Annotated in this window: 100 protein-coding genes, 3 tRNA genes, 1 other RNA gene and 1 pseudogene (1 of these 105 running past the window's edge); 78 read left to right on the top strand and 27 right to left on the bottom strand. The window is 36.3% G+C overall.

The genetic code is table 11. The annotated features are described in order from the left end of the window. The first annotated feature begins 771 nt into the window (after positions 1 to 771). From fabG to eutL, 20 genes are all read left to right on the top strand, one after another. Positions 772 to 1,530: a 3-oxoacyl-ACP reductase FabG gene (gene fabG, locus GKP30_RS07265; protein ID WP_216828745.1), complete on the top strand. Its 759-nt coding sequence runs from the start codon at positions 772 to 774 to the stop codon at positions 1,528 to 1,530. Positions 1,531 to 1,596: 66 nt separating this feature from the next. Beyond that, positions 1,597 to 2,370 (top strand): DeoR/GlpR family DNA-binding transcription regulator, encoded by a 774-nt coding sequence (locus GKP30_RS07260; protein ID WP_216828744.1) that lies wholly within the window; start codon positions 1,597 to 1,599, stop codon positions 2,368 to 2,370. 75 nt (positions 2,371 to 2,445) lie between these two features. Beyond that, on the top strand, positions 2,446 to 3,699 hold the full coding sequence (locus GKP30_RS07255) for a class-III pyridoxal-phosphate-dependent aminotransferase (protein ID WP_216828743.1): 1,254 nt from the start codon (positions 2,446 to 2,448) through the stop codon (positions 3,697 to 3,699). A 31-nt stretch (positions 3,700 to 3,730) separates the two neighbouring features. Next, positions 3,731 to 4,738 (top strand): phosphotransferase enzyme family protein, encoded by a 1,008-nt coding sequence (locus tag GKP30_RS07250; protein ID WP_216828742.1) that lies wholly within the window; start codon positions 3,731 to 3,733, stop codon positions 4,736 to 4,738. A gap of 163 nt (positions 4,739 to 4,901) precedes the next feature. Further along, positions 4,902 to 6,260: an ethanolamine permease gene (gene eat / locus GKP30_RS07245; RefSeq protein ID WP_216828741.1), complete on the top strand. Its 1,359-nt coding sequence runs from the start codon at positions 4,902 to 4,904 to the stop codon at positions 6,258 to 6,260. Positions 6,261 to 6,351: 91 nt separating this feature from the next. Then, positions 6,352 to 6,648 (top strand): hypothetical protein, encoded by a 297-nt coding sequence (locus tag GKP30_RS07240; RefSeq protein WP_216828740.1) that lies wholly within the window; start codon positions 6,352 to 6,354, stop codon positions 6,646 to 6,648. 57 nt (positions 6,649 to 6,705) lie between these two features. Then, positions 6,706 to 8,244 carry an acetaldehyde dehydrogenase (acetylating) gene (locus GKP30_RS07235; RefSeq protein WP_216828739.1) on the top strand — a complete coding sequence of 513 codons (1,539 nt, stop codon included), beginning with the start codon at positions 6,706 to 6,708 and terminating at the stop codon, positions 8,242 to 8,244. Positions 8,245 to 8,263: 19 nt separating this feature from the next. Continuing rightward, positions 8,264 to 8,554 carry a BMC domain-containing protein gene (locus GKP30_RS07230; RefSeq protein ID WP_216828738.1) on the top strand — a complete coding sequence of 97 codons (291 nt, stop codon included), beginning with the start codon at positions 8,264 to 8,266 and terminating at the stop codon, positions 8,552 to 8,554. 68 nt (positions 8,555 to 8,622) lie between these two features. Beyond that, the gene (locus GKP30_RS07225; RefSeq protein WP_216828737.1) at positions 8,623 to 9,285 is read left to right on the top strand and encodes a phosphate propanoyltransferase; all 663 of its coding nucleotides are present in this window, start codon (positions 8,623 to 8,625) and stop codon (positions 9,283 to 9,285) included. Next, positions 9,278 to 9,952: a hypothetical protein gene (locus GKP30_RS07220; protein WP_216828736.1), complete on the top strand. Its 675-nt coding sequence runs from the start codon at positions 9,278 to 9,280 to the stop codon at positions 9,950 to 9,952. The genes GKP30_RS07225 and GKP30_RS07220 overlap by 8 nt, the downstream gene beginning before the upstream one ends. Further along, a complete protein-coding gene (locus tag GKP30_RS07215; RefSeq protein WP_216828735.1) occupies positions 9,946 to 10,224 on the top strand; it encodes a EutN/CcmL family microcompartment protein in 279 nt (92 codons plus the stop codon). Before GKP30_RS07220 ends, GKP30_RS07215 begins: the two co-directional genes overlap by 7 nt. Further along, entirely contained in the window at positions 10,217 to 10,483 is a 267-nt protein-coding gene (locus GKP30_RS07210; protein WP_328703126.1) for a BMC domain-containing protein, read from the top strand. Before GKP30_RS07215 ends, GKP30_RS07210 begins: the two co-directional genes overlap by 8 nt. Positions 10,484 to 10,524: 41 nt before the next feature. After that, positions 10,525 to 11,466, top strand: a complete 942-nt coding sequence (mdh, locus tag GKP30_RS07205) for a malate dehydrogenase (RefSeq protein ID WP_216828734.1) — start codon at positions 10,525 to 10,527, stop codon at positions 11,464 to 11,466. A gap of 281 nt (positions 11,467 to 11,747) precedes the next feature. Then, entirely contained in the window at positions 11,748 to 13,082 is a 1,335-nt protein-coding gene (locus GKP30_RS07200; RefSeq protein WP_216828733.1) for a short-chain fatty acid transporter, read from the top strand. Positions 13,083 to 13,224: 142 nt separating this feature from the next. After that, on the top strand, positions 13,225 to 13,566 hold the full coding sequence (gene eutS, locus GKP30_RS07195) for an ethanolamine utilization microcompartment protein EutS (RefSeq protein ID WP_216828732.1): 342 nt from the start codon (positions 13,225 to 13,227) through the stop codon (positions 13,564 to 13,566). A gap of 29 nt (positions 13,567 to 13,595) precedes the next feature. Then, positions 13,596 to 14,078, top strand: coding sequence for a EutP/PduV family microcompartment system protein (locus tag GKP30_RS07190; protein WP_216828763.1), 483 nt, complete (start codon positions 13,596 to 13,598; stop codon positions 14,076 to 14,078). A gap of 44 nt (positions 14,079 to 14,122) precedes the next feature. Continuing rightward, positions 14,123 to 15,562, top strand: a complete 1,440-nt coding sequence (locus tag GKP30_RS07185) for an ethanolamine ammonia-lyase reactivating factor EutA (RefSeq protein WP_216828731.1) — start codon at positions 14,123 to 14,125, stop codon at positions 15,560 to 15,562. A gap of 14 nt (positions 15,563 to 15,576) precedes the next feature. After that, positions 15,577 to 16,938: an ethanolamine ammonia-lyase subunit EutB gene (locus GKP30_RS07180; protein ID WP_216828730.1), complete on the top strand. Its 1,362-nt coding sequence runs from the start codon at positions 15,577 to 15,579 to the stop codon at positions 16,936 to 16,938. 16 nt (positions 16,939 to 16,954) lie between these two features. Continuing rightward, positions 16,955 to 17,887, top strand: a complete 933-nt coding sequence (gene eutC / locus GKP30_RS07175; RefSeq protein WP_216828729.1) for an ethanolamine ammonia-lyase subunit EutC — start codon at positions 16,955 to 16,957, stop codon at positions 17,885 to 17,887. 15 nt (positions 17,888 to 17,902) lie between these two features. Further along, a complete protein-coding gene (eutL, locus tag GKP30_RS07170) occupies positions 17,903 to 18,556 on the top strand; it encodes an ethanolamine utilization microcompartment protein EutL (protein ID WP_216828728.1) in 654 nt (217 codons plus the stop codon). Positions 18,557 to 19,386: 830 nt separating this feature from the next. Here the strand turns inward: eutL and ffs are convergent. After that, positions 19,387 to 19,652: signal recognition particle sRNA large type (ffs, locus tag GKP30_RS07165), an RNA gene on the bottom strand. Positions 19,653 to 20,103: 451 nt separating this feature from the next. Between ffs and menE the strand changes: the two genes are divergently transcribed. The 7 genes from menE (at position 20,104) to GKP30_RS07130 (ending at position 28,049) form a co-directional block, all read left to right on the top strand. Next, entirely contained in the window at positions 20,104 to 21,612 is a 1,509-nt protein-coding gene (menE, locus tag GKP30_RS07160) for an o-succinylbenzoate--CoA ligase (RefSeq protein ID WP_216828727.1), read from the top strand. 178 nt (positions 21,613 to 21,790) lie between these two features. Beyond that, positions 21,791 to 21,973 (top strand): hypothetical protein, encoded by a 183-nt coding sequence (locus GKP30_RS07155; RefSeq protein WP_216828726.1) that lies wholly within the window; start codon positions 21,791 to 21,793, stop codon positions 21,971 to 21,973. 71 nt (positions 21,974 to 22,044) lie between these two features. Further along, entirely contained in the window at positions 22,045 to 22,668 is a 624-nt protein-coding gene (locus tag GKP30_RS07150; protein ID WP_216828725.1) for a TetR/AcrR family transcriptional regulator, read from the top strand. A gap of 94 nt (positions 22,669 to 22,762) precedes the next feature. Beyond that, positions 22,763 to 23,905, top strand: coding sequence for an acyl-CoA dehydrogenase (locus GKP30_RS07145; RefSeq protein WP_216828724.1), 1,143 nt, complete (start codon positions 22,763 to 22,765; stop codon positions 23,903 to 23,905). 190 nt (positions 23,906 to 24,095) lie between these two features. Continuing rightward, positions 24,096 to 24,290, top strand: a complete 195-nt coding sequence (locus GKP30_RS07140) for a hypothetical protein (protein ID WP_216828723.1) — start codon at positions 24,096 to 24,098, stop codon at positions 24,288 to 24,290. A 397-nt stretch (positions 24,291 to 24,687) separates the two neighbouring features. Beyond that, positions 24,688 to 26,196 carry a glycoside hydrolase family 32 protein gene (locus GKP30_RS07135; protein ID WP_216828722.1) on the top strand — a complete coding sequence of 503 codons (1,509 nt, stop codon included), beginning with the start codon at positions 24,688 to 24,690 and terminating at the stop codon, positions 26,194 to 26,196. A gap of 314 nt (positions 26,197 to 26,510) precedes the next feature. Beyond that, positions 26,511 to 28,049, top strand: coding sequence for a flotillin family protein (locus GKP30_RS07130; RefSeq protein ID WP_236034940.1), 1,539 nt, complete (start codon positions 26,511 to 26,513; stop codon positions 28,047 to 28,049). A 104-nt stretch (positions 28,050 to 28,153) separates the two neighbouring features. Here GKP30_RS07130 and GKP30_RS07125 read toward each other — a convergent pair whose 3' ends face one another. Beyond that, entirely contained in the window at positions 28,154 to 28,354 is a 201-nt protein-coding gene (locus GKP30_RS07125) for a cold-shock protein (RefSeq protein WP_216828721.1), read from the bottom strand. A 301-nt stretch (positions 28,355 to 28,655) separates the two neighbouring features. Here GKP30_RS07125 and GKP30_RS07120 point away from each other — a divergent pair, with 301 nt between their 5' ends. Both GKP30_RS07120 and GKP30_RS07115 read left to right on the top strand, forming a co-directional pair. Further along, positions 28,656 to 28,883: a hypothetical protein gene (locus GKP30_RS07120; RefSeq protein ID WP_216828720.1), complete on the top strand. Its 228-nt coding sequence runs from the start codon at positions 28,656 to 28,658 to the stop codon at positions 28,881 to 28,883. 217 nt (positions 28,884 to 29,100) lie between these two features. Beyond that, entirely contained in the window at positions 29,101 to 29,439 is a 339-nt protein-coding gene (locus GKP30_RS07115) for a toprim domain-containing protein (protein ID WP_216828719.1), read from the top strand. Between the two features lie 129 nt (positions 29,440 to 29,568). Here GKP30_RS07115 and GKP30_RS07110 read toward each other — a convergent pair whose 3' ends face one another. Then, entirely contained in the window at positions 29,569 to 30,747 is a 1,179-nt protein-coding gene (locus GKP30_RS07110) for a 7TM-DISM domain-containing protein (RefSeq protein ID WP_216828718.1), read from the bottom strand. A gap of 186 nt (positions 30,748 to 30,933) precedes the next feature. Here GKP30_RS07110 and GKP30_RS07105 point away from each other — a divergent pair, with 186 nt between their 5' ends. Beyond that, positions 30,934 to 31,815, top strand: coding sequence for a metal-dependent hydrolase (locus GKP30_RS07105; protein WP_216828717.1), 882 nt, complete (start codon positions 30,934 to 30,936; stop codon positions 31,813 to 31,815). A 115-nt stretch (positions 31,816 to 31,930) separates the two neighbouring features. Here GKP30_RS07105 and GKP30_RS07100 read toward each other — a convergent pair whose 3' ends face one another. Then, the gene (locus GKP30_RS07100) at positions 31,931 to 32,128 is read right to left on the bottom strand and encodes a hypothetical protein (protein ID WP_216828716.1); all 198 of its coding nucleotides are present in this window, start codon (positions 32,126 to 32,128) and stop codon (positions 31,931 to 31,933) included. Between the two features lie 154 nt (positions 32,129 to 32,282). Between GKP30_RS07100 and GKP30_RS07095 the strand changes: the two genes are divergently transcribed. Further along, on the top strand, positions 32,283 to 33,158 hold the full coding sequence (locus tag GKP30_RS07095) for a Cof-type HAD-IIB family hydrolase (protein WP_216828715.1): 876 nt from the start codon (positions 32,283 to 32,285) through the stop codon (positions 33,156 to 33,158). Positions 33,159 to 33,222: 64 nt separating this feature from the next. Here GKP30_RS07095 and GKP30_RS07090 read toward each other — a convergent pair whose 3' ends face one another. Beyond that, a complete protein-coding gene (locus GKP30_RS07090; protein ID WP_216828714.1) occupies positions 33,223 to 34,245 on the bottom strand; it encodes an NADH:flavin oxidoreductase/NADH oxidase in 1,023 nt (340 codons plus the stop codon). A gap of 225 nt (positions 34,246 to 34,470) precedes the next feature. Here GKP30_RS07090 and GKP30_RS07085 point away from each other — a divergent pair, with 225 nt between their 5' ends. Further along, complete coding sequence (locus GKP30_RS07085; RefSeq protein WP_216828713.1) at positions 34,471 to 34,764, top strand: Dabb family protein; 294 nt, start codon at positions 34,471 to 34,473, stop codon at positions 34,762 to 34,764. Between the two features lie 494 nt (positions 34,765 to 35,258). Here the strand turns inward: GKP30_RS07085 and htpX are convergent, their stop codons facing one another. Next, positions 35,259 to 36,173, bottom strand: coding sequence for a protease HtpX (gene htpX, locus GKP30_RS07080; RefSeq protein ID WP_216828712.1), 915 nt, complete (start codon positions 36,171 to 36,173; stop codon positions 35,259 to 35,261). Between the two features lie 230 nt (positions 36,174 to 36,403). Here htpX and GKP30_RS07075 point away from each other — a divergent pair, with 230 nt between their 5' ends. Together GKP30_RS07075 and GKP30_RS07070 are read left to right on the top strand one after the other, a co-directional pair. After that, a complete protein-coding gene (locus GKP30_RS07075; protein ID WP_216828711.1) occupies positions 36,404 to 37,312 on the top strand; it encodes an ABC transporter ATP-binding protein in 909 nt (302 codons plus the stop codon). A 13-nt stretch (positions 37,313 to 37,325) separates the two neighbouring features. Beyond that, positions 37,326 to 38,468: an ABC transporter permease gene (locus GKP30_RS07070; protein ID WP_216828710.1), complete on the top strand. Its 1,143-nt coding sequence runs from the start codon at positions 37,326 to 37,328 to the stop codon at positions 38,466 to 38,468. Between the two features lie 92 nt (positions 38,469 to 38,560). Here GKP30_RS07070 and GKP30_RS07065 read toward each other — a convergent pair whose 3' ends face one another. Beyond that, positions 38,561 to 40,261: a DUF2207 domain-containing protein gene (locus GKP30_RS07065; protein WP_216828709.1), complete on the bottom strand. Its 1,701-nt coding sequence runs from the start codon at positions 40,259 to 40,261 to the stop codon at positions 38,561 to 38,563. A 392-nt stretch (positions 40,262 to 40,653) separates the two neighbouring features. On the opposite strand from GKP30_RS07065, the gene GKP30_RS07060 reads away from it, so the two are divergent. Next, a complete protein-coding gene (locus tag GKP30_RS07060; RefSeq protein ID WP_216828708.1) occupies positions 40,654 to 41,631 on the top strand; it encodes a ring-cleaving dioxygenase in 978 nt (325 codons plus the stop codon). Positions 41,632 to 41,766: 135 nt separating this feature from the next. Here GKP30_RS07060 and GKP30_RS07055 read toward each other — a convergent pair whose 3' ends face one another. Both GKP30_RS07055 and GKP30_RS07050 read right to left on the bottom strand, forming a co-directional pair. Next, positions 41,767 to 42,285 carry a hypothetical protein gene (locus GKP30_RS07055; RefSeq protein ID WP_216828707.1) on the bottom strand — a complete coding sequence of 173 codons (519 nt, stop codon included), beginning with the start codon at positions 42,283 to 42,285 and terminating at the stop codon, positions 41,767 to 41,769. 117 nt (positions 42,286 to 42,402) lie between these two features. After that, positions 42,403 to 43,602, bottom strand: coding sequence for an iron-containing alcohol dehydrogenase (locus GKP30_RS07050; RefSeq protein WP_216828706.1), 1,200 nt, complete (start codon positions 43,600 to 43,602; stop codon positions 42,403 to 42,405). Between the two features lie 261 nt (positions 43,603 to 43,863). On the opposite strand from GKP30_RS07050, the gene GKP30_RS07045 reads away from it, so the two are divergent. After that, positions 43,864 to 44,538, top strand: coding sequence for a helix-turn-helix domain-containing protein (locus GKP30_RS07045; RefSeq protein WP_216828705.1), 675 nt, complete (start codon positions 43,864 to 43,866; stop codon positions 44,536 to 44,538). A gap of 141 nt (positions 44,539 to 44,679) precedes the next feature. Here GKP30_RS07045 and GKP30_RS07040 read toward each other — a convergent pair whose 3' ends face one another. Then, positions 44,680 to 45,120: a GNAT family N-acetyltransferase gene (locus GKP30_RS07040; protein ID WP_216828762.1), complete on the bottom strand. Its 441-nt coding sequence runs from the start codon at positions 45,118 to 45,120 to the stop codon at positions 44,680 to 44,682. A gap of 164 nt (positions 45,121 to 45,284) precedes the next feature. Between GKP30_RS07040 and GKP30_RS07035 the strand changes: the two genes are divergently transcribed. Beyond that, entirely contained in the window at positions 45,285 to 45,818 is a 534-nt protein-coding gene (locus tag GKP30_RS07035) for a DUF4269 domain-containing protein (protein WP_216828704.1), read from the top strand. A gap of 235 nt (positions 45,819 to 46,053) precedes the next feature. On the opposite strand, the gene GKP30_RS07030 is transcribed toward GKP30_RS07035, so the two are convergent. The 5 genes from GKP30_RS07030 to GKP30_RS23730 all read right to left on the bottom strand — a co-directional run bounded on the left by GKP30_RS07030 (position 46,054) and on the right by GKP30_RS23730 (position 47,906). Then, positions 46,054 to 46,115, bottom strand: a tRNA-OTHER gene (locus tag GKP30_RS07030). A gap of 3 nt (positions 46,116 to 46,118) precedes the next feature. Then, positions 46,119 to 46,193 (bottom strand) — tRNA-Asn (locus GKP30_RS07025). 231 nt (positions 46,194 to 46,424) lie between these two features. Then, positions 46,425 to 47,174: a potassium channel family protein gene (locus GKP30_RS07020; RefSeq protein ID WP_236034939.1), complete on the bottom strand. Its 750-nt coding sequence runs from the start codon at positions 47,172 to 47,174 to the stop codon at positions 46,425 to 46,427. A gap of 396 nt (positions 47,175 to 47,570) precedes the next feature. Further along, a tRNA-Asn gene (locus GKP30_RS07015) sits at positions 47,571 to 47,645 on the bottom strand. A gap of 132 nt (positions 47,646 to 47,777) precedes the next feature. Next, positions 47,778 to 47,906, bottom strand: coding sequence for a hypothetical protein (locus GKP30_RS23730; RefSeq protein ID WP_268884669.1), 129 nt, complete (start codon positions 47,904 to 47,906; stop codon positions 47,778 to 47,780). Between the two features lie 208 nt (positions 47,907 to 48,114). Here GKP30_RS23730 and GKP30_RS07010 point away from each other — a divergent pair, with 208 nt between their 5' ends. From GKP30_RS07010 to GKP30_RS06990, 5 genes are all read left to right on the top strand, one after another. Then, positions 48,115 to 48,273, top strand: a complete 159-nt coding sequence (locus GKP30_RS07010; protein WP_216828703.1) for a hypothetical protein — start codon at positions 48,115 to 48,117, stop codon at positions 48,271 to 48,273. A gap of 80 nt (positions 48,274 to 48,353) precedes the next feature. After that, a complete protein-coding gene (locus tag GKP30_RS07005; protein WP_216828702.1) occupies positions 48,354 to 48,518 on the top strand; it encodes a hypothetical protein in 165 nt (54 codons plus the stop codon). Between the two features lie 431 nt (positions 48,519 to 48,949). Beyond that, the gene (locus GKP30_RS23425) at positions 48,950 to 50,395 is read left to right on the top strand and encodes a glycosyl hydrolase family 18 protein (RefSeq protein WP_216828701.1); all 1,446 of its coding nucleotides are present in this window, start codon (positions 48,950 to 48,952) and stop codon (positions 50,393 to 50,395) included. Between the two features lie 235 nt (positions 50,396 to 50,630). Then, positions 50,631 to 51,311, top strand: coding sequence for a TVP38/TMEM64 family protein (locus GKP30_RS06995; protein ID WP_216828700.1), 681 nt, complete (start codon positions 50,631 to 50,633; stop codon positions 51,309 to 51,311). 127 nt (positions 51,312 to 51,438) lie between these two features. Beyond that, the gene (locus tag GKP30_RS06990; protein WP_216828699.1) at positions 51,439 to 51,966 is read left to right on the top strand and encodes a hypothetical protein; all 528 of its coding nucleotides are present in this window, start codon (positions 51,439 to 51,441) and stop codon (positions 51,964 to 51,966) included. 137 nt (positions 51,967 to 52,103) lie between these two features. On the opposite strand, the gene GKP30_RS06985 is transcribed toward GKP30_RS06990, so the two are convergent. Beyond that, positions 52,104 to 52,595: a CBO0543 family protein gene (locus GKP30_RS06985; protein ID WP_216828698.1), complete on the bottom strand. Its 492-nt coding sequence runs from the start codon at positions 52,593 to 52,595 to the stop codon at positions 52,104 to 52,106. Between the two features lie 287 nt (positions 52,596 to 52,882). Between GKP30_RS06985 and GKP30_RS06980 the strand changes: the two genes are divergently transcribed. The 6 genes from GKP30_RS06980 (at position 52,883) to GKP30_RS06955 (ending at position 59,279) form a co-directional block, all read left to right on the top strand. Further along, positions 52,883 to 53,530: a nitroreductase family protein gene (locus GKP30_RS06980; protein ID WP_216828697.1), complete on the top strand. Its 648-nt coding sequence runs from the start codon at positions 52,883 to 52,885 to the stop codon at positions 53,528 to 53,530. Positions 53,531 to 54,100: 570 nt separating this feature from the next. Continuing rightward, the gene (locus tag GKP30_RS06975; protein WP_216828696.1) at positions 54,101 to 54,673 is read left to right on the top strand and encodes a hypothetical protein; all 573 of its coding nucleotides are present in this window, start codon (positions 54,101 to 54,103) and stop codon (positions 54,671 to 54,673) included. Positions 54,674 to 54,974: 301 nt separating this feature from the next. Further along, positions 54,975 to 56,432, top strand: coding sequence for a CoA-acylating methylmalonate-semialdehyde dehydrogenase (locus tag GKP30_RS06970; RefSeq protein ID WP_216828695.1), 1,458 nt, complete (start codon positions 54,975 to 54,977; stop codon positions 56,430 to 56,432). 107 nt (positions 56,433 to 56,539) lie between these two features. Next, positions 56,540 to 57,634, top strand: a complete 1,095-nt coding sequence (locus GKP30_RS06965) for an enoyl-CoA hydratase/isomerase family protein (RefSeq protein WP_216828760.1) — start codon at positions 56,540 to 56,542, stop codon at positions 57,632 to 57,634. A 110-nt stretch (positions 57,635 to 57,744) separates the two neighbouring features. Further along, on the top strand, positions 57,745 to 58,938 hold the full coding sequence (locus tag GKP30_RS06960; RefSeq protein ID WP_216828759.1) for an iron-containing alcohol dehydrogenase: 1,194 nt from the start codon (positions 57,745 to 57,747) through the stop codon (positions 58,936 to 58,938). A 248-nt stretch (positions 58,939 to 59,186) separates the two neighbouring features. Next, positions 59,187 to 59,279, top strand: coding sequence for a YjcZ family sporulation protein (locus GKP30_RS06955; protein ID WP_216828758.1), 93 nt, complete (start codon positions 59,187 to 59,189; stop codon positions 59,277 to 59,279). A gap of 106 nt (positions 59,280 to 59,385) precedes the next feature. Here GKP30_RS06955 and cbiQ read toward each other — a convergent pair whose 3' ends face one another. The 3 genes from cbiQ to GKP30_RS06940 form a co-directional block, all read right to left on the bottom strand. Beyond that, positions 59,386 to 60,138: a cobalt ECF transporter T component CbiQ gene (cbiQ, locus tag GKP30_RS06950; protein WP_216828694.1), complete on the bottom strand. Its 753-nt coding sequence runs from the start codon at positions 60,136 to 60,138 to the stop codon at positions 59,386 to 59,388. Positions 60,139 to 60,206: 68 nt separating this feature from the next. Continuing rightward, complete coding sequence (locus tag GKP30_RS06945; protein ID WP_216828693.1) at positions 60,207 to 60,815, bottom strand: CbiM family transporter; 609 nt, start codon at positions 60,813 to 60,815, stop codon at positions 60,207 to 60,209. 233 nt (positions 60,816 to 61,048) lie between these two features. Then, the gene (locus GKP30_RS06940; protein ID WP_216828692.1) at positions 61,049 to 61,513 is read right to left on the bottom strand and encodes a YppG family protein; all 465 of its coding nucleotides are present in this window, start codon (positions 61,511 to 61,513) and stop codon (positions 61,049 to 61,051) included. Positions 61,514 to 61,751: 238 nt separating this feature from the next. Between GKP30_RS06940 and GKP30_RS06935 the strand changes: the two genes are divergently transcribed. The 3 genes from GKP30_RS06935 to GKP30_RS06925 all read left to right on the top strand — a co-directional run bounded on the left by GKP30_RS06935 (position 61,752) and on the right by GKP30_RS06925 (position 64,451). After that, entirely contained in the window at positions 61,752 to 62,165 is a 414-nt protein-coding gene (locus GKP30_RS06935; protein ID WP_216828691.1) for an Hsp20/alpha crystallin family protein, read from the top strand. Positions 62,166 to 62,335: 170 nt separating this feature from the next. After that, positions 62,336 to 63,493, top strand: coding sequence for an agmatinase family protein (locus GKP30_RS06930; protein ID WP_216828690.1), 1,158 nt, complete (start codon positions 62,336 to 62,338; stop codon positions 63,491 to 63,493). A 121-nt stretch (positions 63,494 to 63,614) separates the two neighbouring features. Beyond that, positions 63,615 to 64,451, top strand: a complete 837-nt coding sequence (locus GKP30_RS06925; RefSeq protein WP_216828689.1) for an ATP-binding cassette domain-containing protein — start codon at positions 63,615 to 63,617, stop codon at positions 64,449 to 64,451. Positions 64,452 to 64,486: 35 nt separating this feature from the next. Here the strand turns inward: GKP30_RS06925 and GKP30_RS06920 are convergent, their stop codons facing one another. Next, positions 64,487 to 64,714, bottom strand: a complete 228-nt coding sequence (locus GKP30_RS06920) for a spore germination protein (protein WP_216828688.1) — start codon at positions 64,712 to 64,714, stop codon at positions 64,487 to 64,489. A gap of 159 nt (positions 64,715 to 64,873) precedes the next feature. On the opposite strand from GKP30_RS06920, the gene GKP30_RS06915 reads away from it, so the two are divergent. The 6 genes from GKP30_RS06915 (at position 64,874) to GKP30_RS06890 (ending at position 68,045) form a co-directional block, all read left to right on the top strand. Continuing rightward, positions 64,874 to 65,389 carry a LysM peptidoglycan-binding domain-containing protein gene (locus GKP30_RS06915; RefSeq protein ID WP_216828687.1) on the top strand — a complete coding sequence of 172 codons (516 nt, stop codon included), beginning with the start codon at positions 64,874 to 64,876 and terminating at the stop codon, positions 65,387 to 65,389. 203 nt (positions 65,390 to 65,592) lie between these two features. After that, the gene (locus tag GKP30_RS06910; protein ID WP_216828686.1) at positions 65,593 to 66,036 is read left to right on the top strand and encodes an Hsp20/alpha crystallin family protein; all 444 of its coding nucleotides are present in this window, start codon (positions 65,593 to 65,595) and stop codon (positions 66,034 to 66,036) included. A 115-nt stretch (positions 66,037 to 66,151) separates the two neighbouring features. Continuing rightward, the gene (locus tag GKP30_RS06905; protein WP_216828685.1) at positions 66,152 to 66,799 is read left to right on the top strand and encodes a hypothetical protein; all 648 of its coding nucleotides are present in this window, start codon (positions 66,152 to 66,154) and stop codon (positions 66,797 to 66,799) included. A 110-nt stretch (positions 66,800 to 66,909) separates the two neighbouring features. Then, positions 66,910 to 67,344 (top strand): hypothetical protein, encoded by a 435-nt coding sequence (locus tag GKP30_RS06900; protein ID WP_216828684.1) that lies wholly within the window; start codon positions 66,910 to 66,912, stop codon positions 67,342 to 67,344. A gap of 63 nt (positions 67,345 to 67,407) precedes the next feature. Beyond that, a complete protein-coding gene (locus tag GKP30_RS06895) occupies positions 67,408 to 67,695 on the top strand; it encodes a hypothetical protein (protein WP_216828683.1) in 288 nt (95 codons plus the stop codon). A gap of 260 nt (positions 67,696 to 67,955) precedes the next feature. Further along, positions 67,956 to 68,045 carry a YjcZ family sporulation protein gene (locus GKP30_RS06890; protein WP_216828682.1) on the top strand — a complete coding sequence of 30 codons (90 nt, stop codon included), beginning with the start codon at positions 67,956 to 67,958 and terminating at the stop codon, positions 68,043 to 68,045. A 193-nt stretch (positions 68,046 to 68,238) separates the two neighbouring features. Here the strand turns inward: GKP30_RS06890 and gerPC are convergent, their stop codons facing one another. From gerPC to GKP30_RS06870, 4 genes are all read right to left on the bottom strand, one after another. Then, on the bottom strand, positions 68,239 to 68,871 hold the full coding sequence (gerPC, locus tag GKP30_RS23875) for a spore germination protein GerPC (protein WP_216828681.1): 633 nt from the start codon (positions 68,869 to 68,871) through the stop codon (positions 68,239 to 68,241). 106 nt (positions 68,872 to 68,977) lie between these two features. Continuing rightward, complete coding sequence (locus GKP30_RS06880) at positions 68,978 to 69,193, bottom strand: hypothetical protein (RefSeq protein WP_216828680.1); 216 nt, start codon at positions 69,191 to 69,193, stop codon at positions 68,978 to 68,980. 25 nt (positions 69,194 to 69,218) lie between these two features. After that, a complete protein-coding gene (locus GKP30_RS06875) occupies positions 69,219 to 69,440 on the bottom strand; it encodes a spore germination protein (RefSeq protein ID WP_216828679.1) in 222 nt (73 codons plus the stop codon). Positions 69,441 to 69,549: 109 nt separating this feature from the next. Beyond that, complete coding sequence (locus GKP30_RS06870; RefSeq protein ID WP_216828678.1) at positions 69,550 to 69,873, bottom strand: hypothetical protein; 324 nt, start codon at positions 69,871 to 69,873, stop codon at positions 69,550 to 69,552. A 232-nt stretch (positions 69,874 to 70,105) separates the two neighbouring features. Between GKP30_RS06870 and GKP30_RS06865 the strand changes: the two genes are divergently transcribed. The 8 genes from GKP30_RS06865 (at position 70,106) to GKP30_RS06830 (ending at position 79,973) form a co-directional block, all read left to right on the top strand. After that, entirely contained in the window at positions 70,106 to 70,528 is a 423-nt protein-coding gene (locus GKP30_RS06865) for a spore germination protein (protein ID WP_216828677.1), read from the top strand. A 402-nt stretch (positions 70,529 to 70,930) separates the two neighbouring features. Further along, positions 70,931 to 73,378: a carboxypeptidase-like regulatory domain-containing protein gene (locus GKP30_RS06860; protein WP_216828676.1), complete on the top strand. Its 2,448-nt coding sequence runs from the start codon at positions 70,931 to 70,933 to the stop codon at positions 73,376 to 73,378. A gap of 370 nt (positions 73,379 to 73,748) precedes the next feature. Next, positions 73,749 to 73,922 (top strand): hypothetical protein, encoded by a 174-nt coding sequence (locus GKP30_RS06855; protein WP_216828675.1) that lies wholly within the window; start codon positions 73,749 to 73,751, stop codon positions 73,920 to 73,922. Positions 73,923 to 74,110: 188 nt separating this feature from the next. Next, the gene (locus GKP30_RS06850; RefSeq protein ID WP_216828674.1) at positions 74,111 to 75,556 is read left to right on the top strand and encodes a DEAD/DEAH box helicase; all 1,446 of its coding nucleotides are present in this window, start codon (positions 74,111 to 74,113) and stop codon (positions 75,554 to 75,556) included. A 99-nt stretch (positions 75,557 to 75,655) separates the two neighbouring features. Then, positions 75,656 to 76,051 carry a DUF2203 domain-containing protein gene (locus tag GKP30_RS06845; protein WP_216828673.1) on the top strand — a complete coding sequence of 132 codons (396 nt, stop codon included), beginning with the start codon at positions 75,656 to 75,658 and terminating at the stop codon, positions 76,049 to 76,051. Between the two features lie 26 nt (positions 76,052 to 76,077). Further along, entirely contained in the window at positions 76,078 to 76,260 is a 183-nt protein-coding gene (locus tag GKP30_RS06840) for a hypothetical protein (RefSeq protein WP_216828672.1), read from the top strand. 264 nt (positions 76,261 to 76,524) lie between these two features. Further along, on the top strand, positions 76,525 to 78,522 hold the full coding sequence (locus tag GKP30_RS06835; protein WP_216828671.1) for an acetoacetate--CoA ligase: 1,998 nt from the start codon (positions 76,525 to 76,527) through the stop codon (positions 78,520 to 78,522). An 80-nt stretch (positions 78,523 to 78,602) separates the two neighbouring features. Continuing rightward, a complete protein-coding gene (locus tag GKP30_RS06830; RefSeq protein ID WP_216828670.1) occupies positions 78,603 to 79,973 on the top strand; it encodes a hypothetical protein in 1,371 nt (456 codons plus the stop codon). A gap of 97 nt (positions 79,974 to 80,070) precedes the next feature. On the opposite strand, the gene GKP30_RS06825 is transcribed toward GKP30_RS06830, so the two are convergent. After that, a complete protein-coding gene (locus GKP30_RS06825; RefSeq protein WP_328703128.1) occupies positions 80,071 to 80,793 on the bottom strand; it encodes an SDR family NAD(P)-dependent oxidoreductase in 723 nt (240 codons plus the stop codon). Between the two features lie 139 nt (positions 80,794 to 80,932). Then, positions 80,933 to 82,120, bottom strand: a complete 1,188-nt coding sequence (locus GKP30_RS06820; RefSeq protein WP_216828668.1) for a thiolase family protein — start codon at positions 82,118 to 82,120, stop codon at positions 80,933 to 80,935. 214 nt (positions 82,121 to 82,334) lie between these two features. Between GKP30_RS06820 and GKP30_RS06815 the strand changes: the two genes are divergently transcribed. Further along, the gene (locus GKP30_RS06815; protein WP_216828667.1) at positions 82,335 to 83,684 is read left to right on the top strand and encodes a phenylacetate--CoA ligase family protein; all 1,350 of its coding nucleotides are present in this window, start codon (positions 82,335 to 82,337) and stop codon (positions 83,682 to 83,684) included. A gap of 67 nt (positions 83,685 to 83,751) precedes the next feature. Here GKP30_RS06815 and GKP30_RS06810 read toward each other — a convergent pair whose 3' ends face one another. Beyond that, entirely contained in the window at positions 83,752 to 84,336 is a 585-nt protein-coding gene (locus tag GKP30_RS06810) for a TetR/AcrR family transcriptional regulator (protein ID WP_216828666.1), read from the bottom strand. A 211-nt stretch (positions 84,337 to 84,547) separates the two neighbouring features. Here GKP30_RS06810 and GKP30_RS06805 point away from each other — a divergent pair, with 211 nt between their 5' ends. The 12 genes and pseudogenes from GKP30_RS06805 to GKP30_RS06760 form a co-directional block, all read left to right on the top strand. Then, complete coding sequence (locus GKP30_RS06805; protein ID WP_216828665.1) at positions 84,548 to 85,756, top strand: cytochrome P450; 1,209 nt, start codon at positions 84,548 to 84,550, stop codon at positions 85,754 to 85,756. A gap of 95 nt (positions 85,757 to 85,851) precedes the next feature. Beyond that, positions 85,852 to 86,073 carry a ferredoxin gene (locus GKP30_RS06800; RefSeq protein WP_328703125.1) on the top strand — a complete coding sequence of 74 codons (222 nt, stop codon included), beginning with the start codon at positions 85,852 to 85,854 and terminating at the stop codon, positions 86,071 to 86,073. A 491-nt stretch (positions 86,074 to 86,564) separates the two neighbouring features. After that, positions 86,565 to 87,635, top strand: coding sequence for a TRAP transporter substrate-binding protein (locus GKP30_RS06795; RefSeq protein WP_216828663.1), 1,071 nt, complete (start codon positions 86,565 to 86,567; stop codon positions 87,633 to 87,635). A gap of 136 nt (positions 87,636 to 87,771) precedes the next feature. Beyond that, positions 87,772 to 88,266, top strand: a complete 495-nt coding sequence (locus tag GKP30_RS06790; RefSeq protein ID WP_216828662.1) for a TRAP transporter small permease — start codon at positions 87,772 to 87,774, stop codon at positions 88,264 to 88,266. 5 nt (positions 88,267 to 88,271) lie between these two features. Further along, a complete protein-coding gene (locus GKP30_RS06785; protein ID WP_236034937.1) occupies positions 88,272 to 89,555 on the top strand; it encodes a TRAP transporter large permease in 1,284 nt (427 codons plus the stop codon). A 46-nt stretch (positions 89,556 to 89,601) separates the two neighbouring features. After that, positions 89,602 to 90,621, top strand: a complete 1,020-nt coding sequence (locus GKP30_RS06780) for a zinc-binding dehydrogenase (protein ID WP_216828661.1) — start codon at positions 89,602 to 89,604, stop codon at positions 90,619 to 90,621. Between the two features lie 94 nt (positions 90,622 to 90,715). Beyond that, positions 90,716 to 91,215, top strand: a pseudogene (locus tag GKP30_RS06775) (SDR family oxidoreductase). Between the two features lie 786 nt (positions 91,216 to 92,001). Beyond that, entirely contained in the window at positions 92,002 to 92,310 is a 309-nt protein-coding gene (locus GKP30_RS06770; RefSeq protein ID WP_216828660.1) for a hypothetical protein, read from the top strand. Next, positions 92,310 to 92,474, top strand: coding sequence for a thiolase C-terminal domain-containing protein (locus tag GKP30_RS24010; protein ID WP_407928593.1), 165 nt, complete (start codon positions 92,310 to 92,312; stop codon positions 92,472 to 92,474). The genes GKP30_RS06770 and GKP30_RS24010 overlap by 1 nt, the downstream gene beginning before the upstream one ends. Positions 92,475 to 92,482: 8 nt before the next feature. Continuing rightward, entirely contained in the window at positions 92,483 to 92,602 is a 120-nt protein-coding gene (locus tag GKP30_RS24005) for a hypothetical protein (RefSeq protein ID WP_407928591.1), read from the top strand. Between the two features lie 11 nt (positions 92,603 to 92,613). Further along, positions 92,614 to 93,768, top strand: a complete 1,155-nt coding sequence (locus GKP30_RS06765; RefSeq protein WP_216828659.1) for a thiolase family protein — start codon at positions 92,614 to 92,616, stop codon at positions 93,766 to 93,768. Positions 93,769 to 93,787: 19 nt separating this feature from the next. After that, positions 93,788 to 94,507, top strand: partial view of an ATP-dependent acyl-CoA ligase gene (locus tag GKP30_RS06760; RefSeq protein ID WP_216828658.1) — the beginning only. It continues 843 nt past the right edge of the window; 720 of the gene's 1,563 nt are visible here — the first part of the coding sequence; its start codon is at positions 93,788 to 93,790; the stop codon falls past the right edge of the window.

Here is a 94,507-nt window from a genome sequence, read left to right as displayed (position 1 = left end):
GCTCAAAACGAAGGACACGGGCACCATAGAGCTCGTTTAGTTCCCTTGCCTTGCTCAAAACGAAGGACACGGGCACCATAGAGCTCGTTTAGTTCCCGTGCTTTGCTCAAAACGAAGGACACGGGCACCATAGTGCTCGTTTAGTTCCCTTGCTTTGCTCAAAACGAAGGACACGGGCACCATAGTGCTCGTTTAGTTCCCGTGCTTTGCTCAAAACGAAGGACACGGGCACCATAGAGCTCGTTTAGTTCCCTTGCCTTGCTCAAAACGAAGGACACGGGCACCATAGTGCTCGTTTAGTTCCCGAGCAAGGCTAAAACAAAGCGCACGAGCACTATAGAGCTCGTTTAGTTACCATCCCACTGAAAAAATTAGCTGAACAGTCATTTAGTAGTAAAATAATATATTTCCTATAACCTTAAAAAGGCTCCACTAATTAAAGAGTGCAGCCTTTTACTAGGTCAAATGCCAAAACCAAAACAATATTAATTATAAAAGGAACCCTCAAACACCAAAACATCCCCTTCCAATTAATGGATCACCCCCCTAGGTAGCAACACTTAACAAAAAGCCATTTAAAACTATAGACAAAGTCACTTTTAAACGTTTGTTTTAAATTTTTAGAATAATCGGAATACAAAACTTTCCTTGGACATATTCATTTTAAAAAACCACATCAATAAACAACATTTCACATCATTCCTCAATTTTTAGTGTGTGATCATGTTGTATTGTGGACTTGAGATTAGAAATGAAAAGGAGATGTTGCTGTTGTTCACTTCTATGAAAGGCAAGAAAGTGGTTGTTACTGGTGGTAGTAAAGGAATTGGAAAAGGAATCGCTCAGGTATTTGCTAGTCAAGGAGCAACAGTTGCTGTAGTTGCGAGAAACCTAGCTGCAGCTAAAGACTGTGTTGCTGAAATTAAAGAAGCTGGTGGTGAAGCCTATGCTTTTTCAGGTGATGTATCAAACCGTCAATCCATCGAAAATACGGTTTCGTCAATCGTAAATAATCTTGGTGGAATAGATGTGTTATGCGCGAATGCTGGTATTTTCCCTTCAAAGTCGATCGAGGATATGACCGATGATGATTGGGATACGGTACTAGATACTAATGCTAAAGGAACCTTTTTGACACTACAAGCATGTCTTCCTCATTTAAAACAAGCCGAATATGGAAGAGTGGTCATTACTTCTTCGATTACAGGTCCTGTTACTGGTTACGCTGGGTGGTCACATTATGCCGCAAGTAAGGCTGCACAATTAGGATTTATGAGAACAGCGGCATTAGAATTGGCTGATCATCAAATTACTGTAAATGCAGTTATGCCAGGTAATGTCTTAACAGAAGGATTAGCAGGATTAGGTGAAGATTATTTAAAAGATATGGCAGCATCAATCCCGCTAAAAAAACTAGGGACAGTTGAAGATATTGCTTATGCTGCAGTTTTCCTAGCATCTAAGGAAGCAGGTTTTATAACAGGACAGACACTCATTGTAGATGGTGGACAAATTTTACCTGAAGATTAATTTCATAAGATCACAATAAGGAAGTTAGTTATGGACAAAGTCTAAGTTATAGTAGGTGATGTAAAAATGTCTTTATCGTTTGAGGAACGTAAAAAGTTAATTGTCAACTCACTGGACAGAGAAGAAAAAGTCCAAGTACGTGTGTTAGCAAAAAAGCTAGACGTATCAGGGGAAACGATCAGACGGGACCTCGACCGTCTTGAAAAAGAAGGGTTACTAAAAAAGGTATATGGTGGTGCAGTGAAAACAAAGTTTAACTCATGGGAATTACCTTTTGATCAAAAAACAACGATTAATGATAAAGAAAAACGTGCGATATGTAAGGCCGCAGCTGACCTAGTTGAACATCGTGACAGTATTATGATCGGGAATGGAACAACTCCATTAGAAATTGTTCGCTTCTTAGCAGACCGCACGGATATTACTTTGATCACACATTCCACCCCTGTATTTTTACTAGCAACAGAAATTTTCAAAGGGCGGATTATTTTTATTGGTGGGGAATATGAAAAAAATCAAAAATCAACTACAGGCCCTCTAACTGAATGGATGCTCCAACACTTAAAGGCAAATAAAGCCTTTATTGCAGCGGGTGGTTTATCATCGGACGGAATTACAGATTATGATCTCAATGGGGCGAATATCTCTCGAAAAATGATGGAACGAGTTGAAGATGTCATCGTTTTAGCTGACCATACAAAGTTCGGGAAAACCACGTTTGCACACGTTTGTTCGTTAATGGATGCATCCATGGTTATTACTGATAAAAATTGTTCAAATGAATGGAAACGAACATTAGCTGAAAAGGAAATTGAACTTGTAATAGCAGATGACATTTAATGACAGAGCAATGTTCTAATGAACACGATAAAAACAACGGAAACAAAATGTTGAAAAGAAGTGGGGAGAAAACAAATGTTGAAGCTAAATAGTAAGAGCACGGTTTTAGAGCAATCGATCAATTGGTGGAATCCAGGAAAAACAAAACAATGGCAAACTGATGGAATCGATTTAGTTATCGGAAAGAGAGAAGGATACTTTTTTTACGATATGGACGGGAAAAAATTAATGGACGTTCATCTAAATGGCGGCACATATAACCTCGGTCACCGTAACCCAGAAATCATCTCTACTTTGAAATCTGCCCTTGATGAGTTTGATATTGGCAATCATCATTTTCCATCGATTGCCCGTGCGAAACTAGCTGAAGAGCTTTCCAAGGCAACGCCTAGCAATTTAAAATATTCGATTTTTTCGAGTGGAGGTAGCGAAGCAATCGATGTTGCCTTAAAATGTTCGAGGTATGCGACAAAACGAAAAAAAATAGTATCAATTGAAAAAGGCTATCATGGACATACTGGGTTGGCTGTTTCGCTTGGTAATGAACGGTATTCGAAGCCTTTTCTATGTGAAGGGGATCCGTCTGATTTTGTCCATGTTCCTTTTAATAATTTAGATGCAATAGAAGCTGTACTATCAAAAGGAGATGTAGCATGTGTAATCATTGAAACGATTCCAGCGACCTATGGTTTTCCACTACCAGCACCAGGATATCTACAATCTGTAAAACAAATGTGTGAAACGTACGGAACATTGTATGTCGCAGATGAAGTACAAACAGGCTTAATGCGAACAGGAAAACTGTGGGGAATTGAACACTACGAGATAGAACCGGATATTCTAGTAACTTCTAAAGGGTTTAGTGGGGGTATTTATCCAATCGGAGCTACGGTCGTTAGTGAACAAGCTGGACAATGGATGAATGAGGATGGTTTTGCTCATATTTCAACATTTGGAGGATCAGAGTTAGGCTGTCTGGTTGCTATGAAAGTTTTAGAGATCTCGCAGCGTCAAGAAGTCGTACAAAATGTAGATTTCGTTGCTCGTTATTTACGAACAGGACTTGAGTCGATTAAGAAAATGTATCCAGACTTTTTCGTTGGCATTCGTCAATTAGGTGTCGTCATGGGACTCGAATTCAACCATCCACAAGGGGCTAAGTATGTCATGCGTTCCCTCTATAAAAATGGGGTTTGGGCAATTTATTCAATGCTTGACAATCGAGTACTTCAATTCAAGCCAGGGTTGCTTTGTAGCCGAGAATATTGTGATGAACTGTTAACCCGATGTGAAACAAGTATAAAAGAGGCAGTGCAAATGGTGACATAAACAGTCTTTTAAGATAGAAAGGAGCTAAGGGATGAGCAATACAAATCAAGATAGCTGGAAAAAAAATATAGAGAAGTTTGATAAAGTGGCAAACAATGCAATTAATTTTTATCCTGAAAACGAATATACGTCGGTTAAGCTATTAAACTATTCTGAAAATGCAACATACTTAGTAAAAAATAATCAAACTGCCGATAAACAAATTCTAAGGGTAAGCCGTCCAGGTTATCATACGAAATCAGAAATAGAAAGTGAATTAGTATGGTTACAATTTATAGATCGTAATTCTCCCCTCAATGTGTCCTTGCCGATTGCAGGGGAGAATGGGAAGTATGTTCAATCGATTCAATTTGGAAAAGAACAATTTTACTGTACCATGTTCACATTTCTTGAAGGGGATGCACCAGATGAAAATAAAGAAAGTGACTTAATTAGAAATTTTGAAAGTCTTGGTGAGATTACCGCTCACTTGCATGATAATAGTATAAAGTTTTGTCAGTCAGCTAAAACACTTACTCGACTCACTTGGGACTATGAAACGATATTAGGAGAAAACCCAAAATGGGGACGATGGCAAGATGGTTTAGGGATGACCCCTAAGAGGGAAGAGCTTTTTGAAAAAGTCTCGACAAAAATTAAGGCTAGGCTTAAAAATTTCGGTAAAGATTTTAATAGATATGGGTTAATTCATTCCGATTTACGTCTTGCTAATTTACTAGTCGACCAGGACGAAGTAAAAGTTATCGATTTTGATGATTGTGGGTATGGGTGGTATTTATATGATCTTGCTACTTCGTTAAGTTTTATAGAAGATAAACCTTATGTTCCAAAATTAATTGAGTCTTGGTTAAAAGGATATCGAAAGGTGAGATTTCTATCTCAAGAAGAAGAACAAGAGATTCCAACCTTTATAATGATGAGAAGACTACAGCTAGTCGCTTGGGTGGGTAGTCGTAATAATGAGACTACGGAACTATTAGGTAGTACTTTTACTGTAAATACGGATCATTTAGCTAAAAAATATTTGCAAAATTCTTAATATTAAATCCACAATTCTCCCAATTACCATTTCAAGTCAACTCAAGGTTTCTTTATTAATGTTTGTGTCTCATTGATCTAGCGTACTTGTATATCTAAGAGTTGAATGGCGTTGTAAATTGTCCGTTGGTATTAATGAAAACAATATATAAGGAGTTGACTTTATGAGTAACCAAAATCTTGAGTTAAAGAAAACATTGACACCATTACATCTATGGGCTATTGGGGTTGGGATTGTTATTTCAGGGAACTTTTTTGGCTGGAACTTTGCATTAGACCAGTCTGGCTATGTAGGAATGTTAATTGCTACAGCGCTAATGGCTATTATGTATACCTTTATGTGTTATGGAATATCCGAATTATCAACAGCGATGCCACATGCAGGTGGGCCATATTCATTTGCAAGAAGAGCAATGGGACCTTTTGTCGGTTTTATCACAGGAACAGGGGTAATCTTACAATATTTTATTGCAGCACCAGTAATTGCTATAGGAATAGGCGCCTATATTAATTTCTTATTTCCGACTATTAGTCCTGTAGCCGCTGCTGCATTCATGTATGTATTTTTTATGGCTGTCCATATCATTGGGGTTAAAGAGTATGCAAGATTAGAAATCATCCTTGTCCTTATTGCCCTAGGTCTCCTCGTTCTAATGTATTTCGTCGGGTTACCTAACATTGAAACAGCGAAATTATTCGGGGCAGAAGGAACACCATTAATCCCTGGAGGTTTCCAAGGTATTTGGGCTGCGTTACCGTATGCAATGTGGCTTTTTCTAGCGATTGAAATGCTTCCGATGCTATCTGAAGAATGCCGCGATGCAAAAAAAGATATGCCTAAAGGAATTATTTCAGGGATGATTACCTTATTAATATTGTCAGTTTTAACAACAACAGTAGCGATTGGATTAGGTGGTATCGATTTACTAGCTACTGCAGAAGATCCACTACCAGTTGCAGTTGGTGCTGCTTTTGGTAATACGTACTGGCTAGCTCAAGTTCTAGCTTCTGTTGGCTTAGTTGGGTTAATTGCAAGTTTTTCAGGAGTTATTTTAGCGTATTCCCGTCAAATATTCTCATTATCTCGAGCAGGATATTTACCAGGCTTCCTATCTAAGTTACACACCACACGTCGTACTCCATATTACTCCATTATTCTCCCAGGTATTGTAGGGTTAATTTTAGTTTTACTCGTTAACCCAGATGAATTGATCTTAATTTCAACATTTGGCGCATTAGTATCGTACATCTTGATGAACTTATCAGTTATTATTTTGCGCAGAAAAGAACCGAACCTTGAGAGACCATATAAAACACCTTTATATCCATTCATCCCCGTTGTTTCACTAGCTTTAGCAGTCATAGCACTATTTGCAAGTATTTTTTACAACTTAACGTTCTTCTGGATCGGTGTTGCAACGTTTGTTGCTGCTAGTATCTATTATTTCACTTATGCCAAAGACCGAATAAATGTTAATGCTCCTGAAGAGCAGTTTATACAAGAAGATCACACAAATAAATAATTATAGAATTCTAAATCAATTAGAGATGGGTGAGAACAGGTGTCAGTAAGACATCTCTTCTCCCTCAAAATTAACATCTGGGGGTGAATTTATGGACAGAACGTTAGTAGAAAAAATTACGAGAATGGTAATCGAAAAATTAGAGGAGCATTCATCTTATCGACCTCTTTCTAAAGAAGAAATTAACAAATGGGATGAAATTTCGTCAGTCTTCGAAACCAGAAAAACAGTTGAGTCAACGGTTGAGGTTAACAGCCCTCTTTCAGAAAGAGAATTAAGGCGATGGAGTGAAATTACAGCATCATTAGAAAAGAAAAAAGAAGAAGCCATAACATCTGCACAAAACACAAATGAAAATAATTTAATTAGGTTTAATCGCTATAATTAAAAATCTTTTTAACCTGTGTTTTCTAATACCCATCTAATGAGTGAAAGGAGTGAGGAGATGATTGAGATTGATTTTGATTTACAGTCAATGCAACAAATGAGAAATATGGTTAAGAAGGCTAAAGAAGCTCAGGCAAAGTATATGAATTTTTCACAAGATCAAGTAGATACCATTGTAAAGAATATTGCCGAAAAAGCATACAGGCAAGCAGAAGAACTAGCTAAGTTAGCTGTTGAAGAGACAGGGATGGGAGTTTGGGAACATAAAAAAATTAAGAACGAGCTCGGTTCACTAGGAGTTTACGAGTCGATCAAGTTTCAAAAAACAGTTGGAACGATCAACAAAGACCCAAACAATAAAATCATAGAAATTGCTTATCCATATGGGGTTATTGCTGCCATTACGCCTACTACTAATCCGACCTCAACAGCAATTTATAAAACTCTCATATCATTAAAGTCACTAAACGGGATCGTATTTAGTCCACATCCTTCAGCTGTAAAGTGTACGGCTGAAGCTCTAAAGATCTGTAATGATGCGGCCATAGAAGCTGGAGCTCCAGAAGGGTTAATTGGGTGGATGACTAAACCCACAATGGATGCAACTACAGAACTTATGAAGCATAAGGATATCGACCTAATCCTAGCGACTGGGGGAGGTGGCTTAGTTCGTGCTGCTTACAGCTCGGGTAAACCAGCTTATGGAGTAGGTCCTGGAAATGTACCTGTTTTTATTGAGCGGACGGCAAATGTTAAAAAAGCTATTCAAATGATTGTTGATAGTAAAACATTTGATAACGGAACAATTTGCGCTACAGAACAAGCAATTGTCGTTCATAAAGACATAAAAGCTATGACTGTAAGAGAGTTAAAAAATAATGATGTTTACTTTTTAGATGAAGAAGAAAAATCAAAGATAGAACAAGTGATTTCTCCTATAAAAGGCAAGTTAAATCCCAAAATTGTCGGTCGTTCGGCACCAGTGATTGCGGAAATGGCTGGTATTAGCGTTCCAAAGCAAACTCGAATTCTAATCGCTGAAGAAACTAGAATTGGCAAGGACATTCCTTTTTCAATTGAAAAACTTTCACCTATTTTTGCTTTATATACGGCGAGTAATGAGGAAGAAGCAAAAGAAATATGTATTAAACTATTAAATTTAGGCGGCAGGGGGCATAGTTTTTCGATTCATTCTAATGAAGAACGAGTGATCGAACAATTCGGTCTTGATATGCCTGTTTCTCGTATAATGGTCAATACACTAGCATCAATTGGAGCAGCAGGAGCAACAACTGGATTGACACCATCATTGACGCTTGGTTGTGGTTCGTATGGAGGAAACATTACTTCTGATAACATTTCAGCACAACATTTATTTAACATAAAACGAATTGCTTATGGAATAAAAGAGGTTTCAATTCCGAAACCGAGTTTATCCACTTCCGAGGACAATGCCTTGCAAATGAACTCGGTCAAATATGATATTGATGAGATGATTGAACAGGTGCTAAAAGAAGTGGATATGAAACATAACACTATTGACCGAATTACAGTCGCTAATATGGTTAAAAACGTCATTGAACAATACCAAAAATAATAATTAGGGGGAATTTATAATGGGTAGAGAATTAAACGGTGCATTAGGAATGATTGAAACGAAAGGGTTAGTAGCATCTTTAGAGGCAGCTGATGCGATGGTTAAGGCAGCGAATGTGAACTTAGTAGGAAAGGTTCATGTTGGAGGAGGAATAGTTACAGTTTTAGTTACAGGAGATGTAGGTGCAGTAAAGGCAGCAACTGATGCAGGAAGTGCTGCAGCACAACGGGTTGGTGAACTTATTTCTGTACACGTTATCCCGCGTCCTCATAACGAGCTAGGGATTATCTTACCGAAATATGAAGGTTAATTTTTTTCTTAACACAACTTATCCTTCCCTTAGTACGTTAACTAGTTATAGAGAGTGAGGTTAGGGAAATGGTTAAACATAACTCACACTTAGTAATTATAGAGGAAATTTTGAGCCAATTAGGGAAGGGTGGTCATAAGGAAGAAGGAATTCCCATTGGCGTTTCTGCTCGTCATTGTCATCTGAGTCCAGAAACTTTAGAACTATTATTCGGTAAAGGTTATCAGCTAACGAAAAAGTCCGATTTGCTTCAACCTGGTCAATTCTCTGCAAATGAAACGGTTACAATCGTTGGCCCAAAAGGAAGTATTCAGAATGTTAGAATTTTAGGCCCTACAAGAAAGCTAACACAAGTCGAAGTTAGTAAAACTGATTCGATAAGGCTAGGGTTAACCCCGCCGATTCGCGAATCAGGAAACATTAAGGGGTCAGCTCCTATTACAATTGTCGGTCCAAAAGGAAGTATTTATTTATCAGAAGGTTTAATTATCGCTCAAGCACATATCCATATGTCACCCATAGATGCGGAGCACTTTGGTGTTCGAGACGGTGAATTTGTTCAGGTTGAAATTAATAATGATGTAAGACCACTGCGCTTTAAGAAAGTAAAAATTCGTTTATCTCAAAACGCAGTACTAGAAATGCATGTTGATACAGACGAAGCTAATGCTAGTTTAGTTAAAACTGGTGAGAAAGGTAGACTAGTCAAAGAGGATAAGAGAAATGACTAACAATCTAATGGTCAAAGAAATTGTAACAGAAGTACTTAAACGAGTAGAAACGTACTTTCAAAAGGAAAAGCCAATTTTACTGGTAATACATGAAAATACAGAGAAAAACATATTACAAATAAAACAGTTGAAAAAGGATTGGGATGTTGTAGAACACCTTTCTGCAAATATGGACGTTCCTTCCATACACCAAGCAGTTTTCTTAGACGTGAATCAAGATTTATTCGTTAAAGGTGCTGTTGGAATTGCAGATACAAATGAAAGTATTTTGTTAGCGAAGCTACTTTTAGCAGGTGTTAAAGTTTTTCTTGTTCCAGATGAGTCTTTGTCAAATATATTAAACTTGGATAAAGATAAACATCCTAACAAATCTTATGTTTCAATGTTACAAGAATACGAGAACCAATTACAAAGGTTTGGCGTTGTACTACAATTATTATCAACCATTGTTCCGGAAAATAGTAAACCTATTAATGAACCTGTATGTCATGAACAAGGTACATTTTCTGATAAATTATTGACAAAGCAAGTCGTTGAAACATGGAGAAGCAAACAGATCAACATTAAACCTAACACCATTATTACTCCCTTAGCTCGCGATATCGCAAGGGAAAGGGGCATAAAAATATCGACGAACGATGCTAAAGGGGGAGAGGATACATGCTAATTTGTTCGGTCATAGGAAATGTATGGGCAACAAGGAAGGAAGATGGTTTAACAGGTTTAAAATTCTTAGTTGTTCAACCCGTTCAATTAGAACCTGATAATCCGATTCAACCAGCATTTATCGCAGTTGATCGTATCGGTGCAGGCTTAGGTGATAGAGTCATAGTGACTAAAGGTGCTCCAGCTTCTTATATAGAAGAAAAAGGGGTTCCAGTTGATGCACTCATAATTGGGATTATTGACGTAATAGGAAGAGGTGAAAACGGTGACTGATGCTGTAGGGATGATTGAAACAAGAGGGTTAGCTTCTTCCATTGAGGTAGCTGATACGATGTTAAAGGTTGCACATGTCACTCTTGTCAGACAAGAAAAAGCAGACGGGGCACTTGTAACCATTATCATAAAGGGTGATGTAAGTGCTGTTCAAGCCGCAATTGAAGCAGGTACAGACGTCGCCAAAAGAACAAAAGCTCTTGTTTCTTGCACCATTTTACCTCACCCAGATCAAGACACGACAACTTTATTCTCATAACGATTAGATTTTTCATTCGTGTAAAGGGAAGGAGGTAGAATATGTCTTTTAAAAGAAAGAAGTTTGCCATTATTGGAGCGGGCTATACTGGAACGACTGCTGCATTAATGATTGCCCAAAAGGAGCTGGGCGATGTTGTTCTTCTAGATATTCCAGAAATGCAAAATCCTACGAAAGGTAAAGCGCTCGATATCCTTGAATCAAGTCCTGTACAGCGATTTGATAGTCATATCACTGGGACATCAAATTATCAAGATATTTCTGGAGCTGATGTTGTGATTGTCACTGCGGGAATTGCAAGGAAACCAGGTATGAGCAGAGATGACCTTGTAACAACAAACGCAGAAATCATGAAAGAGGTTTCCTTAAATATCGCATTATATGCACCAAGCAGTTATATTGTCGTACTTAGTAATCCAGTGGATGTAATGACTTATGTCTGTTATAAAGTGACTGGATTTCCAAAAAATCGAGTCATCGGCCAATCAGGAGTTCTAGATACAGCACGGTTCAATACTTTCGTTGCCGAAGAGCTCAATGTTTCAGTAGAAGATGTCTCTGGGTTTGTTTTAGGAGGACATGGAGATACGATGGTGCCACTAATTCGTTTTTCATATGTTGGCGGGATTCCTTTAGAAAGAATTCTTCCCCAAGATAAAATTAACGAGATTGTTGAACGAACTAGAAAGGGTGGAGCAGAAATCGTTAACTTACTTGGAAATGGTAGTGCCTATTATGCTCCAGCTGCTTCTATTGTTCAAATGGTAGAAGCAATTGTCAAAGATAAGAAACGAGTACTTCCATCAATTGCTTATTTAGAGGGAGAATATGGTTATGAAGATATCTATTTAGGAGTCCCTACCATCTTAGGCGGAAATGGAATAGAAAGTATTATAGAAATTCCATTAACCCCAGAGGAAAATGAGGCATTAAACATATCGGCTCAATCTGTTCAAAGTGTTTTACAATTGCTTTCGTCATAAACTTATTTTTGAAGTTAACTAATATATTTAATTGTAGTTTTGAATTACAGATAGGAGGCTGTTATATAGTGGCAGCTCCTATCTACCAATTATCTTACCTATTATTGAAGAGAGTGATGATAACTACAAGCTCTATAAGGAGGTGTTGATGATTAATATAATGCTCATTTTATTGTCCACCTAAAAATAACTGAATATTACAAAAAATGTATAAAACAATTGCTTATTCCTTGCAGTTCTATCCTAGTAGACTTTGAGTAAAGTAATAAAAGGAGGAAATCATGAATAGACTGTTAGCTTCCGTCGGGGAATATTTCAGTAGAGTAATCCAAAGGTTCTTACCAGATGCATTCGTTTTAGTTATTTTTATTACAGCCATTACATTTATTATGGGTGTTGCGTTTGTAGGGCAAACCCCTATGCAAATGTTAACGTATTGGGGAGATGGCATTTGGAGCTTACTTGCATATACGATGCAAATCGCATTAGTTTTATTAACAGGATTTATATTTGCTCATACAAGGCCTGTCCAAAAAGTACTGAAAGCAATTGCTGCACCTATTAAAAAACCTAGCACAGCTATAATGATGGCTGCTTTCATAGGTGCGATAGGGTCTTTAATTTCATGGGCTTTCGGTTTAATTGTGGGGGCACTAATCGCAAGAGAACTAGCTAGAAACGTTAAAGGGGTGCACTACCCTTTACTAGTTGCAGCTGCTTATGCTGGTTTTGTCGTTTGGCATGGGGGATTATCAGGTTCCGCTTTACTAACTGTCGCTACTCCTGGTCACTTTTTAGAAGATACAATTGGGGTCATTCCGATTGCAAATACAATCTATTCAACACCGAATCTAATACTAATCCTCATTTTAGTTATTACCATCCCAATTATTATGAAATTGATGATGCCTTCAAAAGATAAAGTGATTGAGTATCAAGAAGATGAGAAAAGTGCATCATTACTAGTTGAACCTAGAAAAGAACCACAACACACCATGGGATTTGCACAGAAACTTGAAAACCATCGTTTCGGCTCGTTACTTCTTGGCGGGGGTTTAACGATTTATACTATTTACTACTTTGCAACAGGTGGAGGTTTAGACCTTGATTCTTTAAACCTGACTTTTTTCTCTTTAGGAATTTTGTTTAGTAATTCTCCTATGCACTATATCCAAATGGCGAAAGAGGCTGGAAAGAATATAGCTAATGTTGTCGTTCAATACCCTCTCTATGCTGCAATTATGGGTATGATGACGGCATCTGGTTTAGCAGCTGCAATGACCGATTTAATGGTAAGTAGTACAAATGCGAATATGTTACCGATCTTTACATTTATATCCGCTGGGCTTGTTAATATGTTTGTTCCTTCAGGAGGAGGTCAATGGATTATTCAAGGTCCAATTGTTGTCCCAGTAGCCCAACAGTTAGGTGTTGAGGTAGAAAGAGTAGTGCTTGCTGTTGCTTGGGGTGACGCATGGACAAATATGCTACAGCCATTCTGGGCACTACCATTATTAGCAATAGCAGGACTTGGCATCAGAGATATTATGGGATATTGTGCTGTTATTCTCATATGGGTTCTGTTTGTATTTACAGGGGTTTTCCTACTATTCTAGTAAAAAGTTAAGAATTTTTATAAAAATACTCCCTTTGTGAAAGCATCACTCTTTTCTCCAAAGGGGGTATTTTCATAAGGGTTTTTGTAAGGTAAAGAATTAACATAAATGAAAAGCCTTTTTAAAAAGGAAGGTGAAGTCAATGTCGGAGGAAAAAAAGCGGTTTATCCAAGAGTTTGTTCCAGGAAAACAAATTACATTGAGCCATCTGATCGCTAACCCTGACGCTGAAATGTTCGATAAGTTAGGAATCGAAAAGGGAGGCGCCATTGGTATACTAACTCTTACTCCTAGTGAGACTGTAATTATAGCGGGTGACTTAGCAACTAAGGCTGCTAATGTTTCCATTGGTTTTCTTGACCGTTTCACTGGAAGCCTAGTGATCATTGGAAATGTTTCAGAAGTAGAAATGGCAATGCAACATATCAACGAATTTTTATTAGTAAATTTAGGGTTTACCTCATCTAAAATTACAAAATCATAAGGAGGAATGAAGTGAGAAAAAATCGAGCGATGGTCATTGGTAGCGTCGGTGCTGGAAAGTCAACCTTAGTAAATGTTCTGCTAGGACGCGAAAAGACTCCTATGAAAACTCAAGCTTTACTTTATCATGATTGGCTCGTTGACAGTCCTGGAGAATATACTGAAAACCCGATGTTCTACAAATCAATTATGGTGACTAGTTTAGAAGTAACACACGTCTTATTACTCCAAGATTCAACAAATACTAAAACAATCTTCCCTCCTGGTTTTACATTAGGTCTTCCTAAATTACCAATTGGAGTAGTTACTAAAAGCGATCATAAGAATGCAGATATTGAGAGAGCACTTAACCAATTAAAAAAAGTTGTCATCAAAGGACCAATTATCATTACTTCTGCTATTAAAGAATCGGGTTTAATACAAATAAAGGAACTTGTTCAATGTAATACATTAGAACAAATGAAAAAGTATTGTGATACTTTAGATGAAACTTTATACCACTGGAACAGTTAAATATTTATAGTTATTAGTTTTACTTTATTGAAAGGAGGGATTGTATGATAGAGCGTTTAGAAAAAGAATATTTAATAAGTGCAGGCATTGATATTGGTACAGCTACTACCAAACTAGTTATTAGTCGTTTTGCAATTTGTAACACAGCTGGCGCTTCACGTGTTCCACGTATTGAAATAGTAGACGTTGAAGTTTTGTATAAAAGCCCAATCTACGATACCCCTCTTTTAAACACAAATCTAATTGATATAGATAAGGTCAAATCGATCGTGACTGAAGAATATTTAAAAGCTGGTATTCAACCTAGCCAAATTCAAACAGGAGCTGTCATTATTACAGGTGAAACAGCAACAAAACAAAATGCAACTGAGATGGTTCATTCTTTATCATCCTCGGCGGGAGATTTTTTAGTTGCTACTGCAGGACCAGACCTAGAAGGGATAATTGCTGCAAAGGGCTCGGGGGCCTACCAATTTTCAAAAGATACAGGAAAGACCATTGCAAACATTGATATCGGTGGGGGAACAGCAAATATTGCCGTTTACCAAGCTGGTATTTTTCAAGGGACCTGCACACTGCACATTGGCGGTCGACTAATTGAATGGCGTGAAAATAAAATTAAAAAACTCTCAAAACCAATAGCTGATATAGCTGTAAAAGAGAATATTTCACTTGGAATAGGCGATGAGCTTCACCCTGTAACATTAACAAGACTAACACAAAAAATGGTTGAAGCCGTTTATGGTGCTTTAACTAGTAATATTTCGGCTAACCACCCTCTATTGCTCGGACATGTTCCAAATTGGGAGATTGATATAGATGCTATTATGTTTTCTGGTGGAGTAAGTGCATATTTATATCATTCTCCTGAATTAATGCAAAAACGAAATAGGTGTGAGGATATTGGTGAGGTACTTGCACAACAATTAAAAGCAAGTCCATTACTTCAAACTTTTGAATGGATTAAGCCGAAAGAGACGGTTCGAGCAACAGTATTAGGGGCTGGTACACAAACAACTGATATTAGTGGTGCCACGATTCAAGTTAATGATTATATATTACCATTAAGAAACCTACCAGTCTTTCATTTAACGTTTGGATATACACTTGCACACTCAAATAGGGTTATTTATCAATCTATAAAATCAGGGATAGAACTTTATGATTCTTTAACCGAGGGCATTCCGTTTGCATTATATATAAAAGAACTTCCTCTAATTAAATTTTCGCAGCTTCAAAATTTAGCAGAAGAATTCATTGAAGTATACGAAAGTCTAGTAAAAAGCTCGATACCAATAGTTCTAATCCTTGAAAGTGATTATGCTAAAGCTTTGGGGCAAACACTACAATCTAAGCAGAATAAACGTCAAATAATATGTATTGATCAAATTTTTGTTAAAGAGGGGGATTACATAGATATTGGAAAAATGCTCAAGTCTGAGGTGGTCCCAGTCATTGTTAAAACACTAGCGTTTCATTCATAGAAAGGAAGATGAATATGCGATTACGTGTTCGAATAGGAGATATCTCTTATCATTTTAAAAGTTTAAAAGAAGTCTTTGCCAAGGCGAATGAAGAGAAATCTGGTGATCAGTTAGCTGGTATTGCCGCAGAAACTGTCCAAGAAAGGATTGCTGCAAAACGTGTATTAGGGGAAATCACACTTGAAGAAGTTCGAGAAAACCCACTCATTTCACCCGAAGAAGATGAAGTGTCAAAAGTAATAGATGATCAATTGAATGAGCCCATTTATACCTCGATAAAGAGCTGGACTATTACTGATTTAAGAGAGTTTATCTTAAATGATCAAACGAAAGGAGAAGATATAAAAAGAATTAGTCGCGGACTAAATAGTGAAATGGTTGCAGCGGTAACAAAGCTAATGTCTAATCTTGATTTAGTATACGGTGCAAACAAACTAGAAGTTATCAAGCACTGCAATATTTCTATCGGTGAAAAGGGTACACTCTCTTCAAGACTACAACCGAATCATCCAACTGATAGTGTTGACGGGATGTTAGCTTCGCTAAAGGAAGGGTTAAGCTACGGGGTAGGTGACGCAGTTATTGGAATTAATCCTGTTGACGATTCTGTTGAGAGCGTTAAAAGATTATTACATGCAACCTACGATTTTATCGAACAATGGAAAATACCAACTCAAAACTGTGTCCTCGCTCATGTAACAACACAAATGAAAGCTATCGAACAAGGCGCTCCTGCCGATTTGATTTTTCAAAGTATAGCAGGCACTGAAAAAGCGAACCGATCATTTGGTATCGATGTTTCTCTACTAGATGAGGCAAATGAAATGATACGTAAGTACGGAACATCTTCTGGCCCTAACCGGCTATACTTTGAAACAGGCCAAGGTTCTGAACTTTCAGCGGAGGCGCATTACGGAATAGATCAATTAACCCTAGAGTCTAGAAACTATGGGCTTGCAAGACGTTATGATCCTTTTATTGTAAACACGGTTGTTGGATTCATTGGTCCAGAATACTTATATGATAATAAACAAGTCATTCGTGCAGGCCTTGAAGATCATTTTATGGGGAAGATGCATGACCTTTCAATGGGCGTCGATATTTGTTACACCAACCATATTCGCGCAGACCAAAACGATATGGAAAATTTAGGAGTGCTTCTTACGGCGGCAGGAGTCAATTTCATTATCGCAACCCCAATGGGCGATGATTGTATGCTTAACTACCAATCAATGAGCTACCACGATGTAGTCACATTACAACAAACAATGGGAAGAAAACCATCTAAAAAGTTTTTTGACTGGTTAAACAAAATGGAGATTTTACTAGATGGAAAATTAAGTTCACGAGCAGGTGATCTAACGATATTTTCATAGCCAATGAGGTGATTTCGTGGAAAAAGAATTAATTAAACAGATAACAAGATTAGTAATAAAAAAGCTAGAAGAACATAAAGAACTAAGTATAGCAAATGAAAGTGAGACATCAAGTAATAATTCGGTAGATAGCTTTTCAAATAACATCCCTACTAATGATCCACCTACAGACAGTGGTGTTATGCATAGTGTATTGGAGATTGAAGAGCCTAGTCGTAATGTTGTGTTGGGGCATGCGTGCAAAGAAGAAATTTTACATGAATCAATGAAAAAGACCCCAGCTCGAATAGGAATTGGCCGAGCTGGGGTTAGGCCAAAAACAGAAGCTTGGCTTCGATTTCGTTTGGATCATGCTGCAGCAGTTGATGCAGTTTACGGGGATGTCAATGAAACAGTACTTAATAAATTAGGGTTATTTAAAGTTTCTACTAAGGTTTCTACTAAAGAGGAATTTATAAGGCGTCCTGATTTAGGAAGAAAACTAACAGAAGAATCTAAAAACTTAATTTCTTCTAAATGTGTCAAGGGACCACAAGTGCAAATCATCGTATCTGATGGATTAAGCTCTGATGCAATTGAAAAGAACATTGAAGATGTGTATCTTTCTTTTGAACAATCATTAAAAAGTTATGAATTAACACAAGGCACTCCATTTTATATCGAAAAAGGCCGTGTTGCTGTTATGGACGAAATCGGCGAACTTCTTCAACCTGAAGTTATTGTTCTTTTTATTGGAGAACGGCCAGGCCTCGTCTCTTCTGAGTCTCTCAGTGCATATCTTTGTTACAAGCCTAATCAAAATACAATTGAGGCGGATAGAATGGTTGTTTCTAACATTCACTCTTTTGGTATACCACCCGTAGAAGCAGGTGCTTACCTTGGTAAAGTAGTAAAAAAAATATTAACTTATGAAGCGAGTGGAGTAAATCTCGTAAAAAAACAGAAATAAAAAGGAGGGAAGCAGATGGTCTCTAGGCCAATACGTGCAAAAATCCTTGCTGTTCGTATGATCCCTAACGTCGATCCTGCATTAGCTAAGCAATTTTCTTTGAGAGAAGATCAAAGAAGTCTCGGGATTATCACGACAACAATTGACGATATAGGTTATACAGCTCTAGACTCTGCAACAAAGAAGTCAGAGGTAGAAGTCGTTTATGCCAAATCATTTTACGCAGGAGCAAACCACGCGTCTGGACCATTATCTGGTGAATTTATTGGAATTATTGCGGGAAGTAATCCAGATGAAGTTAGGAGCGGGATTGAAGCGGTTGAAATAACGATCGAACATGAAGCCTATTTTGAAGCTTTAGACACAGCTGGGAACCATGTATGTTATGCACATGTTATTTCAAGTACAGGTCGTTATTTATCTAAGATTGCGAATGTAAAGGAAGGAGCACCTATTGCCTATTTGATTGCCCCACCATTAGAAGCAATGTATGGACTAGATGCTGCATTAAAAGCGGCTGATGTACAATTAGCTACCTTTTTCGGACCGCCGTCTGAAACAAACTTTGGCGGGGGCCTGCTAACAGGGTCCCAATCTGCATGCCAAGCAGCAGCTGATGCATTCCGCCAAAGGGTGCAAGAGATTGCTGATAACCCGTTGTCATATTGAAGATGTTTTGGGTTCCCAAATAAAGCAATTAATAACCATAATTGTTGTTAGAGATATTCTGGCACAATCTGCGCATAGAATTTGTTTAATTCCCAAGCCACTTAAAATATGAAGCGCATCGGCACTATTGAGACCGATTAGTTCCCGGGCCTTGCTCAAAACGAAGGGCACGGGCACTTTAGAGCTCGTTTAGTTACTGTCCCTTGCTCAAAACGAAGGGCATCGGCACTATAGAGCTCGTTTAGTTCCCATGCCACTTGAAAAACGAAGGACACGGGCACCATAGAGCTCGTTTAGTTACCATGCCACTTGAAAAACGAAGGACATCGGCACTATAGAGCACGTTTAGTTACCGGGCCACTTGAAAAACGAAGGACACGGGCACCATAGAGCTCGTTTAGTTACCGTCCCTTGCTCAAAACGAAGGACACGGGCACCATAGAGCTCGTTTAGTTACCGGGCCACTTGAAAAACGAAGAGGATCGGCATCATAGAGCTCGTTTAGTTACCATGCCACTTGAAAAACGAAGGACATCGGCACTATAGAGACAGATTAGTTCCCGTCCCATGATAAAAACGAAGGACACGGGCACCATAGAGCTCGTTTAGTTACTGGTCCACTTAAAAAACGAAGGGCATCGGCACTATAGAGCTCGTTTAGTTACCATGCCACTAAAAAAAACGAGGGACTCCGTCACCACAGAGCTCAATTAGTTACTAAACCTCTAGATGCACCGCTGGGAGGAGACTCTCATTAAACTAATAATGCCTACCCAACGCAAAAGCGGCTGCACTCAGTAAAGTGCAGCCGCTTTCTCATTTTATGTAAATCGCAAACCTATCTACGAGCTAATTATCCATGCGTTACTTGATCATCGACTCAGAAAAAGTGACCTTTTACACAAGAAAAGATATCCTCCTTATGGCTGCTTCCTTCCGGATCTGACCCGTTCGGGGGCTATTCTTTGCAAAAGACTTTTTCCTCAACACCGATTCACAAGCACTGATCACACATAATTAGACCTTCGATAGGAATTCGACCCTGCTACAGCGGATTGCAGGTTACAAGGCACCGCTACCTCCCCGTCTATTGCGATGTGTTTCATGTGAATAACTATATCTTACTATGATTTATATCGATTGTATATGTTAATTATCTGGGAGTAGTGGAGGATAATTCCACTGTGTAACTAAGACCTGAGTTAATCTAAATCTACAAATTATTCTAATAAAATAATATAAAGCAAGAAATAAAATTAATGAACTTTTAACTGTTTTCATAGACCCAAAAATAAATAACCATTAATAAATAAGCATTTATCATAACAATTATAATACTTCAAAAGATATCTAAATAAAATAAAATTCAGATTATTCATTGACACAGCTGAAAAATCCCAATAGAATTAAACTAGACTGATTGATTATTCAGTCTGCTTTAAATTTGCACTATACCTATCCCCTTACTCTATTAAGTAACATCATTTTTTATAAGAAATACATACATATACAAAGAAAACAAAGAATTAAAAAGGGAGAGAGACCATATGAATTTATACTCGAATTTATCGAATGCTTCAAAACTTTATCCTGAAAAAGATGCTTATATCTTCTTAAATGAAAGTACAACTTTCCGTGAGTTACACCAGAAGGTTAATCAATTTGCTCATAGCTTGTCACAGCAAGGAATTGAAAAAGGAGACACAATTGCGTTACTTTTAGGTAATTCACCTGAATTTGTAATCGCTTACTACGGAACTCTTAGTGCAGGAGCTACCGTTGTTCCTGTTAATCCTACGTTTACAGCTCGTGAAATCGAATATATCTTATCAAACAGTAAGGCAAAAGGAGTTATTGCAGACGCGAGTTTACATACTACATTATCTGAAGTTCAGCAAAATGTTACTTCTCTAGCATTTACGGTATACTCTAAACCAGTAGAAGGCGAATTAGCTTTTGATTCTTTTATTAATCATACGATTGAGAAATTTGACGGCCCTGTCGTTGAAGAAGATGATGTTGCTGTTATTTTATATACATCAGGAACAACAGGCTCTCCTAAAGGGGTTATGTTAACACATAAGAACTTACAATCGAATGCTGAAGCAGTTCGTGAACTATTTGAGATGACAGCTGAAGACCGTGTTGTAACTGTGTTACCTATTTTCCATGTATTTTGTATGACAGTTTGTTTTAATGCATCCATCTTAACGGGGGCAACTATGCTTCTATTACCAAAGTTCAGTCCACAAGAAGTTGTAGAAACGATTGCGAAAGAAAAAGCTACGATCTTTGCTGGGGTTCCTACGATGTATAACTTCTTACTTCAAATCCCAACGACAAAAGAACAATTTAGTTCGCTTCGCATTTGTATGTCAGGTGGTGCCTCATTACCAGTAGCCATCATAAATAAATTTAAAGAGCATACAGGTATTCAAATCCAAGAAGGGTATGGATTAAGTGAAGCTGCACCAGTAACAGCCTTCAATCCAATACATGGTGTTTGTAAGCCAGGCTCAATTGGAGTTAATATTCCTTTTGTAGAAAATAAAGTTGTTGATCCAGACGGCGTTGAAGTCCCACGCGGTGAAGTCGGCGAACTCATTGTAAAAGGCCCGAATGTAATGAAGGGTTATCTTGGTATGCCTGAACAGACAGCTCGAACGATAAAAGACGGCTGGTTATACACTGGTGATATGGCAACCATGGATGAAGAAGGGTATATTTATATTGTTGATCGTAAAAAAGATATGATTATCGTTGGTGGTTATAATGTTTACCCTCGTGAAATAGAAGAGGTACTATATGACCATGTAGATATTGTCGAAGTAGCTGTTGTTGGTGTTCCAGACGAGAGCTACGGTGAAGCTGTAAAAGCGTTTGTCGTTTCTAAAAATCCTGTGCTCACTGAAAATGATCTTAAAGAGTATTTGACAGATAAACTAGTAAAATATAAACGACCACAATCTATTGAGTTTCTTTCCGAATTACCGAAAAACACAACTGGAAAGATCTTACGTAAGAACCTTAGAAACTTAGAAGAATCTACTAAGTAATAAAAATTAGAAACAACGGAAGGACCTCTTAAGGATCTTTCCGTTGTTTTTGCTATAAATTATAAGAAAGAGTAAATAGTTGACAAAAATATAAGAAATATTCATAATATTGATTATAAACCGACCGATTGATCGGTCGGGTGTTACAAAGTCCGAAATTTATGAGGTGAACAATATTATGGATAGAGTAATTCAATTTTTAGATGGCTCCATTAATGAGTTAAGTAAATTAGAAGCAGAATTAAGTAACTTAAATGAAGAAGAGCTCGGGCAAATTGCGGCTACATATCCATTCAATGAATATTTTCATGAGCTCTTATTAAAGTTAAACAATTGGAAAAAAGAGCTTGAAAACAACTGAATTTTGCCGTAATTAGTAACCTTGATGCCTTCAACTAATAAAATGGTTACTGATAGGGAGGAAGTAAAAGAGTGTCGGAAAGTACAAAAAAGAGAATCATAGATTCAGCATTAACATTATTTAAAAACAAAGGCTTTCATGAAGTTTCAGTTCGTATGATTGCAAAAGAAGCTGGTGTTTCCAATGGCGGATTTTATCATCACTTTCAATCTAAAGATGAACTTTTATATCAAATAAACGATTTCATTCTTACATATGTTATGGAAACTGGAAAGGAAGTTGCATTAAAAAAAGAAAGCCCAGTTGAGAAGTTAGAAGGCATGATCCGAGCTTTTATCTTAGCCTTTGATGTATATAATTTAGAGATTTCTGTTATGTACCGTGAAAACCATTATCTTGCTCCAGAATACTTTGAAAAAATCAAAGAGAAAAGAGACGAGTATCAAGACTATATTTACTCCATTATCAAAGCAGGTATAAAAGCAGGAGACATTCGATCTAATACGCCACTTATACTAAATGGAATGGCGATCTTTGGGATGATCAACTGGACATATCAATGGTATGAAAAAAATCGTGGTATTACGATAGATAAAATTGCCGATGTTTACATTGATTTTATTATGAATGCTTTACTTACTAAAAAGGCGAAACAAAATTTGAGATATGAACATTTATTTTTAAATGATGAATAGGGCTTCCATGATTTTACATAGATGCAAGTTTGTTTAAGAAGTTTGTTTAAGAAGTTTGTTTAGAAAAATTAGGGTATGGGGAGAGAACAAAAGTATGAATTTCCAATTAACTGATGAACAACAAATGATTAAAAAAATGGTTCGTGACTTCGCAGAAAATGAAGTTGGACCGACTGCTCATGAGCGTGATGAAGAAGAACGCTTTGACCGTGAGTTATTTGACAAAATGGCAGAGCTAGGTCTTACAGGTATTCCTTGGCCAGAAGAATACGGCGGAATTGGTGCCGATTATTTAAGTTATTGTATTGCTGTAGAAGAATTATCACGAGTTGACGCTTCGATGGGTACAACTTTATCAGCTCACACGTCTTTAGCGGGCTGGCCTGTATATAAGTTTGGTACCGAAGAGCAGAAGCAAAAGTACCTCCGTCAAATGGCAGAAGGTAAAAAAATTGGTGCATATGGACTTACAGAACCAGGTTCGGGTTCAGATGCCGCTGCGATGAAAACCACTGCAAGACGTGATGGTGATGACTACATCTTAAATGGATCAAAAATATTTATTACGAACGCTGGCTATGCAGACATTTATGTTGTTTTTGCTTTAACTGATCCTGAAAAGAAACATAAAGGAACAAGTGCTTTTATTGTAGAAAGTGACATGCCAGGTTTTTCAGTTGGTAAAAAAGAAAAAAAATTAGGTATTCGTTCGTCACCAACTTGTGAAATTATTTTTGAAGATGTGCGTGTACCAAAAGAAAACCTCCTAGGTGAAGAAGGAGAAGGCTTTAAAATTGCGATGATGACATTAGATGGTGGCCGTAACGGTATTGCAGCACAAGCCGTGGGGATTGCACAAGGTGCACTTGATGCTTCCGTTAATTACGCTAAAGAACGTAAGCAGTTTGGTAAAGCTATCGGTGCTCAGCAAGGACTTGCTTTTAAATTAGCGGATATGGCTACAAAAGTAGAAGCTTCCCGTTTACTTACGTATCAAGCTGCGTGGAAAGAAAGCGAAGGACTTCCTTACGGAAAAGAGTCGGCAATTTCTAAATTAATGGCTGGTGATACCGCTATGAATGTCACAATTGAAGCTGTTCAAGTCTTTGGCGGCTATGGTTTTACAAAGGAATATCCAGTCGAACGTTACATGCGTGATGCGAAAATTACACAAATCTACGAAGGAACTCAGGAAATCCAACGACTTGTTATATCTAAGATGCTTTTAGCTGACTAATTCAATACCTATGCACGGACCCATTTTCAAGAAAATTTCAAATGATTAATGAATGTTTAAAGGCTAGTCGAGTATGTTATATTATTACGACTCATCAGATAATTTTTCGTCATGCGAAATAACAGTCGTATAAATAATGAATGGTTGGAAAATATACGGATATAATTTTATTCAAAAGGAGAGATAGGTAATGAACAAACGTCAAAATTTAAAAGAAATCCAAGAACAGCAGCAAGTTGTCCAAAACCAAAACAAAGCTGAACAATTTGATAATACCGATACTGAATTCTCCTCGGATGAAAATGTCCAAGATGCCATCGCAAAAAGCCACCAATACGAAGCACAAAAGCAGCAACCGACGTATCAGCCGAACAAACCTTTTTAAGTGGAGTGTAAAGTGGTAAACCGATATTTAATAAAAACGAGCGTTCACTCAATTCTTTTAGAAACTGGCACAATGATTTGTGTCAGTTTTTTCTTTGAAAGCAAAGCTCTACTAAACTAAAGATAGAGCCCATGGTGGTCAACAAGTATTTTCATCTATTCCTTCTTTAACCGTTACTTCTTAAAGGGCATTTTGTTTAGATGCAATATGTAAAGGACAATACTATTAAAATGCTCAACCACAAAGTGAGGTCACTAACAGCCTCACTTTTTTTACACATACATAAAAGGAAACTACATTTATAAAGAACCTTTTATTAACAGGATAACGTTCGTCGTTAAATGAAGATTATTCGCGGAACTCTATAATTTGATTTGTGAAAAAAGGTGGAATGATGATGGAAAACAATACAAGCAACCATAAAGAACAGATCGCCAAAGCGATGAAATCGGTATTAACAGAGCATGAAAAGGTGAAACAGGACCCATGGAGGTTGAACTACCACGTCGTTACACCAGCATTTTGGATGAACGACCCGAATGGATTCATTTTTTATAAAGGCGAGTATCACCTGTTTTATCAGCATCACCCATATTCACCCGAGTGGGGCCCGATGTTTTGGGGGCATGTAAAAAGTAAAGACTTGATGCAGTGGACGCATTTACCGATCGCACTTGCCCCAAGTGAAGACTATGATGCAGACGGTTGCTTTTCAGGCAGCGCGATCGAAAAAGACGGAAAGTTATACTTAATGTACACTGGGAATGTATGGACAGGTGACAATCACGATACGGATTTAAAACAAGTTCAATGTTTAGCAGTAAGTGAAGACGGGATTCATTTTGATAAGGTACAAGAAAATCCAGTAATTTCAGATGCGCCTGAAGGAAATATTCATCCCTATCATTTCCGAGATCCTAAAGTATGGAAGCATAATGACTCCTTTTATTGTGTGTTAGGTTCAAAAACACATGAAGAATCAGGACAAATCCTTCTATATCGGTCTGATGACTTACTCTCTTGGGAATTCATGGCGATTGCGGCAAAAGGAAAAGGAAACTTAGGCTATATGTGGGAATGCCCTGATATTTTCACACTAGATGGAAGAGAAGTACTTGTGATGTCTCCTCAAGGGTTAACCCCAGAAGGAGAAAAATATCATAACCTTCACCAAGCGGGTTATGTTCTAGGGGAACTAAATTACGATACAGGGATATTACAACACGGTGGGTTTGAAATGCTTGATTATGGTTTTGATTTCTATGCACCACAAACTACGATCGATGATCAAGGAAGACGAATTATGATCGCTTGGATGGCAATGTGGGAAAGTGATATGCCTGAACAAAAGCAAAACTGGGCAGGTGCTATGACATTACCACGACAGCTCGTATTGGAGGATGGGAAAATTAAATCCAAGCCTGTACCCGAAATTGATAACATCCGTGGGAACTTAATAAGTTATGAAAACCTAATCGTTGATGGAGAGATTAACTTCAATGAAGTTGAAGGCGACTCTATAGAATTAGATATTTACATAAATGCAAAAGAAGCATCACAATTCGGATTAAAGTTTAGAATGAGTGAAACAAAAAAAGAGTATACAGAGTTAAAATACGATGTCAAAAATGAACTGTTCATTTTTGACCGAAACCATGCTGGAGCAGGACCTGGCGGTGTCAGAAAAGCTCCAGTGCACCTAGTTAATAATAACCTCCATTTACGTGTTTTCATCGATAAATCATCAGTTGAAGTATTTATTAATGACGGTGAAAAAGTGATGACAGGGAGAATTTATCCAAACGAACAATCAATAGCGATTCAATTCTTTTCAGATGCACTATGTCAAATCAACCATATAAAAAAATGGGAGCTACAGCACAGCATGAGTTATATGGAGAAGTAAGTATAACAAAACATGAAATTACAGGAGCAGCACAAGAGATCATCTTGTGTTGTTTTTTTTTTGAAGAGAGCTTTAGAGAATAAGCTCATCAAAAAAAGAAGATATGTTAATTTCATCTATATTTTCCAATATTATAAAACTTATTAAATTTCAAAACGTATTACCAGATAAGAACATCAATAAGGAAAAAGTTGTGCATAGAGAAAACTAGCTAGCATACGTATTAGTGCAGGCGGTCTTAGAACATGTGAGGAAATATCTATCACTTGTCCTTATTTGATTGTTTTCAATTCATCTTACGGAGGCGATGGAACATGACACTTGTAGTATTTCTTTCATTCTTGATTCCAATTTTAATTCTAGCTGCAATTGCCGGGGTCATTTGGTGGTTTTGGATGAAGTTTCGTTATAAAACGGCTAGGTCTAATGAAGCTTTAATTATTGCTGGACCAAGATTAGGTGATCCGAATAAAGAAACGAATATTTTTACCGATAATGAAGGACGCTCGATGAAGATCATCCGTGGTGGCGGACATCTATTAAAGATGCACCAAACGGCAACCCCAGTTGATTTAACTTCATTTCAATTAAAGCTTACTACGCCAAGAGTCTATACATGCGGCGGTGTCCCAATTGTGGCTGATGCTGTGGCGATGGTAAAAGTGGCTGATACGTTAAGAGGAATTGCTATTTATGCTGAACAGTTTCTCGGTAAAAAACAAAATGAAATTGGCGATGAAATCTCGGAGGTCTTGAATGCTAATTTACGTGCGATTTTATCCAAAATGACTGTAGAAGAAATTAACGAAGACCGCGAAAAATTTAATGATGAAGTCACAAAAGTAGCTCAAAAACAGTTAGACGATATGGGTTTCAAAATTACTTCATTAGGATTACAAGACTTACGAGATGCAGACCCTGAAAATGGATACTTAGAAAACTTAGGTCGTCCTAGGATCGCTGAAGTTCGTAAACGTGCTGAAATTGCAGAGTCAGATAGCGATAAGGAAGCACGTATTCATAAAGCGAACAATGATAAAGAAGCGAAAGAGCAAGAATTTCAACGGCAAATTGAAATTTCCGCCGCACAGAAAGCTAAAGATTTAAAGGATGCTGCTATCAAAGAAGAAACTGAAAGAGCAAGAGCAAAGTCCGAACAGTCCTACCAGCTAGAAAAAGCAAAACTAGATAAAGAAGTACAAGAAGAAGAGTTACAACTACACGCCCGCAAGAGAGAAGAGGAGCTTCGGATCCAACATCTTGAGCGTGAACGTGCTGTTAAACTAGAGGAAGAGGAAGCTAAGGTCCGTAAAGCAAAAGCAGATGCCGATTTCTATGAAACTACGAAAAAAGCAGAAGCAGATGCAGAAAGAGCGCGTATTGAAGGGGAAACAAAGGCTCGAATAAAACGAGAAGAAGGTCTTGCAGAAGCGGAAGTTATCCGTAAACGCGGGGAAGCAGAAGCAGAGGCAAAACGTCTACTAGCAGAAGCGATTGCGAAACACGGTGAAGTTATTATCGTTGAAAAATTAATCGAGATGTTACCTCAATTTGCTGAATCGATCTCTAAACCATTGTCCAATATTGAGTCTGTTAAAATTATTGATACAGGAAACGGGAATGGTGTTTCTTCCTACAGCAAGAGCATCACCAATACGATGGCTCAAGTTCAAGAGCCACTGAAAGAATTAACAGGTCTCGATATTTCAAAATTATTAACTGACCTCGTAAACAGAGGAAATACGCATACTGTTGTTCGCACCGAATCTTCTCAAGCAACTGCTAATACAAATAAAGAATCGGAAACGGCTGTAACTGAACTGTCATCAGATGAAACGAGCAAGGAAGAGTAGTCTGATCAATCCATGGGCATTCGACCAACTTATCCAAGTTGGTCGAATGCCCAATTAAAAAAAGTTCCTCCCACGAGGGGAGGAACTTTGTCTTTTTTAGCTAATTACGCTTTGTTAACGTTAGTAGCTTGAGGTCCACGTTGACCTTGCTCTACTTCGAAAGTAACTGTTTGACCTTCTTCTAAAGTTTTGAAACCTTCACCTTGGATCGCTGAGAAGTGTACGAATACGTCGTCTCCACCTTCAACTTCGATAAATCCAAAACCTTTTTCTGCGTTAAACCATTTTACTGTACCTGTGTTCATGTGTGTTTCCTCCTAGTGCTATCTTGCACAAAAATATTACTATCCTTGCCGTCATACTCATTCAAGCCAAAATTACTCATGTGGTATTTGTACTTTCATTCATCATATTCCGAACAACAATAATTGAGTTTAGTATAACACATTTATGAGTAAAAACAAAATACTTTTAAAAAATTTATTTTAGCTTTCAGGAAAATAGAGGAAATAGGATCAAGTAATATTTGCTCTTCCTCCTCATATTGTATAAACATTAATAAAAAGTAAACTCTATAGATAACCGACGAAACAGGAGGAACGACAAGTGGAACCATATGAAATGAAGCACATGATCATCGATGACGATTTTGAAGGTGACCCTGCAGTAACAGCAGAATTTTCTTATAACGAAAATGATTACAGTGTTACGTTCAACAAATCTGACTTAGAATTAATTAATTCCTGGTTATTTGCAAGTGATACAACACTGCCAGCTAATTTATCTGATGCAATGATTGAAACCATTCGTGAAGATATAAAGAAAAGGATCTAATCAACATGATTAGGTCTTTTTTTAGCGCTAATAACGTTTATTTTTTGGCTCGTTTCTTTAATAACGGTCCAATAGCAACAAAGTTTACAATTAACAGCCCTTAGAAATCATCATATACTAGTGCCGAAAATGATGTATGTACGTGTTCACATATATTATACTAAAGACAAGGTTACTGGAATATAATGAATAATCATTGTTTTAGAGGATGATCTAAATGAACGAAAAAGTCTTGATTGTTGAAGGGAAAAATGACCGTAAACGGGTACAGAAGGTTCTCGATGAGCCTGTCGAAATCATCTGTACACACGGAACATTGAGTGAAGAAAAACTTGAGACATTGATATTACCTGTTGAAGATCTTGACGTTTATATCCTTGTAGATGCTGATGACTCTGGAGACAAATTACGGAGACAGTTAAAGCGAGAACTACCGAATGCCACTCATTTATACACAGATAAAGATTACGGACAAGTTGAAACGACTCCTTTTCCATTTTTGGTCGAGGTGTTAGGAGAATATTTTCATGTGAAAGACGCATTCTATGGTAACTAGCTTGATAAGTTTTAGGTTTTTACATTAATAATAACCTTTTTGCTGAAGCAGCCAAATTTCCTCAATTAAAACAATATAAGTCAAAGACCTGTTATGTGGTTAACGCACAAACAGGTCTTTTCTCATTTATCAATATTTTAACCGATTCTGATCTTCTCGGCGCTGTCTAACTAAAATAATTCCAATCGCTAGGACGAGGATAAATTGTCCGATATGACCTAGTAAATAAAACTCTTTTAAATAAATGACCCCTGTGAAGACGAGGAGATCTCGGATCATAAAACCAGCCATGAACAAGAAGCCTACTGCATAGATTTTTGCATCTATACTTCTTATAAACACTCGGATGACAATCCCTAGAATAAGGAGGACCTCAAAGCCAGACAACTTCTCAAATATTCCTTTGGTTAACGTAAAGTAATCAGGATTGACAATTGATAATGTAAAAGCGACCACAGCTAAAGCGAGGTGAATTTGCCATAGGCGACGAACCCAATTTTTATAGCCTGGTCCGAACAGTTTATCAATGATTAGTAAGTCAAAGGCTGACCTGAAAAAGACAGCAATCTGGAATACATATATCCATAAGAACGGGGCATCGACGATAAATTGTTTAGAGCCTGTAATGCTAAATGAATATAGCGCCGAGCAAAAGGTTGCAGCAGCAAAAGCCAAGTAAAGCCATTGAAAACGGTTAACAACAAAATAGATAATCGCCACTAACCCAATAAAAAGCTGGATCGAACCAATGACGATTTTATCGAAATCGTCCTGAAGCATTTTTGTCAAATACGAAGAGTGTGAACCTGCAGATACCGCACCAGCTACCCCAATCAGATTGCCGTTTGAAAATGAACGAATCGTGATTTGGTCTGATGAGTCCATTGGATCCAACTCGATAAAGTGTCGGCGGTTATAGCCTTTATACGTAACGGTTTCCAATTCGGGGATGTCCCCATATTCATAAATCAGCTTGTCTCCTTGGTACACCTCAAATGTTCCATACATAAAAGATATAAAAATAGTGGGATCATTCCAGTTTCCAGGAGGGATTGAATTTCGTAAGTAAAGGATCTCGCTATCGTTACGTGGTTCGTCGAGTTCTTTAACATTTTCAGTAGGTAACCAACCATTCTGAGGGATTCCGACATCCTTTTCAACAGACTCAACCCATTGATACTCCCAACCTTGTTCCATCCTAATTAATGATTTATTATCTGTCTCTTCTTGGCTGTAGACCGTATAAGTAAAGAAGACAGAATGGGTAATGGTAAAAAATAATAAAATGATGGCCGATTTTAAATTCATAATGTTCCTCCGATAATTACAATTATATGAAGACGATTTTTACTATGGTTTCATTCAAAAGAGTGATTGCTTATTTTTTTATTTTAAATCAGGTAGAGAAGAATTACTATTCATTGTCTTCATATGGTGCTTATACTAAAATAGGGAAAGATATGAAAAAAGATGCAATAACAAGGGAGATTATCAATGGATTCAGTTACTCATGCGTTATTTGGGTTGACGATATACGGTGCAACCAATAAAGATTACATGCCTAAAGAGGTAAAAAAATCTGTATTTGTAGCAGCGGTTGCTGGCAGTATGATTCCTGATATTGATGTTATATCACAACTCTGGGATACAGAAGGAATGTACCAAATGTGGCACAGAGGAATTACACACTCGATTTTTTTAGTTCCTGTTTGGGCATTACTCATTTGGCTTGTATGCTTTCTCATTTGGAAGACGAAGGATAGGCGAATTTTTTACATTGCTGCGCTTGCCGTGTTTATCCATAATACGAGTGATATTTTAAATGCGTGGGGCACAGGTTATTTCGAACCGTTCTCCGATGCAAGACTCGGTCTTGGTACGATACCAATTGTCGATATTGTCATTTGGCTTATCATGTTAACAGGTTTTCTAGTTGTAAAGATTAAGAAAGCAACCCCACATAAGGTTTATAAGATCGTCTGGTTGTTCATTATCGCTCATGTGGTTGTCCAATCGGTACAAGGTTATATCCTTTATCAATCAACAGTTGATCAGTACGAAGAACAAGCGTTAAGCGCTCGTTTTATTCCAGGTCATTTTAAAATTGCAGGAAAGAATGGCCTTGAAGTGGAAGTGTTACAAGGAACCGTTTGGGGTGGACTAGAATTAGTCGATCACATAACATCTCAAGATGAGACAAACTTAGATTTACTGTTTAGTGAAAATCCAAGAGCTAAGACACTTTATCAGTGGTCACCTTTTGTTGTTGTCGTTGATGACGACGAAAAGCTTGGAATTTATGATCCGAGGTTCTTCCGAATGGGTGTTCCGTTCCTATATGAATATATTTATAAAGAAGATGTAATTAAAGAGTAATATCATAGAAAAAACGAAACCTCCTCTCAAGGTTTATACTTTGAAGAGGAGGTTTGTATTTAGAAGAATAGACCTTTACTTTTGTCTAAATTACGCTGTGCTAGTTGTTATAGCGCTATTCAGTAGTGCTTTGATCAGTATCCTTCTTATTTTTAAATAGTAATACCGTCACAAGGTAAGCAAATGCGATGATGTTAAATGTAAACATTACATAATCATAATTTGATGCAGTTTGTTCAAAGATGTATGTAAAATAACGAATACAGTTGATCATCAATATAATAAGAAAGGCAAGAGCTAAGTAATTTTTCATTCAAGTCCTCCTAATAAGCCTACAATTCCTTATTTAGTATTACCAATATATAGTATTTTTATAAAAGTATTAAATAAGAAATACTGTTGAAGAAGACTTTCCTAAAGACGATTTTTTATTTTAATATAGATGAAACAGTGTGGAGGAAAAAGTAATGATTATAGCACTAGATATGGACGGTACGTTATTAAATTCAGACGGGCAAATTAGCAAACGAAATCAAACGGTCATTAAACATCTCCAAGCGCAAGAACATCTTGTAACTATTGCAACAGGTCGAGCGTACAAGGATGTGCGTCGTCAATTAGATGCAGCTAATCTTGAATGTCCGATAATAAGTTTAAATGGTGCAGCTATTACACTGCACGATAAAACACTCCTCGGAAGCCAACCGTTAGAAAAACACAAATTAACACCCGCGCTTGATTGGGTACTTGAACAATTTGATTTATATTGTGAAGTTTATACAGATGATGCAGTATATGCAGGCCTCCATAATCTGGAACACCTCGAGTCGATTGTAACAAAACTTTTTGAAAAAGCGGATTCTCGCCAAGGAAAAGAAGAGTCCAGTGATTTAGTAAAAATCATTCAAAAACAATTTCAACAAGCAGCTGTTACTTACATTGATGACATTTCAAGCATTTGGTTACAAGAGGAGCAAAACATTTATAAGGTGCTTATTTTTTCATTAAACAAAAAAATGTTACAAGCTGCTAATGATAAATTTTCAGAAATAAACGGAGTGACGATCACCTCATCACATCCTAATAATATAGAAATTAACAACGAACAGGCTACTAAAGGACTTGCTTTAATGAAGCTTGCTGCGCATCAAAATATTGATATGAAAGATACGATTGTAATGGGAGACAGCTACAACGATTTATCCATGTTTGCCGTTGCGGGTTATGCTGTCGCTATGGAAAATGCAGCACCAATTTTAAAAGAAAATAGTGATTTTGTAACAAAAACAAACGATGAAGACGGTGTTGCTGTATATTTAGAAACACTTATTGAGGGTAAATAGCGCATAATATTAAAAAACCAGCTACGAGACACATACTAGTAGCTGGTTTTTAGCATCGTTAAAATTAATAAGCCCTCTCATATTGAACTGGTGTAAGAGCCTTTTTCTCCAATTGAAGGGCCGCATCATTTGCCCAATAAGGGTTCTTTAACATACCTCGACCAACTGCAATGAGGTCAGCCTGGTCATTCCCAAGAACTGCTTCACCTAGCATCGGGTCGTCAAGTCTTCCAACTGCAATAACAGGAGCACCAGTCTCTTGTTTAATTCTAGTAGCTAAAGGTACTTGATAACCAGGGTGCACACCAGGTCTTCCAGTAGATCCTATAGGACCTTCACCACCAGATGTAATATGGAAAATATCTACACCAGCTGCTTTAAAGCGCTTTGCCATTTCAGAGCTGTAATCTAAATCATATCCCCCATCAACATATTCAACAGCTGATATTCTCATGACGAGTGGCATGTTTTCTGGCATGACACTTTTTGCAGCAAGGATCACTTCTTCCCCAAATAAAAACTTATCTTGACCATATTTATCAGTTCTTTTGTTCGTAAATTCTGAAGCGAACTGGTGAATAAGATATCCGTGAGCGCCATGAAGTTCAACAGTATCGACACCAGCTTTGATTGCGCGTTCAACACCATCGCGAAATGCAATAACCATTTGTTCGGCTTCTTCAGTTGTTAATTCATGAGGTGTTTTAAATTGATCATTAAATGCAATCGGTGAACAAGAAACTAAATCAGGAGCATCCTGTGCTTTACGGCCAGCATGACCAATTTGAATTCCAACCTTAGCACCGTATTTGTGACATTCATCAATAATTCGCTTAAAAGCAGGAATGTGATCATCACTCCAAATCCCTAAACAGTAATCAGAAATGCGACCACGTGCTTCTACATTCGTCATTTCAATAATGATAAATCCAGTTCCGCCAATTGCCCGGCTTGTATAGTGAACAAAGTGCCAGTCAGTTGGGACTCCATCTTTATTCGCCGCTGAATATTGACACATCGGAGGCATAACGACACGATTTTTTAACTCTAAATCCTTGTATGTAAAAGACTCAAAAAGTTTTGACACAAATATCACTCCAGTTTTTTTATTTTTAAATCATAATTTAATAGTATCGAAATTTTTTGTGTTGGTCGAGTAGGAGCGCTTCAATTTTCTGAAAAAGGATACAAAACTACCAAACGGTGAGTTTCGTTAGTTTAGAAAACAACGGACATTAGAATTGCATTCTTGCAGTTTGTTAGATAAGATTATTTTTGTACATAAATTGCTTGAAAGAAAAGAGGAATAATGATGATCCAACGTACAGTTTTAGTTAAATTTGCAGACACGACAACACCTGAACAATTACAAGAAGTAGTGGACCGTTTTAAAGCACTTAAAAATCATTTAACAGGAATTGTCGACCTCCAAGCAGGTCTAAACATTCTTGAAAGAAATAAAGAGTACCAAGTTGTATTAATGGTACGCTTTGAAGACCAAGCAGCATTAGATGCCTATGTTACAGACCCTGAACACCAAGCAGTAGCTGCTTTCATAAAAGAAGTAGGAAGAGTCGATAGCATTGGCGTAGACTTCGAACTATAAGTTCAACATTGAAAAGAAACCCAATCTGGGTTTCTTTTCTTTTTACTAAGAATGTGTAAAAGCAGAATGTTGAGGGGAAGAATTTTAAAAGTGAAGTGTAAAGTTATTTAGAAATTTGGATATAAGACCCTTTTTAAGCGATTCTGAATAGGTTTTGCGTACAAAATCATTCGATAGTCCACTAATTTACCAGTATAAGGTAAATGCCTGTTCTAAATAGAAATAAAGGAAACTATTTTACCAGGAACAGGAAGATCCCTGCTCTAAATTAAAAGTTGGTGCACACTGTTTTCAGCATTAGGGAAATCCCTGCTCTAATTCAATAGTTGGTGCACACTTTTCCTAGGATATGGTAAATTGCCAGCCTAAATCAGAGGATAGAACAGTTTTTTCCCAGGATAAGGGAAAAAACTGTCTTTAAAACATAAAATAGAAACAGCACCAACCAAAAAACAACTGCCCCACAAAGGGACAGTTGCTCCTATAAGCATTTATTAACGTTGTTCCAGTCGTTTAATTCTTTCGTCTAAGTCAGGGTGAGAGGAGAAGAGGCTCATAACGCCACCTTTCCCACTAATTTTCATCGTTTGAATTGCCGAGTCGTCCGTGCGGTCATTAATGTTAGCACGGTTGACATATGCTTTTAAGGAACGAAGAGCATGTGCCATTTTATCACGACCTGCTAAGTCAGCGCCGCCACGATCAGCGTGGTACTCACGATAACGCGAGAATGCCATTACGACAATGCTTCCAAGAATTGAGAATAAAATTTGAAAAATAATGATTGCAGCGAATCTAACAACAGCTTGCATTTCAGAGCGTACTAATCGCGATACAAGTATCGCTGCGATTCTTGCAAAAAAGACAACAAAAGTATTTACAACACCTTGCAGTAACGTCATCGTCACCATATCACCATTGGCTACGTGTGCTACTTCATGGGCAATAACACCCTCAACAGCATCATCATCCATTACATTTAATAAGCCAGAAGAAACTGCAACAAGTGAGCGCTTCTTTGAAGGTCCTGTTGCGAATGCATTAACCTCTGGGGAATTATAAATCCCAACCTCTGGCATGTGAGTAAGGCCTGCTGCACGTGAAAGGCGATGAACCTTTTCAGCCACGCTACGCTCTTGAGGTGAAAGTGAACCATTTGGGTCAAGCACTTTCACGTTCATCATTTTTTTAGCCATCCAACGTGACATTGCTAGAGAGATAAATGATCCAGAGAAACCAACCACTAAACTAAAGACTGCTAACCCAACGAAGTCAATTCCTAGTCCTGGGGCTCCTGTTTCAAATGAACCACCAATATCAGTATACCTTGTAATGATTGACCAGACGATGATAATCGTTGTCATAACTAAAATGTTTGTTAAAAGAAAGAACAATATTCGTTTCCCCATTATACGCCTCCATATTTAAAGTATCCTTAAATATTTTAACACTTTATCGAAAAAATATAGAAGTTATTTGAGGATATTCCCATAAAATTAATAGGTTAATCTTTTGTAAACACAATCTTATAGTTACTGTAATATAAAATAATAAAATCTTCTAATTTAATATAAATAGTGAAACCAATTTCATATATAATCGTAGTAGTAGGCAGATAGTCTTATCGAGGAGGTAAGTTATGATCCAATTTACGGATGTAAATAAGATGTACAAAGAGCGAGCTGCATTAAAAAATATTAATTTACATATTAATGAAGGGGTATGTTTTGGTTTGATTGGGCCTAACGGTGCTGGTAAGTCAACGTTAATGAAAATTTTATGTAATATACTTGGGGACTATAAAGGAAATGTGTCTGTTTCTGGAAAGTTGCTAGAAAGTGGTAATAGCGAGATTAAGAGAAAAATCGGTTATGTTCCCCAAGACCTTGTTCTAGAAGAAAAACTAACAGGGCTTGATAACCTAGCTTTTTTCGGTCGTATCTATGGACTGAAGGGAAAGGCACTCAAAGATCGCATCGATGAAGTGCTTCAAAAGGTCGGGCTATTGGACAGAAAAAAAGATGCTGTGTCCTCTTACTCTGGTGGAATGAAACGCCGCTTAAATATAGCATGTGCTTTGCTTCATGAACCAGATATCATCATTATGGATGAGCCAACGGTCGGAGTAGACCCGCAGTCGAGAAATCATATCTTTGATATCATTAACGAATTAAAAAATAATGGAAAAACGGTTATGTATTCTAGTCATTACATGGAGGAAGTGGAAAGCTTATGTGATGATATCGCCTTGATTGACCAAGGTGAAATTGTTGAAAGTGGTTCGATACGAGAATTGTTAGTGAAATATTCAAAGCCCTCAATCTTTGTCCAAGGTATCGGCGTAGAAAAAGATGATTTAAATGCTTTTGGATCAGTCATTAAGGTAAAGGACGGCTACAAGATTGACACACCAGAACCTCTTCAAAAATTAGAGCAAATCGCTGACTTATTTTTAACAAAAGATGTACAAATTGAGCGGCTTGAAATTACGAGACCAAGCTTAGAGGATATCTTCTTATCTCTAACAGGTTCGTCTTTAAGGGATTGAGAGGAGAATTCTTATGATATTTAATATTGTAAAAATGGAATTTAAGAAACAATTAAAAGATAAAAGCTTCTTTTTTTGGTTACTCGGTATGCCTATTCTTTTTATCGTCTTATTTTCATTTATTTTCGGAAATATTGACAGTCTCACATTTAATGTTCATTACATAGACGAAGATCGAACAGAAATGTCTGAGCAACTACTTACTATAGTTGATGAAGCAGAGGTGTTTGAGCTTCATGAAGAAACGCATTTAGAACAGGCGATCGAAGAAATTAGGAGTGGTAATATTACAGCGCTCCTTTATATCCCGCAAGGATTTGAAGAACGTATGTATGCAGGTAAACCAAACCCAATAGAGTTTCACTTTGATTCTTTGAAGCAGGATGTTGTAAATCCAGTACAAAACTTAGTTGAAAACATCTCATATTCATTCCAACAAAACAAATTTGAACAAGTATTAGTTGACCATGTGACGAATGAATATGAGAGGGCTGCGCTGTTAGAGCCACCGTTCATCATCCAGGCACAGGAGCAACAGTCTGACGGAGTCAATGCAATTACACAAATCGTTCCTGGGTATGCGGTTATGTTTTCATTTTTTATTATTATTACAATGGTTAATTCATTTTTGAAGGATAGGGATCACGGAATGCTAGCCCGCTTAGCAACCACGCCGATGAATAAATATGAGTATTTACTTGGAAAATGGATTGCGTTCATCATTATTGTCTTTATCCAAATTTGGGCTCTTCTTGGGTTTGGGTACTTCGTATACGATTTATACCTCGGGAATTTATTAGCAATCGCAGTGCTTTCTTTTGCTTTAACATTGACGACAACAGGTATTGGTCTTGCAATCTCATTATTTGCTAGCACAGAAAACTTTGGAATTATTGTCACACAAGTATTGGCACTAGGTGGAGCGATGCTAGGGGGACTATGGGTACCACTCGAGCTAATGCCAAACTTTATGCAGACAATGGCATTGTTTGTCCCACAATATTGGGCCCAGAGTGGTTTCCAAGATATCATGTTAAGAGAAGCAGGTGTAGGCGATATATATATTTCCATCCTTATATTATTAGGAGTGGCTGGTATTGGGTTACTATTCGCCGGGAAAAACTACAACCGATTTTTAAAAGGGGCTAAAAGTTAATCACTTGTCACTAAACACTTAAAAAAGCTCATTCACTAGGCACTTAACCTTTTGAATGAGCTTTTATATTGAGCAACTACAAAACAAATGGATTAAAACGCACCTGATCCACCACCGCCACCACCAGCACCACTGCCTGTGCTTGTCGTTCCACTACTTGAGCTAGAGCTTACGCTCGTTGTAGAGGAAGCAGCTTTAAAATTAGAAAAGGCGATCGGGCCCATATAGGCCATGGATGCTACGTCGACAGTATAACTATAGTTATTGGTGAGAATTGGTGATCTAAATGCCTTAATTAATTCTTCATTTTTCTTACGTAACGTTTTTACATGAATACCTAGCCCGTAAATATAAGCACGCATTCGCTCGTCTTCAGACCACCTTTCCCAATCTGTCTGGGTAAGGTGTTTATATTGCTCTCTAAATTGTTTCCATTCATACGTGATTTTTTCCCCTTCGTACGATTTCGGACGATAGGCGAGGGCATACAGTATTGTACCCGAAAATAAAGACAGGGTCACGATAAAAGCTAACACTAGATCAAAGACTGGAAAAAGAATTAGAAATGGAAACAAGATGAGGCTTGAAAACCCGACCCATATTCGATAATTCTTACTATTTTCAAAGAGAGCATGAGCTTGGATTTCTTCTTTGACCGCTTTCTGCCAGTTCGTTTGATCTGTATGATATCGACTATGATTTTTTTCGTTTTTTGTATACTTTTTTAAATGTGAAAAATGAAAATGACCATCTCTTCCAATTGTATAAAACAACCAATTGATCAGGAGTCTTTCGTGGTGTAAAGTACCCTCACGATCGACAACCTGGAAGTGATCATCTGTTTTCTTTTTTACATACCCTTGCCGCACCAAATCTAGCAACGCAGCTGCCATGACTTGAGGGGAGAAATGATTATAATTTGTAAATAAAATCGTCGCTGGTAGACTCATAACTTGTATAGGTACAGCTTTTGAAAGCTTTGTTTCACGGATAATTACCGACTGTTTAGTTCTTACTTTAAGGGCACTTTTTACAATTAAAAATAATAAGATGAATGCGTAAGCAGGAAGAGCAATTCGTGCAATTGTAGTGAGCGCTTCTCTGGTTTTTAATCTTGATTCTGCTCCTATTATTAAGCTTTCGTGTTCATCTATTAGTTCTTCTCTGATTTGTCCTGTGATTAGGGGAGCTTCATCAAACAAGCCAGCTTCATAACCTACACGGATATCACCATTCGTTTTTCTTAGAACCTTTCCAAAGTTGAAAACAACAGTTCCGTTCTGTTTGATCGTTTCTTTTGTAAAAGCTTCATCATACCCAAATGCAATAACATCTCGTGTTGTTTGCGGCGGATAAACAGTAATTGTAAAGTTGTCGTAGTTCGCTTCATTTTCTCTACTAAAAAACGGCCAGTAAAACTGTGCGTAATCTTCATAGACCTCAACACCATTTATAATCGTATAGTTAATTTTCACTATCACCGTTTCATCCGACCCTTTACGGTGAATGTTGTAGTATTCTCCTGCTTCTTCAACGATAAGGGGAACTCCTTTTTCAGATGCTGTGAAATCCGTAATCAGAGAACCGTTCTTAGAAATAAGCAATCTACTAATCCCATTAAAATCACCCTCAAAGTCATATGTGAAAGTTTCTTCGACATTAACATTCCCATTATTTTTAAGATGCGCATCAATTTTTACATTAGTAATGGAAAATTCAACGGCAAAACTTTGGATAGGGAAAAAGATTAGGAGAGTAATGAACATTACCAAAGTTAGATAGAGCTTTTTCAATTTTTTTCACCTTCTTTCTTTATGTAATACGCCTTAGAAGGGAAAGAGTTTCATTTTTCTTTCACTTGGCTTTTTTTCTAAAAAATTGTTGCTCACAGCTAATGGACCGTCAATCTTGAATTTGACAATTAATAAACGATTAAGTTTGGAAGGGTCGTGATCGAAAAAGGTGACGACTTATTTAAAGGAACTGCCTGATTACAGGGGATAGTATGTTTATATTGACATATAGAGAGGATGTATGATAAATTTATCTCGAATTAAGGATAATTTAAATCAAGATAAATAACAATACGTTTTAATTCTGAATAATAAAGGAGTAGTCGATGCTAGTATAGTTATGTTATCAAAAAGTATAAATCTTTATTTTTAAACATATTGGGGGTCTAACTATGAATGAGTTAAAAGGCTTACACCACGTCACAGCGATTACGAGTAGTGCTGAGAAGAATTATGAATTTTTTACGTATGTATTAGGCATGCGTTTAGTTAAAAAAACTGTCAATCAAGACGATATTCAGACGTATCATTTATTTTTCGCTGATGATAAAGGAACAGCTGGTACAGACATGACGTTCTTTGATTTTCCTGGCATACCAAAAGGGTCTCATGGGACGAATGAGATTTACAAAACGTCATTTCGAGTTCCGACAGATGCTGCATTAAATTATTGGGTTAAACGATTTGATCGTTTAGACGTACAACATACAGGAGTTAAAGAGCAATTTGGTAAAAAGACATTATCATTTGTTGATTTTGATGATCAACAGTATCAGTTAATATCTGATGGGTACAATGAAGGAGTAGCTTCAGGCACACCTTGGCAAAAAGGCCCGATTCCACTAGAGAATGCGATTACTGGATTAGGTCCGCTTTTTGTGCGCGTTGCAAATTTTGAGTTTTTTAAAGAGATGCTAGAAAAGGTCCTCTTGTTTAAAAAAGTCGACCAAGAAGGCTCGGTCCATTTATTTGAAGTAGGTGAAGGGGGAAATGGGGCACAAGTTATTGTAGAACATAATGCAGTCCTTCCTCAAGCAAGACAAGGGTTTGGAACGGTTCATCATGCAGCATTCCGAGTTGAAGATCGTACAGTTTTAGAAGAGTGGGATCAACGCCTTCGTAGTTTTGGCTTTCAAACATCAGGTTTCGTCGATCGCTACTTCTTCGGATCTTTATATTCAAGAGTTGCCCCGCAAATTTTATTTGAATTTGCAACAGATGGACCAGGATTTATGGGTGATGAGCCATATGAAACGCTCGGTGAAAAACTATCTTTACCGCCATTTCTTGAACCAAAGCGTGATGAAATCGAAAAATATGTTCGTCCAATCGATACCATTCGGAGCACTAAGGAATTTGTAAAAGAGTAAGAATGTTGTTCGCGTAAGCTGACAAACCTTTAATCTTTTCGCTAATTAAAACATTTTAAGGATATAGACTCCACTATTCTATATCCTTTTTTTTCTTACTCTATAAAAAACCAAGATAGAGTTGGAGTACGAAAACTATTCAATTTCATCAAATGGGTAGTATACTTCCTCTCCATTGTCTAAAATTACGCTTAATTGATAATTGTTAAACGCTAAATCGTTTTCTTTAACTGGTAAGTACCAAAAGTAATCTTTTATTTTTAATCGATAATCAAGATCCTCTGTTTGGAAACGTATCGACTCAACTTTATTGGGATTAACATAACCGTATAAATATGATTGTTCATCAATACTTATACTACTAATATTAGAGATACGAAAAATATGCTCTTTAATTGTATGATGTCGATCATTTACTGCTGGACTTGAAGAGTGAGTCATTTTCCATCCAGAAATGCTTTTTTTGTATATTTCACCAAAGATATACTCCTTACTTTCACTGAATACAATTTTATAATTACCATAATTCAATTGTTCTCTAATTTCTCTATCATCTATAACATTAGCCAATTTAAAGTTTGGTATAAAAACTATTATATAAGTAATGATGATAATTCCGAAGATTGGAATAAAAATAAGTCTCTTTTTATTCACCATTTTCACCTCCTAATTTATATTTAATAGTAATATATTGGTAATCGCAATATTATTCTAAAATTTTTTTACTGACCAAAATAGACCGTATATTGAAACATACGGTCTTGATTCTGTCTATTCTTGAATCAACTGATAAAGCTGAAATAAGTCTTCTTTTAAAAGAATTTTTGGGACAGGATAAAGTGGATTTGCTTCTTTAAATGACCTTTCAACCATTATTGGAATATCACTATTCTTGATCCCACTTACTTTTTTCGGAATGTTCATGTCCTCGTTAAGCTGCTTTACCGCTTCGATAAATTTATTTGCTTTTTGTTTATCACTATCCTTAGTCTCCGTAATATTGATTAAATCGGCTAATTCAGCCAATGGTTTGTGCACTGCTTTTCCATAATATTCTAGTACATATGGTAATATAATGGCATTTGCTAATCCATGAGGAACTGAATAAAAACCACCTAATGTATGAGCAATCGCATGCACATAACCAACATAGGCACGCGTGAACGCAACCCCTGCTAAATAAGATGCCTTTTGCATATTACTTCTTGCCGTTAAATTCTCACCATTAGAGTAAGCTTTATATAGATTTTCAAAAATCAACTTTACTGCATCTTTACTACATTTTATGGTTTCAGGTGTATTTGCTCGTCCAATGTACGCTTCAACTGCATGTGTTAAAGCATCCATACCTGTTGTCGACGTGATATGGGGAGGAAGCTTGACTGTGAGTAACGGATCAAGAACGGCAACATCAGGTATGAGAACGGTATCATTGATCGCATACTTTTCATGTGTTTTACTGTTGGAAATAACGGCCGCAACCGTAGCCTCACTTCCAGTCCCAGCTGTAGTCGGAATAGCAAATAGGGGAGGAGTGTCTGTTTTTACCTTTAAAGCACCTTTCATCTGTTCTAGACTTTTTTCTGGTCTAGCAATACGAGCACCGACACCTTTTGCGCAGTCCATTGGAGATCCGCCGCCAAAAGCAATAATTCCTTTACAACTATTCGCATGGTAGATTTCAAGAGCAGCCTCAATGTTTTCAATTGTCGGATTCGGGACAGTTTCATCATAAACGACGTAGCTCACACCATAATCCTTTAAACCAACCAATAAATTATCTATTAAACCGATTGATGAAATTCCTTGATCTGTGACAATTAGTATTCTATCAAGCTCTTTATTCTTGATTAGTTTTGGTAGTTTATTTAGACTATTTTCTCCTTCTAACAGCTGTGGTTGACGCCAGGGCAGAAAGCGAGTAATTATCTTAAACGTTTGTTGATAAGCTCGACAATATATCCGGTACATACGATGACCTCACTTTTATTAAGACTCTATATACTCTATATACATTAACCCAAAAGACCAAAAAAGACAGTATAATTAACTATATAATGGATAAATCTAGGAAATGTCAAGAAATTATTGAAAATATTAGTAATATTATATTGTTAGGGTTGCTATAAAATGATATCCCTGTGAAAATATTAGTACGATGAAATATCTTAAATAAGGGCTCATCGTTATACATAGAAGCTTTATAGGTTCTATTAACTCGGAGGTCATGGCATGAATCTCACAAATCGCCGCAAACAATTTCTCGAACAAATTGTGCAAATGTATTCTCAAACAAATGAACCCATTCATTATTCGGATATCGCTAAGGTCATCGGGGTTAGTAAATGGACAGCATATGATGTTTTAAAAGAACTAGAAAAACATGAATTTCTTGAACGAAAGTATACAGTTAATCAAAATGAAACAGGTAGATCTTTAGTTGTTTTTGTACCAACAGAGAAGTCCCAAAACCTCTTTAAGCAAGTAAGACACAATATTACTAGCGAAGCAGAATGGCAGCAACTACAGGAAGATGTTCTTCATTTCATCACAGATTTAAGAGAAAACCACAACCCAATAGATCGTTTACTGCAAATGTTGTCAAAAGTAGATAGGAAAGTTGAGTTTTGTGCATATTTTATTGGCGTTCTTCTCGTTTACTTACATCGGCAAGGAGAGACAGTCAAGAATCTAACTATTAATATGCTGCATGTTTCAAAAACACCAGTAATTCAGCTAGCTACATTTGTAGGGGCGGTGACTGGAATGATCATCGAGTCTGCCAGTGATGGAATTAGTCCAGAAATGGTTAAGTTCATCCAACAATTTATGAACACCTTGGAAAAATTAAATGATGATGAACTTCAGTTTTTAGTTCTTTTTTTAAGCGGTATGATGGAACAGTAAACAAGTAAAATATGAATATTGAGTCAGAGAGAGTATTTTTCAACTAGAAAATCTTAACATATAGACAAAAGGAGCGATGCAAAACACAGCCGCGCTCCTTTCCATCTACCATTGAAAAGCGGAAGAACGTTAGACTTCCTGTTAATCTATAACATTCTTTTTAAACACATAACTAACTTTGTGATAATCCATCTTATCTTCATAAAAACGGTGAGCGTCCACCCGTTGTAACCCAGAGGATAATGCGACACTTTCAAAGCCATTGTTTTTTGCCCACTTTTCAACATACGCAAGAAGTTGTTCACCGTACCCTTTAGAACGTTTACTCTGGTCTGTTACTAAGTCACAAACCCAAAGGAAACGACCGTAGTATAAAGTGATCATCGGCATAAAGCCGATCACCGCTAACATTTCATCCTCTTCATAAAGGCCCGCTAGTTTATAGTTTTCCTTATCAGCTGCTTCACTAACTAATTCCACATATGTATTTTGATCAAGATGAGAGCGTAATTGACTCATAATGGGAAAAGCTTCGATCCATTCCGTTTCAGTTGTTAATTCTTTAATTTGAATTGAATTCATTTCACTCATACTTCTAGCCTCCATCTTCAGTTAGGTTTAATTATTGACATCATATCATTTTCTTGGGAGATTATGTTAAAATTTAAGCTCTGTTAATGTTGAATGTTGATTTTCAACAACATGCTTAAGCACAGTCTAAAAAGAAGAGGAGAGATGGGAAGAAAATGTTCACAAAGATTGATTATTTAAAGCGCGGCAACGAAAGACAACAAAGAGCGTATAACGCGATAACACATTTACGTATTATGAAAGATTTAGCTGATTATAAGCCTGTTCTATGTGGTACGGTCCCTATTGAAATTGATATTGAAGCCTCCGATTTAGATATTATATTTGAAGTTCACGACTTCACTCGCTTTCAAGAGCTGGCAATCACTTTATACGGATGTATGCAGGAGTTTAAAATAAGTCAATATGAGATTAGGAACCAGCCAATTATAAAAGCCAATTTTAAATGTAAAGACTATGAATTTGAATTATTTGGCCAAGCCCAGCCAGTCCAAGAGCAAAATGCTTACCTACATATGATAATTGAACATTATATATTAAAAGAACACCCAGAACTAAAACAGCCCATTATCACACTAAAAAAACAAGGGTACAAAACGGAACCTGCCTTTTGTAAGGTGCTAGGTTTAGAAGGGGAAGACCCATATTTGTTGCTATTAGAATACGGGAAGAATAAAGGGATTATTTAAACTCGGACCCCTACGTTTTTTCTAAAACGAGCAATGCATATCTAGCACACGCTTTACATCATAAACGAGCTGTGTCATTGTCATTGGCTCAGAGCTTTAATCACTCCGACCATCTCCTCTTATATCAAACATAATCAGCTGACAACCACTCATTAGACTTACTTGATAAACATTAATAAGTCTAAAACTAAAGGTTTTAGACTATAAATAGGACGATTTAATTGAAAAAAACTATTGGTGGAGAAGGAGGGATTCGAACCCCCATCCATCTCGACGATATTCAACTCGTACTTCTCCATTTGGCTCCACAGGTAGGACTCGAACCTACGACCGATCGGTTAACAGCCGATTGCTCTACCACTGAGCTACTGTGGAATATGACAGCAGGTATCGCTTAAATCCTATAAAATGATCCCTAGTTGCACCTAATGATAGTATTGGTAATTAATCCTATTTTATGTATCAATTTTAAAAAACAAAACACCTCAACAACTATCGCCGAGGTGTAAGTACTCCAAAAAACGATAAATTGTAGACAACCAAGCTATGATTGATTAACTATCGGTAGGAAATAAATAACAAACTTTAAAATAAAATGTTTTGAAATTACCTTATCCCTAGGCTTCCCTTTTTGTACGTTTCTAGTATGGTTTGTATCCGTTTAATTTCTATGTCGGATAATTCTTCAATTCGGCCTAGTTCACTTTTTACATGATTAATTGTTGGCGGGGTATTTTTCTCTTCACTTTTTAAGAAATAAGTAGCGACTGAACTTGTTACCAAACCTAATAATCCGATACCAAATAACATAAGAACAACTGCAATTAACCGTCCTACAACCGTTTGAGGTGAAATATCACCGTATCCAACCGTTGTCGCAGTTACGACCGCCCACCATATAGCATCGATATAAGTTTCAATATTAGGCTCTAGGATTTGGATAGGAATGGAAGAAACAAAAATGAGTACAAATAAACCAATTAGAACTTTATCTAAATTGTTTGTTCTTAAGATCTCATAAAAAGGCTTTAAATAATGATTTAAGATGGAAATGCTTCGTATTACTCTAAATAATCTAACTAATCTTGCTAACCGAAAAATAGAATTAAACGGAATAATAGCTATAATATCCAATGGATTTTTTTTAATATAACCCCATTTATCTTTACTGACTATAAATCGTAAAGAAACATCTAATACAAATAGCATCCATACTATGAAATCTAAGTAAAAAAAAAATCCTTGATTTCTCCAAAGTGTCAATACCGAAATAAGAGCTAATACAGCCATTGTTACTTCGTAAGAAACTAAAAGTTTAGATTTAGTTTGTACTGGATTAACCATTACCTTATTCAATACTATCAACCCTTTTCATTCTAGTGAAGACCTTTATTAATATTATCGCTCCATTTGCTCCAAGCTCTGACTCAAGCTGATACATAAAAACATTTGTTTCCAAAAGAAAATACAACACAAGTTAAAAATAGTGCAGCAAAAAAGCCTATAACACCTCAGCTATAGGCTTATAGATTAAAGATAATTATTGTTAAAGCATTGTTAATACTCGTTGATTTTTCTACCTTTCAATGTACGGAAGAAGAGTTTGAAACTTACATTTCACACACAATCGGACCAGCATTAGCATCAACGTTTACAGAGCTAAGACAATAAAAATTTTATGTATAATATGCGGCGGAGAAGGGGGGATTTGAACCCCCAATAAACCATACGACGTTCATCGTACCTCTCCATTGGCTCCACAGGTAGGACTCGAACCTACGACCGATCGGTTAACAGCCGATTGCTCTACCACTGAGCTACTGTGGACTAAAAAGTAGTTAGCGCTTCATTTTCAAACTATAGTGTAAGCCAAATTCCCTGTATTATTCATCAAAGGAATAAGAAGTTAAAAACACCTCTAGTTACTATGAACGAGGTGTTAAAGCCCTTTTTGAAAATTTAACGATAATTTCTGTTATTTTTGTTGTTAATATTTTTTACTCTGTCGCTATATTCTGGATACATTTGGTTATCATCATTTGTTTTACTTGTTGCATTTGCCTTATTAGCCTTTTTATTGTTTTGCACAAATATGACCTCCTTTTCGTTTTCAACATTAATTATTTTATAAATAACCTTAAGATCTAAACGAGGGTTTGTTTACCAATTACAAATGACTGATGGAATTTACAAAAAATGTTTACGTTATTATCGCTAAAATAGCAAAGAATAAAGGTGTAGGTAATTAGTACAGTTTTTAGCTTAGCGCAGCTTAAAACAGGACAGGAGTGTAAATATGTCACTTAAGAAACAAAGAAAAACTGTCTTTAGAGATAATCAAGATATAGTTGAAGGGGAAAATGTTAGTGAAGAAGAGATTAGAGATCGTGACAATTTAGGACCATTAAATTCAGAAGAAATAAGGTTTAAGCATGCGGACGATATTTTTGATTAATTAATTTTATAGATTTTTTTGTAAGCTAGAAAAGAACCTAAATGATCATGAACACTTTAACTTTAAAAGGAGGTAAAAATATGGTGAATCTAGATTTTGATAAATTCAATAAGGCACAAAAAAAACATGAAGCTCACTACCTAGCTGGTGGTGCTAAAAATAAACCTGCTTCTGAAAACTTTAATTCAACAGACTTAAATCGAAAAAAGCCGCCTTCCGTTGGAGCAGAGGGAAGAGACGTCTAAAAATTGACTAATTAATAAAAAGCTAAAACAATTTAGAGTCTAAAAAATGTCTTGCTGTTAATCAGTAGGATATTTTTTTGTTTTTATTTGCATAGATTAGTTTCTACATTTTCCTAATTTTTTCCTCTAATGTGTGCGTAACTCTTCTTTTGTTACCACATTCTCCTAGTTTTTTCCTCTCGCAGGTACTAAGAGCCTTATTTAAGCTGCTCACTAAAATTGGGTTATTTTTAGTCAGTCTCTTTTTAAGGCTTATATACATCAAAAAGAGAAGGAAGTTCCTACAAGTTTAAGAATATCTACTAAAATACGATGTAAAAACACTACCAACAATTACTAGTTTAGTTCACTCAATTTTTTATAAAGGTTTGCCGATAAAACAAATAGATAATAGTTTTATAAATTATAGATTACTAAAGGGGAACAAACGTATGAAAAGAAAAGTCATCTCTATGTTAATCATCATTTTATTAACGTTTAGCTCATTTCAGTTATTAGCCGAAGCCAATAACGGTAAAGGCAATCAAAGGTCCACTAATAATGTAGAAGCAACAGAAGCTACAGATATTTTATTGACAGAAGAAGTGCAAATCCAATCTACCAATAACGGGAGAGGTAATGGTAGAGGAAACAGTAAACAATCAGAACCCGTAACACAACCCTTACCTGAGCCTATAGAAGAGGAGCCAACTCCTGAACCAGTGCCGATTGATGAACAAATTCCAACCATTAATCATGTTGTGCAATCTGGTGATACACTGTGGATTTTATCGAGGCAGTATGATACAACAGTTGAAACGATAAAAGCTCTTAATCGTTTAACTTCTGATGTGTTATTAGTCGGACAGGTTTTATTAGTACCCGCACCAAAAACAACCGAACCTGTTAAAGACGAACCTGTAATAGAAGACCCTATCAAAAAAGAATTGATGAACCTTGGGTATTATACTAAATATTGGCATACAGACATGAACTCATATAATTCTTTGACTAGTTTTCACTCCTATTTAAATTCGATTGCTATCACTTCGTATGATGTAACAGTTAAAGGGACGATTGAAGGTTTTGAGGCAAGTGAAGCAGTTGTGTTTGCTAAAGAGAATGGCGTAGTTCCTTATGTAACGATACAAAATAAATTTGATCCAGCAATGACTCATATTATTCTTTCAAACTCAACAATTAGAACGACTACCGTTCAAAATATGTTAGAGTTAGTCCAAACAAAAGGCTACAATGGACTTAACTTAAACTTTGAAAATATGTATGCTTCAGACCGTGCAAATTTTAATGAATTTGTTAGAGAGCTTGTCACTGTCTTCCGTGCGTATAATTATCCAGTTATCGTTTCTGTCCCTGCAAAAACAGGGGATTTCCCAACATGGGCATGGAGCGGTACATTTGAATATCGTATCATCGGTGAACTTGCAGATTATGTACAAGTAATGACCTATGACCAACACGGTTCGTGGGGCACACCAGGACCAGTCGCAGGATTAAATTGGGTAGAAAATGTCCTTAAATATGCAACTAGTGAAATTCCTTCAGAAAAGATTCTCATCGGGTTACCTGCCTATGCGTATGATTGGAATTTAGACCAACCAGCTAATAACAGAGCAATTACGTGGAGGAATGTAAAGAACTTAATTAATACCACAAATGCAACAATACAATGGGACAATCAAGCACAATCACCATTTTTTAATTATACTGACGCAAATGGACATAAACATACCGTTTGGTTCGAAAATGAAAAAAGTATCGCGTTAAAAACTGAGCTAGTTCATAAATATAATCTAGGCGGAGTTTCTACTTGGAGAATGGGTCAAGAAGACGAAAGTTTTTGGAAGGCCGTTCAACAAGGACTTCGTCAGGAATAACAATATGGGTTTGTCTATTTAAATAGACAGGCCCTTTTTTCAGTCGCAATGTTAAGGTATGTTATTGAAAATCATGAGAAGGATAAACATTTTTTGTTCATATTGTGTTCATATTAAGCTGTTAAACTTTCTATTGTAAAAATTAAGCTTAGACACTGTAACACTAGATTATTATAATGAACATAATATATATAGCTAAGTAAGAGAACTGTATAAAACACATGAAAAAAGGGTGGTGAATTACATTCTTTATTGGATTAGATTAGGTATCTTTATTACCTTATTAACCGTAGGACTAGTTACTTTTCAACGGACGGACATCTTTACTTTAATCATGGAAGCTGATTTTGAAGGGATCCAATTACTTTTAAACGAAAATACAGCTTCGCTTGTTTTTGTAACATTATTTCTAATGATTGTTCAAAATGCCTTTACCATTATTCCGCTTATTTTATTAATTAGCTTTAATATGGTTTTATTCGGTTTTTTTTATGGCGTCATTTGGAGCTGGCTGACGAGCGTCCTGGCGGCGGTTATTATTTTTATCGGAGTACGTTACATTTTCCAAGATCGTCTACTAAAGAAATTTAATAATGAAATGAAAGAAAAGGTCGAAGAAAACGGGTTATTATATGTTTTTATCGGTAGAGTTTTTCCTTTTGTGCCAACCAGTTTAGTTAATGTAGTTGCTGGGGTTAGTTCGATAAAGCTAAGCCAATTTATCATCGCCACAACTTGTGGGAATTTCATTTATTTCTTCCTGCTCGGTCTCCTACCTATGGGGTTAGTTAAACTAGGTCTGAATTATTATGTTATTGGTACAGTTCTTATCGTTATCATTATTGCCATTAATATTTATTCGTTTTACTTCAAAAAGAAAAAAAGCATTTGGTCAGTCAAATCAGCTTCTAGTTAATAGAAACATTTTTTCACAAAGCTTCACGCTAAAGCGTGAAGAACCAAGCTTACGCTTGGTTACGGTTCAATAGCAAAAAACAACATTCTTTAAGAAAAGAGCCTTTTAAAAAGTTCGAGGGGTTAAAATGAAATTTAAAAAACAATCCATAAATAATAACATTAACAGTAATCCAAAAATAATAGATGAACATATTGCTCTACCAATCGTATTGAACTCACTAGGAACTGCAGTTATTACGATTGGTAACTGTATATTTAATAATCTTAAAACTAAGACGCTCCTGCAAATTGGTGACTGCCAACTTAGCCAGTATTTATCTTCACAGTTTAATCGAAATGGGTGCAGACAAAAATATGCAATTAAAGTGAACGCTCCAACAAGTAATTCAAGTAATAGAATACTTGATACTATGAAAAACGCCGACATCCTCATTCTTTCTTTAAAGGACGAAGAAGAACAATTAAAAATGAAAGAATGTCTTACAAGTTATTTAAACAAGTATAATCATCGACGTATACTGATTATTGACGTGTGCCATAACGAAATAGAACTAAATTTGCCAAAGATTAATAATACATTTTACTTTCATTTAAAAGACCTAATGGCGTTCTTTACTGTTCCAACTGAAGCTAAAAGTAAACTATTGGTATAGCCGAATTCCGGGTGATGAACAAAATTACGATCAGTATATACATTTTAGGGCAGGATGAAAAACACCTCTTGAGTTAGAATAAAAAGCTCATGAGGTGTTTTTCTTATGATATTTAGGCTTTTATATTGGTGGAGCTGTTATGTCGTTGATATTTTCTCAATATTAATCTTTCTAATTACTGCAATAATAAGACGGCATAGTAAAAATTTTGCAAGCAGTGAGACAAATGAATGATACCAAGTCCAGCCTTTTCTCCATGTGATCAAATCAGTGTTCTTTTCAACTATCGTCTCAATAATCGCCTGTGGAATGACAAAAGGAAAAAGTTTTAAAATGAAAGCGACTGGACGGCTGTTCAATGTCCATTGATTATAATAAAGCAATAACAACGGGTAGTGAATAAAGTCAAATGGGAAATGAATGGCAAAGTTTTTCTTGAAAGGTCTAACTCTATATTTAAGATACCCGTTAGAGACAAGAAGGCTATCAGCAAAAGCATTTCCAATACAACTTACAAGATATACAATAATCCAATCTTTAAAAGAGCGCTTCAGAATCGTAAAAGGTAAAAGGGATAATGAAATAAATGTAACGACCGACAGTATAGTACGCTCTGGTTTTCTGTTCATATGACGGTCCTCCCAATAACTAATACCTATAAGGTGCTTATTTAAACCTATTGTTATTCACATTTGATAAAAATTAGTGAAGATTATCGAAATATTCTTTTGTTGGATTTAAATTGTAACCACTTTTAAAAAGTACTTAAAGGAGTAGGATATTCAAAAATTAACAATTTTAATCTTTAATTACATGATTTTATATTTAATTGATGTGGCATTTCTTTTCTCTTTTGATAAAATAAACATGTATATTAGAAATTTTTACATAACAACTATTTGAAAAGGGTGTTTTCATGGATTTTTTACAAACGAAACAATTAATTCAAGAAAGAAGAAGTATTCGTAAGTTTCAGGACAAGCCTGTAGACAAACAAGATATTCTAGATATTATTGATTGCGCTAGATTTGCACCTTCAGATACAAATTCACAAACATGGGAATTTCTCGTCATTACGAATAAAGAAAAAATTAAAGAAATTGAAGATATGACATGGGCTTCGCTTCATGATAAAGCAAATGAAGCGACAGAAAAAGGATTTGAAAAACCAGCGAAACTTCTCGTTCGCTCATTCGGGCCTTATGCAACAGCTTTTTCTGAAGCACCTGTTCTTATCGTTTGCCTTGCAACACCATATGAGTCAAAATTTAAAGATAAAATATTTGACCCAATTGGTTTTGTTGAAGAGCACGTTTGGACAGAAGAAGGAATTAAAAGCAGTTGTTTAGCTGCACAAAACCTAATGTTAGCAGCACATGCAAAAGGTCTAGGTACTTGTCCGATGACTGGCCCAGTTTTATTAGCACAAGACAAGCTACGCGAATACTTAAACATTGAAGACTATAAAGAAATTAATATGGTAATTTCACTAGGACACCCAACAGATCAACCGAAAACAATGCCAAGAAAGCCAGTTGAAGAAATATTGACGATCATTGAGTAGTAATTTTAACAACAGATGATTGTAAGTACATAAAAGGCTATCAATAGAATAGTGCAGATGGGGGAGTTGCTAAAGTAGCTCCTTTTTGCTTTGCCTAGTAAAGGGAAGCTGAAATGCTATATGTAAATTGACTCCAATTTTAATGATCCAATATGGTTGATTTAGAATAGAATTTTTTTTATTGTATATTATTGTTTCTAAATACACTTTTAGGACATGGATTTCCCTGAAAAAATAAAACTATTTCTCTAAATGTGACTTTAGCTCACAAACTTTCCTAATACTGTATTTCACCTGTTCTAAGCACAGATTTACAACACACCGTTTCCTAATACTGTAACTACGATGTTCTTATGTTCTTATAACAGCTACAACTAAACCTAATTACATTGAATGTCCCTTTCTCCCCAAATCTCCTAGCAAAAACGGCCTAATTATTGGATTTTGTGATATGAATTTGTAATACTTTGTAATCTTTTTGAAAAGTAGAGCATTTCCACTTGTTAGGAAAAAAATTTGATAAACTCATTTTAACGAGTCTACAAGGGAGACATATAAGGTGGTCGGACAATGTTAAGAAATAAAAGCCCGTATCTTTCTTTCTTTATTTCATCAATGGTTTTGTTAGGTGTTGGTTTTTCTTTAGCTGGTACTTTTTTAACATCAGATGTAAGTAACGATGCTCGCTCATTTAATTCGAGTGAGGATATACCTTTAATGATTCCAGCCGACATAAACTCATTAGACGACGAACAACTTGAAAAGTTTTTTAAGGTATTAGAAAGAATGGACAATTTGCGAGAAAATGTAAAAAATGACTTTGTAAGGACACATGAACTAGATCTCCAAGAATATGAATATCTACCGAATGATTTGGTTTACGATGGTAAGGGTGCTTATCATAATTTGGCCAGTGTTATCAGCCGAGTCATTTCAACTCAAACTTATGGTGATATACTGCCTTACGTATACTACAATAAAAACAATCAACATGTACTTATTTTTGATAAAAAATCTAATGGGGATAACCTTCTTCATATACGAAAATTTAACGGGGAACAATGGGAATTTGTTGATAGAATATCAACTCCTGGTGTTAAAATGATAGATAAACATTGGGAGAACGTTATTATAGAAAAATAACAAGGAGGATAGTCTTTTCGGCTATCTTTTTTTATTTCTCTACTCAATTAATATTATTTAAAAATTTTTATACCGACGAGAATAAAAATTTATCGAAAGAAAGAGGTATTAGCTGAAATAAGGAGAAATAAATAAAGTGAACCTTTCATAGGTATAACTTTGTGTATAAAAACTTAATACAGTTTGGTCCAAAAATACACATATGACAATATGAGTACTTTGCAAGCCCCCTTTTCTCAATAAGATACTGAAAATTCCAAAATTAACACTAGCATTTTAGCAAATAGGAAGGAGTTTTTTTATGGTCAATCAAACTGAAGTACAAACCCTTAAAAATTTCATTGGAGGAGAATGGATTCAGGCAAAAACAAATAAGGTTGAAGAAGTTTACAACCCAGCTACTGGCGAGGTCATTGCATACGTTCCAATCTCTACATATGAGGATTTAGATTATGCTGCAAAAACGGCGAAAGAAGCATTTAAAGATTGGAGAGGCGTTCCTGTACCAAAACGTGCACGTATTCTTTTTCGCTATCAACAGCTTTTAATGGAAAACTGGGAGGAACTAGCTCAATTAATTACGAAGGAAAATGGAAAAAGTTATGACGATGCCTATGGAGAAGTGCAGCGAGGGATTGAGTGTGTCGAATTTGCTGCAGGAGCACCTACTTTAATGATGGGTGAGCAGCTTCCTGATATTGCAAGTGGAATAGAGTCAGGTATGTACCGCTACCCGATTGGTGTCGTCGGTGGTATTACACCGTTTAACTTCCCAATGATGGTTCCTTGCTGGATGTTCCCGTTAGCCATCGCTTGCGGAAATACGTTTGTATTAAAGCCTTCAGAGCGTACACCACTTCTGGCGAACCGCTTAGCAGAGCTATTTAAAGAAGCTGGACTTCCTGATGGCGTGTTAAATATCGTCCATGGAGCACACGATGTTGTAAACGGAATATTAAGCCACAAAGATATTAAAGCAGTTTCTTTTGTAGGGTCACAACCTGTAGCCGAATACATCTACAAGACTGCAGCAGCAAACGGTAAACGAGTTCAAGCGTTAGCGGGAGCAAAAAATCATTCTATCGTCATGCCTGATGCCGATTTAGATAGTGCCGTTACAAACATTATAGGTGCGGCTTTTGGTTCAGCAGGAGAACGTTGCATGGCCTGCGCTGTTGTCGTTGCCGTTGGAGATGTCGCAGAGGAGTTAATGGTGCGATTAAAACAGGCTGCAGATGATATCAAAATTGGAAACGGTATCAATAAAGATGTCACTCTTGGGCCTGTTATACGCGAATCACATAAAGAAAAGACGCTTCAATATATTGAAATTGGTGAAAAAGAAGGAGCTACGCTCGTCCGTGACGGACGTCAAGATGAAGTAGTCGAAGACGGTTACTTTGTCGGACCAACCATTTTTGATAACGTTAACTCTGGAATGAAAATATGGCAGGATGAAATTTTTGCTCCTGTATTATCGGTCATTCGTGTCAATGATCTCGCCGAAGCGATTGAAATTGCAAACGAGTCTGATTTTGCCAATGGTGCGTGCTTATACACTGATAGTGCCAAAGCAGTAAGACAATTCCGTGAAGATATTGATGCAGGTATGCTAGGGGTTAACTTAGGTGTTCCAGCACCTATGGCATTCTTCCCGTTCTCTGGCTATAAAAATTCATTCTACGGCGATCTCCATGCGAATGGAAAAGATGGCGTTGAATTTTATACACGTAAAAAAATGCTTACAGCACGTTACTAAATTAGTAAACTAATCGGAATAGAAGTTACAGCAACCCGTAGAGGGAGGATTTAATGACATTAAATCATGCCTCCTTCTACAGAAAATTTGATGAGGTGAACGATCTAATGAGTGAAGCAAGTGTTTTATTTGAAGTAAAAAATAATGTCGGGTCTATCCGGTTAAACCGTCCAAAGGTTCTAAATTCGCTAAATGCTGAAATGGTCAGATTGCTTTCTCGCCAATTAATCGAGTGGGAATACGATCCATCAATTTCTCTAGTCGTTATTAGCGGTGAAGGAACGAAAGGTTTATGTGCTGGCGGTGATATGAGAGCTATTTATGATTTAAGAGACTCTAATATTTTAGGTCTAGCACGCGAATTTTTCTCAACAGAGTATTCGATGGATATTATGATTCATCAATATCCAAAACCCGTGATCGTTAATATGGATGGTATCGTAATGGGTGGCGGTGTTGGACTTTCAGTTGGTGCATCTCATCGAATTGTAACAGAGAAGACAAAATGGGCAATGCCTGAAATGAATATCGGTTTCTTCCCCGATGTTGGAGCTAGTTACTTTTTAAATCAAATGCCAGGTTTCACTGGTCGTTATCTAGCTCTTACTTCAGGTATTATTAAGGCTCAAGATGTAATGTATGCAGGTGCAGGGGACTATTTCATGAATAGTGATAACTGGACGAATTTAACAACAGATCTTTTTAACACAGATTGGGCATTAAACGATGTTGAAGATGAAGTTAATCGAATCCTTAAAAGATATTGCCAACCAATTGATGTCAAAAATGCCAACCTCGCAACTGTACAAGAAAAAATAGATCAACATTTTTCTCATATTAGCATGGAGGAAATTATCTCTTCATTAGAAGGAGCCGCAAATAATGGAGATGAGTGGGCAAAAGAAACATTACATACTTTGCTATCCAAATCACCAACATCATTAAAAGTGACCCTTCGTCAATTACAGGAAGGTGAAAACAAATCACTTGTCGACTGCTTCAAGATGGAGTTTATATTAGGTATGAATTTTATGACTCTACCAGATTTCTATGAAGGTGTGCGGGCGGTACTAGTTGATAAAGATCGCTCACCAAAATGGAGTCCTTCCCAATTCAAGGACGTTACAGAAGAGGCTGTATCAGCTTTCTTTAGGTGGGAAGAAGACGAGGATCTATTAAATAAGTTCGACACATTAAAATAATTTGAGTCAAAATTAATACATTAATTAGAATTAATGATTGCCATAGCAAACGAAGAGAAGGGATGTCATCGAGTTAAAATTGATAAGTGTACAGGGGGAATGCTGTTTTGATGAATGCTATTTCAAGTGTCTACATGCCAAGAGCGATTTTTTATGGAAGAGAATCGCTAAAAACAGTAGGGAAAGAGACAAAACGAAGAGGGACTCATGCATTAATTATTAGTGATCAGATTATGGATAACCTTGGGTATGTAAGTGAATGCGTTCGCTACTTAGAAGAGGTTGGAATATCTTATACTACTTATCTTGGTGTTAACACTGAACCTACTAATGAACATGTAGAACAATCGCTAGAGCTCTCTAAAGAAAACAACTGTGACGTCGTTATTGCATTAGGTGGGGGTAGTTGTATCGATACTGCAAAAGCGGTTGCGGTGCTTATGACAAATGGCGGCGATATTAGTGAGTATATGGGCAACAATCGAATAGCGACGGAAATGCCTTTACCATTAATTGCAATTCCTACGACAGCAGGAACAGGTTCGGAAGCAACAGATGTCACGGTAATTACGAATACAAAAAATGATGTAAAAATGATGATTAAACAAACAGCATTTTTACCAGAGGTCGCAATTGTGGACCCTTTGCTTACGGTTTCTTCACCAAAAAATGTAACAGCAGCTACGGGGGTCGACGCGTTATGTCATGCAGTAGAAGCATTTATCTCAAGACGCGCACATCCTTTTACCGATCACCTAGCCCTTTCAGCGATCAAGCTTATTTTTGAAAATATTCGTCAAGCATATAACATTGGTGAAGACATAGTTGCACGAGAAAATATGGCACTAGCGGCATTACAAGCAGGAGTTGCCTTTTCAAATGCATCCGTCTGCTTAGTCCACGGTATGTCACGTCCGATGGGAGCGATGTTTCACGTTCCGCACGGAGTATCGAATGCGATGTTATTGCCTGCTGTACTCGAATTCAGTAAAGATGAGTGTATCGATCAATTAGCGGAAATGGCTTTAACGATAAAACCAGAGCTAAAGGGTGCGTCAAAAGAAGATTTAGCTGATACGTTCGTTAGGGATGTGAAACAACTATGTCTCGAATTAAATATCCCAAATATGAAGCAATGGGGCATTGACCAACCTACTCTTGAAAAAGTCGTTCATAAAATGGCACAAGACGCTGTAGCTAGCGGAAGTCCTGCAAATAACCCGAAAGTACCTGAAGAACATGAGATAATTGAATTGTATTATGCATGCTATGACTACAACATGAAGGAAGAACAGAATATTTAATGGGTTTTTTAAAGAACATTTCTTTACGGAACCTATAAAAGAGACAGCTCTTTTTTGGAGTATGAATTGTAAAATTCATGCTCCTTTTTTATTTTGGAGAGTTGTTTTAAGTCTCATTATTGTAATCGGTAATGTGGGATTAATTTTCTAAAAATTTCTTTTTGGAACGGCACTTCCATCAATTACTACAAACAGGGGCATACGCCCACTCGTTTTATGCTCAATGACATAAGGTAGTATTGTAACACATAAGGAGGTGTTATAGAGTGTATAACAGTTTTGCGTTAATCGTAGTGTTGTTCATTCTGTTAGTGATCGTTGGTTCAGCTTATATTAAGTAATAAAATTTAATAGATTAATATAGAAGAGGGTGTCCCAGAAGCGTAACTTTTGGGAACACCCTCTTTAAATTTAATAGACTTAGAATAAAAAAATATAAGAAATTTACTACATTCGAAAGAATACAATTTCAACAGCGACGATAAGCATTATAATAAAGAAAGAGAGCCCAGTTTTAATTAAATCTGATCTCGTAATCTCATGTGCTTGCCCAAAGCAAAGGTTACCATTAAATCCACGAGACACCATCGCCTGAAATACCTTCTCTGACCGATCAAGTGATTTTAACAGCAAAGCTCCTGTAAGCTGTCCGTAGACTTTTAAATTGTTAATACTAATCCCACCATTAAAAAAGCGAGTCTTTAGCGCGAGCTGCATTTTTTGAATATCATCGAGAAATAAAAACACATATCGGTACGACAATAATAACACTGTGATCATGATCGATGGTACCTTTAAATGAGCTAGGCTATTCATAAATTGATCAACCGATTGTGTTTCAAGAATAATCGTTAAAACCGTCATGGAAGTAACCGCTTTTAAAATAATAAGTAAAGCAAAAGCGATACGATCAGGATCAAGCGGGATACCTCCACCAAAAACAAGAGGGATCGTCATAAGTAAAACAAAAGGCGCAATTAATAGGTAACGTTTAAGTAGAGTTAAAAAGGAAATACCCATCACTAGTGAAGCAAAAATGGAAAAGCTATAAGCAATAAGCGCGAACGAAACAGTGTGAAGACTAATGACGCCGAAGATATAAATAATAGCCGAAATTAATTTTGCCCGTGATTCCCAAACAAGCGCCCATTGTGAAATCCCCTCGAATTCTTCTAGTTGATCTTCCTGTCCATAAGGCATCGTCATCACCTATCTAAAAATTTTTTAAATTAATAATCGGTATTGATCTACCATCCAAACCAATTAATCTATGTTTCCTCAAAAAAGGTTGGCCGCAGCGTATACAAATACTTCACTGAAAAGCCAGTAAGTACCCCTTCTAAAATAGCGAGAGGAAAATAAGCAACGAGCACTATATTTATGACTGAAAAGGTTCCTTCAGTATAGCGCTGGTCAGATAATAAGAGCAGGAGAATTAACAAAAATACTCCTCCCAATACAGCTCCAAATCCTGCAGCAAAACCTTTTAAGAAATAGGGTATTTGTTTAACAGTCTGACTCATAAAATAAACTAAGTAAGCAGGGAGTGACATTAACAACGTATTTGCCCCTAACGTACTCAAACCACCATGTTGAAACAGTGCAGCTTGGAGAAGTAAACCGATAAAAATTCCGATCGGAGCTCTTCGACCTAGAGCTAATCCTAGAAAACCGCTAAGGAGTGGGTGGATCGACGTAGGTCCTACAGGTATATTTATTAAGGAAGAAACAAAAAAAGCCCCTGTAAGCAAACTGATTTTTGGGATTTCGTCTTCTTTGATGCCTTTTAATGAATAAGCTAAAATTCCAATAGCTCCAGCTGTCGTCGCTACAGCAACTGGAAAGCTTAGAACGCCGTCTGCCACATGCACATTCATCCATCCCTTCATCGGACACTATTTCTTGCTTATTTATATTGTTTTTAGACGTGAAGTATTCAGTCCTTTAATAGCGAAGAATGTTTGGTGCTTGTCCAATTGAACATTTTAGGGATATGCACAGACCTTTATAGCCTAATATCTACTGAAACAGGAACTAGAATTTAAAGGTAAAACACCCACCCTCTCTTAAATCATCAATCTTCCTAACGATTTAAAAGAGGTGTAGGATCCTATTTCATAAACATCTTCATTAGTGGGCTTACTTGATTAACAACTCCCATTACCTGTTGAACGCCCGTTCCAATTTTAGCTAAGTCGTATTGCCCTTTATCGTTTTTAAACAGAGATTGTAACCCTTGAGGATGTTGACCTGGTCCAAGATGTTGTTGGGGGTTAAATGAATTCATTGGACCTACATTAGGTTGACCTTGAAACGGCATCATTGGTCCTGGATTTTGCTGCCCCATTAGCTGTTGCATAAAACTTGGGTTTTGTTGACCGAAACCTGGCGGCTGTTGCATTGATTGAAATGGTGAGCTATTAAAAAATCCTGATTGAAAAGGATTTTGTTGTTGATACTGTTGATTGGAATAATCAAACGGATTAAAGCCCATGGGATTAGTGCTGAATGGATTAAAGCCAGACGGATGGTTCCCAAACATTCCTCCAAAATTTCTTCTACCAAAAGGAAACATATAATCCTCCTTTTCTTTTTCTCATACATACAGGATGAATAAAATCGTCCATTAAAATAATGTATTCGTTGAATTGGACGATGAAACGGCGTTTACCCAGAATGAAACACTTTACTTCGTTCAGCACTACCAAATCATTTTTCTCTGTAAAAGAGGTCAAGCTTTAAATAAAGGTTAGATGCACGACAAATACCTAATAGGCATACATATAATTGAATTCACTAATACGGGGGCGCTTATGAACAAACAGGGTACTACCACGAATTGGAATCGTTCCGTTCAGGACTTATTAGGGGAAGATTTTTCAATTGAATTTCCTGGCCTGATGAAAAACCAGACGGAAGTTCCCGTTAATATGTACGAATCAGGAAAGGAACTTATTTGTGTTTTTTCATTACCAGGTCTCCATGTTGAGGATGTTGATATTTACGTAGAACAAAATATCATAGAATTGAGGGGAACTTTACAGGTCACTGACCACGACTTTCGATTAGTGCAAGAAGGAATTTTACAGGGGCCAATTAAACGAACTATTGAATTACCTTATCCAGTAAAAGACGATGACGTGCAATATAGCTACAACAGTGGATTATTAACCGTTTACTTACAGAGAATGCCTCGATTCAAACAGAAAAAACATCAGCATAAGTAAATAAGTAAACTTAGATATTGTCTATACAAAATATGCTCGTTTAGACTCATACGATTTCTTTAGTTTTGGCATGGAAATGTTTTTACAGAATATAATGTCAAAGTATGAGTGAATAAGAGGAGCTTAGACGAACTAGCAACTTAGAAAATTTAAAAACGGTGGTGGTGTGAGTGGGTTTTTTTGACAACCACGGATTGAGCTACAGGCAGAAAAAAGCCCTAGAAAGCGAGCGAACAACAGACTTACTCGGGATCGAACAGGCGGAAAAAGAAGCAAAAATTCCTGAGGAAGAAAATATGAATAAATTAAGAAGGTCTGTCGAGTACGGTTTAGAAGCCGCTCCTTCCATCGGGGATCGGACGATATCCACCTTTACTAGAGAACCTCGTCCTGCCTACGCAGGGATTCCTACGTTTTTAAGGACTCCATTTTTAGAAGATGTTCGTCGTGTTGGAGAATATGATGTAGCCTTTATTGGTGTTCCTTTTGATATCGGAACCACATACCGTGCAGGGGCTCGCTTTGGCCCTGAAGCGATGAGACGGATATCGAAGCTTTATACGAGTTATAGTTATGAAAAAGGTGTGGATTTAGCTGAATCCTTAAATATGTGTGACGTTGGTGATGTATTTACGATTGCAAATATCGAAAAGAGCTTCGACCAAATTTACAAAGCTGTTTCTCATGTTTTTGCGCAAGGAACAATGCCTGTAATGCTTGGTGGTGACCATGCGATTGGTTACCCATGTGTTCGTGCGATTGCAGATGTCCTAGGTGAAAAAGTCGGTATTATCCATATGGACCGCCACTTAGATCTACAAGAGAAAGACATGGATGAGCGGATGCATACTACCCCTTGGTTCCATGCCACAAATATTCCAAATGCACCACCAGAAAATCTCGTTCAAGTTGGGATTGGAGGTTGGCAGGTTCCAAGGGAATCCGTCCAAAACGTACGGAAGCTGAATACTACAGCGATATCTATTTTTGACATTGAAAGATTAGGAGTAGAGAAGGTCGCAGAAATCGCACTTGAGAAAGCATGGCAGGGCGGAGCAAAAGCTGTTTACTTAAGTGTAGATATTGATAGTTTTGATGCTGGGTTTGTTCCAGGTACGGGTTGGCCTGAACCTGGTGGATTTTTACCTCGAGAAGGGTTGAAATTCTTAGATATTGTCGCTAGAGAAGGAATTTGTGGAATGGAGCTCGTAGAAGTTTCACCACCGTATGATGTTAGTGACCAGACAGCATTACTAGGCACACGTTGTATTGCCGATGTTTTAGCAGCGATGGTAGACGCAGGAAAGCTAGGAAAGAAATTCACATGATGAGCATGGCCGGTGTAAAAAGCCGGTCTTTTATTTTAAGTATACAAGATTAGAACTCCTTAGATTAAAGTTATGTTGCCTTAATGAGTGAATACATTAGTTAAGAAAGGAGGATAAAGATATGCATGCGATTGAAATCAAAGAATTAGCATATGAATATCCCGACTCAACAAAAGCACTCGATAAATTATCTCTACAAATACCACTCAGCTCTAAAGTCGCTATTCTCGGACCGAATGGAGCAGGAAAGTCCACGTTACTACACCATTTAAACGGCTTAAAATTACCACAAGAAGGTACCGTATCAGTCATGGGGGTTCCTCTAACTAAGAAAAATGTAAAAACAATAAGGCAGAAAGTTGGGCTTGTCTTTCAAGACCCAGATGATCAAGTGTTTTCAGGAACGGTGTGGGAAGATGTCCAATTTGGGCCTAGGAACCTAGGTTTAAGCGAACAAGAAGTGAAGGAAGTTTGCGAGGTAGCTTTAGGGTCAGTCGGAATGTTGGAATTTAAAACAAAAGCACCCTATCACTTAAGCTATGGGCAAAAAAAACGCGTAGCCATTGCAGGGATATTAGCGATGAAACCTGATGTCATTATTTTAGATGAACCGATGGCGTACCTTGATCCAAAAGGGCAGGATGAGGTCGCTGGTCTCTTGCAAGGACTTAACTTCATGGGAAAAACCATTATCTTATCTACTCATGATGTAGATTTCGCTGCTTCATGGGCTGATATTATTATTTTGATGAAGGATGGAAAAATTCTAACTACAGGAGGCCCTGACTTATTAGTAGATGAGGAATCGATTAGGAAAGCGAATTTACATTTACCGAGAATCGCACGTTTATTTAGGATGATTCCTAATTTTGAATGTGATAAGTTACCTATCAATGAACAGGAGGCTGTTCGTTTGCTTTATAGTGTGCTGCGATCCACAGAAAATGCCAATTATTAAATCGATTCCCCACCTCTGATGACGGAAACGGACGATTATATTTGTGCTTGAGGTTGATCAATCAAATCAGGATCATTGGCAATGTTGGCATTGTTAAACTGCAATGGACTGAAGTTTGCATCGCCAGGTTGTAAGTAACCGCTATTAAACTTTGAATTTGCTTGGTGTCCTTTATGGACAACATTACCGAAGTTGATGGAAGCGTTATTTGCTGATTGATTGATCCTAATCCCAAGAATATTGTTCATATGTGTCAAGAACATAATCTCCCCCTAACTTCCTTAGATACCCATATCCTATGTTCTAAATAATAGAATGACACTCAATCAACAGTAATTTGCCTAAAAAATATATGGCAATATACCCAATGGCTGAATAAAATATAGTGTTGTTTATTAATTTTATTGGGAGGTAATTTAATAGTGAGAACACATCATTGTCAGGCAGGAGAAACGTTGTATGTATTAGCGGATCAGTATAAGGTCGACCTTGATATGTTACTGGATTTAAACAAACATATTCAAGATCCAACTAATATTATGCAAGGAACTCAAGTTCTTATCCCAGATAGTACAATGGGTGGGATGATTCCAGAAATTAATGCAGGTAAAGGAAATGTTTGTGCCTACGTACCTGAAGAACCTGTAGAATATGTAAAGTTACAATATACCCAATGGCCGTCCCAAGATTATGCTGTAGGCTACGGTAGTCATACAACATTAACACCAGGGTATTACGGGTGGGAGACCATTCATCAACGTGTAGCACAGGAAAGCAGTTCTTCCAATGAACGGCAAGCAGAAACACAACAACCATATGAAGGGCAGATAAACAATCAACAATATCAAAATCCATATCAATACGGAAATCAAGCTCCAGTAGGTTATACGTATCCAACTTGGACTGGACAATTTTATAATCAACAAAGGTATTATTAATAAATACTTTAAACCTTAGCTTGTAAACGAGGGGATCTATTAAATATTGTTCCTCTCGTTTTATTTTAACTGAAAAAAATAGAAGAATTATTCCAAGAAAATTACCTTCTATGCGTTTTATAAAAGACCATTCCCCTCGTACAGGCACCGCCCAATTAGAGAAATCATACTTATACTTATGGATAAAAAAAGGAGGGGATTGTATGAATAACCATTTCCCCAATGGTTGGCAAAAGATGATACCTAAATTTTTAGGAGATGATTTTTTCTCTAATTTTGACCAAGTTAACTTCCAAAACGTCGGTACGAAAGTAAACATCTATGAAAATGGCAACGAACTTCTTTGTGTGTTTGCCTTACCAGGTTTAAAGCTAGAGGATGTTGACATATATTCCTATGAAAGAACACTTGAAGTAAGAGGAACGATTCATTCCAACTTTAATGGGTACAGGTTAATTCAAGAAGAGTTCCCACAAGGACCTTTTAAACGGACAATTGAATTACCTTTCCCTGTACGCGAAGATAAAATGGACGCATCCTTTCAAAGAGGGTTATTAATTATACATTTACATCGCCTAATAAAACCAAATCAAATGAAACAAAAAATTAAAATTAAAAATTTAGATGAGGAAAAAGTCAGCTACTAGACCAGCTGACTTTTTTATATGAACTGTCAATAGTCCAATTGAAAGAAGCCCTTATATTTCCATCAGTCATATCATAAGTATTAACTACAAGAGTTTACAGAAGGGGAAGGATGAGATGAGGAAGATTAAAGTGATAATTGCTAGTGCAGTCATTACGTCGAGTTTAATCGCCTGTAGTAGTATTGAAGAGGGAAGTAGTTCAAACGATGAAATGAATGCTAATAAGGAGGAAATCGCTCAAGATAAAGCAGATGTGAAATTAGAGACCGACGAGGAGCCTACAGAAAGTCAAGAGGAAGATCCCGTCACAACGAATGACGATAAAGAAGAAACTGACGGAATCGATCACCATCATGAATTACCTTATGAATGGAAAGGGAGCTATGAATTTTCTGAAGGTACATATACCCTACAACTGAATAAAAATAAGCATGGTGATGAAACAATGCTTATTGCAGTATTATTAGAAAATAGTAATATCAAGGATCTAGATCATCATGCAGCCCATCTAATGGAGGCTCCTGCAGAAGAAGTGAATGAAGATGAAACCTTTAAAGCAATCCATGAGTATATCTATCTTTTACCTCTAAAGCAGGACCAAACAACATTTACATTTTCGATAACAGAAACGGGACGCTATGCACTATTCTTAGAGCATGATGCAAGTGAGTTTAAAATGCAAATTTTTGAAGAAAATGGAGAAGAAATTGAAGTTCAAAATGAGAAACGGTACGAGGGCCACGGACATGATCACGACCATTAACAGAGCTAAGGCTGGGGCTGGTCGCTTTGAGTAGCTCCAGTTTCGCTCCCTTTTATATCAGCACAATACGTTAAATTTATAATTAAGGAGAACTGGAGGGGAGAGATACATTGAAGAGAAGTAGATGGATCTATGTCCTTTTTATTCTGCTTTTTATGATGATCATTCATACTCAACCAGTTTCTGCTCATAAAATGATGATCATTCCAGAAGATGAGGGAGTGTTACAGGTACTATATGAAGATGGAAGTTTCTCTACGCGTACGATAGTGACTGTTTATGATAAAGACGGTTCAGAATTAGAAAGTGGACCTTTAGATGAACAAGGTTCCTATTCCTTTAATAAAACTGAAGCTCATTTTATTGTAGCAACAGATGGATTAGGACACCGTACTGAATGGACGGTTGGAGAAGAGGTTATTGTTAAGTCCGATCCCCATCGATGGTTGATAGGTGGAGCTGTTTTTTTTATTTTCATTGGGATTGCACTTTTTTTCTATAAACGTACGAAAAATCACAAATCCGCCATTTCCCAAGAAGAATAGGTAACAATGTCAACAAGCTCACATAAACTATCGCAAAAGAACTTAATGAGGGAGTTTATGCACATGTCTTTTCATCCCTATATTGCCCCATTTCCTTCGATAAGACGAAGATTTAATCCATTTACAGGTTTATACTCTATTCCATGGCACCCATTCACCCCCCATAAAGTGGAGTTACCAAAGTTCCATCAGAAACAGGAACCGATGCAACATTGTTATCAGCAATGTTTGGCGTTTGGGTTTACTCCTGGAACGTTGGGGTGGATTAAATGTGTAAATGGATGTCACTCATTACTCGGCTCCTTACTTGAGGACCCTCAGTTTATTGAGGATATGATGAACATGGAGTAAGTGAAAATGAACTTTAGTAAGAAAATGCATTGCCAAATTGGCAATGCATTTTTTTCAAGTACGTTTTTTAAAAGAAGCGAGTACATATCTACTAGGTGCATGTATATAGTGTCTAACATACATTTACTTAAACTTAAAAAAACTACAGTTAAAGACTACTATTACTTATATAAGTTTTCGTTTAATGTCTATCAGTCTAATCACTCCCTACACCACTTGCATATTTTGTTAGTAGTACAGGTGAAAGGATGGTGTTAAAGATGAGCTATAAACATGGAGCAAACGGCTTTGTATTGATCGTCGTGCTTTTCATTTTACTTGTTATCGTAGGAGCATCTTACGCTTGGTAATTAACAATTAAACTTTTACAGTAAAAATTGGTAGGAAAGAAAAACACTAAAACATCCATAAGATGCTTTAGTGTTCTTTCTTATATAATAGTTAAGCCTTAAAATTGACTAAATGTATAACAATCTTAACCGCATGACAAACATATGTATACGACCCATAGTTGTCATAGGTAACATTTTGTTACTAAAACTATTAATTAGAATTGTTTACGTTATTGTTATTATTGAACTGATTATTTTGTTGTCCTTCATTATTTTCGAGATTTTCTAATTCTTCCATATTAATCTCTTTTTCCTCGAGGTCATTTAAATTAATACCTTCAAAATCCTTCAATAGCTGCTTTAAATTCTCTGGGTCAGTGAGTGCAGTAATTCCAATATTCAACGTCCCAGATAACTCCTCAACAGATAGCTCTTGGATCTTATAATTAATATTTTCTATGTTAATTGGTTGCAAGTCTTCTAATTTCTCTTTTAATTCTTCGTTTTCTTCCTCAACCTTTTCGACCTTTTCTTTTAAATCTTCTAGTAATTTATAAAAATTTGGAATTTTTTGCTTCACTTCCATCTTTGGAATTAATTCGTTTCGTTCTTCGCCATCATTCTCATTTTCTCCGCTCATTTCATTCATGTTGTACATTTGATGTAACCCAGTTGTTTCCGCTGTTGGATACGCATAGGTCATACTAGTCGTTTGAGGTATATAATTAGGGATATAAGTTTGCTGTTGTCCCCAAAATTGTTTGGGGCAGTTGTATGGCCAATACGGTGAATATCTCTGATAACAGTAATTTGGCATTTGATAATAACGATAAATAAGTATCACCCCTTTAAAAATAATCCTTATAATTAGACTATGTTAAAGGGGTGACAAATTTGCCTATTCTTTTTTCGGGTAGCAATTGTAAGCTTCGTCTCATATGTTTGTACATTTAACCTGGGGGTAATGTGATAGGGGGAAGATTATTAATATCAATTGTTTCATTCTCGCCTTCTTCTTCTTCATTGTTTGGTTCAACTTCTTCATAAAACGGTTTTGGTAATCTGATTGTATTTGCGTGATTATCAGAAAAGATTTGTTTTCCAATATTTAATGAACCAATCGTACTCATTGAATTAATTCTAATATTTCTTATATTAATTTGCATGCTCTCAAGTCCTTTCCAAAAAAATCTAAACCTGTACCTGTGGTTGATCTTTTAAATCTGGATCATTGGCAATGTTAGCATTATTAAATTGAAGAGGACTGAAGTTTGCATCTCCCGCATGATAATACCCGACAAACATTTTAACGTTTGCTTGGTGGCCTTTATGAACGGTATTTCCAAAATTAATAGAGGCATTACTCGACGCCTTATTAATTCGTATCCCCGCGATATTGTTTACATGTGGCACAATGACGCCCTCCTGAATTTTGTCTTTACTCTAATCCTATGCCCAAAATTAGGTGAATGTCACAGTGTACGAGTGTAAATTCAACGAATAGTCCGTTTCAATTATTTTTCTAATCGCCCCGCAAGGCCTTGTAGTAATCTTCATATACGAGTGGTTCATTTTTTTCTAGAGCGTCCTCAATAAATTCCCTTAAGCGCTTATTTTGTTGAAACATTTGTTCGTTGGCTGCAGTTAAATATTCGATCTTTTTTTGAAATGAACCTGACGCTTCGATTTCACTTCCAGCTGTAGGTATCGTTTGTGCCTGTTTTAATTGTTGTATAGCAACTTGGGTCTTATCTAATTGTTCGATTAAAAATTCCTTGTCCTTAATATAGAGTTTTTCAAACTGCTCAATGCGCTTTTCTAGATTCATAATGCGAGATTCAGGCATCAAAAACCCTCCATTTTACAAAATCATTTACTTAATGATGTATGAAATGAATAAGCTTATTATTCATGCACCTTTACGTGTATAGAAGTATATGAACTCTTATACTTGTTGGACGGTTATTTCTATGGAGTACAACAATCTATTTATCGTTTTATAGTGAAGTTTACCTATACTTGGTTGTCCGCTTATTCATAAATTATACGAGAGGCAAGTATAAGGAGGTTATCATATTATGAGGAGGTATGGTCCATTTACGAACATTGGTTGTTTTAAAATAAATCAAGTATCTAAAGGGGCGTCAATTAACTTCGGTCCGACAATCCATAAGGGCCATCAAGCAAACTCTAAATTCCAAGCCGCGGAGTATATCATTGGTGACGAAATAGCGTTTAACTTTTGTAAAAACGATGAAGAAAATGAGGAGAATGGGGAAGAAAACAACGAGGAAAATGAATGCCCCAAATTTGAAATGAACAAGTATATAATAAATAAATTTGAAGACGAAGAAGAAGACAATGAAAATAATGAGGATGAGGATGAAGAAAAGAAAAAACCTAAAAAGAAGAGTTGTAAAATGGATTGGAATGAACCTGAAACGAACATGGATCATCACTTAAAAAAATTAAAGGTGATTGCGAAAAAGAAGAAAAAATAAAAGAGTTAGGAGTTGCTGAAAAGCAGCTCTTTTACTTGGTTGAAAACTTGTAATATAAAAACATATTAAGAACTCATCGTTGAAACGTATGTTTTCAAGGAACTTAAAATCGTCTCAACACCAACAGGTATAAAGACCTATAAAAATAAATACCCTTAAACTTAAGGAATATAGTAGGATGACTTTTTTATGGAACCAGACAAAATAGATAAATAGTAATTTAGAGCTTTAGGATACAACTGTTACTCTTTCCTCATTTTAACATTTAATAAAAAATTAATATAAAATTTAAAGGATAAATTTTTAGCCTAGTGGAATTATTTACCTTGCTAATTTAGATTAAGTGAACAGGAGGACTATTTCTAGATTAATTATTTTATTCATGAAGGGAAGAGAAGAAAAGTGAATAGTAAAAAACAGAAATATTTCATTATTATGCTCGTAACAGTTTTCCTTAGCTTATCATTTATGGGACAAGGCTTTGCTAAATCAAAATCATCCATACTTAACACTGAATGGCAATCGACACAAACTAACACTATTGAAAATGTTGTTAAAGCAAATGTAAAAGAAGGAACGAATGCAGCTAAAAATTCTGGACTTCTTATTCAATCAAAAGATAAAAATACAAATTGGAAATTTGCAATGACGAATGCAAATGGAAGCTTCAAAACGAAATTAGAAGATGGCAACTATGTAGTAAAGGCTATTAAAGAAGACGGCAATACTTGGTTTAATACGAATTCTACATTTACCGTTGAAGATGGAGAAATAGCAGGATCAACTAACGAAGAAATAAAGATTACGAATAAAAATAAGGTTTCCCACCAACAACCAAATTCTAATGTAAATGTTAAAGGTACTTTAACCGATGGAGAAAAAGGAATTAAAGGTGAGCTTTATATTTTTAACATTGATAGTGAATATGAAGAAGTATACTCAATACCAACAAATGGTAATGGTGCATTTTCTGCCTCTCTCCCTGATGGGAACTATTTACTCTTTGGAGTAGGAATTGGTAAAGGTTACTATCAATACCCACTTCCTTTTACTGTAGAAGGGAAAGAAATAAATTTAAATGGAGATAGAGTTTCGTCACTTGAACTTACTCTTCCTAAACTCCAGTATAGAGGTAGCGTGTCTGATAGTTCCCGTTCATTAACCAATGCAGGAATTATACTTGAGAAAGTCCTTGACGATGAACACTATGATTATGAATTTATAGAATATGTTGTTACAAATAACAAAGGAGAGTTTCAACTAAGAGAACTTTCTGATGGTGACTATACACTAAGTATTTACCATCAAACATATTCTGCTTGGGAGCTCGTAAAGATTAAAGTTATGGATGGAAAATTATTTATTGATGGAAAAGAAGTCTCCACAATAAATATTAAAATCCCTGATCTTACATTAATGGGGACCATTTTTGATGGAAAAAAACCACTTACTAATGGTTATGTAATGTTCGAAGGTTACGATGACGAAGGTAATATTATAGATTGGTATGGTACACCTGTTGATAAGAAAGGGAATTTTAAATATCGATTAAACGATGGGGAGTACAAATTAATTCAAGTAGAAGAACAAACACGTAACACATATGTGTCGGTTCCATTTGAAGTTCGTAACGGAAAACTTGTTCAAGAAGGCAATAAAAAAGGAACACTTGATGTTGTCCTTCCACCAGTAACTTTTGTTGGACAACTAGTTGAGAACGGTAATGTACTAGAAGGGTTTGTGTATTTAGAAAAGGAATTTGATGATTATGATCAATACGAGTCCTATTATGCAGCAACTGACAGTAATGGAAAGTTCTCTTTACGCTTATCAGATGGATTTTATTCAATTAATGGTGGATTTATCTTTGAAGATAATGGAGATTTTGCAGTTAATGCTTCCTTTGAAATAAGAGATGGAAAGCTATATGTTGATGGAGAAAAGACATCAATCTTTGAACTTACTGTACCACCTGTTAGTTTACATGGAATCGTCCTTGATGGCGATGCTCCTGTGCACCATGGGGAAATATTAATTTCAACACTGGATGACCAACATTATTATTGGAGATGGATAGAAGCGGATGGTACGTTCTCTATGCGTTTAGCAGATGGAGAGTACAAAGTCATTCATATCTACTTGTATGATGATACAAGTGCAGATCTAGAAATACCTTTTACCATAAATAATGGACAGCTTTACCAAAACAATGACCTTCAAGAAAAACTCGTTATTACTTTACCGCCAATTACACTGACAGGAACAATACTAGATGAAGGCAACCTCATTTCTGGTGGAGTCGAAGTTATGTCTATTGGTGATGCAGATGATACAAGGTTTTACTGGAACTGGGCAGATACTGGGGTTTTTAAATTTCGATTACCTGATGGGGATTACCAAGTAAATAATATCTTTATGGTTGACGGAACATCTGATAATCCTTCACAAGAATTCAGTATTGTCGATGGTCAATTAGTTATTAATGGTGACGCCGTAAATGAACTAGATATTACCGTTCACCCAGTTACATTGACAGGAAGTGTATTTTCAGGTGAACAGTTATTGGATGACGGATTAGTTCAGGTTCAATCGATCATTAATTTTGGAGAGCAACAGATTCAATACGGAAGCTGGATCAACTTTAACGGCACATACAAATTCCGTTTACCTGATGGTGAATATGAGTTGTACTATGTTGAAAACTACTTTGACTATGGCTATGAAACTATCTTTTTTAATAAAAAATTCACCGTTCAAGAAGGTCAATTATTTGTGGACGGAATAGAAATGGACGTTTTAGATATCCAACTGCTAGAGGGGACACCAGAAACCCCCTTAAAAGAATCCTAAACCAGAGTACGGAGGGTGGGTATATACGTAACCCTGTCAATTAGACAAGCAAAGAAGAGTATTTGAAGCTGCGGTCTTTTCTCGGTATACAACCAGGAAAGGCCGTTTAAATTTCTCTTAAAAACGTCTGTTGTTAAAGTAATTGATATATTATTCAATCGCCTAGTAGGCTCGTTCATCAGCTTTTAGTCATGCAAATTTGTTAATATATGTTTGAAATTTACAACAAATAACAGAAAATTTAAAATATATGAAGGGTTTTTCAACACGAAGATAGAATTAAAAGACTATAGAAATTTATAAAGCGTTTTCATGCATGTCCAAGTAGTAATTCTCATTTAGCAAAATTAATGTTACCCAGGGGGAGATTATGAGCACAATTCGAAAAAGCGGTATTTATGAAAACATTAGTAAGAAGAGATGGGAATATTGGTTAGTAAAAAACAACGAAATAAAAATAATGGTCTCTTGGTTACAGTGGGGATCATCAGAAGAACAATACAAAGAATGGGAAGAAAATTGTCTCATTACAAAAGCAGGTTAAAGATTTCAGAAGAAGCGCTACGTGAGTATCGCTTCTTTTTTGATGCACGACTATGGCACAACATCATCAAAAACCTTGCTTTCTAAATATCCACACCTTATGATGAACCAAAGAGTTTAAACGGTATTCATTACGATAAGTGAAAACAGGAATACTAAAAAGAAAATACATATATGAGGTAGGATAAAATGATCTATAATAGTTTTCAAAATTTTCATCTCAGTACTGATATTATTAGAGCGCTTAATAGTTTGGAGTATAAACAGCCAACCGAGGTACAAAGCAAAGTTATACCGATCGCTTTTGAAAAAAGCGACCTTGTTGTGAAATCACAAACAGGGAGTGGCAAAACAGCTGCTTTTAGCATCCCAATTTGTGAGCTAGTTGAATGGGAAGAAAACAAGCCTCAAGCTTTAATTCTTACACCAACTCGAGAACTTGCAGTTCAAGTGACTGAAGACATCACTAATATAGGAAGATATAAGCGCATAAAAGCGAATGCTATTTTTGGAAAGCAATCTTTTGCTCGACAAAAGCTGGAGTTGAAACAAAAAAACCATGTTGTTGTCGGGACTCCTGGACGTGTCTTGGATCACATTCAAAAAGGAACACTAGCATTAGAACGTATAAGCTATTTAGTCATAGATGAAGCTGATGAGATGTTGAATATGGGCTTTATCGATCAAGTTGAAGCAATCATTAATGAACTACCGACAGAACGTGTGACGATGCTTTTTTCGGCAACATTACCACCAGATATTGAAAACCTTTGTGAAAAATATTTGCAATCTCCTCTACATATTGAAATTGAAGCTGCTGGACTCACAACCGATAAGATTGACCATTTTCTTCTGGAAGTGAATACTGAAAGCAAATTTGCAGTATTGAAAGATCTAACAATTGTAGAGAACCCTGATAGTTGTATAATTTTTTGCAATACACAAGAGCAGGTTGATGATGTGTATAGTCAGCTAAAGCGTTCTAATTATCGTTGTGAAGAAATCCATGGAGGAATGACCCAAGAAAACCGCTTAGCTGTCATGAATGATTTTAAAAAAGGAAAGTTTCGGTATTTAGTTGCTTCAAATGTTGCAGCAAGAGGTATTGATATAGAGAATATTACCCATGTGATTAACTATGATGTCCCATTTGAAAAAGAAAGCTACGTTCATCGAACAGGAAGAACTGGGCGTGCTGGAAAAGCAGGAAAAGCATACACATTAATTACTCCTCAAGAACAAAAATATTTAGAGGAGATTGAAACATATATTGGCTTCCGTCTTACTAAAATACCAGTTCCATCAAAGGAAGAAGTTGCAAGGAGAAAGACCACTTTTGAACGTAAAAACAACAAGACGCCTACTACCAAAAAAGATAGAAGTGCACACCTAAATAAAGATATAATGAAGCTTTATTTTAATGGTGGAAAGAAGAAGAAAATTAGAGCAGTAGACTTTGTTGGAACTATTACAAAACTGCCAGGTGTTACGGCAGATGATATTGGAGTTATTACAATTCAAGAAACAGCTTCATTTGTCGATATCTTAAATGGAAAAGGTCCGCTCGTTTTAAAGGCAATGAAAAATACGACGATAAAAGGCAAAAAATTAAAAGTTCATCAGGCAAAAGAGTAACAAATCCCAACCCTTCTGTATGTAAAAGCAGGAATTTGCTGCTGATCTAACGAAGCTAATACCTGGACTATATACGGAGAGATCTTGGAGGTGCTCGAGATGGAGAAAAAATACTTTACATTAGAAGAAGCAAACGAACTATTACCATTACTAGAAGTAGAATTAGTTACTTTACAGCAAATTCAAAAAAACTTCCAATTGAAAATAAAACAATTGAAGGATTTGAAGACTAATCCAAATCAGGTTCGAGCTGAAAAAGATCGTATATTTACATTAGAAAGTGAGCTTGAGTTTCTACAAATGGAGGCCCAGCTGCATCTACGGAACATCCAATCCAGAGGTGTTCAATTAAAGGGGATTGACTTAGGCTTACTGGACTTTCCTGCAATCATAAATGGAGAGGAAGTTCTGCTTTGTTGGAAACAAGGGGAGTCAAAGATTACCCATTATCATGGTGAGCATGAAGGGTTTGCAGGTAGAAAACCGCTTCACTAAAGTACATTAACTATGGAGGTGAAACGATGGATATTACAGCGATTTTAGGAATGAGCTATGACAGCTTGATAGAGGCCAGTGTAGATAAAAGTCCTGATGAGGTAGTCGTTACAAAGGACGATGAAACATTCTATATTGTCTCAGAGGATAACCATAATCAAACACTAGCATCTTTAGGGTATAAAATTGTTGTCAACACAGGAGAGTAGCTCAGTACTCTCTTTTTTCTAAGAATGGATAGCACAAAATTGAAGTAAATTTGTACAACATCTACTAATAGACTGTTTGAATAATATACATATTCATAGACCTATTTAGATAAATATATTGACAGCATCAAGATTGGCTAACTTTAAAGTGTTGGCATGAAATATGCAATATAACTTAGAGATCTTTATGCTTTTTGAAAGTACATTTTTCTAAAGAATTTAGTTGTTTTATACTTACCATTCTAGAGAAGAGGAGAGATTTTTTTGAAGCGTTTTTCTGAAGGCGAAGTCATTTGGCAGCCAACAAAACAACAGACTGAAAGCACAGTTATGCATCAATATATGAACTGGCTCAAAGCTGAAAAAGAATTATCATTTAAAAATTACAATGATTTATGGAAATGGTCTGTAGATGAACTAGAAGAATTTTGGGGCTCTATTTGGGAGTTTTGTGGGGTGACAGCAACTCAACCATATAATCATGTTTTAGTAGAACGTAAGATGCCAGGAGCTCAATGGTTTGAAGGGGCAAGATTGAATTATGCTGAAAATATTTTTTCTAAGTACCAAGATGAACAAACAGCCATTTATTTCCGCTCAGAGCATATTCGTAAACGTGAGTTAAGTTGGAAGGAATTGCGTGAAAAAGTAGCATCTGTCGCCCATTCATTAAAACAAATGGGGGTAGGGCGAGGGGACCGTGTTGTTGCTTACATGCCAAATGTTCCTGAAACAGTCATTGCTTTTCTAGCAACTGCAAGCATAGGGGCGATTTGGTCAAGTTGTTCTCCTGATTTTGGATCTAGAAGTGTAATTGATCGCTTTAAACAAATAGAACCTGTTGTTTTATTTGCCATTGACAGTTATCAATATAACGGGAAGTTATTTGATAAAACATCGGTTGTTTCAGAGATGCAAAAAGAGTTAAAATCAATTAAACAAACTATTTTAGTTCCATACATAGATGAGGACTCAAATGATAATCAACTAGAGGATGTTATTCCTTGGAGCGATCTTTTAAATCATGAGGCTCAATTAACTTTTGAAAGCGTTCCCTTTGATCACCCGCTATGGATTCTTTATTCCTCTGGAACGACTGGAATGCCAAAGCCGATTGTACAAGGTCACGGCGGAATTCTAGTCGAACACCTTAAGTCGCTAAAAATACATCAAGACCTATCAGAAGATGATTCTATTTTTTGGTTTACTTCAACAGGCTGGGTCATGTGGAATTTACTAATTGGTGGTTTATTGGCAGGTTCTAAAATCGTTCTTTATGATGGAAGTCCGTCGTATCCAAGTATGGATACGTTATGGGAATTAGCCCAAGATGCTAACGTAACATTTTTTGGTACGAGTGCTCCTTTCTTAATGAATTGCCAAAAGTTAAATGTACAGCCACAGAAAAACTATAATCTATCAAACTTAAAAGCATTGTGTTCAACTGGTGCTCCGCTATCTGATAATGGATTTGTATGGGTTTATGAGAATGTTAAAAATGACATCTGGTTAAGCTCTTCTAGTGGAGGAACTGATGTGTGTACAGGATTTGTTGGCGGTGTACCAACTCTGCCTGTTAAGATTGGTGAAATTCAAGGTCCTGCATTAGGTGTTCATGCCGAAGCATTTGATGAAGAAGGAAATACACTTACAAATCAAGTTGGAGAACTAGTTATTACAAAACCAATGCCATCAATGCCACTCTATTTTTGGAATGACCATGATAACAAAAGGTATTTTCATAGTTATTTTGATACGTACCCTGGAATTTGGAAACATGGGGATTGGATTAAGTTTGATGAGAATCGAAGTTGTATCATTTACGGTCGATCGGATTCAACGATTAATCGTTCAGGGGTTCGTACAGGAACAAGTGATATTTACCGTGTTGTCGAAGTATTGGATGAAGTAATGGATAGTTTAGCGATTGACCTTGAAGTTCGTGGTCGTAACTCGTCCTTGTTGCTTTTTGTAGTCTTACAACCAAACACAAACTTAGATGAAACATTAATTACTAAAATAAGAGAGCAGGTTCGGACACATGTTTCACCACGCTTTATGCCAGACAACGTTTTTGCAGTCGAACAAATCCCGAAGACGTTAAACGGAAAGAAAATGGAAGTGCCAATTCGAAAATTGTTATTAGGGTTTGAGTTAGAAAAAGTAATTAATCCTGATTCTATGAGTAACCCAGAGTCACTTGAATTCTTTATAGAGCTCGCCAAAACATTAAAGCAGAAAAATAAAGAAAAATTATTTTAAAGATAGGTAGGCGGAGTCAAAATCTCCGCCTATTGTTGTATTTGTAGAATGGTTATTGAAAGGAATTGGGGTGAAGGAGTATGGGCAGGCTTTTAAAAGAATATACATTTATCATCTACTCTGTCATCTTGTTAATTTACATTTTTAATACATTTCTATCGAGTTTTGTACTAACCTATATTGTCGGAGTATTAACTATTCCGATGATATTTTTATCTTTTTACGGTGCTAATAAGTTATTTAAAGTTTTAAGTAGTATTTTTATCGGAGTAGGTTTAATATTTTTTATTTATACAGGGTTACCATTATATGAAATACCGCTGTATACGATATCAACGATGCCCTTATTGGCTTTTTTGCTTGTTCTACCGTGGATGAATAGTGTAGTACGAGCTGGGCGATTTGACAGAAGGATAAATGAAGTGATGAAGGTAAACGTAGATGATTTAGGAAAGCTTTATGTCAGAAGTTCTTTTACTACATATATTCTTACGACGTTCATTAGCTTGTCGGCTATTTTTTTATCACAAAAAGTACTTCTAGAAAACATGTCTAAAATGGAAAAGAAGGTTAGGAATTCTTTTATCGGTCAATCAACCATGAGAGCATTTTCCCTAGCTCTAATCTGGAGCCCTATGGAAATGATCGTCGCTATAACCGTAGATTCTACGGGTGTAAGTTATTTAACTTACTTACCTTGGTTGTTTTTATGTTCAATACTGATTCTTATATTGGATTGGATTATGAATAAAAATAAATTTAAGACTATTCCTTATGTTCCAGCTAGTGAAGGTTTAAATAGGCCGTTAAACCCTAAAAAAATTACGGTACAAATTGTAAAGTTATTTATTGCATTAACTTTTTTTCTAATGGTTGTCGTATCTCTTGGAAACCATTTTCATTTAAACTTTATTTTATCAGTCACATTAGTTATACTACCATTTTCAATTGTCTGGGCATTGCTAATGAAAAGATGGCGAAGTTTTCTAGCAGTTGGATGGGGAACTTGGAAGGCTCATACAAATAACCTTCATAACTTGGTTACCCTTTTTTTATCTCTAGCGTTTTTTTCCAGTAGTTTAAATGAAACGCCGTTTCTGCAACTCATCCAACAGCCGTTTATAGTTTCTTCAGAAAAACCGCTCGTTATTTTACTTCTTATTCAATTAGCTTATTTTATGATGAGTATGATAGGTGTCCACCCTGTTGCAACGATAGCTGTTTTACTCGAAATCCTACATCCGTTGTTCGATTTCATTAATCCATTAAGTATTGGTATCGTCTTGATTACTACGGGATTAGCAACAGCAACTGTGGGGCCGTATGGTGTAATTGTCACCATTACTTCGATGAGTACAAAACAAAACCCTTACAAAATAACAACCGAAAATATTCCTTTTGCACTCATATACGGTAGTATCGGGGTGTTTATAGGATTTTTATTGTTGTAATAGTTTTGTAAAGGATGGTGAAACTTTGTTGGTGAAAGTAGAGTTTAAAAGCAGAGATATGACAAAGGGGCTGACTCTTATGAGACAGCCCCACTTATTATGATAATAATGAATAACCACCATCAATGCGAATGTTTTGTCCAGTAACCATTGACATATCAGGTTGACAGTAATGGTAAATCAAATTTGCCACTTCTTCAAAAGAAACAATTCTTTTTAGAGGGCTTCTTGTAGCGACATAGGCTAATCGTTCGTCAGCTTTTTCAGCAAACACGGACCGAAATGCTTCCGTATCCATTGAACCAGGAGAGATCGTATTAGCGGTAATCCCATATTTTCCCCACTCGCCGGCAATATAACGGATCATAGCTTCTTCTGCTGCTTTAGCCACACCAATATTTGTATAACTATTGACAGCTCGACTTGCTCCTAGACTCGAAATAGCAAATATACGGCCATATTGTTTTTCTTTCATACCAGAAAAGATATGTTGACTAATTTTTAAAAGAGGGGTGACGTTAACTCCAATTGACTTTTCCCATTCTTCATCAGTGATGGATTCTATTTTAGATGTTTTGGCATATACTGCATTATGAATAAATACATCGATAGAAGGCAGTGAGTCTAACATCGCTTTTAAAGAATCTTTATTACCTATGTCTGCCTGTAAAAGGACGGCTTTTCCACCTTCATTTTCAATAAGTTGTTTTGTTTCTTTCGCTTTTTCTTCATCACGATTGTAGTTGATATAAACGGTATAATTTTCTTTTGAAAATTTCAAAGAAATACTTTGACCTAAACCTTTGTTTCCACCTGTAATTAGAATGTTTTGAGTTTCTATTTTGAACGCCCCCCAGTTTTTAATCAGATAAGAAATAATAACCTTTGTCGCGTATCCTTTATCTCCTACGGCTCAGTCCAGTCCGTACGCCGCTGACTGGACGCTTCCGCTTTCATCATTACCGCTTTAGGATTGTAATTGCACAAGCTGCATTTTCAGCACCTAAAATTCCACCTGCGTTTTGAGCTAATGCAGTTTTAGGTTGTTTTTCGAGTTGTCTTTTTCCAGCTTCTCCTCTTAATTGCCAGACAAGTTCAACGATTTGACCAACTCCAGTAGCTCCAAGAGGATGTCCTTTCGTTATTAACCCACCACTAACGTTAACGGGTTTATGTCCATGAATCGTTGTGTATTCTTGATCAATCCAATTCCCGATTTCTCCAGTAGGGCATAGGTTTAAAGATTCATAAGCCATAAGTTCAGCAGCAATTGTTGTATCGTGTACTTCAAATAAATCGATTTCTTCAGGACCGAATCCTGCCATTTTGTAACCAGTTTGTGCGGCTAAAGCTACAACTCCTAACCCATCGTTTTCTTTTTGGACATTTGTTGATTTTGTTACAGTCGCTTCAACAAAGATCGGTGGTTTGTTGCTATGTTTCTTTAAAAACTCTTCTGTACATAAAATACACGCAGCTGCACCATCACTGACTGGTGCGCACATCATCCGGGTGAGAGGTTCTGAGACGAGTCGGTCATTTAATACTTCTTCAAAAGTTCTTGATTGTTGATATTGAGCATAAGGATTAAGGCTGCCATTGTAATGGTTTTTGACTGCAGCTTTAGCTAAATGTGTTTTGGTAAGTCCTGTACGTTCCATAAAGTTTCTAGCAAATTGAGCATAGATGTCCATAAAAACACTTTTTGATGTATCTTCATTCCTAATTTCATCTGCCATAGCTTCTACGTCAACACCACCCCGAAACGCTTTAAACGTTTGATTTCGATCAGGATGAGTCATTTTCTCGGCACCTAGTATTAGGACACAATCATACATTCCAGAAGAGACGCCTAGCCATCCTAAATGGAAAGCAGTCGAACCGCTCGCACATGCGTTTTCTACATTAAATACTGGAATTCCTCCTAAACCATAACTATTCAAAATTACTTGTCCTCTAATGGTATCTTGACCCGTTATGACTCCAGCGACAGAATTTCCCACATAACCAGCTTCAATGTATTTCTTAGAGATCCCCGTATCTAGTAAGGCTTTATCAATAGCTTCCTTACTGAGAGATTTCAAGTTTCGTTCGAGATATTTTCCAAAAGGTACCATTCCTACACCAGCTATTACAACTTTTCTCATACAAACCTCCATTGTGATTAAACATTAGGTATTAAATTGAATTACTGTTTAATTTTTATTATATTTTCAATATTTAATAAAATCAACAGATTGATAATAAAATAAAGGATTTTTATATAAAAAGGGAAAGATTATTGATAATTATAAATTTTTAAAATATAATTAGTTTAGAATTTATAGTTAATAATTGAACAAAGGTTTGGGAGGTTTAGTAATGAACGTAAAAAGTGAAACTAACTACAAAAAGTTTTGGGATGAAGAAAGAGAGACGAGATCAAAGGAAGAACGTGACATTATCATACTTAACAGAATCCAGGAGCAATTAGAGTATGTATATAACGAACTACCTTTTTATCGTAAAATTTATGACAGCCATAATTTCAAGCCATCGGATGTACAGAGTTTAGATGACTTCACTGAGAAAGTTCCTATCATTACAAAAAAAATGTTAGTTGCAGAACAAAAAGAAAATCCTATTTTCGGTGGATATGCAGGGAATTTTTCAGAAGATGAGATAGCAAGAATTCATGGTTCTAGTGGAACATCAGGTACACCAACTTTTTATCGTGTAAGTAAAGATGATTGGAATAGGGCGGCGGATGTTCATGCGATGGCGCAATGGGCAGCTGGTATTCGTCCTAATGATATTATGCAGATTGCATTTCCATTTGCGCTCTTTTTTGGTGGATGGGGAGTTCTTCAAGGAGCAGAACGCATCGGAGCTACTGCGTTTCCGACGGGGCCTATGGAGACGGAGAGACAACTCGACTTATTGTTTAAAATCCGTCCGACTGTTTTTTCTGCTACCCCTTCGTACTGTCTCCATTTGGCTAAAAAAGGGAAGGAACTCGGATATGACATGGCTAATTGCTCTGTCAAACGGTTGTTGGTAGGTGGTGAAGCAGGTGGCTCATTACCAAATACAAAAAAAGCTTTAGAAGAAGGATGGGGAGCAAGTGTGCATGATTGTGCTTCGACTTCAGAAATGTACCCATTCCAAACAAATGTTGAGTGTGTAGCTCATCAAGGTGTACACGTATATACGGATGAAGTATATGCAGAGATTGTTCATCGAGAAAACCCGAACGTACGAGTAGAAAGTGGGGTAAGAGGCGGCATTGTCTACACTCATTTATGGAGAAAATCGCAACCAATGATCCGTTTCTGGAGTGGTGATGAGAGTTATATAGCTGATGAGACCTGTTCCTGTGGTAGAACGTATCCTCGACTTCCAGAAGGAGTACTTGGGAGATTAGATGATATGTTAATTATTAGAGGAGCTAATATTTACCCAAGTGCCGTTGAAAATATTGTTCGATCCTTTCAATGGAGTGGACCAGAGTTTCAAATCATTGCAGAAAAAAAAGGTGAACTAGATGAAATGACGGTTAAAATTGAATGTCTTGAAGAGAAATATAGTGAGGAACAGATAGGAACTTGGAAACAAGAAGCAGAGGCAAAGCTAAAAGTAAATTTAGGAATTAGAGTAAAGGTTATAATTGTTAAAACAGGTGTATTAGATGAAACGATATTTAAAGCAAAAAGAGTAGTAGACCTTCGTTAAATTATATGAAAACGTTATCAAAAAAACCAAGAGTAATGGAATGGACACTTTTACTCTTGGTTTTATTTTACCTTAATGTTTGTAGTAATTTGTCTACAAAATAATCCGCTATTTCTGTGGGATTTCTTTCTCCATCTGGGTTATACCACTGTTGGATCCAGTTCAGTGCACCTAATATAATAAAACGGGTCATTTTAATATCAATATTACGAAACTCTCCATCTTCCAAACCTTGTTCTAACACTTTGTCTATACATTTAGCGTAATAGGAACGTCTTTTACTAATTTTTAAGAAATTTTCTTCTGAAAAAGTATGCTCTGGGTTATCAATTAAGCTAAATAAGGCATTTTCTTCAAGGGCTAAATTTATATGGAAGCGGATAATTTCTTCGATTTTATTGGTATTACTTTGGTTAGTATCAATTATAGCTTCGATCTTATCGATACTAATATCAAGAATGATTTTGTGGCATTGATATAACAAATCTTCTTTATTTTTAAAATAGTGGTATAAAGAGCCTTTGGTCATCAAAAGCTGCGCTGCGATTTCTTCCATTGTCGTCCCGTAAAACCCTTTTTCTTGAAGAGTTTTGGCAGCTGACCGAATGATTTCTTGCTTTTTCATTTCTACTTTCTGTTTATGTAAAGACATGTAGCTTCACCTCACCATAAATTGATTAATAATTCTGAAATTACTTAAATTATACCACAGATACAAAATTTTAGTTAAAAATTTGAATAATTATTCAATTAATTTCGGTTAGGTCATTGAATTGTCTGAAAATATAAACTATAATTAGGTAAATATTAATTCAATAAGTAAACGAATGTTTAATAAAATGTTGTGGAAGGGGAATTTTATAATGCAAACAATTAATAATGATTTATTGGATCCTCTAGTAGTTGTGGATCCCTATAGTTACTATGAGACGTTAAGGAAACATGATCCAGTATATTGGAACAGCCAATGGGGTGGTTGGATTTTTACAAGTTATGAAGAAGTTAAAAATGGGTTTCAAGATATTAGATTATCTGCAGAAAGAGTGAGGCCTTCTAAAGGAATGGGGAAGGAGAAGCAACAAGAAATGTCTTCAACCTATACGATTTTATCAAATTGGTTAGTGTTTAATGATCCACCAAAACACACAAGACTTCGTATGTTAATGAACAAAGCGTTTACACCTAAAGCTGTAAATAAACTCCTACCTAAAATAGAAGAGACAACCGATTATTTATTAAATGATATGTCTAAAAATAGGGAAGTGAATGTACTACAAAGTTATGCTAGCATTCTACCAATCATGGTCATTTCTGATTTATTAGGAGTGCCAAAAGAAGATAGAAACCTTATTAAAAAATGGTCAGATGATCTTATGTTACTTGTCTTTGGAGCTGCGGAAGTAGAGAACAGACATGAAGTTGCTAAAAACAGTTTATCTGAAATGGTGGACTATCTTAAAGTGATTATAAAAGATAGGAGAGTTAATCCAAAAGAAGATTTAATTTCTGCGCTCGTAGAAGCGTCAGAAGATCAAGATAAATTGTCAGATGATGAAGTAATTTCAACATGTACACTTCTAGTATTTGGTGGACACGAAACGACAACTAATTTAATTGCAAATGGTCTGTTAGCTTTTAACAACCATCCTGAACAATTACAGCTATTAAAGAATAAACCAGAACTCATCAATACTGCCGTAGATGAAATTTTACGTTATGATGGACCGAGTAAAGCGATGGTAAGAGTAGCAAAAGAAGATTTCATATTAAATGATAAAGAAATTAAGATAGGTGACAAAGTATTATTAGTTCAAGCTTCAGCGAATAGAGATCCAGCAGTTTTTGAGCGACCTAATGAATTCGATATCACACGAAGTCCTAACCATCATCTAGGATTTGGTAGAGGAATCCATTATTGCTTAGGAGCTCCGTTAGCATTACAAGAAGGTCGTATAGCCTTAGGTAAGTTTATTGAGAAGTTTCCATCTTATCGTGTTTTAGACCAAAAAGTTGAATGGCAGCCTACTTTTGTAAATCGCGGCTTAAAGTATTTGAATATCAGTTTATATTAAAGTTGTGTTAAGCGCCCAGTTTCAATAATAACTCAAACCTTGGGGTCTATTATAAAAATGGAATGTGGAATTAGAATGTATGAGGAGGGATGTACGTGAAGGAAGATATAAAGGTAACAGTTGACCGCTCTAAATGCGTTGGTACAATGACTTGTATGTATGCATCAAAAGGAATCTTCTATTTAAGAGAGGGAAAGGCAGAAGTTAAAAATTCAGAGTCACATAGCGCAGAAAGTATAATGGAAACAGCAGAATTATGCCCCGTTAGTGCTATTACAGTAATTGATGAAAATACAGGAAAGCAGTTATTTCCTTAAGTACCCATAGTAGAGGTTTAAACAACGAGGGACAAATCCCCTCGTTGTTGTAGTCTTTTAAGACAATCCCAAAAATTAACAACTATTTCGAATAAATAATAAAAACTAACTTTTTAGTTTTTATTATTGACTAAATTTAAATAAAGATATACAATTTGAACAAAAGTTCAGATAATACAGAATATTTTAAATTAATATACAAAACTTTTTCAATTTAATAACCTCTATAGTAAGAAACATGAATTTAATTTTTAACTATTTGTTTGATAAACTACTGTTATGTAGAATATTCGATACATAAAAGAACAATCTACTAAAAAGTTATTTTACCTTAAAGGGAGGTGATTATGAAAATTCTTGATAATTATTTCTACATGGAAGATTGTCAATATTCGTCTAGTGGTACTAAACAATAAAATGAAAGCGTTTACTAATCCTGCTGAATAAGAATGAAGCTTATCTTTTAATAATTTTATATAGGGGGAAATTATATGATTACAAAAAAATTGAACTTAATAATGTTAATTACGTTGTTATCACTTTTATTAGCATTAACAGCATGTGGAGGCTCTTCTGAAACTGGGTCAAGTGAACCAAATGAGGGTGATTCTAATGGCACATCAAGTGCTGAAACTTATACGATAAGAATTCCTGCTGTTGTAAATGAAGATAACTTTGTTGCTGTTGGTTTTAAGAGATTTAAAGATCTAGCAGAAGAAAAAAGTGATGGAAGGTTAAAAGTAGATTTATATTTAAACGGTACTCTTTCTGCTTCTAATGAAGAAGATCTTCAATTACTAAGCGATGGCTCAGTTGAAATCATTGGAATGCCTTCATTTATCGGTGCTCAAGCAGGTGGTATTGATGGATTTAACATCTATGATTTCCCATTCCTATTTGATGGTCGCGAGGATTTTTATAAATTAGCAGAGGGACCTCTTGGACAAGAGTTACAAGAACAGTTTGAACAAGCTACTGGTGGGAAAATTTTAGGATACTATGATATTGGTGGATTATCATTACTGAACAGTAGTCATACAATTAAAGAACCAAGCGATTTAAATGGTTTAAATATTAGAACTCCACAATCGTCGTTATTTATGGATACAGTCTCAGTAATGGGGGGGAATCCAACACCTATTACATTCGCAGAAGTATACACTTCATTACAACAAGGAACAATCGATGGTTTAACAACGACATTACCATTAATGTATGACTCTCAATTCTATGAAGTAAGTAAATATCTTACTGTTACAAATCACGTATTAATTCCATATGTGTTCACAATCAATAATGACTTCTTTGAAGGACTCCCTGAAGATTTACAATCCATTTTATTGGAAGCTGCTGAAGAAATGATTCAATTCTCTAGAGATTTAGTAGTAGATCATGAAGTTACAGCAATAAAAAATCTAAAAGCTGAAGGTGTAGAAGTATATGAATTAACTCCTGAAGAGTATGAAGTTTTCGGAGAAGTAGTTCAAACAGCAATTGAAAAGAACATTGATCTAGTTGGAGAAGATGTATATAACAGAGCATTAGAGTTATTAGGAAAATAAAAATTAGTCCACATGCTAATGCAAAATGCTGTTATCACAATTAAAAGAGGGTGAGGCACCCTCTTTTAAAACAGATTTTCAGCACTTTTGTGTCAGCCTGATTTTATTAATCTTATTTTGAAGAGGGGGGATCAGATTGACAACAGAAAGAAAAAAAATACCTATTGAAGGGTATGTTTGTTTCCTCTTACTTTTAGCCATTACCATCATTATGGGGCTTGAAGTTGTCGCTAGGTATGTTTTTAGTAATTCATTTCGTTGGTCGGGTGAATTATCTAGGTATCTATTCATTTGGTTTATTTTTATCGGAGCCAGCTATGCAATTATTGAAAAAACACATATTCGAATTGAATCGATAAAAATGGCCTTTCCAGTTAAAGTGAGACCCTACCTTGAGTTGTTAGGTAACATTCTATGGTTTGCCTTTTCAATTTTTGTTGCTTATATTGGTTTCAAATACAGTGTAAATATGTTGAGTGGTAAGGGTAATATTTCAACAGCTATGCGAATTCCACTCGGGATTATTTATATATCAATTCCGATAGGTTACACCCTTATGGCATTTCGATTGTTGCAACAAGCCTATAAAGATTTTAAAAGTAATAATCTAGTAAATGCTAAGGAGGAGTGAGTCACTTGCTAATTACTTTTTTATTGTTGTTTACGATGTTCTTCTTACTTATTGCAACGAATATGCCAGTGGCCATTGCCCTAGGTATTTCTAGTCTTGTTGTACTGATTATTAATGACCTTGCGACTTTAAACCTCTTCATTACAGCTTCATTTGGCGCGAGTGATTCATTTCCACTGATTGCAATCCCCCTTTTTATTTTAGCTGGTGAGATTATGAGTAAAGGTGGTATTGCTAAGCGCCTCGTATTATTTGCAGAAAAGCTTGTAGGTTCTTTTACAGGCGGTCTTGGAATAATTACGGTAATTGCTAGTTTTATCTTTGCTGCCATTTCAGGTTCGGGGCCTGCAACAGTAGCAGCTATTGGTGGAATTATGCTTCCTTATATGATTAATAGAGGTTATGCTAAGCCTTATGCAGCTTCTATTGTAGCAAGTTCAGGATCAATGGGTCCTATTATTCCACCAAGTATTTTATTCATTCTTTTTGGAGTTATATCAGGTGTATCCATTGGTGGACTATTTATCGCAGGTATTATCCCTGGAATCCTAATTGGAATTGCATTAATTATTGTAAACTATATTATTTGTAAAAAAGAAGGTTATGTTGGAGGAGAGAAAAGTAGTTTTAAAGAAATGCTCAAAGCATTTTATGACGCTAAGTTTGCTTTATTAGCACCAATTATTGTTTTAGGTGGGATCTATGGCGGAATTTTTACACCGACAGAAGCTGCGGTAATCGCTGTTTTTTATAGTTTAATTATTAGTTTACTTGTTCATAAAGAAATCGGGTTAAAAGATATTCCAGATATCTTTATGCGTACATCAGCGGTTAGCGGTGGAGTTTTAATATTAGTTGGAGCTGCAGCATTCTTTGGTCGCGTATTATCGTTAGAACAAATTCCTCAATATCTATCTGAATTACTTAGTGGTATTTCAACAAATCCAATTGTCATTCTACTCATCATTAATGTGTTCTTACTCCTAGTAGGGATGGTAATGGAAACGATTGCTGCATTGATGATTTTTGTCCCATTATTACTACCAATTGTAGTGAATTTAGGGGTAGATCCGATGCATTTTGGTATAATTGTTTGTATCAATTTAACTTTAGGTTTATTAACACCACCAATGGGAGTTAATGTATTTATTGCTTCTCGAATGGCAGGTATTTCCTTTGAAAAAACGTTTAAGTATTTAGTTCCAATCTTTATTGCGTTACTTATCGTTTTATTAATTGTCACTTTATTCCCGCAAATATCACTTTTCTTGCCAACTCTATTGAGATAAACCTATTAACTAAAAAACTAGATTGATCTGAAATAGGAGGTTAATAATGAAAGCGATTGTGTTAAAAGATGTTGTAAAACCTGGGGAAAAAAAAGCAGATTTATATTTAGAAGAGGTCGAAACTCCAAAGCCAGGCCGAGGTGAAATCCTTGTCCAATTACGTTCCGCCGCATTAAACCGTCGTGATGTTTTTATTCGTTATGGTATGTATCCAGGAATCCAAGTCCCTTCCATACCTGGTGCTGATGGTGCAGGTGTTGTAGCAGACTTAGGTGAAGGTGTCCAAGGATTCGAAGTAGGAAATGAAGTTGTAATAAACCCTGCTATGGGTTGGGGAGACCATCCAGACTTTCCGAAACCTACATTTACTGTACTTGGCGTTCCTATTGATGGGACCTATGCTCAGTATATTAAAATTCCTGCTGAAAATGTATTTCCAAAACCTGCATATTTATTATGGGAAGAAGCTGCTGCCCTTCCACTAGCTGGTCTTACTGCTTATCGCTCTGTTGTAACAAAAGGGAAAGTTAAGGAAGGGGATACAGTCATTATTCCTGGTATTGGTGGTGGAGTTGCCACTTTTGCTCTACAGATTGCAGTTGCTAAAGGAGCTCAAGTATTTGTCACTTCAAGTAGTGAAGAAAAAATTGCCAAAGCTGTTGAATTAGGGGCATCAGGTGGAGTTAACTACCGATCCGAAAATTGGGTAAAAGAATTGAAGAAGTTGTCTGGTGGTGGAGACCTCTTAATCGACAGTATTGGAGGAGATACCTTTAATGACTTAGTGAATCTTGCAAAGCCTGGAGCAAGAATTGTCTCATTTGGTGCAACACTAGGTCCAGTAAATAACCTATTAATGCCTCGAGTTTTCTTTAAACAACTTCATATTATGGGTTCAACGATGGGTACACCAGAAGAGTTTGCTGAAATGCTTTCTTTATATGAAAAAAATAAAATCCGCCCTGTTGTAGATCAAGTCTACCCATTAGAACAAGTAGATGAAGCACATATACAAATGGAAAAAGGAAGCCAGTTCGGTAAGATTGTTTTAACCATTCCTCAATAATGCCCAATTTCATTCCCCCACATAAGTCCATAGATTTAGTGGGGGAATACATACATACTCAATCACTTTTTAATTATAAACGGAGGATTAATCTTTGAAAACAAAAGAACTATTTGACCTTAAGGGTAAAACTGCAATTGTACTGGAGGCTGGCGCGGGTTAGGTGAACAAATCGCAATTGCCCTAGCAGAGTTTGGTGCCAATGTTGTTGTATATTCGAGAAAGATTGAAGACTGTGAAATAACGAGTCAAAAACTTCGTGAATTAGGTATTAAATCTTTAGCGATCAAATGTGATGTGACAAATCCAGATCATGTAAATAATGTATTATCAGAAACAATAAAAGAGTTTGGAAAAATTGATATTTTATTTAATAACAGTGGCGCAACATGGGGTACACCACTAGAAGATTCCAAGAAAATGGCTAAAGCTGTTTTAGAAGAGAGCGAAGAAGCTATTTTAGCTCAAACTCCATTAAACCAGTTTGGTTCTGATGATGACCTAAAAGGAGCTTCTGTTTTTTTAGCATCCAACGCTAGTGCATATGTTACTGGAGCTATTATAATGGTAGATGGTGGATATAGTGCCATGTAACTACTATTTTAAAAAATAAAAACAACAAATAGATTAATTTACAGCTGACATCTTTTCATTAATATTCTCTTATTTCCATTACAATACTTCTACTATTCTTCTAATAGTTATTACATTCCTCTTTCGATAAAATCCATATAAAAGCCTCCACCTACTCGGTAATAAGTGGAGGTTTGACCTCTTTTTAATTCGTAGTAAAATTTAAATGATTTAAGTTTATAATAATAATTCTGAATAATCCTATATATAAGTTTCAAGAAAGTCTTCAAATCATATAAATTATTTAGGAGGAATGATGAATAGTGACCAAAATAATGGACAATAGAGGGTACTAAAAATACTGGAATGAGGAAAGAGAAACATTAGATCCTCATAAAAGAAATGGACTTATCCTAAAGAGAATACAAAACCAATTAGAGTACGCCTTTAACACATTACCTTTCTATCGAAAACATTTTGATCAACATAATTTTAAGCCATCTGATGTTAAAACCTTAGAAGACTTCACCCTGAAAGTACAATTATTACTAAAAATATGCTTGTAGCTGACCAGCTAGAATCAGCGCCATTTGGAAGTTATGCTGGACCTTTTAAGTCTAAAGATATTGCAAGAATCAAGGTTCAAGTCGTACATCTGGAACACCAACATTCTATCAAGTAAGTAAAGAGGATTGGGAACGTGCGGCTGAAGTTCATGCGATGGCTATGTGGTCAACAGGGCTAAGACCTGATGACACGATCCAAATCGGTTTTCCTTTTTCGTTATTTTTTGGAGGTTGAGGTGTATTGCAAGGCGCAGAACGAATTGGATCTACGGTTTTTCCACTAGGAGCCATCGAATCTGATAAACATCTAGATATGATCAATAAAATTAAACCTTCAACCTTTTCGGGGACTGTCTCTTATTGCATGCATTTACTTATGAAGGCACGTGAAAAGGGAATGAATTTAAAAGAAAGTTCAGTTACAAGGTTAATAGCAGGCGGAGAGATTGGAGCTTCTTTACCAAATACGAAAGAAATATCAAGAGGCTGGTTTGGGGCCAGGATATTGATGTTTTTGAAATTCATGATGCAGCAGCATCATCAGAGCTAATGACTTATGAAGAACTGGGATTATGTGATCATGGAAATGCTGTCCAATTAATAGTAGACAAAATTACTTTCTTGAATGGTTCTAAGCCAGTAAATACGAGTGGAGGACTTGAGGCAAAGGTCATCCTGTTGGAGCAACTGGTATTGGTCAAATTTGTTAGTTAGTTTTCCAATTGAGAGGTGAGGTTGGTCCAAGACAAGTAGAGAATGCAAAGGTTGCTTTATCTGAGAATGCTGGTGGGTTTTTAGGTCAGGAAAACGCAGCAAGTGCGATTACAATTTTAAAAAGGTAGGAGGCAATTATATGAGAGAAGTTGTTGTTATCGAAGCAGTACGGACTCCGTTAGGAAAAAAAGGGGGAATATTTAGCAATATTCGTTCAGATGAGTTGGCGGCTTCTGTACTAAAAGAAGTCGTGAACAGGTCTGAAATCGAACCAGAAACGATTGAAGATGTCATAATGGGCTGTGTTACTCAAGTTGGGGAACAAGCAGCCGATATTGGTAGACTTGCAAGTCTTCTAGCAGGTTTTCCTATTGAAGTTCCTGGAACTACAGTTGATAGACAATGCGGGTCTAGTCAACAAGCCATTCATTTTGCTGCTCAAGCCATTCTTAGTGGTGATATGGATGTAGTTATTGCTGCTGGTATCGAAAATATGACAAGAGTTCCGATGTTTTCAAATTTTTTAGGACCTGTTGATTTTCATCCAGATTTAACTTCTCGATTTAAGATGACAAACCAAGGAATGTCAGCAGAATGGATTGCTGACAAATGGGAAATTAGCCGCGAAGAAATGGATCAATTTGCTTATGAAAGTCATCAAAAAGCGATTAGAGCAATGAATGAAAATAGATTTAAAACAGAAATTCTACCAATTGAAGTAATCAATGAGGCTGGGGACAAGGAGATAATTACTAAAGATTCTGGACCTCGATTTAATACAAGTATAGAAAAACTTAGTACTTTATCACCTGTGTTTAAAGACGGTGGAAAGATACATGCAGGAAACTCAAGTCAAATAAGTGACGGTGCGTCTGCTGTTTTGCTTATGGAAAAACAAAAAGCTATTGAGTTGGGTTTAAAACCAAAGTTTAAAATACTCGCAAGGTCAGTCATCGGCTCAGACCCGACTCTTATGTTAACAGGACCGATTACGGTAACAGAAAAGATATTAAAAAGAACGGGTCTATCAATAGAGGATATTGATATATATGAGGTAAACGAAGCTTTTGCTTCCGTCCCAATGGCGTGGTTAAAAGAAACAGGTGCTGACCCAGAAAAGTTAAACCCAAATGGTGGAGCTATTGCACTCGGTCATCCACTAGGGGCAAGTGGTACTCGATTATTTACAACTTTGCTTCATGAGCTCGAAAGAACAGGTGGAAAGTATGGATTACAGACGATTTGTGAAGGACATGGGATGGCTAATGCTACAATAATTGAAAGAATTCAATAATGATTGGAGGTAAAGTCATTTGGTAGAAGGAAATATTCAACTAAATCATATCGTTGATGCTTTAGTGCACCAAGTATCAAGAAAACCTAATCATACCTTTATAAAATACAAAAGGAAGAGCTTTTCATATCAACAAGTAGATGAACGTTCAACACAAATTGCCCACGTATTGTCGTCTAAAGGTATCAAAAAAGGTAGTCATGTTGCGTTATTATTAAAAAATCACCCTGATTTTATTTTCATATGGTTTGCACTAGCTAAATTAGGAGCTGTCATGGTTCCCGTAAATACACATATTAAAGGAGACAGTTTAAAACATATTTTAAACCATTCGGATTCTCATTTACTAATTTATGATAAAGTTTTTGAGGAAAATATTAGTAACGTGAAACAAAGTCTATCTGACAAAATAAAGATCATGAATAAATTATCCATAATAGAAGAGAGTTTTAACTATAGTAAAACAATTAAGCCCGCAAATATATCGCAACAGGACCCAATGTCAATCATTTACACATCTGGTACTACGGGTCTCCCAAAAGGAGTTATATTATCACATTTCACTTACATTAATACAGCATTAAAATTCGTCGATGAATATGGAAAAGTTAAAGAAGAAGATATTTTATATACTTGTTTACCTTTATTTCATTGCAACGCACAACAGTTATCTACAATGGGAGCTCTATTAAAAGGAGCACAGCTCGTTTTATCAGAACGCTTTAGTGCCTCTAATTTT

It is taken from the genome of Alkalihalobacterium elongatum (assembly GCF_019024285.1).
Taxonomy (GTDB): Bacteria; Bacillota; Bacilli; order Bacillales; family Bacillaceae_F; genus Alkalihalobacterium; species Alkalihalobacterium elongatum.
Note: the sequence above shows the minus strand (reverse complement) of the source record. Positions and strands in the feature narration are given on the sequence as shown.

Excerpts from the sequence above, each read along its gene's own strand:
- GKP30_RS07240 (WP_216828740.1), top strand. The coding sequence starts at position 6,352 with ATGGACAGAACGTTAGTAGAAAAAATTACGAGAATGGTAATCGAAAAA.
- GKP30_RS06925 (WP_216828689.1), top strand. The coding sequence starts at position 63,615 with ATGCATGCGATTGAAATCAAAGAATTAGCATATGAATATCCCGACTCA.
- GKP30_RS07135 (WP_216828722.1), top strand. The coding sequence starts at position 24,688 with ATGGAAAACAATACAAGCAACCATAAAGAACAGATCGCCAAAGCGATG.
- GKP30_RS07075 (WP_216828711.1), top strand. The coding sequence starts at position 36,404 with ATGATCCAATTTACGGATGTAAATAAGATGTACAAAGAGCGAGCTGCA.
- GKP30_RS07100 (WP_216828716.1), bottom strand. The coding sequence starts at position 32,128 with ATGAAAAATTACTTAGCTCTTGCCTTTCTTATTATATTGATGATCAAC.
- GKP30_RS06980 (WP_216828697.1), top strand. The coding sequence starts at position 52,883 with ATGGATTTTTTACAAACGAAACAATTAATTCAAGAAAGAAGAAGTATT.
- GKP30_RS06940 (WP_216828692.1), bottom strand. The coding sequence starts at position 61,513 with ATGTTTCCTTTTGGTAGAAGAAATTTTGGAGGAATGTTTGGGAACCAT.
- GKP30_RS07260 (WP_216828744.1), top strand. The coding sequence starts at position 1,597 with ATGTCTTTATCGTTTGAGGAACGTAAAAAGTTAATTGTCAACTCACTG.
- GKP30_RS06975 (WP_216828696.1), top strand. The coding sequence starts at position 54,101 with ATGTTAAGAAATAAAAGCCCGTATCTTTCTTTCTTTATTTCATCAATG.
- menE (WP_216828727.1), top strand. The coding sequence starts at position 20,104 with ATGAATTTATACTCGAATTTATCGAATGCTTCAAAACTTTATCCTGAA.
- GKP30_RS06870 (WP_216828678.1), bottom strand. The coding sequence starts at position 69,873 with ATGCCTGAATCTCGCATTATGAATCTAGAAAAGCGCATTGAGCAGTTT.
- eutS (WP_216828732.1), top strand. The coding sequence starts at position 13,225 with ATGTCGGAGGAAAAAAAGCGGTTTATCCAAGAGTTTGTTCCAGGAAAA.
- GKP30_RS06805 (WP_216828665.1), top strand. The coding sequence starts at position 84,548 with ATGCAAACAATTAATAATGATTTATTGGATCCTCTAGTAGTTGTGGAT.
- GKP30_RS06920 (WP_216828688.1), bottom strand. The coding sequence starts at position 64,714 with ATGTTCTTGACACATATGAACAATATTCTTGGGATTAGGATCAATCAA.
- GKP30_RS07070 (WP_216828710.1), top strand. The coding sequence starts at position 37,326 with ATGATATTTAATATTGTAAAAATGGAATTTAAGAAACAATTAAAAGAT.
- GKP30_RS07130 (WP_236034940.1), top strand. The coding sequence starts at position 26,511 with ATGACACTTGTAGTATTTCTTTCATTCTTGATTCCAATTTTAATTCTA.
- GKP30_RS06815 (WP_216828667.1), top strand. The coding sequence starts at position 82,335 with ATGAACGTAAAAAGTGAAACTAACTACAAAAAGTTTTGGGATGAAGAA.
- GKP30_RS06840 (WP_216828672.1), top strand. The coding sequence starts at position 76,078 with ATGGATATTACAGCGATTTTAGGAATGAGCTATGACAGCTTGATAGAG.
- GKP30_RS07095 (WP_216828715.1), top strand. The coding sequence starts at position 32,283 with ATGATTATAGCACTAGATATGGACGGTACGTTATTAAATTCAGACGGG.
- GKP30_RS06845 (WP_216828673.1), top strand. The coding sequence starts at position 75,656 with ATGGAGAAAAAATACTTTACATTAGAAGAAGCAAACGAACTATTACCA.
- GKP30_RS06970 (WP_216828695.1), top strand. The coding sequence starts at position 54,975 with ATGGTCAATCAAACTGAAGTACAAACCCTTAAAAATTTCATTGGAGGA.
- GKP30_RS07185 (WP_216828731.1), top strand. The coding sequence starts at position 14,123 with ATGATAGAGCGTTTAGAAAAAGAATATTTAATAAGTGCAGGCATTGAT.
- GKP30_RS06965 (WP_216828760.1), top strand. The coding sequence starts at position 56,540 with ATGAGTGAAGCAAGTGTTTTATTTGAAGTAAAAAATAATGTCGGGTCT.
- GKP30_RS06895 (WP_216828683.1), top strand. The coding sequence starts at position 67,408 with ATGTCTTTTCATCCCTATATTGCCCCATTTCCTTCGATAAGACGAAGA.
- GKP30_RS07085 (WP_216828713.1), top strand. The coding sequence starts at position 34,471 with ATGATCCAACGTACAGTTTTAGTTAAATTTGCAGACACGACAACACCT.
- GKP30_RS06905 (WP_216828685.1), top strand. The coding sequence starts at position 66,152 with ATGAGGAAGATTAAAGTGATAATTGCTAGTGCAGTCATTACGTCGAGT.
- GKP30_RS07060 (WP_216828708.1), top strand. The coding sequence starts at position 40,654 with ATGAATGAGTTAAAAGGCTTACACCACGTCACAGCGATTACGAGTAGT.
- GKP30_RS07220 (WP_216828736.1), top strand. The coding sequence starts at position 9,278 with ATGACTAACAATCTAATGGTCAAAGAAATTGTAACAGAAGTACTTAAA.
- GKP30_RS07010 (WP_216828703.1), top strand. The coding sequence starts at position 48,115 with ATGTCACTTAAGAAACAAAGAAAAACTGTCTTTAGAGATAATCAAGAT.
- GKP30_RS06795 (WP_216828663.1), top strand. The coding sequence starts at position 86,565 with ATGATTACAAAAAAATTGAACTTAATAATGTTAATTACGTTGTTATCA.
- GKP30_RS07155 (WP_216828726.1), top strand. The coding sequence starts at position 21,791 with ATGGATAGAGTAATTCAATTTTTAGATGGCTCCATTAATGAGTTAAGT.
- GKP30_RS06850 (WP_216828674.1), top strand. The coding sequence starts at position 74,111 with ATGATCTATAATAGTTTTCAAAATTTTCATCTCAGTACTGATATTATT.
- GKP30_RS06810 (WP_216828666.1), bottom strand. The coding sequence starts at position 84,336 with ATGTCTTTACATAAACAGAAAGTAGAAATGAAAAAGCAAGAAATCATT.
- eat (WP_216828741.1), top strand. The coding sequence starts at position 4,902 with ATGAGTAACCAAAATCTTGAGTTAAAGAAAACATTGACACCATTACAT.
- GKP30_RS06985 (WP_216828698.1), bottom strand. The coding sequence starts at position 52,595 with ATGAACAGAAAACCAGAGCGTACTATACTGTCGGTCGTTACATTTATT.
- GKP30_RS07145 (WP_216828724.1), top strand. The coding sequence starts at position 22,763 with ATGAATTTCCAATTAACTGATGAACAACAAATGATTAAAAAAATGGTT.
- GKP30_RS07045 (WP_216828705.1), top strand. The coding sequence starts at position 43,864 with ATGAATCTCACAAATCGCCGCAAACAATTTCTCGAACAAATTGTGCAA.
- GKP30_RS06780 (WP_216828661.1), top strand. The coding sequence starts at position 89,602 with ATGAAAGCGATTGTGTTAAAAGATGTTGTAAAACCTGGGGAAAAAAAA.
- GKP30_RS07190 (WP_216828763.1), top strand. The coding sequence starts at position 13,596 with ATGGTCATTGGTAGCGTCGGTGCTGGAAAGTCAACCTTAGTAAATGTT.
- GKP30_RS06910 (WP_216828686.1), top strand. The coding sequence starts at position 65,593 with ATGAATAACCATTTCCCCAATGGTTGGCAAAAGATGATACCTAAATTT.
- GKP30_RS07215 (WP_216828735.1), top strand. The coding sequence starts at position 9,946 with ATGCTAATTTGTTCGGTCATAGGAAATGTATGGGCAACAAGGAAGGAA.
- GKP30_RS07250 (WP_216828742.1), top strand. The coding sequence starts at position 3,731 with ATGAGCAATACAAATCAAGATAGCTGGAAAAAAAATATAGAGAAGTTT.
- GKP30_RS24010 (WP_407928593.1), top strand. The coding sequence starts at position 92,310 with ATGACTTATGAAGAACTGGGATTATGTGATCATGGAAATGCTGTCCAA.
- GKP30_RS06935 (WP_216828691.1), top strand. The coding sequence starts at position 61,752 with ATGAACAAACAGGGTACTACCACGAATTGGAATCGTTCCGTTCAGGAC.
- GKP30_RS07125 (WP_216828721.1), bottom strand. The coding sequence starts at position 28,354 with ATGAACACAGGTACAGTAAAATGGTTTAACGCAGAAAAAGGTTTTGGA.
- GKP30_RS06945 (WP_216828693.1), bottom strand. The coding sequence starts at position 60,815 with ATGAATGTGCATGTGGCAGACGGCGTTCTAAGCTTTCCAGTTGCTGTA.
- GKP30_RS06990 (WP_216828699.1), top strand. The coding sequence starts at position 51,439 with ATGAAATTTAAAAAACAATCCATAAATAATAACATTAACAGTAATCCA.
- GKP30_RS23425 (WP_216828701.1), top strand. The coding sequence starts at position 48,950 with ATGAAAAGAAAAGTCATCTCTATGTTAATCATCATTTTATTAACGTTT.
- eutL (WP_216828728.1), top strand. The coding sequence starts at position 17,903 with ATGGTCTCTAGGCCAATACGTGCAAAAATCCTTGCTGTTCGTATGATC.
- GKP30_RS06865 (WP_216828677.1), top strand. The coding sequence starts at position 70,106 with ATGAGGAGGTATGGTCCATTTACGAACATTGGTTGTTTTAAAATAAAT.
- GKP30_RS06765 (WP_216828659.1), top strand. The coding sequence starts at position 92,614 with ATGAGAGAAGTTGTTGTTATCGAAGCAGTACGGACTCCGTTAGGAAAA.
- GKP30_RS07105 (WP_216828717.1), top strand. The coding sequence starts at position 30,934 with ATGGATTCAGTTACTCATGCGTTATTTGGGTTGACGATATACGGTGCA.
- GKP30_RS06880 (WP_216828680.1), bottom strand. The coding sequence starts at position 69,193 with ATGCAAATTAATATAAGAAATATTAGAATTAATTCAATGAGTACGATT.
- GKP30_RS07200 (WP_216828733.1), top strand. The coding sequence starts at position 11,748 with ATGAATAGACTGTTAGCTTCCGTCGGGGAATATTTCAGTAGAGTAATC.
- GKP30_RS07040 (WP_216828762.1), bottom strand. The coding sequence starts at position 45,120 with ATGAATTCAATTCAAATTAAAGAATTAACAACTGAAACGGAATGGATC.
- cbiQ (WP_216828694.1), bottom strand. The coding sequence starts at position 60,138 with ATGCCTTATGGACAGGAAGATCAACTAGAAGAATTCGAGGGGATTTCA.
- GKP30_RS06890 (WP_216828682.1), top strand. The coding sequence starts at position 67,956 with ATGAGCTATAAACATGGAGCAAACGGCTTTGTATTGATCGTCGTGCTT.
- GKP30_RS07235 (WP_216828739.1), top strand. The coding sequence starts at position 6,706 with ATGATTGAGATTGATTTTGATTTACAGTCAATGCAACAAATGAGAAAT.
- mdh (WP_216828734.1), top strand. The coding sequence starts at position 10,525 with ATGTCTTTTAAAAGAAAGAAGTTTGCCATTATTGGAGCGGGCTATACT.
- GKP30_RS06830 (WP_216828670.1), top strand. The coding sequence starts at position 78,603 with ATGGGCAGGCTTTTAAAAGAATATACATTTATCATCTACTCTGTCATC.
- GKP30_RS07225 (WP_216828737.1), top strand. The coding sequence starts at position 8,623 with ATGGTTAAACATAACTCACACTTAGTAATTATAGAGGAAATTTTGAGC.
- GKP30_RS07115 (WP_216828719.1), top strand. The coding sequence starts at position 29,101 with ATGAACGAAAAAGTCTTGATTGTTGAAGGGAAAAATGACCGTAAACGG.
- GKP30_RS07005 (WP_216828702.1), top strand. The coding sequence starts at position 48,354 with ATGGTGAATCTAGATTTTGATAAATTCAATAAGGCACAAAAAAAACAT.
- GKP30_RS07140 (WP_216828723.1), top strand. The coding sequence starts at position 24,096 with ATGAACAAACGTCAAAATTTAAAAGAAATCCAAGAACAGCAGCAAGTT.
- htpX (WP_216828712.1), bottom strand. The coding sequence starts at position 36,173 with ATGGGGAAACGAATATTGTTCTTTCTTTTAACAAACATTTTAGTTATG.
- GKP30_RS06820 (WP_216828668.1), bottom strand. The coding sequence starts at position 82,120 with ATGAGAAAAGTTGTAATAGCTGGTGTAGGAATGGTACCTTTTGGAAAA.
- GKP30_RS07230 (WP_216828738.1), top strand. The coding sequence starts at position 8,264 with ATGGGTAGAGAATTAAACGGTGCATTAGGAATGATTGAAACGAAAGGG.
- GKP30_RS07035 (WP_216828704.1), top strand. The coding sequence starts at position 45,285 with ATGTTCACAAAGATTGATTATTTAAAGCGCGGCAACGAAAGACAACAA.
- GKP30_RS06960 (WP_216828759.1), top strand. The coding sequence starts at position 57,745 with ATGAATGCTATTTCAAGTGTCTACATGCCAAGAGCGATTTTTTATGGA.
- GKP30_RS07180 (WP_216828730.1), top strand. The coding sequence starts at position 15,577 with ATGCGATTACGTGTTCGAATAGGAGATATCTCTTATCATTTTAAAAGT.
- GKP30_RS07110 (WP_216828718.1), bottom strand. The coding sequence starts at position 30,747 with ATGAATTTAAAATCGGCCATCATTTTATTATTTTTTACCATTACCCAT.
- GKP30_RS07050 (WP_216828706.1), bottom strand. The coding sequence starts at position 43,602 with ATGTACCGGATATATTGTCGAGCTTATCAACAAACGTTTAAGATAATT.
- GKP30_RS07255 (WP_216828743.1), top strand. The coding sequence starts at position 2,446 with ATGTTGAAGCTAAATAGTAAGAGCACGGTTTTAGAGCAATCGATCAAT.
- GKP30_RS06855 (WP_216828675.1), top strand. The coding sequence starts at position 73,749 with ATGAGCACAATTCGAAAAAGCGGTATTTATGAAAACATTAGTAAGAAG.